This is a genomic window from Polaromonas sp. (genome assembly GCF_010365105.1).
Taxonomy (GTDB): domain Bacteria; phylum Pseudomonadota; class Gammaproteobacteria; order Burkholderiales; family Burkholderiaceae_C; genus Polaromonas.
Window position 1 is genome coordinate 57,672 of sequence record NZ_JAAFGZ010000005.1, and the last position, 114,631, is coordinate 172,302.

The 114,631-nt window shown below is 60.6% G+C and carries 104 protein-coding genes and 1 tRNA gene (2 of these 105 only partly in view); 29 read left to right on the forward strand and 76 right to left on the reverse strand.

All coding sequences use genetic code 11. The features are described 5' to 3' along the window. From GZ092_RS04395 to yaaA, 5 genes are all read right to left on the reverse strand, one after another. On the reverse strand, positions 1-46 hold the 5' portion of the coding sequence (locus GZ092_RS04395; RefSeq protein ID WP_293634730.1) for a DUF4331 domain-containing protein. It extends 1,484 nt beyond the left edge of the window; 46 of the gene's 1,530 nt are visible here — the first part of the coding sequence; its start codon is at positions 44-46; the stop codon falls past the left edge of the window. 317 nt (positions 47-363) lie between these two features. After that, positions 364-1,209, reverse strand: a complete 846-nt coding sequence (queF, locus tag GZ092_RS04400; protein ID WP_293634732.1) for an NADPH-dependent 7-cyano-7-deazaguanine reductase QueF — start codon at positions 1,207-1,209, stop codon at positions 364-366. Further along, positions 1,196-1,636: an alpha/beta hydrolase gene (locus GZ092_RS21205; RefSeq protein WP_363254244.1), complete on the reverse strand. Its 441-nt coding sequence runs from the start codon at positions 1,634-1,636 to the stop codon at positions 1,196-1,198. The genes queF and GZ092_RS21205 overlap by 14 nt, the downstream gene beginning before the upstream one ends. Continuing rightward, entirely contained in the window at positions 1,636-2,127 is a 492-nt protein-coding gene (locus tag GZ092_RS21210; protein WP_363254246.1) for an alpha/beta fold hydrolase, read from the reverse strand. The genes GZ092_RS21205 and GZ092_RS21210 overlap by 1 nt, the downstream gene beginning before the upstream one ends. Positions 2,128-2,203: 76 nt before the next feature. Further along, positions 2,204-2,980, reverse strand: coding sequence for a peroxide stress protein YaaA (gene yaaA / locus GZ092_RS04410; RefSeq protein WP_293634734.1), 777 nt, complete (start codon positions 2,978-2,980; stop codon positions 2,204-2,206). A gap of 218 nt (positions 2,981-3,198) precedes the next feature. Here yaaA and GZ092_RS04415 point away from each other — a divergent pair, with 218 nt between their 5' ends. Both GZ092_RS04415 and galU read left to right on the forward strand, forming a co-directional pair. Further along, positions 3,199-6,117, forward strand: a complete 2,919-nt coding sequence (locus GZ092_RS04415) for a valine--tRNA ligase (protein ID WP_293634736.1) — start codon at positions 3,199-3,201, stop codon at positions 6,115-6,117. A 123-nt stretch (positions 6,118-6,240) separates the two neighbouring features. After that, positions 6,241-7,167 (forward strand): UTP--glucose-1-phosphate uridylyltransferase GalU, encoded by a 927-nt coding sequence (galU, locus tag GZ092_RS04420; RefSeq protein WP_293634738.1) that lies wholly within the window; start codon positions 6,241-6,243, stop codon positions 7,165-7,167. Positions 7,168-7,261: 94 nt separating this feature from the next. On the opposite strand, the gene GZ092_RS04425 is transcribed toward galU, so the two are convergent. Further along, positions 7,262-7,489 (reverse strand): sulfurtransferase TusA family protein, encoded by a 228-nt coding sequence (locus tag GZ092_RS04425; protein ID WP_293634740.1) that lies wholly within the window; start codon positions 7,487-7,489, stop codon positions 7,262-7,264. 27 nt (positions 7,490-7,516) lie between these two features. Then, on the reverse strand, positions 7,517-8,419 hold the full coding sequence (gene cysM / locus GZ092_RS04430; RefSeq protein ID WP_293634742.1) for a cysteine synthase CysM: 903 nt from the start codon (positions 8,417-8,419) through the stop codon (positions 7,517-7,519). A gap of 41 nt (positions 8,420-8,460) precedes the next feature. On the opposite strand from cysM, the gene GZ092_RS04435 reads away from it, so the two are divergent. Next, a tRNA-Leu gene (locus GZ092_RS04435) sits at positions 8,461-8,545 on the forward strand. Positions 8,546-8,597: 52 nt separating this feature from the next. Here GZ092_RS04435 and GZ092_RS04440 read toward each other — a convergent pair. Both GZ092_RS04440 and GZ092_RS04445 read right to left on the reverse strand, forming a co-directional pair. Further along, entirely contained in the window at positions 8,598-8,828 is a 231-nt protein-coding gene (locus tag GZ092_RS04440; RefSeq protein ID WP_293634744.1) for a hypothetical protein, read from the reverse strand. 57 nt (positions 8,829-8,885) lie between these two features. Next, positions 8,886-9,200, reverse strand: coding sequence for a VanZ family protein (locus GZ092_RS04445; protein ID WP_293634746.1), 315 nt, complete (start codon positions 9,198-9,200; stop codon positions 8,886-8,888). A 269-nt stretch (positions 9,201-9,469) separates the two neighbouring features. On the opposite strand from GZ092_RS04445, the gene GZ092_RS04450 reads away from it, so the two are divergent. Then, positions 9,470-10,036: a hypothetical protein gene (locus tag GZ092_RS04450; RefSeq protein WP_293634748.1), complete on the forward strand. Its 567-nt coding sequence runs from the start codon at positions 9,470-9,472 to the stop codon at positions 10,034-10,036. A gap of 69 nt (positions 10,037-10,105) precedes the next feature. Here the strand turns inward: GZ092_RS04450 and GZ092_RS04455 are convergent, their stop codons facing one another. The 23 genes from GZ092_RS04455 to GZ092_RS04565 all read right to left on the reverse strand — a co-directional run bounded on the left by GZ092_RS04455 (position 10,106) and on the right by GZ092_RS04565 (position 36,864). Continuing rightward, positions 10,106-12,232: a YjbH domain-containing protein gene (locus GZ092_RS04455; protein ID WP_293634750.1), complete on the reverse strand. Its 2,127-nt coding sequence runs from the start codon at positions 12,230-12,232 to the stop codon at positions 10,106-10,108. Between the two features lie 586 nt (positions 12,233-12,818). After that, positions 12,819-13,220 carry a VanZ family protein gene (locus GZ092_RS04460; protein WP_293634751.1) on the reverse strand — a complete coding sequence of 134 codons (402 nt, stop codon included), beginning with the start codon at positions 13,218-13,220 and terminating at the stop codon, positions 12,819-12,821. A gap of 49 nt (positions 13,221-13,269) precedes the next feature. Continuing rightward, positions 13,270-13,536, reverse strand: coding sequence for a type II toxin-antitoxin system RelE/ParE family toxin (locus GZ092_RS04465; protein WP_293634753.1), 267 nt, complete (start codon positions 13,534-13,536; stop codon positions 13,270-13,272). Further along, positions 13,537-13,791: a hypothetical protein gene (locus tag GZ092_RS04470; protein ID WP_293634755.1), complete on the reverse strand. Its 255-nt coding sequence runs from the start codon at positions 13,789-13,791 to the stop codon at positions 13,537-13,539. It abuts the gene before it with no gap. A gap of 168 nt (positions 13,792-13,959) precedes the next feature. Continuing rightward, positions 13,960-14,577, reverse strand: coding sequence for a YdcF family protein (locus GZ092_RS04475; protein ID WP_293634757.1), 618 nt, complete (start codon positions 14,575-14,577; stop codon positions 13,960-13,962). 277 nt (positions 14,578-14,854) lie between these two features. Next, on the reverse strand, positions 14,855-15,997 hold the full coding sequence (locus GZ092_RS04480) for a glycosyltransferase family 4 protein (RefSeq protein ID WP_293634759.1): 1,143 nt from the start codon (positions 15,995-15,997) through the stop codon (positions 14,855-14,857). Then, complete coding sequence (asnB, locus tag GZ092_RS04485) at positions 15,997-17,958, reverse strand: asparagine synthase (glutamine-hydrolyzing) (RefSeq protein ID WP_293634761.1); 1,962 nt, start codon at positions 17,956-17,958, stop codon at positions 15,997-15,999. Before asnB ends, GZ092_RS04480 begins: the two co-directional genes overlap by 1 nt. Next, complete coding sequence (locus tag GZ092_RS04490; protein ID WP_293634763.1) at positions 17,958-19,097, reverse strand: glycosyltransferase; 1,140 nt, start codon at positions 19,095-19,097, stop codon at positions 17,958-17,960. The genes asnB and GZ092_RS04490 overlap by 1 nt, the downstream gene beginning before the upstream one ends. After that, positions 19,094-20,200, reverse strand: coding sequence for a glycosyltransferase family 4 protein (locus GZ092_RS04495; RefSeq protein WP_293634765.1), 1,107 nt, complete (start codon positions 20,198-20,200; stop codon positions 19,094-19,096). The genes GZ092_RS04490 and GZ092_RS04495 overlap by 4 nt, the downstream gene beginning before the upstream one ends. Beyond that, positions 20,197-21,429: a hypothetical protein gene (locus tag GZ092_RS04500; RefSeq protein WP_293634767.1), complete on the reverse strand. Its 1,233-nt coding sequence runs from the start codon at positions 21,427-21,429 to the stop codon at positions 20,197-20,199. Before GZ092_RS04500 ends, GZ092_RS04495 begins: the two co-directional genes overlap by 4 nt. Then, complete coding sequence (locus GZ092_RS04505) at positions 21,423-22,367, reverse strand: glycosyltransferase (RefSeq protein WP_293634769.1); 945 nt, start codon at positions 22,365-22,367, stop codon at positions 21,423-21,425. Before GZ092_RS04505 ends, GZ092_RS04500 begins: the two co-directional genes overlap by 7 nt. A gap of 9 nt (positions 22,368-22,376) precedes the next feature. Next, positions 22,377-23,882, reverse strand: a complete 1,506-nt coding sequence (locus GZ092_RS04510; RefSeq protein WP_293634771.1) for an oligosaccharide flippase family protein — start codon at positions 23,880-23,882, stop codon at positions 22,377-22,379. Positions 23,883-23,886: 4 nt separating this feature from the next. Continuing rightward, positions 23,887-24,297 carry a GNAT family N-acetyltransferase gene (locus tag GZ092_RS04515; protein ID WP_293634773.1) on the reverse strand — a complete coding sequence of 137 codons (411 nt, stop codon included), beginning with the start codon at positions 24,295-24,297 and terminating at the stop codon, positions 23,887-23,889. Then, positions 24,284-24,994, reverse strand: a complete 711-nt coding sequence (locus tag GZ092_RS04520) for a WbqC family protein (protein ID WP_293634775.1) — start codon at positions 24,992-24,994, stop codon at positions 24,284-24,286. The genes GZ092_RS04515 and GZ092_RS04520 overlap by 14 nt, the downstream gene beginning before the upstream one ends. Before the next feature lie 2 nt (positions 24,995-24,996). Then, entirely contained in the window at positions 24,997-26,130 is a 1,134-nt protein-coding gene (vioA, locus tag GZ092_RS04525; RefSeq protein WP_293634777.1) for a dTDP-4-amino-4,6-dideoxy-D-glucose aminotransferase VioA, read from the reverse strand. Next, entirely contained in the window at positions 26,127-27,320 is a 1,194-nt protein-coding gene (locus GZ092_RS04530; RefSeq protein WP_293634779.1) for an NAD-dependent epimerase/dehydratase family protein, read from the reverse strand. The genes vioA and GZ092_RS04530 overlap by 4 nt, the downstream gene beginning before the upstream one ends. A 76-nt stretch (positions 27,321-27,396) precedes the next feature. Continuing rightward, the gene (gene tviB / locus GZ092_RS04535) at positions 27,397-28,695 is read right to left on the reverse strand and encodes a Vi polysaccharide biosynthesis UDP-N-acetylglucosamine C-6 dehydrogenase TviB (RefSeq protein WP_293634781.1); all 1,299 of its coding nucleotides are present in this window, start codon (positions 28,693-28,695) and stop codon (positions 27,397-27,399) included. Between the two features lie 48 nt (positions 28,696-28,743). Then, positions 28,744-29,847 (reverse strand): glycosyltransferase, encoded by a 1,104-nt coding sequence (locus GZ092_RS04540; RefSeq protein WP_293634783.1) that lies wholly within the window; start codon positions 29,845-29,847, stop codon positions 28,744-28,746. An 18-nt stretch (positions 29,848-29,865) separates the two neighbouring features. Continuing rightward, positions 29,866-30,594: a polyprenyl diphosphate synthase gene (gene uppS, locus GZ092_RS04545; protein WP_293634785.1), complete on the reverse strand. Its 729-nt coding sequence runs from the start codon at positions 30,592-30,594 to the stop codon at positions 29,866-29,868. A 7-nt stretch (positions 30,595-30,601) separates the two neighbouring features. Continuing rightward, positions 30,602-32,830, reverse strand: coding sequence for a polysaccharide biosynthesis tyrosine autokinase (locus tag GZ092_RS04550; protein ID WP_293634787.1), 2,229 nt, complete (start codon positions 32,828-32,830; stop codon positions 30,602-30,604). A gap of 41 nt (positions 32,831-32,871) precedes the next feature. Next, positions 32,872-33,315, reverse strand: a complete 444-nt coding sequence (locus tag GZ092_RS04555) for a low molecular weight protein-tyrosine-phosphatase (protein ID WP_293634789.1) — start codon at positions 33,313-33,315, stop codon at positions 32,872-32,874. A gap of 13 nt (positions 33,316-33,328) precedes the next feature. After that, positions 33,329-34,348, reverse strand: coding sequence for a polysaccharide biosynthesis/export family protein (locus GZ092_RS04560; RefSeq protein ID WP_293634791.1), 1,020 nt, complete (start codon positions 34,346-34,348; stop codon positions 33,329-33,331). A 1,193-nt stretch (positions 34,349-35,541) separates the two neighbouring features. Further along, positions 35,542-36,864 carry a hemolysin family protein gene (locus tag GZ092_RS04565; protein ID WP_293634793.1) on the reverse strand — a complete coding sequence of 441 codons (1,323 nt, stop codon included), beginning with the start codon at positions 36,862-36,864 and terminating at the stop codon, positions 35,542-35,544. 24 nt (positions 36,865-36,888) lie between these two features. Between GZ092_RS04565 and GZ092_RS04570 the strand changes: the two genes are divergently transcribed. Then, on the forward strand, positions 36,889-37,737 hold the full coding sequence (locus GZ092_RS04570; protein ID WP_293634795.1) for a symmetrical bis(5'-nucleosyl)-tetraphosphatase: 849 nt from the start codon (positions 36,889-36,891) through the stop codon (positions 37,735-37,737). Positions 37,738-37,809: 72 nt separating this feature from the next. Here the strand turns inward: GZ092_RS04570 and GZ092_RS04575 are convergent, their stop codons facing one another. From GZ092_RS04575 to GZ092_RS04585, 3 genes are all read right to left on the reverse strand, one after another. After that, a complete protein-coding gene (locus GZ092_RS04575; protein ID WP_293634797.1) occupies positions 37,810-38,736 on the reverse strand; it encodes a YihY/virulence factor BrkB family protein in 927 nt (308 codons plus the stop codon). 123 nt (positions 38,737-38,859) lie between these two features. Next, positions 38,860-40,317, reverse strand: coding sequence for a DEAD/DEAH box helicase (locus GZ092_RS04580; protein WP_293634799.1), 1,458 nt, complete (start codon positions 40,315-40,317; stop codon positions 38,860-38,862). A 224-nt stretch (positions 40,318-40,541) separates the two neighbouring features. Further along, complete coding sequence (locus tag GZ092_RS04585; protein WP_293634800.1) at positions 40,542-41,474, reverse strand: NAD-dependent epimerase/dehydratase family protein; 933 nt, start codon at positions 41,472-41,474, stop codon at positions 40,542-40,544. 73 nt (positions 41,475-41,547) lie between these two features. Between GZ092_RS04585 and GZ092_RS04590 the strand changes: the two genes are divergently transcribed. Together GZ092_RS04590 and GZ092_RS04595 are read left to right on the forward strand one after the other, a co-directional pair. Next, the gene (locus tag GZ092_RS04590) at positions 41,548-42,597 is read left to right on the forward strand and encodes a CDP-6-deoxy-delta-3,4-glucoseen reductase (protein WP_293634802.1); all 1,050 of its coding nucleotides are present in this window, start codon (positions 41,548-41,550) and stop codon (positions 42,595-42,597) included. 85 nt (positions 42,598-42,682) lie between these two features. Beyond that, complete coding sequence (locus GZ092_RS04595; protein ID WP_293634804.1) at positions 42,683-43,711, forward strand: tripartite tricarboxylate transporter substrate binding protein; 1,029 nt, start codon at positions 42,683-42,685, stop codon at positions 43,709-43,711. A gap of 356 nt (positions 43,712-44,067) precedes the next feature. Here GZ092_RS04595 and GZ092_RS04600 read toward each other — a convergent pair whose 3' ends face one another. From GZ092_RS04600 to GZ092_RS04635, 8 genes are all read right to left on the reverse strand, one after another. After that, a complete protein-coding gene (locus GZ092_RS04600; RefSeq protein WP_293634806.1) occupies positions 44,068-44,793 on the reverse strand; it encodes an ABC transporter ATP-binding protein in 726 nt (241 codons plus the stop codon). Positions 44,794-44,806: 13 nt separating this feature from the next. Further along, a complete protein-coding gene (locus GZ092_RS04605) occupies positions 44,807-45,574 on the reverse strand; it encodes an ABC transporter ATP-binding protein (RefSeq protein ID WP_293634808.1) in 768 nt (255 codons plus the stop codon). An 11-nt stretch (positions 45,575-45,585) separates the two neighbouring features. After that, positions 45,586-46,695, reverse strand: a complete 1,110-nt coding sequence (locus GZ092_RS04610) for an ABC transporter ATP-binding protein (protein WP_293634810.1) — start codon at positions 46,693-46,695, stop codon at positions 45,586-45,588. 36 nt (positions 46,696-46,731) lie between these two features. Continuing rightward, on the reverse strand, positions 46,732-47,661 hold the full coding sequence (locus tag GZ092_RS04615; RefSeq protein ID WP_293634812.1) for a branched-chain amino acid ABC transporter permease: 930 nt from the start codon (positions 47,659-47,661) through the stop codon (positions 46,732-46,734). 256 nt (positions 47,662-47,917) lie between these two features. Continuing rightward, complete coding sequence (locus tag GZ092_RS04620; protein WP_293634814.1) at positions 47,918-49,222, reverse strand: replication-associated recombination protein A; 1,305 nt, start codon at positions 49,220-49,222, stop codon at positions 47,918-47,920. A gap of 68 nt (positions 49,223-49,290) precedes the next feature. Further along, positions 49,291-49,935 carry an outer membrane lipoprotein chaperone LolA gene (gene lolA / locus GZ092_RS04625; RefSeq protein ID WP_293634816.1) on the reverse strand — a complete coding sequence of 215 codons (645 nt, stop codon included), beginning with the start codon at positions 49,933-49,935 and terminating at the stop codon, positions 49,291-49,293. A 5-nt stretch (positions 49,936-49,940) separates the two neighbouring features. Continuing rightward, entirely contained in the window at positions 49,941-52,376 is a 2,436-nt protein-coding gene (locus tag GZ092_RS04630) for a DNA translocase FtsK (RefSeq protein WP_293634818.1), read from the reverse strand. 76 nt (positions 52,377-52,452) lie between these two features. After that, complete coding sequence (locus GZ092_RS04635) at positions 52,453-53,142, reverse strand: Crp/Fnr family transcriptional regulator (protein WP_293634820.1); 690 nt, start codon at positions 53,140-53,142, stop codon at positions 52,453-52,455. A gap of 160 nt (positions 53,143-53,302) precedes the next feature. On the opposite strand from GZ092_RS04635, the gene trxB reads away from it, so the two are divergent. From trxB to rpmG, 3 genes are all read left to right on the forward strand, one after another. Beyond that, the gene (trxB, locus tag GZ092_RS04640) at positions 53,303-54,247 is read left to right on the forward strand and encodes a thioredoxin-disulfide reductase (RefSeq protein WP_293634822.1); all 945 of its coding nucleotides are present in this window, start codon (positions 53,303-53,305) and stop codon (positions 54,245-54,247) included. Between the two features lie 181 nt (positions 54,248-54,428). Further along, positions 54,429-54,662, forward strand: coding sequence for a 50S ribosomal protein L28 (gene rpmB, locus GZ092_RS04645; protein ID WP_196864109.1), 234 nt, complete (start codon positions 54,429-54,431; stop codon positions 54,660-54,662). 11 nt (positions 54,663-54,673) lie between these two features. Next, positions 54,674-54,841, forward strand: a complete 168-nt coding sequence (gene rpmG / locus GZ092_RS04650) for a 50S ribosomal protein L33 (protein ID WP_011802584.1) — start codon at positions 54,674-54,676, stop codon at positions 54,839-54,841. A gap of 254 nt (positions 54,842-55,095) precedes the next feature. On the opposite strand, the gene GZ092_RS04655 is transcribed toward rpmG, so the two are convergent. Continuing rightward, complete coding sequence (locus GZ092_RS04655) at positions 55,096-56,295, reverse strand: fatty acid desaturase (protein WP_293634837.1); 1,200 nt, start codon at positions 56,293-56,295, stop codon at positions 55,096-55,098. 203 nt (positions 56,296-56,498) lie between these two features. Next, positions 56,499-57,752: an RsmB/NOP family class I SAM-dependent RNA methyltransferase gene (locus GZ092_RS04660; RefSeq protein WP_293634839.1), complete on the reverse strand. Its 1,254-nt coding sequence runs from the start codon at positions 57,750-57,752 to the stop codon at positions 56,499-56,501. Between the two features lie 52 nt (positions 57,753-57,804). On the opposite strand from GZ092_RS04660, the gene GZ092_RS04665 reads away from it, so the two are divergent. From GZ092_RS04665 to GZ092_RS04675, 3 genes are all read left to right on the forward strand, one after another. Continuing rightward, positions 57,805-58,041 carry a DUF1653 domain-containing protein gene (locus GZ092_RS04665; RefSeq protein ID WP_293634841.1) on the forward strand — a complete coding sequence of 79 codons (237 nt, stop codon included), beginning with the start codon at positions 57,805-57,807 and terminating at the stop codon, positions 58,039-58,041. Between the two features lie 182 nt (positions 58,042-58,223). Next, positions 58,224-59,840 (forward strand): peptide chain release factor 3, encoded by a 1,617-nt coding sequence (locus tag GZ092_RS04670; protein WP_293634843.1) that lies wholly within the window; start codon positions 58,224-58,226, stop codon positions 59,838-59,840. An 83-nt stretch (positions 59,841-59,923) separates the two neighbouring features. Beyond that, complete coding sequence (locus tag GZ092_RS04675; protein ID WP_293634846.1) at positions 59,924-60,307, forward strand: MauE/DoxX family redox-associated membrane protein; 384 nt, start codon at positions 59,924-59,926, stop codon at positions 60,305-60,307. Between the two features lie 70 nt (positions 60,308-60,377). Here the strand turns inward: GZ092_RS04675 and GZ092_RS04680 are convergent, their stop codons facing one another. Further along, positions 60,378-60,932 carry a fasciclin domain-containing protein gene (locus GZ092_RS04680; protein WP_293634848.1) on the reverse strand — a complete coding sequence of 185 codons (555 nt, stop codon included), beginning with the start codon at positions 60,930-60,932 and terminating at the stop codon, positions 60,378-60,380. A 181-nt stretch (positions 60,933-61,113) separates the two neighbouring features. Further along, positions 61,114-61,701, reverse strand: coding sequence for a phosphoribosylglycinamide formyltransferase (purN, locus tag GZ092_RS04685; RefSeq protein ID WP_293634850.1), 588 nt, complete (start codon positions 61,699-61,701; stop codon positions 61,114-61,116). A gap of 18 nt (positions 61,702-61,719) precedes the next feature. Between purN and GZ092_RS04690 the strand changes: the two genes are divergently transcribed. Genes GZ092_RS04690 through GZ092_RS04700 form a run of 3 tightly spaced genes read left to right on the forward strand, consistent with a single transcriptional unit; the run spans position 61,720 to position 64,759 of the window. Next, complete coding sequence (locus GZ092_RS04690) at positions 61,720-62,382, forward strand: YceH family protein (RefSeq protein ID WP_293634851.1); 663 nt, start codon at positions 61,720-61,722, stop codon at positions 62,380-62,382. A gap of 52 nt (positions 62,383-62,434) precedes the next feature. After that, complete coding sequence (locus GZ092_RS04695) at positions 62,435-63,616, forward strand: acyl-CoA dehydrogenase family protein (RefSeq protein WP_293634852.1); 1,182 nt, start codon at positions 62,435-62,437, stop codon at positions 63,614-63,616. Between the two features lie 27 nt (positions 63,617-63,643). Beyond that, a complete protein-coding gene (locus GZ092_RS04700) occupies positions 63,644-64,759 on the forward strand; it encodes an acyl-CoA dehydrogenase family protein (protein ID WP_293634853.1) in 1,116 nt (371 codons plus the stop codon). A gap of 59 nt (positions 64,760-64,818) precedes the next feature. Here the strand turns inward: GZ092_RS04700 and GZ092_RS04705 are convergent, their stop codons facing one another. Together GZ092_RS04705 and GZ092_RS04710 are read right to left on the reverse strand one after the other, a co-directional pair. Next, on the reverse strand, positions 64,819-65,763 hold the full coding sequence (locus GZ092_RS04705; protein WP_293634854.1) for a bestrophin family protein: 945 nt from the start codon (positions 65,761-65,763) through the stop codon (positions 64,819-64,821). Positions 65,764-65,841: 78 nt separating this feature from the next. Continuing rightward, positions 65,842-66,399 carry an HNH endonuclease gene (locus tag GZ092_RS04710; RefSeq protein ID WP_293634855.1) on the reverse strand — a complete coding sequence of 186 codons (558 nt, stop codon included), beginning with the start codon at positions 66,397-66,399 and terminating at the stop codon, positions 65,842-65,844. Positions 66,400-66,558: 159 nt separating this feature from the next. Here GZ092_RS04710 and GZ092_RS04715 point away from each other — a divergent pair, with 159 nt between their 5' ends. The 3 genes from GZ092_RS04715 (at position 66,559) to lspA (ending at position 71,074) form a co-directional block, all read left to right on the forward strand. Next, a complete protein-coding gene (locus GZ092_RS04715) occupies positions 66,559-67,569 on the forward strand; it encodes a bifunctional riboflavin kinase/FAD synthetase (protein ID WP_293634856.1) in 1,011 nt (336 codons plus the stop codon). Between the two features lie 116 nt (positions 67,570-67,685). Next, positions 67,686-70,535: an isoleucine--tRNA ligase gene (gene ileS, locus GZ092_RS04720; RefSeq protein WP_293634857.1), complete on the forward strand. Its 2,850-nt coding sequence runs from the start codon at positions 67,686-67,688 to the stop codon at positions 70,533-70,535. 74 nt (positions 70,536-70,609) lie between these two features. Then, complete coding sequence (gene lspA / locus GZ092_RS04725; protein ID WP_293634979.1) at positions 70,610-71,074, forward strand: signal peptidase II; 465 nt, start codon at positions 70,610-70,612, stop codon at positions 71,072-71,074. Positions 71,075-71,093: 19 nt separating this feature from the next. On the opposite strand, the gene GZ092_RS04730 is transcribed toward lspA, so the two are convergent. Further along, positions 71,094-72,278, reverse strand: coding sequence for a YncE family protein (locus tag GZ092_RS04730; protein WP_293634858.1), 1,185 nt, complete (start codon positions 72,276-72,278; stop codon positions 71,094-71,096). Between the two features lie 370 nt (positions 72,279-72,648). Continuing rightward, positions 72,649-73,047, reverse strand: a complete 399-nt coding sequence (locus tag GZ092_RS04735; protein WP_293634859.1) for an RNA-binding protein — start codon at positions 73,045-73,047, stop codon at positions 72,649-72,651. 387 nt (positions 73,048-73,434) lie between these two features. On the opposite strand from GZ092_RS04735, the gene GZ092_RS04740 reads away from it, so the two are divergent. Then, on the forward strand, positions 73,435-75,093 hold the full coding sequence (locus tag GZ092_RS04740; RefSeq protein ID WP_293634860.1) for a Na/Pi cotransporter family protein: 1,659 nt from the start codon (positions 73,435-73,437) through the stop codon (positions 75,091-75,093). A gap of 76 nt (positions 75,094-75,169) precedes the next feature. Here the strand turns inward: GZ092_RS04740 and GZ092_RS04745 are convergent, their stop codons facing one another. From GZ092_RS04745 to GZ092_RS04755, 3 genes are all read right to left on the reverse strand, one after another. Next, positions 75,170-76,567: a DUF1501 domain-containing protein gene (locus GZ092_RS04745; RefSeq protein WP_293634861.1), complete on the reverse strand. Its 1,398-nt coding sequence runs from the start codon at positions 76,565-76,567 to the stop codon at positions 75,170-75,172. Between the two features lie 15 nt (positions 76,568-76,582). Beyond that, a complete protein-coding gene (locus GZ092_RS04750; protein ID WP_293634862.1) occupies positions 76,583-78,037 on the reverse strand; it encodes a DUF1800 domain-containing protein in 1,455 nt (484 codons plus the stop codon). A 117-nt stretch (positions 78,038-78,154) separates the two neighbouring features. Then, complete coding sequence (locus GZ092_RS04755) at positions 78,155-79,150, reverse strand: quinone oxidoreductase (RefSeq protein WP_293634863.1); 996 nt, start codon at positions 79,148-79,150, stop codon at positions 78,155-78,157. Positions 79,151-79,293: 143 nt separating this feature from the next. Here GZ092_RS04755 and GZ092_RS04760 point away from each other — a divergent pair, with 143 nt between their 5' ends. After that, positions 79,294-80,193, forward strand: a complete 900-nt coding sequence (locus tag GZ092_RS04760) for a DMT family transporter (RefSeq protein WP_293634864.1) — start codon at positions 79,294-79,296, stop codon at positions 80,191-80,193. Positions 80,194-80,271: 78 nt separating this feature from the next. Here the strand turns inward: GZ092_RS04760 and GZ092_RS04765 are convergent, their stop codons facing one another. From GZ092_RS04765 to GZ092_RS04810, 10 genes are all read right to left on the reverse strand, one after another. Next, the gene (locus GZ092_RS04765) at positions 80,272-82,179 is read right to left on the reverse strand and encodes a phosphoethanolamine transferase (RefSeq protein ID WP_293634866.1); all 1,908 of its coding nucleotides are present in this window, start codon (positions 82,177-82,179) and stop codon (positions 80,272-80,274) included. Between the two features lie 301 nt (positions 82,180-82,480). Beyond that, a complete protein-coding gene (locus GZ092_RS04770; RefSeq protein WP_293634868.1) occupies positions 82,481-83,275 on the reverse strand; it encodes an SDR family oxidoreductase in 795 nt (264 codons plus the stop codon). Between the two features lie 78 nt (positions 83,276-83,353). Next, positions 83,354-84,271, reverse strand: a complete 918-nt coding sequence (locus GZ092_RS04775; RefSeq protein ID WP_293634870.1) for a DMT family transporter — start codon at positions 84,269-84,271, stop codon at positions 83,354-83,356. A 250-nt stretch (positions 84,272-84,521) separates the two neighbouring features. Next, positions 84,522-86,033, reverse strand: coding sequence for a tripartite tricarboxylate transporter permease (locus GZ092_RS04780; RefSeq protein WP_293634872.1), 1,512 nt, complete (start codon positions 86,031-86,033; stop codon positions 84,522-84,524). Between the two features lie 12 nt (positions 86,034-86,045). After that, the gene (locus GZ092_RS04785; protein ID WP_293634874.1) at positions 86,046-86,534 is read right to left on the reverse strand and encodes a tripartite tricarboxylate transporter TctB family protein; all 489 of its coding nucleotides are present in this window, start codon (positions 86,532-86,534) and stop codon (positions 86,046-86,048) included. A gap of 150 nt (positions 86,535-86,684) precedes the next feature. Next, the gene (locus tag GZ092_RS04790; protein WP_293634876.1) at positions 86,685-88,487 is read right to left on the reverse strand and encodes a type II/IV secretion system protein; all 1,803 of its coding nucleotides are present in this window, start codon (positions 88,485-88,487) and stop codon (positions 86,685-86,687) included. A gap of 41 nt (positions 88,488-88,528) precedes the next feature. Continuing rightward, a complete protein-coding gene (locus tag GZ092_RS04795; RefSeq protein ID WP_293634877.1) occupies positions 88,529-89,293 on the reverse strand; it encodes a spermidine synthase in 765 nt (254 codons plus the stop codon). Positions 89,294-89,353: 60 nt separating this feature from the next. After that, positions 89,354-90,415 (reverse strand): site-specific integrase, encoded by a 1,062-nt coding sequence (locus GZ092_RS04800; RefSeq protein WP_293634879.1) that lies wholly within the window; start codon positions 90,413-90,415, stop codon positions 89,354-89,356. Further along, positions 90,412-90,918, reverse strand: coding sequence for a DNA-deoxyinosine glycosylase (locus GZ092_RS04805; RefSeq protein WP_293634881.1), 507 nt, complete (start codon positions 90,916-90,918; stop codon positions 90,412-90,414). Before GZ092_RS04805 ends, GZ092_RS04800 begins: the two co-directional genes overlap by 4 nt. After that, entirely contained in the window at positions 90,912-91,760 is an 849-nt protein-coding gene (locus GZ092_RS04810) for a TatD family hydrolase (protein ID WP_293634981.1), read from the reverse strand. Before GZ092_RS04810 ends, GZ092_RS04805 begins: the two co-directional genes overlap by 7 nt. A gap of 273 nt (positions 91,761-92,033) precedes the next feature. Between GZ092_RS04810 and GZ092_RS04815 the strand changes: the two genes are divergently transcribed. The 4 genes from GZ092_RS04815 to GZ092_RS04830 all read left to right on the forward strand — a co-directional run bounded on the left by GZ092_RS04815 (position 92,034) and on the right by GZ092_RS04830 (position 96,349). Next, positions 92,034-92,996 carry a trypsin-like peptidase domain-containing protein gene (locus GZ092_RS04815; RefSeq protein ID WP_293634883.1) on the forward strand — a complete coding sequence of 321 codons (963 nt, stop codon included), beginning with the start codon at positions 92,034-92,036 and terminating at the stop codon, positions 92,994-92,996. A 23-nt stretch (positions 92,997-93,019) separates the two neighbouring features. After that, complete coding sequence (locus tag GZ092_RS04820; RefSeq protein WP_293634885.1) at positions 93,020-94,042, forward strand: MoxR family ATPase; 1,023 nt, start codon at positions 93,020-93,022, stop codon at positions 94,040-94,042. A gap of 230 nt (positions 94,043-94,272) precedes the next feature. After that, on the forward strand, positions 94,273-95,265 hold the full coding sequence (locus tag GZ092_RS04825) for a DUF58 domain-containing protein (RefSeq protein ID WP_293634887.1): 993 nt from the start codon (positions 94,273-94,275) through the stop codon (positions 95,263-95,265). A gap of 31 nt (positions 95,266-95,296) precedes the next feature. Further along, complete coding sequence (locus GZ092_RS04830; RefSeq protein WP_293634983.1) at positions 95,297-96,349, forward strand: VWA domain-containing protein; 1,053 nt, start codon at positions 95,297-95,299, stop codon at positions 96,347-96,349. A 94-nt stretch (positions 96,350-96,443) separates the two neighbouring features. Here GZ092_RS04830 and GZ092_RS04835 read toward each other — a convergent pair whose 3' ends face one another. The 6 genes from GZ092_RS04835 to GZ092_RS04860 form a co-directional block, all read right to left on the reverse strand. Continuing rightward, on the reverse strand, positions 96,444-96,632 hold the full coding sequence (locus GZ092_RS04835) for a hypothetical protein (protein WP_280757760.1): 189 nt from the start codon (positions 96,630-96,632) through the stop codon (positions 96,444-96,446). Between the two features lie 62 nt (positions 96,633-96,694). Then, entirely contained in the window at positions 96,695-97,720 is a 1,026-nt protein-coding gene (locus tag GZ092_RS04840; protein WP_293634894.1) for a patatin-like phospholipase family protein, read from the reverse strand. Positions 97,721-97,876: 156 nt separating this feature from the next. Next, entirely contained in the window at positions 97,877-99,196 is a 1,320-nt protein-coding gene (locus GZ092_RS04845; protein WP_293634895.1) for a hypothetical protein, read from the reverse strand. Positions 99,197-99,228: 32 nt separating this feature from the next. Then, complete coding sequence (locus tag GZ092_RS04850; RefSeq protein WP_293634897.1) at positions 99,229-99,978, reverse strand: hypothetical protein; 750 nt, start codon at positions 99,976-99,978, stop codon at positions 99,229-99,231. A gap of 60 nt (positions 99,979-100,038) precedes the next feature. Further along, positions 100,039-100,614 (reverse strand): hypothetical protein, encoded by a 576-nt coding sequence (locus GZ092_RS04855; protein WP_293634899.1) that lies wholly within the window; start codon positions 100,612-100,614, stop codon positions 100,039-100,041. 14 nt (positions 100,615-100,628) lie between these two features. Then, positions 100,629-100,904, reverse strand: coding sequence for a DnaJ domain-containing protein (locus GZ092_RS04860; RefSeq protein WP_293634900.1), 276 nt, complete (start codon positions 100,902-100,904; stop codon positions 100,629-100,631). Positions 100,905-101,228: 324 nt separating this feature from the next. Here GZ092_RS04860 and GZ092_RS04865 point away from each other — a divergent pair, with 324 nt between their 5' ends. Continuing rightward, the gene (locus GZ092_RS04865) at positions 101,229-101,723 is read left to right on the forward strand and encodes a hypothetical protein (protein ID WP_293634902.1); all 495 of its coding nucleotides are present in this window, start codon (positions 101,229-101,231) and stop codon (positions 101,721-101,723) included. Between the two features lie 89 nt (positions 101,724-101,812). Here the strand turns inward: GZ092_RS04865 and lolD are convergent, their stop codons facing one another. Further along, a complete protein-coding gene (gene lolD, locus GZ092_RS04870; RefSeq protein WP_293634904.1) occupies positions 101,813-102,508 on the reverse strand; it encodes a lipoprotein-releasing ABC transporter ATP-binding protein LolD in 696 nt (231 codons plus the stop codon). A gap of 274 nt (positions 102,509-102,782) precedes the next feature. Beyond that, positions 102,783-104,039, reverse strand: a complete 1,257-nt coding sequence (locus tag GZ092_RS04875) for a lipoprotein-releasing ABC transporter permease subunit (protein WP_293634906.1) — start codon at positions 104,037-104,039, stop codon at positions 102,783-102,785. Positions 104,040-104,072: 33 nt separating this feature from the next. On the opposite strand from GZ092_RS04875, the gene GZ092_RS04880 reads away from it, so the two are divergent. The 3 genes from GZ092_RS04880 (at position 104,073) to GZ092_RS04890 (ending at position 107,074) form a co-directional block, all read left to right on the forward strand. Then, a complete protein-coding gene (locus GZ092_RS04880; RefSeq protein WP_293634908.1) occupies positions 104,073-105,098 on the forward strand; it encodes a hypothetical protein in 1,026 nt (341 codons plus the stop codon). Between the two features lie 40 nt (positions 105,099-105,138). Further along, a complete protein-coding gene (gene recJ, locus GZ092_RS04885) occupies positions 105,139-106,881 on the forward strand; it encodes a single-stranded-DNA-specific exonuclease RecJ (RefSeq protein ID WP_293634910.1) in 1,743 nt (580 codons plus the stop codon). Between the two features lie 67 nt (positions 106,882-106,948). After that, positions 106,949-107,074: a hypothetical protein gene (locus GZ092_RS04890; protein ID WP_293634912.1), complete on the forward strand. Its 126-nt coding sequence runs from the start codon at positions 106,949-106,951 to the stop codon at positions 107,072-107,074. Between the two features lie 90 nt (positions 107,075-107,164). Here GZ092_RS04890 and GZ092_RS04895 read toward each other — a convergent pair whose 3' ends face one another. From GZ092_RS04895 to GZ092_RS04910, 4 genes are all read right to left on the reverse strand, one after another. Continuing rightward, a complete protein-coding gene (locus GZ092_RS04895) occupies positions 107,165-108,289 on the reverse strand; it encodes a TAXI family TRAP transporter solute-binding subunit (RefSeq protein ID WP_293634914.1) in 1,125 nt (374 codons plus the stop codon). A 32-nt stretch (positions 108,290-108,321) separates the two neighbouring features. After that, positions 108,322-108,729, reverse strand: a complete 408-nt coding sequence (locus tag GZ092_RS04900) for a hypothetical protein (RefSeq protein WP_293634916.1) — start codon at positions 108,727-108,729, stop codon at positions 108,322-108,324. A gap of 48 nt (positions 108,730-108,777) precedes the next feature. Beyond that, complete coding sequence (locus GZ092_RS04905) at positions 108,778-111,783, reverse strand: tubulin-like doman-containing protein (protein WP_293634918.1); 3,006 nt, start codon at positions 111,781-111,783, stop codon at positions 108,778-108,780. Between the two features lie 310 nt (positions 111,784-112,093). Next, positions 112,094-114,631 carry the 3' portion of an S-layer family protein gene (locus tag GZ092_RS04910; protein WP_293634929.1) on the reverse strand. 2,238 nt of this gene lie beyond the right edge of the window, so 2,538 of the gene's 4,776 nt are visible here — the last part of the coding sequence; its start codon lies beyond the right edge, outside the window; it ends in the stop codon at positions 112,094-112,096.

Sequence of the window (114,631 nt, forward strand, 5' to 3'; positions counted from 1 at the left end):
CGAGCAGCAGGCACGCGCTGGCGATACGCCCAATTTTCGTTTTCATGTTGATCTCCTTGTTTTCGGGTTTACAGCGGTTGCTGTGCCAGAAGGTACGTCAACCAGCTGCAAACCGGATTCAGGAGAAATTCAAAACAGGGTTAGAGGCGAATTCGTCCTACAAATTGGCGCTGGAACACGTCTGGAATTGTTACTTGGCCAAAAAAGCGGGAAATGTCGGGTTACGCCTTCGGCTAACCCGACCTGCGCAAGAGCTTCGCAGTTTCGCAGGTCGGCCTGGCGAAGCGCAAGCCGATATCTGCAAGCAAAAACAGCACTTTGCGCACACCCCATAATCGTGATCAGCTATCGATTAAATAGCAATCACTGCCGCGCCGTACGCACATTCGGCGGCATGGCCTGCGGGTGGCTGGTGCGAAACGGGTTGATGTCGAGCCCGCCCCGTCGCGTGTAGCGCGCATACACCGTCAGCTTGACCGGCTTGCAGCGCGTCCAGAGGTCCATGAAGATGCGCTCGACGCACTGCTCGTGGAATTCGTTGTGGTTGCGGTAGCTGACGAGGTACTGCAGCAGCCCTTCCTGGTTGATCTGCGGGCCGCTGTAGCTGATGCGCACGCTGCCCCAGTCGGGCTGGCCGGTCACCAGGCAGTTGCTTTTCAGCAAATTGCTGGTCAGCACCTCGGTCACCGGCGGCTCGTCAAACACGGCGCTCAGCAGGTCGGGTGCGGGCGTGTAGCGGGTGCATTCCACATCGAGCCGGTCGAGGCTCAAGCCGTCGAGTTCTGCCACGTCCTCGCGGTCAAATAGCTCGGGCAGCAGCAGCCTCACGCCCACCGTCGCGGCATGCGGTGCGCCGCGCCAGGCGGCTTCGCTGATGTCGGCGCGCAGCCGCGCCTGCACGGCGGATGCATCGGCAAACCGGGTGTTGTTGAAGCTGTTCAGGTAGAGCTTGAAGGACTTGCTTTCCACGATGTTGGACGACTCGCAAGGCACGGTGAAATGCGCCAGCGCCAACTGCGGCTTGCCGCGCAGGTTGAGCCAGCTCAGCTCGAACGCGGTCCACAGGTCGGCGCCGAAAAACGGCGGCGCGGCGCCCACACCGATTTCCTCGCGCTTGGCCAGGCGCGGAATCGGAAACAGCAGCGATGCGTCGTACTGGTCCACGTAGGCGGACGATTTGCCAAGTTCGGAATGCTCAGGAAGGTTCATGTTTCGGTGCAGAGGTTGTCGGGTTGGCCGCATCAAGGTGCGGAATCAGCAAGGCCAGCAGGCGCTCGACCACGCCGGGCGGCAGGTCATGGCCCATGCCGTCGATGCCGGCCAGGTGCGCACCGGGAATGCGGCGGGCGGTGTCTTCGGCGCAGGCGAACGGCACCAAGGGGTCGGCCTTGCCGTGGACCACCAGCGTCGGGATGGTTTTCAGCCCGGCGAGTTCATCGGCGCGGTTGCGGTCGGCCAGCACGGCGACCATCTGCCGCATGATGCCGACCGGGTGCAGGCTGCGCCGGGCGGCCGCGCCGACAAGGTCGCGCCACTCGGCGTCGCGCATCGGGAAGCCGGGGCTGCCAATGGCCTTGAAGACACGCACCGAATGGTCGATGGCCGCATCCAGTCCTTTGCCGGCGGGCCGGCTCATCAACACGCGGCTGACCTCGGGGCCAGGCCCGGGCGCGCGCCGCTCGAACTCATGACGCTGGCCAGGCTCAGCACCCGTGCCGGCGCCAGCAAGGCCAGGCGCTGGGCAATCATCCCGCCCATGCTCGCGCCGACCACATGTGCTTTGCCGATGTCCAGGGCATCAAGCACGCCCAGCGCGTCCTGCGCCATGTCGCGCAGGCTGTAAGGCGGCGTGATGCGCCAGCCGAGCCGGTATTTCAGCCCCGCCCACAGCACCCGGGGCTTGCCCAGCGCATCGAAATGCTGGCTCAGCCCGGCGTCCCGGTTGTCAAAACGCACCACCCGGTAGCCCGCGTCAAGCAAGGCCTGCACCAGGGCCGGCGGCCAGGCAATCAGCTGCATGCCCAGGCCCATGATGAGCAGTACGGCAGGACGCGGCCGGCCCTGTGCATCAAAGCCAGGGCCGCTGTCCTCGATTTCGATATCGATGCCGTTTGCTCTTTTTTTCATAGCTGTATATGCAGTATTGACAAGCGGAAACTTGATGATTGACCAATATTCATCGTGAGCGGGCGCTGTGGCAAATTCAAGCGCCCTGCGAGCGCCTGAACACCAGCCGGTCGATGACCGACGCGCCGGCATCGAATGCATAGCCTTCCACCTCAAAACCCTTCAGCTGATCCACCGTGGTCAGCCTGTTTTCAACAGCGTAGCGCACCATCAGGCCGCGTGCGCGCTTGGCCATGAAACTGATGACCTTGTACCGGTCGCCCCGGAATTCCTCGAACACGCAGGTCACCACCCGCGCCTTCAGCACCTTGCGGCTGACCGACTTGAAGTATTCCTCGCTGGCCAGGTTTATGATCACGGGCGACACGTCGGAGGCGGCGCGTTCGTTCAGGTAGTCCGCAATCTGCGCGCCCCAGAACTGGTAGAGGTTCTTGCCCTGCGCCGTCACCAGCGGCGTGCCCATTTCCAGCCGGTAAGGCTGCATCCAGTCGAGCGGCCGCAGCACGCCATACAGGCCGCTCAGGATGCACAGGTGCTGCTGCGCCCACTCCAGTTGCGCTTCGCTCAGGGTTTTCGCGTCCAGCCCCCCATACACATCACCATTGAAAGCGAGCGCGGCCTGCTTCGAGTTGCTGGCGGTGAAGCGGGGCGACCAGGCTTCGTAGCGCGCCGCATTCAGCGCGGACAGCGCATCCGAGAGCTTCATCAGCGAGGCGATTTCCTGCGGCGACTTGGCGCGCATCACGCCGATCAGCTCGGCGACCTGCCGGATGAACAGCGGCTGGCTGTGCGGCACATGGCCAGCGGGCGTGGCGTAGTCGAGGGCTTTGGCGGGGGACAGCAAAAACAGCATGTTTCGAATTCTTCAGAATACACAAAAGGCCTGACTTTACACAGCTACAACCGCCAACCCATGCGGCAGGTTTCAAAGCCCTGCGCTTGAGCGTCGCTGCACCGCGATGCAGGTCAGCCCGGTCGAATAAAATCAGGCCTATTTTTCTCAGCCCCGCGCCCGCCCATTCCACACACAACCCAAGGCGGCATCCCTGCGATGCCGTTTTTCATTGCCCCATGACCCAAGCTGCCCCCCCTGCCCCGACCGCCCCTGCCACCGACGCTGTCAAGGTGTTTCCCCCCACGCCGGGACTCGACAGCCTTGCCAAGTCCTTCGAGCCTGCCGAGATTGAGAAGCACTGGGGGCCGCTGTGGGAGCAAAGCGGCCAGTACGAGCCGACGCTGGACGCCGCCAAACCGTCATTCGCCATCCAGCTGCCGCCGCCGAATGTGACCGGCACGCTGCACATGGGCCATGCGTTCAACCAGACCATCATGGATTCGCTGGCCCGCTACCACCGCATGTGCGGCGACAACACGCTGTGGGTGCCCGGCACCGACCACGCAGGCATTGCCACGCAGATCGTCGTCGAGCGCAAGCTGCAATCCGAAACCGGCAAGACCCGCCACGACATGGGCACCAGCCCCGCCGAGGCGCGCAAGAACTTCGTCAGCAAGGTCTGGGAGTGGAAGGAAGAGTCCGGCTCGACCATCACGCGCCAGATGCGCCGCATGGGCGACTCGGTGTCGTGGAAGCATGAATACTTCACCATGGACCCGAAAATGTCCAAGGTCGTTACCTCGACCTTCGTGCAGCTGTACGAACAGGGACTGATCTACCGGGGCAAGCGGCTGGTGAACTGGGACCCGGTGCTGAAATCCGCCGTGTCCGACCTGGAAGTCGAAAGCGAGGAAGAAGACGGCTTCATGTGGCATATCCGCTACCCGCTGGCCGACGGCTCGGGCGACATCACGGTCGCCACGACGCGCCCCGAAACCATGCTGGGCGACGTGGCCGTGATGGTGCATCCGGAAGACGAACGCTACATGCACCTGATCGGCCAGCAAGTCACGCTGCCGCTGTGCGACCGCACTATTCCGGTGATTGCCGACGATTACGTGGACAAGGACTTTGGCACCGGTGTGGTCAAGGTCACGCCCGCACATGATGCGAACGACTATGCGGTGGGCCAGCGCCATCAACTGCCCATCATTTGCGTGCTGAGCCTGGACGCCGCCATCAACGACAACGCACCCGAAAAATACCGCAGAATGGACCGCTTCGTCGCCCGCAAGGCCGTCGTGGCCGACCTGGAAGCGCAGGGTTTCCTGGTCGAGGTCAAAAAACACAAGCTGATGGTGCCGCGCTGCACCCGCACCAGCCAGATCATCGAGCCGATGCTGACCGACCAGTGGTTTGTCGCCGTGAACAAGGTCAGCGACCAAGACCCGACCGGCAAATCCATTGCCCAGAAAGCCATTGACGCGGTGGACAGCGGCGCGGTCAAGTTCGTGCCCGAGCAGTGGGTCAACACCTACAACCAGTGGATGGGCAACATCCAGGACTGGTGCATCTCGCGCCAGCTCTGGTGGGGCCACCAGATTCCGGCCTGGTATGACGAAGACGGCAAGGTTTATGTGGCCGAAAACGAAGCCGCCGCGCAAGCCCAGGCCGCAGGCAAAACCTTGCGCCGCGATGAAGACGTGCTGGATACCTGGTATTCATCGGCGCTGGTGCCCTTCTCGTCCCTCGGCTGGCCGGAAAAGACGAAAGAGCTGGATCTGTTCCTGCCTTCGAGCGTGCTGGTCACCGGCTACGACATCATCTTTTTCTGGGTCGCCCGGATGATCATGATGACGACGCACTTCACCGGCCAGGTGCCGTTCAAGCACGTGTACATCCACGGCCTGGTGAAGGACGCGCAGGGCAAGAAGATGAGCAAGTCCGAGGGCAATGTGCTTGACCCGGTGGACCTGATCGACGGCATTGAACTCGCGCCGCTGCTGGACAAGCGCTCGCAAGGCCTGCGCAAGCCCGAAACCGCGCCGCAGGTGCGCAAGAACACCGAAAAGGAATTCCCGGCCGGCATTCCCGCTTACGGCGCCGATGCGCTGCGTTTCACCTTTGCGTCGCTGGCCAGCCTGGGCCGCAGCATCAACTTCGACAGCAAGCGCTGCGAAGGCTACCGCAACTTTTGCAACAAGCTCTGGAACGCCACCCGCTTCACGCTGATGAACTGCGAAGGCCAGGACTGCGGCTTGAACGAGCACACCAAAGCCCAATGTGCGCCCGGCGGCGAGATGGAAAACTACCTTGACTTCTCGCAGGCCGACCGCTGGATTGCCTCGACCATGCAGCGCGTCGAGCTGGAAGTCGCCAAGGGCTTTGCCGACTACCGCCTGGACAACGTGGCCGGCCACATCTACCAGTTCATCTGGGACGAGTTCTGCGACTGGTACCTGGAAATCGCCAAGGTGCAGATCCAGCAAGGCAGCGACGCGCAAAAGCGCGCCACGCGGCGCACGCTGATCCGCACGCTTGAAGGCATCCTGCGGCTGGCGCATCCCTTGATTCCGTTCATCACCGAGGAACTCTGGCAAAAGGTCGCGCCCGTGGCCGGCAAGGCCGGGCCGTTCATCGGCCAGGCGCCCTACCCGCAAAGCCAGCCCGAAAAGATCGACCCGCAGGCCGAGGCGCATGTCGCGAAGCTGAAAACACTGGTCGATGCCTGCCGCAACCTGCGCGGCGAAATGAAGGTCTCGCCCGCCACACGCCTGCCGCTGCTGGTCGTGGGCGACAACGCCTTCATCAATGCCGTGGCGCCCGTGCTCAGATCACTGGCCAAGCTCAGCGAGGTCAAGCTGTTTGCTACCGAGGCCGAATGGGTGCTGGCCGCCGAGGCCGCGCCCGTGGCCGTGGTCGGCGATGCGCGCGTCTGCCTTTACATGGAAGTCGATGTGGCCGCCGAAAAAGCCCGGCTGGGCAAGGAAGCGGCGCGGCTTGAAGGCGAGCTGGTCAAGGTGCAGGCCAAGCTGGCGAATGAAACCTTCGTCGCCAAGGTGCCGCCTGCCGTGCTGGAAACGGAACGCAGGCGGCTGACGGAATTCACCAGCACGCTGGAGAAGATTCGCGAGCAGCTGGCACGGCATCAATAATGCAACAGCTCATCACATTTCTACGATTTCACGGGGTTGGCTCAGGCCGGTCCGGGACATAGTCTGACACGGGCCAAGCCTTCAAAGCCAGACAATCGGTCCTTAATTTTTCAAGAAACGCCCATGCAAAAACCCATTCTGAGAAAAGCTGTGTTTCCTGTCGCCGGCCTCGGAACCCGCTTTCTGCCCGCAACCAAGGCAAGCCCCAAGGAAATGCTGCCCATCGTGGACAAGCCGCTGATCCAGTACGCGGTGGAAGAAGCCTATTCAGCCGGCATCCGGGACATGATTTTTGTGACCGGAAGGAATAAGCGCGCCATCGAAGACCATTTCGACACAGCGTACGAGCTGGAAACCGAACTGGAAAAGGCGGGCAAACATGAATTGCTGGCGCTGGTGCGTTCGGTCCAGCCCGACGACATGACCGTTGCCTTTGTCCGCCAGCCCCGCTCGCTGGGTCTGGGCCATGCCGTGCTGTGCGCCGAGCACCTGGTCGGAAACGAGCCGTTCGCCGTCCTGCTGGCAGACGACCTCATGGTCGGCCCGCAAGGCGGGGTGTCGATCATGGCGCAGATGGCCGAGCAGTTCCGGGAGCTTCAGCAATCGGTGCTGGCGGTGCAGGAAGTGCCGGCCGAGCAAACACAGCGCTACGGCATCGTGGCGGGTGAAATGGTGGGCGAGCACCTGATGAAGATCAGCCACATGGTCGAGAAACCGGCACCCGAGGCCGCGCCTTCACGCATGGCCGTGGCCGGCCGCTACATCCTGACGCCAGCCGTTTTCGACCAGATCCGCAACCAGACCCAGGGTGCAGGCGGAGAAATCCAGCTCACCGACGGCATTGCCGGGCTGATGCAGCACGAAAGTGTTTACGCATTCCAGTACCAGGGCAAGCGCTACGACTGCGGCAGCAAGGAAGGCTTCCTGGAAGCCACGGTGGAGCTTGCCTTGCAGCACCCCGAAATCGGCGCGTATTTCAGGAACTACCTGGACCACCTGCAGATCGGCTGGTCGGGCAAGGAACGCCGGGCTGAAAACCTGCAAAAGTAGCGGCGCAAGGCCTGGTTCCTGTATGCCCTGAAAGCCCTGAAAGCGGCAATCAGTCGGGGAGCGATCTGCCCGGTCTTGTCAAGGCAAGCTGGGATCAGCGGCGCTTGAGTACATGAATGAACTCGTTACCGACGATTTGCTGATCCAGCAAGTCATTGCCGGTCTGTTTGGCAAACGCCTGAAAGTCCCTGGCTGATCCGGCATCGGTTGACACCACGCGCAGCAACTGGCCGCTTTCCATGGCTGCCAGCGCTTTCTTGGCCTTCAGGATGGGCAGCGGACAGTTCAGGCCGCGGGTGTCGAGTTCTTTGTCGATGTTCATGGATGTCTTTGTTGCCAAACCCTATTTTCACGCAGGAAACACACCGGTGGACAGGTAGCGGTCGCCCCGGTCGCAAACAATGAACACGATCACCGCATCCTTCACCGTTTTGGCGATTTCCTGCGCCACCCAGCAGGCCCCGGCGGCCGAGATGCCGGCAAAGATGCCTTCCTCGCGCGCCATGCGCCGGCACATGTCTTCGGCATCCAGCTGGCTGACCAGGACCAGTTGATCGACGTTGCGCGGGTCGTAAATCTTCGGCATGTAGGCTTCGGGCCACTTGCGGATGCCCGGAATGCGCGAACCTTCACTCGGCTGCGCGCCAATGATGCGGATGGCCGGATTTCTTTCCTTCAGGTAGCGCGACACGCCGGTGATGGTGCCGGTGGTGCCCATGGCGCTGACAAAATGCGTCACCGTGCCGGCGGTGTCGTTCCAGATTTCAGGGCCGGTGGTGTCGTAATGCACGCGCGGGTTGTCGGGGCTTGAAAACTGGTCCAGCACCCGGCCCTTGCCGTCCTGCTGCATCCGCTCGGCCAGATCGCGCGAATATTCAATGCCGGCGCTTTTCGGCGTGAGGATCAGTTCGGCGCCAAAGGCCTTCATGGTCTGGGCGCGCTCGATGCTCAGGTCCTCCGGCATGATCAGGATCATGCGGTAGCCCTTGATCGCGGCGGCCATGGCCAGCGCAATGCCGGTGTTGCCCGACGTGGCCTCGATCAGCGTGTCGCCGGGCCGGATCTCGCCACGCGCCTCGGCGCCCTGGATCATGGCCAGCGCCGGCCGGTCCTTGACCGACCCGGCCGGGTTGTTGCCCTCCAGTTTGCCCAGAAGGATGTTGCCGCGTACGGTGTTTTCGGCGGCAGCGATTCGCTGCAGTGCGACCAGCGGTGTTTTTCCGATGGCGTCTTCAATCGTTGGAAATTTCATAGCCCACTACTGTGCCATAATTTCGTTCTAAACTTTTTACCGCCCGGGTGGTGAAATTGGTAGACGCAGGGGACTCAAAATCCCCCGCCGAAAGGCGTGCCGGTTCGATTCCGGCCCCGGGCACCACAGACAAGGCCGCACAGTTCCAAAGACGTGCGGCCTTTTTGTTGGGCGTGTCTCAGAGCCGTATGGGCATCAGCCGCAACCACAGCACAAAAGTGGCGGCCCCCGCAATCGTCCAGGCAAAGTTTTCAGCGTCGCCACCCTGTCCGGTGAAATGCAGATACATCTCCTTGGCAAAGCCCAGCCCGACCGGCGTCAGGGCGGCCGCAATGATGCCGAAAGGCGAGGCCAAAGCCGCGCAGGCCATACCTGCGAAAAAATGCAATATTTTTGTTTTGGGGAACATGGTGATGTGTCTCTTGAGACGCATCATAGGTGTTCAGGCAACCTGACCAGGGCACCCTTATCTTGCAGATGGGCAGGCGCTGTCGGCCCAACGCCTGCACACCACCATGACGGCCACCCCCAAAATGGCTCCCGCCATGTCGATGCCCACATCGAGCAGACGCGGATGACGGTCAACGGCCAAAAACTGCAGCGCCTCGGTCAGCAGTGCCAGGGTCAGCGCCAGCAACAGCACCCACCGTGCCGGACAGGCCAGAGGCCGCATCATCAGCAGCAGCGACATGCCGCAAAACACCACGAAATGCGCCCAGGACGACAACGAAAAAGGAACGTTCAGACTGTGCTCCACCCCGTTGCGCCACGCATTGGGCATTTGCGTGCCGACGAGAAGCGCAAGAAAGTGCAGGGCATTGAGGAAAAAGCCGCTATCTTATGCAATCAGCAGCGCGCTGCAGGGCCAGGCTATCCAGGCTTGCACGGAGTATGGGCATACACAGCAAGCAGTACTTTCCTGTAACTTTGGCAACTGGAAAGAAAAATCCCCGCTCAAGGCGGGGATTGTCCCAAACCGGGGTTAAGCCGCTATGCGCTTAATTGCCAGCGCCAGTAGCGCCAGTGGCTGCCACCAGGGTGACACTGCCAATGGTGAAGCTGTTCAACGTCACCACGCCTGTGGCGCTGATCGACACAGACACAGTAATGGGTTTGGAATTGATAGTACCCAGCAGCAAGGTGACAGTCGTGGGGGTGGCAATGCCATCGCCCTTGATGCCAGCGGTGGCCACGGACAGGGTGCAAGGTTTAACCGTGAACGTCTTGCCCTGTGCCAGAGGATGGCTGGGGGCAAAACTGGACTGTGACACCGTGAAAATGCATGACCCGAAAGTCATGGAACCCGATGCCGTACCTTCAGCCGAATTGATGGCGAACGAAGGCGTTGTGCCATTGCCTGAAAGCTTAAGGGATGTGGCCGAAGTAGTGCCAAAGGCAGGAACGCCCGTGCTGAAGTCAAAGCTCTTGTCCAGCACGCTGTTGACCAATGTCGCGCCCGTTTGTGGCGTGATCTCGGCTGAAAGGCTGCTGCTGGCAATGGGCGCAGGCGAAAGCTGCCCGTTGTCGCTGCTGCCGCCACAGGCGGACAGCAAGGCGCTGCCGCTCAAGACCAGACAGGCCAGGGAAACTTTATTGAACTTCATAAAAAATCCTTAAAAAATATCAATATTGATACAAGCACACACCAAAGCATGGACCGGGAAGGTCCATGCTTTTCCTGAAAATTCAATCAATCTGGTCTCGTGCATAAAGATAGAAAGACTCCCGCAGACGCTGGACCTGGCCCGTGATGTCGGCCGGCGCAATGCGGCCCGAGTTGAGCAGTTCCACTTCAGGCTTGTAATTCAGGTCCACCGGCCGCACGGCCGAGCTGTCCACAAAATTGCCCGCGTTGGAGGCGTTGGTCTGACGCGTGCGGATCGACTGCGCATACCTGGCAGTGCCGGTGAGCTGAACCGGCCCCGCCGCCATGCCCTGGCGCGGCGTGAGCGGCAGGTTCAGCTCCAGGCCCACGAAGGTGTTTTTGCCGCCTTTGCGCGCGAACAGCTGTACGGCCACATCGCCAAACCAGCGCGTGAACACCACCGACGGCCCGGTGGAACGGTCGGTATATTGCTGGTAGCCGGCCTCGACCCAGGTTTCAGGGCTGAAACGCCAGCGATAGGAACCCGCATAAGCCTCCACCGTGCGCGGCCGCGCATCGTCCGGGCGCCGCAGGTAACTGCCCTTGAGGTGAACCGTGTCGGCGCGCCAGGGCAAGAACAGGATCGATTCGCCCTCGGCGCCCAGGCCGTCATGGTCAAACTTCCCTGCGCCCACGCTGGTGAACAGGCGCGGGTCCAGCCAGAACGACTGCTGCAGCGCCAGTGTTCTCAAGCCATTGCGCTGTCGCGACGTGGCGAACACCCGTCCCGGCTCGGTGTTGGAGCTGTTGGTGATGCGCTGCACCACGTCGGCATAGACCTCCGCGCCCTTCCACAGGCTCGCCGTGCTGCGCACATTGGCCGCCAGCGAATAATCGAAGGCGCTGAATTCAGTACCCAGCGCGTAACTGAGCAGCGGCTTGACTTCCACGCGCAGCCAGTTCTGGCGGCGGCCGGCCCCGGCCTCTCCTGCAGCCCACTGCACCGCCGCGTCGTCATAACCGGGCATCCGGCCAAAGTCCATGGTGTCTTTCACGCGCGCCGCATCGCCATCGCGCAGAAAGCTGCGGTAGGCCGCCACCTCGACAGAGGTTTCAAGCACCTCCAGCCCCGCCTTGCGCGTTAGCACATGCACGCGGGTGGTGCCCGCTGGTGCAGCTTCAGCCGCCAGCCCCAGCACGATGCCCAGGGCATCGGCCTCGTTGTGCAGATAGCGATGGTTTTCATACTCCACCACCAACTCGTTGTTGCCCCGCATCCCGACGCGTACCCGGTCCAGGCCGGTGGCGCGCAAGGCCCGCGCCAGGCTGTCCAGCCGGTCCTGCGGCGTGGCCACCATGGCGCCCGCCGGCACAGCATCTTCCAGCGCAGCCAAAGGCCGGATGGCCGCATCGGTTCGGCGCTGGCGTGCCTTGTCGGCCATGCCCAGCGGCACGACCAGCGACACATTGACGCTGGTGGCATTGGCCGAACGCCCTGCCAGGGTGGTGGCGCCGAAAGAGCGCTGCAGCGTGCCCACCAGTTGCCCGTCACCCAGCCAGGGCAATTCCTCCGAGTAATACCGCAGGCCGGCATGCTGCTGCGTGCCGTCGGTTTCTGCCAGCAGCGTGGCGCGGCTGCTGCCCAGCTTGAGCTCGGCCCCGCCAAACACGCCGTCGAGCACCTTGGCCCCGCCTGTCCGCGCCTTGCCCTGGGCATAGCCCAGCGACCAGCGCAGCGGACCGACCTCATCGCTTGCCACCGCATATCTGGATTTGAAAAACACCGCGCCGCCGCTGATGTCGGTCGCGCCCACGGCCAGGGTGGGTACACCGGGCAGGTCGATCGGCAACTGCCATTTGAGATTGGCCGAGATGTCGCTAAGGCCGTTGCCCCCTGTCAGGCTGGGCGCGCCGGGCGCCAACGCCCGGCGGCTGGAATATTCAGCGAACCGTCCGAAAAGCTCGACCCCGGGCAGCAGGCCAATGCCCAGCGAATAGTTTTGCTGGCGGCTGAACATCCCCAGTTTCGGGTCCTGATAGTTACCCATACTCAGCGCCAGGTCGCCCGAATTCAGCACATAGGCCGACGGAATCGTCAGCCCCCCCGTGGCTCCCAGACTCGCCACACCCAGCCCCTCGGCCAGCGCGGCGGCAGGCAGCATGGCCAGCCCCATAAGGGCAAGTGACGTCTGGTGGATGCGCTGCAGGCCGCCTGTCCTGAAATTCATGGTGATCCTGCTGCGGTTTAATGGCCACCAAACCAGTGGCAGCCTGCAAATCGAAAAGAAATTAAAGTTCCGTGTTTGAAGTGTAATATTTAATTCAAATCATTAAAAGTGAAATAGAAATTAATAGTGCAGAAATCAAACATTTCAGCAATTTGTTAATTTTTTATTGTGTGGACTGCAATTTTTCAAGGCTTGAAAATACAGTTGGCCTAAGCAAAAAGGCCAAAAGCAGCGCACCTCAGGAATTAAACCCGATTTTTCATTGAATCAGGCTTTTCCGCATGTCCAGCAAGGTTTTACAGCTATGAATACAGGAGCAATAAAGCCTGACTTTGCAAGTTTGGCAAAACCTTGCGGCTGCCAAGGAGTCTTGCCTCAACGCTGAATTAACAGGTCGTTCAGGTCTTGCTTCGGGCGATGCATTTCACTTCCGGGCCATGCACGGCCTGCAACACTTGTCCGGATCTTTTGGCTGTTGAGTCGGGATGCGTCCCACAGGAAGCAGCCTGGCTTGCTGATTTAACGGAAACATCAATTCCAACAAGCAGTTGCGATTTTTCAGGACCGGTTGTCCATGCGCGTCAATTCAGGCCGGCGGACCAGCCCGAAGCCGGATCACAAGGCGAGCCAGATGGACCACCGCCCATCCCAACGCCAGCCCCACGGCATCGGCCACCACGTCGCGCCAGTCGGCAGAACGGCTGGGTGTGAAGGACTGCAGGACCTCGATCAAGACGCCATAGGCCAGCAGGCCGGCAAGCACCGCCATTGTCCGGCCCGGAAAAGCGCGCATTCCCAACAGCGCCATGACAGAAAACGCCAGAAGGTGGTTGGACTTGTCCCAACCGGTGCTGGGAATGGGAACGTCTGTCGGCACGAGAGCCAGCACCAGCACGGCCAGCACGCACGCGCCAAAAGCCAGTCGCCAGGCCAGCAAAGGGATGGGCTGGCGGCGCGGTTGCAGGGCAACAGGATTTGATGGATTCATGGTGATCAAACGGCTACCAGGCCTTATTGGAAACAACAGCCATACGCATTTATCGCTTTGAATTTCTGTAAAAATTTTTGTCACTTCCGTGTGCGAGCAAAATTATTGCCGCTTCCCCGACCTCATGAGCCAGCAACCACTGCTGCGTGTTGTGCTTGTATTTCACAACCCTGACGCCAGCAAGATCACCCTTTTTCATGTCCCCGGCTTCGGGTTGGTCCACAAGCGCGCGCAACTGCTCATCCAATGCATTCTTCTCTGCCGGATGCAAGCCCTTGATGTTGCGAGCGAACCTCGGGGTGACAAGGAATTTCATTCAATCAAACTTGCAATCGCTGAGCATGCCCGCAGCAGCCTCTTGCCGGCTGATCAGGATTTCACGAATCATGCCCACCGGCAGATCTGGATTGTCCTCAGCGGATTTACCAAGTCGTGCCCAATACTCGATTTGCTTGGTGACCGAGCGGTGCATGGCCGCTGCGCAGGGGCGGGCTGAGTCCACCAGTTGGCCCGAAATCTTGAGTGCTGAAGGCATTGGATTCTTCAAAAATAAGTTGGAATTAAAAGCCATACAGTTTCATATTGCAACCTTGTGCATGACATTTGAATGGCATTTTCATGATTTGGAGATGACAGCAATTTCATTGTCAACCAGCCAAGCGCTCGCTGAGTGCATGCAGACACAACGAAGGATAAAACGGGCTCAGTTCAAGCAACTGCAAAATGCATTCCTAAAGTCTCAAGCCCGCAACGACAGCCGAGCCGCCACCGAGTAAGCGGCAAGCCCCATCCACTCGTGCAGCACCAACTGCCAGCGCACAGCACCGCGCGCCAGCGAATAGTCCGTCCAGCGCGAAAACCCGACACTGCGGTAATCCATCGGGGACGGCGCTATATTCCAGCCGACGGCCCTGAAAACGGCCAGCGCCCGGGGCATGTGCCGGGCCGACGTCACCAGCAGCCAGGGCTGCGTGATGTCAACACCTGGCACCGCCGCACCCAGCACGGCGTTTTCATAAGTGGTGCGCGAAGCTCGCTCGTACAGCACCCGATCAGCGGGCACGCCCATGCGCTTGAAAAACGCCTCGGCCTCGTCGGCTTCAGTCGGGCCACTGGCCCACCACTTGCCGTCGCCGCCGGTAAAAAGCAGCCGCAAGTGGGGGTGTTGACGCAGCAGCGTGACCGCAGCTTTCAAACGCTCCTTCGAACCACCCAGCACCACCACCCCGGTGTAAGCCTGCAGTTGCCCGGCCACCACCGCCATTGGCGCGGGGTGGCGATTTTCGAGGTTGCGCAGCACGGCATCAGGCAGCGGCAACCAGCCCACCAATGCCGTCAAGCCCAATGCGAGCAGCAACAAACACCGAGCAGCGGCAGGACGCCGGAACCACCACCACAGCGCCAGCAAAAACGACACAGCCGCCCAAATGAGCGGCTGCGTGAAGAGGGAGAGAATTTTTGAAAGATAAAACAAAGACCCCAATCAGGACAAAAGTAGGCTAAATTCATGATGAAATCAGCCTCTAGCGCAACATCAGCGGGCGCAAGCAGCTATAAATAAAGTAGCGTCATCGTAGGTCGGGTTAGCGCAGCGTAACCCGACATCTGCGCCTCCCGCACCCAGGCACGTCGGGTTACGCTTTGCTAACCCGACCTACGGGCCGGTCAGCCGCCACATCCCCCACCACGGCCAAGTACCGCTCAATCACCAGCCGCTCATCAAAGTTCTGCTCGACAAACGCGCGTCCACGCAGGCCCATGGTTTGGCGTTCTTCAGGCGCCAGGGCAACAAAACGCAGCAGCTTGTCCGCCAGATCCAGCGCATCGGCCGGACGGCACAAGAAGCCGGTTTCACCGTCAAGCACCGTGTCGCGGCAACCCGGCGCATCGGTGGTGATGACCGGGCGGGCCGTGGCGGCAGCTTCCAGTAAGGTACGGGGAACGCCCTCACGGTAAGACGGCAACACCACGCAGTCGGCCAGCACCAAAAATGGCCGCACATCGTCTGTCGGCCCCAGATATTCAACCACGCCTTCAGCCACCCAGGCTTCCACCTGCGTGCGGGGAATGGCCGACGGATTGGCCACATCCAGAAAGCCCAGCAATTGAAAGCGTGCGCCGGGGTGCAGCGCACGCACGCTGCGCGCGGCCTCTACATACTCGCCCACGCCCTTGTCCCACAACATTCGCGCCACCAGCAAAAACACCGGCGCATCAACAGCCCGCGCAATAGGCGCGGTGGGTGAAAAACGGCTCAAGTCAACGCCCGAGCCCGGCAAGCGCTCGGCCTGGCTTGCACGCACCAGCCCGCCATCGACAAACACCGCCATGTCATCCAGATTCTGGAAAAACACCCGGTGCGCGCGGCCAAAGGTCAGGCGGTACAGCGTCTTGGCCACCCGCGTGACCAGCGACTTGCGGATAAACGCCCGGCCCAGCCCCGACACATTGGGCACAAACGGAACGCGCAGCGCAATGCAGGCCAGCGCTGAATACAGATTGCCCTTGGGCGTGTAGCTCAGCACCAGGCTCACCTGGTGACGGCGAAACACCGCCCCCAGGCGCAGCACCGACTGCAGTTCGCGCACCGGATGCGTACCGCCGCCTGAAATTGGCACCGCCTCAAACGCAATGCCCGCGTCGCGGATGCGCTGGGCGTAGGCATCGTCCGGCGCCACCGCCACCACCGTGTGGGCGGCCGCCTGCAATGCCAGCATCAGGTTGAGGCGAAAGTTGAACAGATACCAGGCAGTGTTTGAAACGACAGCGATGTGCATCAGGTAGCGGGCCCATTTTCTTCAAGCCACGCCTGAAACATCAGCACGCACCATAAGTGCGGTGTCCAGTTGCGCTGGCCAGACAAATGCTCTGCCCACTTCTGCCGAATGGGTGCCGGGTGAAAGTAGCCTTCGCGCTCCAACCGTGCTTCATCCAGCAGCGACTCGGCCCAATCCCGCAACGGGCCGCGCAGCCAATCTTGCAGTGGCACGGCAAAGCCCATCTTCGGCCGTTCAATCAACTCTTTGGGTACATGCCGGTAAAGCACCTGGCGCAACGCCCATTTGGTTTGACCCTCTCGCAACTTCATGGCCTGCGGCAAGCGCCATGCAAATTCCACCACGCGGTGGTCCAGAAAGGGCACCCGCGATTCCAGTGATACCCCCATCGACGCCCTATCGACTTTCGCCAAAATATCGTCTGGCAGATAGGTGAGCATGTCCAGCGCCATCATTCGCTCAATCTCATCCAGCGCGGGCAAATCGGGCGCATTGCCGGTCAACAAGGTTGCGGGCTCAAGCCCGCCAATCACCACAGAAGCCGGATCATGCCAATGGGACACCAAACCAAGATAGAGCGCATCCACCGAGCCACTCGCCAGCAAATTCGCCCCTTTGTGCAGCTTGTTGCCGATATTTGTGCCATTCATAGAACGCGGCAATACGGCGGCCAGACGATTCCAGGCCTGCGGCGAAACACCTTTCAGCCCTTGCGCTATCAGCTTGCGCAGTGGGACAGATAACAGTGACATCTTGTGCCAATGATTAGCCGTCATTTGGTAACGCGTATAACCGCAAAACAACTCGTCCCCGGCATCGCCAGAAAGCGACACCGTGACATGCTGCCGGGCCAATTGGGAAACCAGAAACGTGGGAATTTGCGACGAGTCAGCAAACGGCTCGTCGTACAAAGCAGGTAGGCGCGGAATCACCGCCATGGCTTGTTCAGCCGTGACATACAACTCGGTGTGCTCCGTACCCAAGTGCTTTGCCACTGCCTTGGCATGTAGCGCCTCGTTGTAGCCCGCTTCGTTAAAGCCAATGGTGAATGTTTTCACCGGTCGCGGTGACTGCATTTGCATTAACGCCACCACAGTTGAAGAATCAACCCCGCCCGACAAAAATGCACCCAGTGGCACATCTGCCATCATTTGCTGGCGTACGGCATCTTTCAACAAGGTTTCCAGTTCATCTACAGCTTGCGTTGCGCTGCCGGTGAACCTATTCGCTACACCGGAAATTGCCGCTTGTGCCCCAGACCAGTAAGTCACCACTTCAGGCTCACGATGATGCATTGAAACCGTTAGCAAGCATCCCGGATTCAGTTTGGAAATTCCTTTAAAAATTGAATAAGGCGCAGGAACATAGTTGTGCCGCAGCAGCAAACTCAATGCACCACGGTCAACCTCTGCCCGAAAGGCAGGATGGGCACGCAGCGCTTTTAACTCCGAGCCAAACAAAAACACCGCTGAATTGCCACTGCCCTGCCAGCCGTAGTACAGCGGCTTTTCCCCAATACGATCTCGTGCAAGCGTGAGGCTACTGGTTTGCCGGTCCCATACCGCAATGGCGAACATGCCAATCGAACGTTCGAGCGTGCCTTGAATGCCCCACGCTGTGAAACCTGCCAGTAGGGTTTCAGTATCCGAATGCCCGCGCCAGGCAATATTTCCACTTTTTTCTAACTCACTGCGCAAATTCAAGTGATTGTAAATTTCACCATTAAAGACCAGAACATATCGCTCGCTAGTCGAATGCATCGGCTGATGCCCTGCCGGGGACAAATCAACAATCGATAAACGCCGGTGCCCCAAACCAATATTCTTATCAACATCACACCAATAACCACCATCATCGGGACCACGATGCTGGATAGTGTCAGCCATTTGCTTGAGTAATTTTTCGTTTTCTGGCGTACCTTGAATGGATACCTCACCTAGAAAGCCAACTAATCCACACATTAATAAAAAACCTTAGTTACAACATTTGTATAAATCGCCTCATACCTCTCACGGAGGCGATTCATAGAGAATTCTTTTTGAATTCGTTCAATAGATTTTTTTCCTAATGCCGAGCGTCCGTCAGCACTCATATCTAATAATCGCTTGAGACCTTGTGCGAGGGCTACTGAATCCTCCTTAGGAACAACTACACCAGTATCTGCCACCAACATGGCTGTATCGCCAGCATCAGTCACTACACAAGGCAAACCAATTGCCATTGCTTCACATACTACAGTAGGGAAGGCTTCGGTACGAGAAGACAAGCAGAATATATCCATGGCGGCCAAGCAAACTGATACATCCGAACGTTCGCCCAACAGCAGAAAACGATCGGAATACCCTGTTTGAGTAATCCAGCGTCCAAGTTCAATATTGGACTCATCCAATTGACGGCCAATTATCAAAAAACGTAAATTCGAATTTTGATGCGCAAGCAAACCCGCCGCACGAACAAAATTCTCGTAATCCTTTGCCGGATTAAACCGTCCTACCGTTCCAATAACAAGCTCATTTGGCAAGAATCCGCATTCTGAACGAAATATTGCCCGCTGATCTGGTGTAGTAACCAAAGCAGAATAATCGACACCGTTAGGAACTACAATCATCCGAATAGCATCGTAGCCAATTTTCAGATGTATATTCCGAGAGGCCTCAGCAACGCACACAATGGTGTGTGGCACCCTGCCAGATAACCATGCACATACCAGCCGTACTGCCCGTGTGGCCCGAGCGCTACTAACTTGTAAATTAACGGAGTGAATGCCCCAGATTACATTGCGGTTTCCAGCCAATCTGGCAGCAATGCCACCTAGCAAGTCTGCGTGATACATCCAGGTCTGGACAACATCAGGCGCAGATGCACGTATTGAGCGAACTAATTGCCAAAGGACACGAGGTATCTCCAATGCAGAACGCATATTTAATGCTTGCACATCAATACCCAACTCTTGCAATTGCGTACCGACTTTACCGATACTCGTAAGGGAGATTACTGAATGAGAATACTCCAGATCGTGCTTGTGCGATTCAATCAATCGCTTGAGCATTAGCTCCGCGCCACCGACATTGAGGCAAACGATGATATGAAGGACTTTCACATTGCCACTCCAACTTGTTGAAACAATTCATCCCATCGGTTGAGAATCGATGCCAAACTGTAGCGCGACAAAACAGATTTCCTAGCCCGATTTCCCAAATCGTCTCTGAAAACTTCATCGCTCATGACTTTTTCCAAGGCCGTTATTAAGCCCTGTTGATCGTTTAAGTCAACAAGCAACGCATCTTTTCCGTCGTTGGAAATTTCACGAGGACCACTGGGACAGTCAAAGGCCACACAAGGCAATCCCACGCCCATGGCTTCAAGCAAGGCGTTAGGAAAGCCCTCAAATCGGGAGGCCATGACGTAAGCATCAGCATTTGCCATGATCTGCCAAGGTTCAGAAGTGCGCCCTTTTAAGAAAATTCGATTTTGCATATCAAGACTTGCTATTTGTTGAAGAATATTATTCTTCAAAGGGCCATCGCCATAAACATGCAAATCCCAATCAGCACATCGGAATGCAAGCTTAGCGAACGCAGCAATAATCAGTTCCACTTGTTTTTCATCGGAGAGTCTCCCAAGACTTAACAATGATTTACGTCGCTTAGCAATTAAATTTTTCTTAATCGAAACAATAGCATCCGGCAGTGGGTTGGGTATCGCACGAAGAAGCTTAATCCCGGAATAAATCTGATCGACTTTCTTGACAACAGAATCTGTTTGAACAGTCAACATGTCAGCATACCGATACGTTAACTTGCAAGCAACCCTTAATAGCCTTGACACTGGCTGTGAAGACGGGTCTGATCTTTCACAAATAATTAAGGGACTCTTTAAAAATGCCGAAGCTATAACTGCAGCTATATTTACATTAGATAAAAAAGAAACAATCACATCAGCTTGTCTAATTGATATTAAACGTCTAAGAATATAAAGTCTCTGCAAACTACTTACAAACGATTTTTTCTTATTCTCTACAAGATCAGCCAAAAAAATCAACTCTATATTTTTTGAAATATCATAAAACGATTTGCCACCACCAGAAAATGTTGAAATTAAGGTAACCTGATTACTGCGTTTAGCCCATGCATTACAAAGAGTTGCAGCCACTCTTTCAGCGCCACCAGCACCCATTGAACTAATTAGTAAAATTATTTTCATGACTTATACCTATTAGTTTTTCGTGAGTATAATTTTGAAAAACTTGAATACAAAATGCACGCAAAAATAACAAGCAAAGCAACCTTAATCAAGCTTAAATTGTAAATGATATCATTTCGATGACCATAAAAAATTGAAATAGATAACCAAAAAATTAATACGAGTTTTAAATAAAAGTAACGTTTACTTTTAATTCTACGGTATATTAAGGTCACCGAAAAAACATGAACAATAAAAAATAAAAATAACCCAACATAACCAAACATAGCGTAGCCAATTCCGTACATTGAGCTACCAAATGAATCCATCCCCGGTACCCCCAAGGAAGATTTGTACATTTCACCGAAACCTTGCAGTTGTGACGTACCAAACAATCTACCGGCAGGTAGCATCGAAATAATAATATTATAAAAATATTTTAATCCAATGTGGAATTCATTTTTAATAATTTCATTAAACAAAGCACTGACACTTGATGATTCCGAATTCGCAATAGAAAGCCCCTCAAGACCTGAAGAACCATTTAATTGATTACCAATTATTTCAACCGCACTATCTAAATTTGGTATTTTATAAAAAAGAAGTTTTGTTAAAGTGAGGAATACGGTCAAAAAAACAATCACCACCAAAAAAGAAAACGTTTTTTTTACGCCAGAAATTGGATTTAATATTAAATATATAACAAGCAATTCAACAATTAGAAATCTAAAGCCAAACCAAATAGATAACGTAGCAAAAAATATCGAAAAAATAAAATAAAACTTTTTCCTTAATACACAAGTCGTAATAAAAAAAATACAAGATGAAACTTCAAAAATCTTTAGCTCATAAGACACTCCCGCCATAAGATCAACCTTGGATTCTGCTCCTATATTTGCATTAATTCTTAATAACAATATAGCCATTAAGCTACTGATTGCAAAACAAACTTTTGCAGTTATTTTTAAGTTTTTACTTAAAAACACTTCGTCAACTTCGTATTCGTACTTTAGTTTAGGCGTCCACAAAGCCCAAACTGCATAAAATATTAATAATATAAAAATACAGTATCTTGAAATTTCAGTAACTTTTGAAGAATATAGACCATCCGATAACCAATTAATTTCATTAAAAAATATTATTGGATAATAATAAAAAAAGAAACCTCCAACTGTTAGAGTAAAAACATTTACCCCCTTTTTATAGAAAACAAAAAAAAGTATGAAAATGGAAACAAAACTTATCACCATTTAAAAACACCTCTTTTAATTAAATAAATAGGTTTGACAATATGCCTAAATGTTATAAACAGCTTTAGTTTAATTTTTTGAAAAATTCTTAGTCGTTTAAATTCAGAATGTTCATAAACTTTATGAGCAAGTTTCGTTTCGCCAAGAACTATGAAGTTTTTAATCCAAATAATGCCAAGTAAATATAAAGCTTTATTAACCAACTCACTCTCTTCACCTTTTAAAAAACGTTCAACGCTCAATATTGCTGAAATATTTTTTTCAAACATTTTTGTTGATTTGAAATAAGATGCAACCATACCGCCGTCATGAACGCGGTACACCCCTAAAGGTTTATTAATATAACCAACAATACCACTTTTTACTCTGTCAACATGCACTTGAAAATCAAGTGGTTCTTGATCAAGGGTATTAGATAACTTGTATATACTACGATACATTGTTGACGAATGCGCTAAAAAATTTCCATATTGTAAAAATGATTTAATGTCAGAAATCTCAGGTAAAAACTTATGGTTAGTAGAAAAAGATCCCTTTTCATTTAGAAATAACATATCGTGCCCAGAAAGTACGCACTCTATATTTTTATCCATAAATTTAGCTTGCGTTAATAATTTATTTGGTAGTAAATAATCATCGCCGTCCATATGAGCAATAAATTCACCAGTCGCTAGGCTATGAACTTTAAAATAATTTTTAGCTGCTCCAATATTTTTTTCATGAAATACTGGTTTTATTAATTTAGGATATTTGATAAAAAAAGATTCGACAATTTGACGCGTCCCATCTTTCGAACAATCATCCCCAACAATCACTTCAAAATCAAAGTCAGTCTCCTGATCAACGATGCTTTGCAGGCACTGTCGAATATATTTTTCATGGTTATAGGTCACTACGCAAACCGAGACTTTTAGCTTTTTTTCCATATATTGCATCATTCATTCTTTTCAGCAAAATCGTGCATGCCATCGGCCACTAATTGTTGCCCTTACCCATGAAGAGCCGACTGCCGCAATAACCACAACAACCAGACTCACAAAGGCAATACCCATAGCGAGAGATGCTCGTTCGTGCGGCCAAGTCACCAAGCCATGCGCCAACGCTGCGGCGGCTACCGTCAAAAAGACTGTGGTCCCTAAATCCCTTAGCAGCCACTGCGTATGCAACCCTTTCACAAAGCGGCGATGCACTTTGGGCACCCAGATCAAAAAATAAACGGAATTCGCACCCAGCCAGGCGTAACCCGCACCGATTACGCCGTATTGCCAAGTGGCCCAAACCAATGAGGGGATAAGCAGCAATACAAACAAGGCATTGCCGATCAAGTGCAGCTTCAAATCACCTTTGGCAAATTGCAGGTAGTAAGGAAAAGCGCCCAAGGCAAGGATGCCGTTACCCAATGCATATAGCGTCAGCACCGGGGCTGCACTGCGGGCGATTGCAGCGTCGCCTGTCCAGGCCCACAACACCTGCTCTGCAAAAAAAGCTAGCACCAACGCGGCAGGAATGGCAATCACGCCCACCAATTGGGTCGCGTTGCGGTACAGGCGAATCAGCCCGGCTTCATCGCCCACGGCAGCAAGCCTAGTCAGACGGGGTAGCAAGGCGCCGCTAATAGGGCCACTGATAATCATCACGCCGCTTGCCACTAGCACAGCCAGGGTGAAATAGGCGTAATCGGCCAGCGGCAGCAATTTGGACAGCACCAGCTTGTCGGTCTGCGTGACCAGTACCCAGACTGAACTAGTAAAGGCAATAGTCAGAGAAAACTTGAGCACGCCACGCAGCGGTGCCCATTGCCAAGGTGTGCGCTGGCCTGCATTCGTTTTGGGCAAGAGGCGATAGGTTTTTGTCACCAGCACCACCAACTCGACCACCGCCAGCACCAACTGATAGCTGAAAAATTCAGTCGGGCTGGTACCTATATACATAAAGAGCGGAATGACCAGTACAAAGCGCGCTGTCGCTATGGTGATATTGAAACCGCTCAGCCACACCAGGCGCTCAAAGCCATTAATGGCACCGCGATACAGGCCGCACACCCAGCGCAACGCAATGATCACGGCCATAAGCATGATGGCGTGCTGCACTTCGGCCAACGGCAACTGCTGCACCTTGAGCCAACCGGTGGCAATGGCACCGGAGCCTGACATCATTGCGGCGCCACCCAGCACAGCAATCCCAATAAAGATGCCTTCCAGCGCCCGCAGCAGGCGACGCAGGCTGAGCGCATCGCTTGCGCCACCGTTAAACCGCGCTGTTTCCCGGGCCATGGTGGGCGTGAGCCCCATGTCCAGCAACTGGAACCAGGCTTGCAGCATGGCAAAGAAACCGACCAACCCATAGGCTTCCGCGCCCATGTATTTGACGTAGAGAGGCACCATTACGATGCCGATTAGCGTGACGTAGATCTGGCTAGCGTAGTTCGCGAGAACATTTTTTTTGAGAGACACTCTTTTAACTCGCAGTCGCTTCCATTAGATACTTATCACTTCGATCTTCGATTGATCGAAAACCCATTGACTTATACAAACCAATTGCAGCTATATTTTCTTTTCGTACTTCAAGACGACAATAATTAAATCTTTTTTGTTTAGTAAAATTCAAAACGCTACGAATTAATGCAGCGCCAACGCCTTTTTTTCTTTCCGCACAAGTTACCATTAATAATGATATATAACTTGAAAAATTTTTCTCATCATTACAGTAAAAAAATACAAAACCAGAAATACCACTAGGTGAGTAATAAACAATACACTCTGCTTTATCTGAAAGTTTTTGCAAATAATCCTCACCAGGGAAAAAATTTCCGTTTTGACGAATTTGTTCTTCACAAATAAGACAAACAATATCTTCAGGTATTTTCATGATTTATATTATTTGCAATGACCATCTCACGTACAGCATTGATATCATTAAACATAAGCACATCAATAATTGATAATCCTGGCTGAAACTCTTCGGAAAATTGCTGGTACTTTTTTAGCTGACTCTCCATAAAATACAGGTCTATTCCATTTGATTTGAATAGACTTTCGTCGTACAACTCTTTTCCGCCCGAAAGATTAAAATAGCTATCCGCTTTTTCTTGACGACAAATATCAATAATTCTCGCTGCACTGTTTAGGTATTTATTTTCATAAGTTGTTGAGGTAAACACGAATTGTGTATCTAAATCAAGATAATTACACACCGCTACAATGCTGGCTTTTGCCAGGTTAGCGATTTTATTTTCTTCTAAAAATAAAATCTCTGATACGAGGGTTTTAATATTATTAAAATAGGGGGCTTTTGAATAGGACTGGCGCATCGATTCAATTATTTTCCTCCGCCATATGTCCCCCGGTTGTACACCGACTTCATTAATCTTCAAAAATGAACTGGCACCCGACAAAGGAACAGTGATATAACGAACATCGCCTGCCAGAAATAAACGGTTTCTATTAATCCAGCCATTTTTGATGAAATTAACATCGTCATAAAATACAAACTTGTCAACTGCTGCAACCAACTGAAAATACCCTATATATGGAAATAAATAGGGCTGCATAATCGCGAGCTTCATTTTTATTGAACCGCTATTAACTGTGCAATTGAACTGGCTTGGTTGATTGTCAGGTTGGGGTAAATCGGCAAGCACATCACCTTTTGCGATGCAGCAGTTGCCACAGGCAGGTTGTCCCGGTGTGCCGAAGGCAAGCCACGGTACATGGGGAAATCCGTGATCAACGGGTAAAAATAGCGGCGCGCAAAAATGCCGTTGTCCTTGAGCTTTTGATACAGGTCGTCCCGGCTGAGCGGGTAATCGGCATCTACCAGAATCGGAAAATAGGAATAGTTGGCGACTGCTTCGCCTGCGTCCTGCAGGCAGCGAATGCCTTTGACGCCTTTGAGCAATTCGCGGTAGGTGGCGTCGATTTCCTTGCGGCGAGCCAGTGCGGCGTCAATATGCTTCAGTTGAAGCATGCCGAAGGCGGCATTGATTTCGCTCATCTTGCCGTTAATGCCTGGGGCCACCACGGTGGTTTCATCGACAAAGCCAAAGTTCTTGAGTTGGTCGATGCGTAGCTTGGTCTTGGCGTCGGGGCAGATGATGGCGCCGCCTTCGAAGGTGTTGAACACCTTGGTGGCATGAAAGCTCAGCACCGAGAGGTCGCCATGGCGCAGCACGCTACCGCCTTCGTCTTTGACACCAAAGGCGTGGGCAGCGTCATAAATCACGCGCAGGTTGTAGTTGTCGGCAATTTTCTGGATAGCCTTCGTGTCGCACGGGTGACCATAGCAATGCACGGGCATGATGGCCGTGGTTTGCGGGGTGATGGCCGCTTCGATCTTGGCCGGGTCCAGGTTCAGGGTGTTCGGGTCCACATCCACAAACACGGGCTTGATGCCGTTCCACAACAGCGAATGCGCCGTGGCTACGAATGAATACGGCGTGGTGATGACTTCACCTGTGATGCGCAAGGCTTGCAGCGCAGTGACCAGGCCAAGCGTGCCGTTGGAAAACAGCGCCAGGTGCTTGACACCCAGGTAGTCGCACAAGGCCTTTTCAAGCTGTTGGTGAAACGGGCCGCCATTGGTCAGGATTTTTTTGTCCCAGATTTCTTGAAGGTAGGGAATGAATTCTTCCAGCGGGGGCAAAGCTGGCTGGGTGACGTAAATGGGTTTTTGAACAACCACGTCTGGCAATCGCATGTTCATGATTTTTTCTCCTGTGAAACATACCAAGGCATGGCCAACGCCAGCCCTTCGCTAATGCGCTGCGTCGGCGCGTAGCCCAGCAGTCGCTCTGCCTTGCCAATATCGGCAAGGCTGTGCCGCACATCGCCTGCGCGGAAGTCGCGGTACACGGGCTGTGCCGTGGTACTGACGCCGTGGGCGGCGAGGTTGTCGCGCAGCAGGGCGAAAAGGATGTTCAGCGTGGTGCGGTCGCCTACGGCTACGTTGTAGACCTGGTTGACTGCGGGGGATGGGGTTGGGGTTGGGGTTGGGGTCTGAGCCGGGGAGCCCTCACCCCTGCCCTCTCCCAAAGGGAGAGGGAGTGAAGTCGGGGAATGGGTTGACACGGTGGCGGCTAACAGGTTGGCTTGCACGGCGTTGGCCACAAAGCAGAAATCGCGGCTGGTTTCGCCGTCGCCGTTGATGTACACCGGCTCGCCCTGCAGCAGTGCGGCGGTCCATTTGGGAATGACGGCGGCATAAGCGCCGTTGGGGTCCTGGCGCGGGCCGAATACATTGAAGTAGCGCAGGCCGATGGTGTTGAAGCCGTAGCAGCGGGCAAACACTTCGGCATACAACTCGTTGACGTATTTGGTGACGGCGTAGGGGCTGAGGGGTTTGCCGATGGCATCTTCGACCTTGGGCAACGCTGGGTGGTCGCCGTAGGTGGAACTGCTGGCGGCGTAGGTGAAGCTTTTTACCTTGGCGTCGCGGGCAGCGACCAGCATGTTCAGGAAGCCGGTGATGTTGGCGCTGTTGGTGGTGATGGGGTCTTCAAGGCTGCGGGGGACGCTGCCGAGGGCGGCTTGGTGGAGGACGTAATCGACGGGGATACGATTCGGGGAGCCCTCACCCCTGCCCTCTCCCTGGGGGAGAGGGAGTAAGGCGGGGTCGCTGGAATTCCAGACCATGGCACGTTGGCAGTCGGCCTGCTCGCGGATGTCGCCTTTGATGAAACTGAAGTTGGTCCACTGCGCTGTGGTGACGAGGGCTTGCACTTCGTCAAGGTTGCGCTGGTGGCCGGTGGCAAAGTTGTCGAGGCCGACGACACGCTGATCAAGCTTGAGCAAGGTTTCCAGCAAATTGCTGCCGATGAAGCCGGCCACACCGGTGACGAGCCAGGTGCGGGGCTCGGTGGGCAGGCGGGTTTGCAGTTGTTGGTAGGCGGTCATTTCACTTCTTTATTGATAGCAGCTTGCGCACGACTGGCGTGCGCAGGGCCCGATTTTTTTTCTGAATTCGGGGGTTTTACAGCCGCAAGTCGCTCTCGGCAGCGGGCAACAGGTATTTCAGGTCGTACAGCACATGGTTGGGCTTGCCCAGGGCGCGAATGGCGGCAGCGCCCATGGTCTTGAACTGGTGATGGGCCACGGCCACGATGATGCCGTCGTAGGTGCCGGGTTCGGGCTGGGCAACGGGGGTAATGCCGTATTCGTGCTGGGCCTCGGCCGGTGCGGCCCAGGGGTCGTACACATCGACCTGGCAGTTGTAGTCTTGCAGTTCGGTCACGATGTCCACCACGCGGGTGTTGCGCAGGTCGGGGCAGTTTTCCTTGAAGGCCAGGCCCATGACCAGGATGCGCGCACCATTGACATGCACCCGGCGCTTGGTCATGGCCTTGACCAATTGGGACACCACGTAGGGGCCCATGTTGTCGTTCAGGCGGCGGCCGGCCAGGATGATTTCGGGGTGGTAGCCAATGGCCTGGGCCTTGTGGGTCAGGTAGTACGGGTCCACGCCAATGCAGTGGCCGCCAACCAGACCGGGACGAAACGGCAAGAAGTTCCATTTGCTGCCAGCGGCCTGCAGCACGGCTTCGGTGTCAATGCCCATCTTGTTGAAGATGATGGCCAGCTCGTTGATGAGGGCAATGTTCAGGTCGCGCTGGGTGTTTTCAATCACCTTGGCGGCTTCGGCTACCTTGAGGCTGGCCGCCTTGTGGGTGCCGGCGGTGATGATTTCGTTGTAGAGCGCATCGACGATGTCGGCCACTTCGGGCGTTGAGCCGGAAGTAACTTTCTTGATGGTGGTGACGCGGTGTTCCTTGTCGCCGGGGTTGATGCGCTCTGGGCTGTAGCCGGCAAAAAAGTCCACGTTGAACTTGAGGCCCGAGAATTTTTCAAGCACGGGCACGCAGTCTTCTTCAGTGGCGCCGGGGTACACGGTGGATTCGTAAATCACGATGTCGCCGGGCTTGAGGACTTTGCCAACGGTTTCGCTGGCCTTGATCAGCGGCGTGAGGTCGGGGCGCTTGTGTTCGTCAATCGGCGTGGGCACAGTGACGATGTAGCAGTTGCAGGCGCGCAGGTCTTCCAGCTGCGTGGTGAAGCGCAGAAGGCTGGCGGCCTGGAGTTCTTCAGGCTCGGTTTCCAGCGTGTGGTCATGGCCGGCTTTCAACTCGGCGATGCGCTTTTCATTGATGTCAAACCCGACCACGGAGCGTTTTTTGCCAAATTCGACCGCCAATGGAAGGCCGACATAGCCAAGGCCGATCACGGCGAGTGAAAGGCTGGACACAGAAGAAAGCGATTTTTTTGTTGACGTCATAACCGGAAGAGGATTACCAAAAAGACAGGAATGAAAAGATTTGGGTTTTTAAGCTGTTTGAGGCACCAACGTCGCAGGGCTGAAGCACCACCGAAATTGCGTCATCCGTGCATAAACAGCCGAGTAAACAAAGGCGCAAAAGGCAAAGCCTGCAACCAGCATGAAGGTGTTGGTGGGCCACTGCACAGCAATGGCAGCGGGCAGCAATGCCGCCAGCCACATGAGCGCGCCGGTGAGTGAGTTGCGCAACAGGCTGCTGGTATTGGGCATGAGCCGGCGGGCCAGGCGGCGCTTGACGAGGCTGTGCAGGTGCAAACGGTCCGGGTCGCCAGGGCTCAGGTTCCGGCGGCGGCGGCGCACGATGCTGAACAGCACTTCCAGAATCGGATAGCCGCACACCAGCATGGGGGCCCAGGCCGACACCTCGGCATGGCGGGCCAGGACCAGCACCGCCAGCCAGGCCAGGGCAAAGCCGACAAAGTAAGCACCGCCATCGCCCAGAAAGATCTTGCCCATCGGCCAGTTGACCAGCAGAAAGCCGGCCACGGCACCCGCCAGAATCAGGCAGACTAAGGCCAGGTCGTGGTCGCCCAGGGCCGTCATCATGACGCCAAAGGCCGTCAAAATGATGATGACGGTGCCTGCAGACAAGCCGTTGAAGCCGTCAATGATGTTGATGGCGTTGGCAATGCCGCCCACGGCAAAGGCGGTGAACAGTACCGAAAACAGGGTAAAGCCCAGCAGCCAGTCCAGCCCCGGCAGGTCGGCACTGGTGATGGAATAACCGGTCATGGCCCAGCCCAGCACGCCGCAGCCCATGGTGGCCAGCAGGCGCGTGCGCACGCTGACGCGCTTGGTCACGTCTTCCAGCAGCCCAAAGGCAAAAGCCGGAATGCCGGCCAAAATGAGCGGTCCCAGCAGGGTTTGACTGTCATCGTTTGCAAACAGGTAGCCCGCGACAACACCCATGGCAATGGCAATGCCGCCAACCCGGGGCGTGGGGCTGGTGTGGAACTTCTGCACACCCTGGTCGCTGTCCATGCTGAGGTGGCCATGCCAGTGCTGGGTGCGCACCAGCAACAGCGCCACCAGCAGCGCAATGCTGCCGGCCATGAATGCCGAAAGAAGGTCTGGATTCATAAAAATTTGCATGGGTTTGTCCGGTTGGAATTAGCAGGCAACTAGGGAACTTGAGGCGCCGAAGCGGCGGTCGCGGGCGCAGAACCATTCCAGCGCTTGGTCAAGCACCGGTGCAGAAAAGTCGGGCCACAGGGTGTCGGTAAAAAAAAGCTCGGTATAGGCCATTTGCCACAGCATGAAGTTGCTGATGCGCGACTCACCGCCGGTACGAATGAGCAGCTCGGGGTCGGGGGCATACGCCATGCTCAGGTGCGGGCGCATCGCGGCTTCGTCCATGTCGGCCACGGTCAGGGACGGGTTGGCGGCCTGCCAGGCCTGCACGGCCTGCATCATGTCCCAGCGGCCTCCGTAGTTGGCAGCAATGGTCAGGGTGATTTGGCTGTTCTGGGCGGTCAGGGCCTGGGCGCTGGCCATGAGGTTTTGCAGGCGCTGGTCGAACCGGCTCAGGTCGCCCGCCACCTTCAGGCGCACGCCGGTGCGATGCATGTCGCTGACTTCTTTTTGCAGGTAATGCACCAGCAGGCCCACAAGACTGGAAACCTCTTCGGCCGGGCGCTTCCAGTTTTCGGTGCTGAAGGCGAACAGCGTGAGGTAGCGCACGCCGCGTGCCGAGCAGGCCTCGACGATCTGGCGCACCCGCCGCGCACCGCTGGCGTGGCCCAGGGCACGCGGCATGCTGCGCTGGGTGGCCCAGCGCCGGTTGCCGTCCATGATGATGGCCACGTGTTGCGGCATGGCCGCTGGCTGTGTGTCTTGCATGGTGGCTTTACTGCCCGTCGGCTATCTTGCCGTACTGGTAGTTGGTGTAGCGGTAGCGGCTGTACTTGTAGCCGTAGCCGCCGTAGCGCTGGCGGCTGGTGTCCAGGTCGTTGAACACCACGCCCTTGACGGGCACGCCGGTCTGGCCCAGGCGCTTGGTGCTTTCCTGCAGCTCGCCCAGCGCGGTCACTTCGGCCCGCGCCACCAGGAACACGGTGCCGGCATGCGGCGCCAGCACTTGTGTGTCAGACACGGCAAGCACGGGCGGGGTGTCGATCAGCACCAGGTCGTATTCGGCTGACAGGTCCTGCAGCAGTTGCACCGTTGCGGGCGACATCAACAATTCGCCGGGGTTGGGCGGCATGGTGCCGGTGGTGATCAGATCCAGGTTGGGCGCAACGGCACGGTTCACCACATCGCTCAGCGTTCGGGTGCCGGTAATCAATTCGCTTAGACCGTGGCCGCGCTTCATGCCAAAGAACTGGTGAAGGTGGCCCTTGCGCATGTCGGCGTCAATCAGCAAAACGCGCTTGCCGCCTGCGCCCAGCACGGCGGCAAAGTTGGCACTGGTGAAGGACTTGCCAATGCCGGGCGTGGGGCCGGTGAACAACACGATGTTGTTTCTAGCGTCCAGCATGGCGAATTGCAACGCGGTGCGCAGGCTGCGCAGGCTTTCGACGCCGGGGTCTTCGGGATGCGCCACAGCCAGCAAATGGGTGCCTTGCGCATGACTCTTGATCAACCTGGACAGCTTGTCCTGTTCAGCCGAATGCGGCACGGTGGCAAACACATGCAGGCCGGTGGCTGACTCAATGTCGGCCGGGTCCTTGATGCCGGGGCGCAGGCTGTTGCGAAGGAAGGCCAGGCCCATGCCCAGCAGCAGGCCAAGGACGCCGCTGATCGCGAGGATTTGCGCGCGTTGCGGCTTGATGGATCGCTCTGGCACGACCGGCGCATCGACCACGCGCACATTGCCGACCTTGCCTTCTTTCACCAGGCGCAACTGCTGCGAACTGGTCAGCAGGTTGAGGTACAACTCGCTGTTGACCTTGACATCGCGCGTCAGGCGCAGCAAGTCCTGTTCGGTGTTGGGCAGGGTCTTGACCTTGCTGGTCAGGCCGGCAATTTCCTTGCTGACAGCGGCAATCTGCGCGTCCAGCGTCTGGATGACCGGGTGGGCGGCAGTGAACTGCGCGCTTTGCTCCCGGCGCTTTTGCTGCAATTCCAGCAGGCTGGTTTGCAGCTTGATAGAGACTTCCAGGTAGGATTTTCCTTCTTCGTTGAGATCAAACGTCCCGTTCTGATTGCGGAACTTGTTGAAACGCACCTCGGAGTCTTCGAGTTGCTTTTTAAGCTGCGGCAAGAAATCGCCCAGGAAGGCGAGGGATTTTTCAGCCTCGGCGGACTTGCGCTCGACGTTCTGGCGTACGTAGTTGGTGCCCACGGCATTCAGGGTGCGGGCAATCTTTTGAGGGTCGGTACCTTGCAACTGCAGGGCAATCACGCCAGACTGCTTGCCTTGCTCCGAAATGGTCATATCAGTCTGCAACTTTTCAATCACGTCCAGACGGGAATAACGCGCCACGTTGAAGTACGCGCCAGGTTTGGCCTTGAGCTCGGTCACCAGGATGCGACCGGCATCTTCGCCACTGCCAAAGCTGACCGGCGCACCGATCTTGCCCTGGACCAGCTTCTGGCCGTCAGGGTCACGCAGTTCGAAGCCGCCTTCGGTGGCCACCAGCAGCAGCGGTTTTCCTTCCAGTTGCACGGGCACTTCCAGCAGGCCAAGGCGAATCGATTCCTTCCCTGAAACGTAGCCGCCCATGCCCATGAAACCCGGATCGGACAGTGCCGTGGCGCGGCGTGCCAGCCAGTTGCCTACCAGCGGGAGGTACTTGGGGACAGCGGTGACATACAACTGCAGGTCGTCCACAGACTTGGCGACCACCAGGCGCGAGCGCAGGATTTCCATCTCGGCCGTGGCCGGCGACTTGATTTCAAACAGGCTGGACGCCTCGCCCAGGGCGCCAGCGGCGCCAGAGATTCCGGGCTTGCTGTCTTCAACCTGAATCAATGAGTTGGCCTGATAGACAGGGCGGCTCAAAAAGGCATAGGCGCCGCCCAGCAGCAGCACCAGCGCCGTAACGCCGGCAATCAGCCAGCGCGCATCGAGCAGCACGTCGAGCAGGCCCAACAGGTCGATTTCGTCGTCGTCTTGCATCTCAGCCAAAGGCATGGTGGACACGGAGGATTGGGGAGCATTCATACGGTCGGACATCACGAAACAAGTTTGATACGGCGCACCCACTCGTCCACGCCACGGGCGATGGCGGCATGGGCGGCTTCGAAGGCAGCCTGGGGCTGGCGGTAAGGATCGGCAATGTCGAACCCTCCTGGCGCGCCGAACTCACCGAGTCGGTGGATTTTTCCGCGTGCGGTGGGGTAGAGCTTTTCAAGCTCCTGCTGATGGCGGGCTTCCATGACCAGCACCAGGTCGGCATGGCTGCACATCCAGCCGGCGATCTGCTGGGCGCGGTGGGCGGACAGGTCCAGGCCGTGTTGCCTGGCGATTTCGCGCGCGGTGGTTTCGGCGCCATGGCCGACCACCGCATGCAGACCGGCCGACCAGATCTTGCGGCCCGGCAGGCGTTCCTTCAGCATGGCTTCAGCAACAGGGCTGCGGCAGATGTTGCCTACGCAGACAGTCAGGATGTTGTTCATTGGCTGCGGTCGCTCAATTGAAGGCGCTGCGCGTGGTGCTGATGCTCTGCGCACTTGGCAGGATCAGGCTGATCACGCGATTCCACAGGACGAGCTTGACCGGATCGACAAACACGACATCCCTGGATTTGAGTTCGAACCCTTCAGCCAGCGCATACGCCGTGGGGGAACTGGCGTCAAGGTGATAGATCTCGGGCGTGGTGGGTGTGGCCAGGCCATTGGCATCGGCCAAGGCTGCGCTGTCGCCATTGCGGCTGCGCACGACATAAATCTGGCGCGGATCGCCACTGGTGGCATTCACGCCGCCTGCCTCGCCGAGCGCTTCGTTGAGCGTCAGATGACCGTTGCGCAACGGCAATGTCATGGGTTTGGTGACTTCCCCCAGCACATACACCTTGGTGTCGTCACGGCTGCCCACGCGTACCAGATCGCCTGCAGCCAGCATGATTCGCGACGGGTTGACGCCCAGCGTCGCCAGCTGCGGCATGTTGATCAGGGTGGTGGTGCCCTTGCGGGTCACGGCCACCGTGGCCCTGTCGGCGGTGGCGGTCAGCCCGCCCGCGCGGCTGATGGCCTCGGGCAGCGTCATCGGAATGTCGTTGATGGCCTGCAGGCCAGGGTTGCGCACTTCGCCATCGACATACACACGGCCTGCGCGATACGCCTGCACGCGCAGGGTGACTTGCGGATCCTTGAGGAATTTGGAAAGGCGGCGGGTGATTTCCTGGCGGGCCGAATTTTCTGTCAGACCGGCAATTTCGAAAGTTCCGAGCAGCGGAAACTGGATCAGGCCATCGGGGCTGACGTTGTAGCCATTGCCGACAGACGCCAGACCGGATGCGTCGGTCGTTAACGTAGCACCTGCGGGGGCAAGCACCAGTTCGGGATGGTTCCACACGACAATGTTGATCACGTCACCTGGGCCGATGCCATAGGGCTTGGCATCACCGAAAAGCGTTTTAACGTCCATGCCCAGTTCGGCTTTTTGCAAAGCACGCTGTTTGCTGATGAGTTCGGGCGTAATGGCCAGCAACGCACCAGGGGGCGGTGCTTGACCATCCTGGGTCTGAGTCTGGGCTGGACTTGCTGCCTGGCTCGACTGCTGAACACCTTTGCCAATGGACAGTCCGGGAGCCAGCGCGCAACCGCCCAGCCATGCAAGCGCCAGGGCGGCGAGAGCCCATCGTGCGCATGAATGATGATAAATCGATCTTGATTTCAGAAATATGAACATTAATTGCGAAAATTGATGATTAATAAGAATTTTAATTCTTTTGAATTACAAGTAATTAATCTGATAAAAACTTGAAAAACTTTTTTTGGAAATTGAGTGGGTGGTTCGCAACATCCGCAAGCAATCAAGCATGGGTTTGCCGCGAACGGGTGATGCATCAGCACGACGACGAGATGGTTTTGATTTCTCGTCGTTTTTCAAGCTGTCTATGCAAAAGATGGCCTCCGCTTCGTCGTGACACAGCTTTGACCTGATGCGCTGGAAGTTTGGGAGCGTCAAGAAGCATCACGAATTACTGATTACGAATGGAATGCACACTCTTCAGCTTGCTTTTAGGAGTATTTGCGTGATATTTCTCACATTTTAAACATAAAAATTTCTAATTGCATCAAATAACACATAAATTAACAATATTGAAAATATGTGTGAATAGTTTCGATAAAAAATTTTCATCATTTTTCGCAGCAATTCTGTGGATCCCTTAACGCAATGTTGCCAATTTTTTGTAATTGGTTACGGCATCAGGTTGACGCTTCCGTGTGCCTGAATTTTTCCATCCTCGCTTCGCGGGAAGGGGGCATGGAAGCTTGTGCAGCGTCGGCAAAGGCTTGAAATCTTTTGAGCCTGAACCTTGGTCTAAGGGTGAAATCAGGGGGTGGAAAATGAAAGACGTGCGCTGTCCCTCCCTGTCTTCCCCAACGGGGCAAGGAGCCAAACGGGCAAGCCTAGGGTTCAGGCTTGTGAACGACCGGAGCAGTTACATTTTTTCACGATGGCAAGCCCCTAATTCAGGAAACATGTCATCGCTTTGATGTTCGCACTCGCTCCTCCGGCAGTTGTGCTTCTGCAGGCTACCCATTTGGCGGCACCGCATTCTGGTCACACAGGGGAAAGGTGATCCTGGCCGCATCCCTGGTCTCGCGCCATGCGCAAACTGCCGGTTACGGCTGGCTCCCGACGCAATCTGCCGACACTTTGCGCGTGACGCGACACTAGCGGGCTTCGGTCACCAGCACCTTGTCGATACGCTTGCCATCGAGATCAACGATTTCAAACTGCCAGCCGGCGCAGGCGATGCGCTCGCCGGTGGATGGCAAATGACCCGAAACCGACTGCAAAAGGCCGGCAACGGTGTTGTAGCGCCCACGGTCTTCTTCCGGCAAGTCCCTGATGTCCAGCCGCGCCTTCAGCTCGGAGACGGGCATGAGGCCGTCAATCAGCCAGCTGCCGTCTTCGCGCCGGGTTGCCCAGGCGTCCTGGGTGGTGCCTGTCTGCAACTCGCCCGTGATGGCCTCCAGCATGTCCATGGGCGTCATCAACCCCTGCACCACGCCGTATTCATCGACCACGAGAAGGATTCGGGTGGAGCGGGCGCGGAACTGCTCCAGAAGCTCCATGCCGGTCAGCGTTTCCGGAACGAATACCGCTGGAACGGCATAAGGGCCAATGCGGTCGGCAACCGCAGGAACCGAGCTTGAAGACTCGCCGGACGATGCCTCCTGTATCTGGCCGCGCAGGGCGAGCAGCTTGGCCACGTTGACCACGCCGACCACATCGTCCAGGCTGCCCCGGCAGACCGGGTACCAGGAGTGGCCGGTAGCGCCGGCCTTGGCAATCGCATCGGCCACCGTATCGGACGCATCGAGCCATTCAATGCTCGCGCGCGGCAGCATCAGCGAGGTCAGCAAGCGATCGTCCAGAAGAAACACGTTTTGCACCATCTGGTGCTCATGCGCCTCGATCAGGCCGGCATCGACGCCTTCCACCAGGCTGGCGGCAATTTCTTCTTCGGTTACGGCGCGGCCAGCGCTGTTGTCCACGCGCAGCAGCTTGAGCACGGCCTGGGTGCTGACAGACAGCAGCCAGACAAAGGGCTTGGCGCCGGCAGCCACCCACATCATGGGCCGCGACACCAGGCGTGCCACGGTTTCGGGGTAAAGCTGACCGATGCGCTTGGGGACCAGTTCGCCAAAGACGATGGTGACGTAGGTGATCACCGCCACGACAATCGCCGTCGCTGAAATATCGGCCGCCCGGTCCGACACGCCAAAGGTCTGCAGCCACACCGACACGCCGCCACTGAAGGCCGCCTCACCGATGATGCCGTTGAGCATGCCGATCGAGGTGATGCCAACCTGCACCGACGACAGAAACTGAGTGGGATTGGTGAGAAGGTCAAGCGCGGCCCTGGAGCCCTTGTCGCCCTCCTCGGCCATAGCGTTCAGTCTGGCTTTTCGACTTGAGGCCAGGGCCAGTTCGGACATGGAGAAAACGCCATTGAGCAGCGTTAAGAAGACGATAAGAAGGAAATCCATGGATCCGTAGGCAAAATGAAGACCATGGCACTTTACTGTATCGGCGACCTTCAGGGCTGCAATGCCCCGTTTCAGCGGCTTCTGGAAAAAATTGATTTTTCCCCGAGCCGCGACACCTTGTACCTTTTGGGTGACCTGGTGAACCGGGGACCCGACTCGCTGGGCACGCTGCGCAGCCTGAAAGCGCTGGGCGATGCCGCGCAATGCCTGCTGGGCAACCACGACCTGCACCTGCTGGCGCTGTGGCAGGGGGTGCGCCCGCCGGGCCGTCACGACACGGTCACGGGCATCCTGCAGGCATCAGACCGCCATGAACTGCTGGACTGGCTGCGCCACCGCCCCATGGCAATGCACCACCACGGCTGGCTGATGGTGCATGCCGGTGTCTTGCCGCAGTGGAGCGCAGCGCAAACGCTGGTGCTGGCCTCGGAGGTGGAAGACGCCTTGCGCGGTCCTGACCTGAAGGGCTTCCTGAGCGCCATGTACGGCAACACGCCATGCCAGTGGCAGGACAGCCTGGAAGGCGCGGACCGGCTGCGGGTGATCGTCAATGCGCTGACGCGCCTGCGGTTTTGCACGCCGCAAGGGGCGATGGAGTTCGGCAGCAACGAAGGCGCCGGCAGCGCGCCTGAAGGCTACCTGCCGTGGTTCGAAGTGCCGGGGCGGGCGACTGAGGACACACTGGTCACGTTCGGCCACTGGTCCACGCTGGTGGCCGATGCCCGCCGTCACACCGGCCTGCGGCACCGTGTGCTGCCGCTGGATACCGGTTGCGTCTGGGGCGGCTGTTTGACGGCGGCCAAGCTGGGGACTGGCGGTGCGTTCGAGCTGATTCAGGTGGACTGCGAGCAAGCGCAAGTGCCGGGCAAGTGAAGAATAAGCAGGTTTGATTCCTGCTTGCATTGCTGCGCCTCGATGACACGCCAGACCGGCAGATTTTCCCGATTACGCCGTCAAAGCCGTTGCAGCTTCTTTCTCTGCCAGCGCCGCCTCGTCAGCCCATGCGCGCGCCATGCTGGCCGCAAGCAACAGCACGCCGGACGAGAAATAAATCCACATCAGGATCACCACCAGCGAGCCGGCGGCTCCGTAGGCCGACACGACTGCCGCGGTAGACAGGTAATAGGCCATGAGGTACTTGCCCACCTGAAACAGGATGGCTCCGGCCACGGAACCCATCACCAGGAAGCGCAAGGCGGGCTTGGGGCCGGAACTCATGCGCATCAGCCCCAGGAACAGCGCCATGCAAAAGGCAATCGACACCACTTCGTTCAGCACCCAGACGACTTTTTCCAGCGGCAGGTAGCTTCCGGCCCACATTGAGATCAGGTTGGTGAACGTCGAGACGGCCAGTGACACCAGCAGCAGGAACCCCAGCGCCAGGATGTAGGCGACGCCGCGCAGCCGAAGGCTCGCGCCGTACCACCACTTCTGTTTGGGCGTTTCCCCGCTGCCATTGCGCCACAGACGCTCGAACGCATTTTGCAGTTCGGCAAAGACGCCGGTCGCGCCGGAAATCAGCAATCCGAAGGCAAACAGCGAGGCAGTGATGCCTTCGGACGGCTCCTGGGCGCTGGTCATGGCCTGCTGGATGACCTGAGCGCCCTGCTCGCCGATGACGCTGGCAATCTGCGTGATCAGGCTGCTCTCGATGTAGGTGCGGTCCAGCCACCAGCCCATGACGGCCACCAGCAGCACCAGCAACGGCGCCAGGCTGAGGATGCCGTAGAACGACATGGCGGCGCTCATCCGCAGGCCATCGGCATCGACCCACTGGTTCACCGCACGCCACAGCGGGCGGAAGATTTTCTGGAGAAGGGAAAACCCGAACGCAGCCAGCGTTTGGCGTCGGGAGGAAGGAGCAGCCATCATTCGAATATCGTACAGCTGCTTCAAAAACCGGTCACCGGACAGCCGCTTCAGGCAGAGTAGGCAAGAGCCGATGGCCAAGCGGCTGGCCAGGACCGCCGTCCGGTTGGCATCGCCCGGGGCATGTCAGGAAGCCTTGAACAGCGCAGCGACTTTTTTCTTCGGCTTGATGTTGGCCGACACGCCGTTGCGCGCAGGATTGGATTTGGACGACGCTTCCCACGAAGGCAGGGACTCTGCCGCTGCGCCGGGCTCGTAAGGCCGGTCGAAAAACGGATCGCGCGATGCAGCGGGCTGGCGGTGCGGCGTGTATTCGCGGCGTTCCCGGCGCTCGGTGTGCTCCCGGGGCGCACGCGGCTCGGACGCCCGGCCCTCTTCGCCTTCGCGGTACATGCGCCGGCCGTCGTTGATGCGGCCCTGGAGGCTGATGCGCGGCGTGTCTTCCTCGAACTCCAGCGGCTCGATCTCGATCTTGGTCTTGATGAGCTTTTCAATATCGGTCACCAGGCGCTGGTCGCTGCTGGCGACAAAGCTCACCGCCAGGCCCGAGGCGCCGGCGCGGCCGGTGCGGCCAATGCGGTGAATGTAGTCTTCGGCGTTGAAGGGAACATCGAAATTGAACACCGCCGGCACGTCCTTGATGTCAAGCCCGCGCGCGGCCACGTCGGTGCAGACCAGCAGGTCAACCTCGCCGCTTTTGAATGCTTCAAGCGCTTTCAGCCGTTCGTCCTGGCTCTTGTCGCCGTGCAGCGCGGTGGTTTTCAGGCCTTCGCGCTCCAGCGAACGCGCCAGCTTGGCGCAGCCAAGCTTGCTGTTGACAAAGACAAAGGCCTGCTTCATGTCGCGTGCCTTGAGGATCTGGTGCAGTGCGCGGCGCTTGTCGTCGGCACCGACGCTGTAGAAATGCTGCTCGACCGTGGAGGCCGTGGCGTTGGAACGCGCCACCTCGATCGTCACCGGATCCTGCAGGAAGCTTGACGCCAGGCGCTTGATCTCGGGCGAGAAGGTCGCCGAAAACAGCAGCGTGATGCGCTGCTTGGGCAGGTAGCTCAGGATGCGCTGCAGGTCGGGCAAAAAACCGATGTCGAGCATGCGGTCGGCCTCGTCAAGCACCACGTACTCGACCTGGTTGAGCACCGTGTTCTTGGCCTCGATGTGGTCGAGCAGGCGGCCCGGCGTGGCGACCAGCACCTCGACGCCTTTTTTGAGTTCCAGCGTCTGCGGCTTCATGTCCATGCCGCCAAACACCACCGCACAGTTCAGGTTGGTGTACTTTGAATAGAGCTTGACCTGTTCGGCCACCTGCACGGCGAGTTCGCGCGTGGGCAGCAGCACCAGCGCCCGCACCGGATGGCGCGCCGGCGAGGTCGAGGCGTTCTCGTGCTTCATCATGCGCTGCAGCAGGGGCAGCGTGAACGCGGCGGTCTTGCCGGTGCCGGTCTGGGCGGCGCCCATCACGTCTTTGCCTTGCAGCACGACCGGAATGGCCTGTTCCTGGATGGGGGTCATGGTTTCGTAGCCCATTTCGGCTACGGCGCGTGCCAGCGGTTCTGCCAGCGAAAGGTTCGAAAAAGATGATGTCATTTAGCTTTATATTGTCGCACTTTGGGTGCTTCAGGCTTTTTGGGCCGTTTCACAGTGCTTGCAGCCAGCCGCTCAGGTTTGCAAGCAGGGCCATGAAACTGGCATTCAATGCTATTCATTCAATAGCTTGAAATTCATACTGGATATGCGGAAAATGGCTAAACGTCTATGTTTTCAGAGGCCAGGCGCATTCTGGCAGCCGGCATCGGATCAATCGGGCTGCTTCAGCCCTTCAAACCGCCCAAACCGTCGCTGACGGTCGGATAACGCAGTACCAGCCGGAGTTCCTTTTTCATCCGCTGGTTGTCAAGCCGGCGCGATTCGCTCATGAAACTCAGCAGCATCAGCGGCAACTGCTCGTTGGCCGCGCTGCGCGCAACCCGGGGCGGCCGGGGCAGGCCGTACAGGTTTGCAGCCAGGTCGAAATAGTCGCCCATCAGCAACTGCGTGTCGTCGCAGACGTTACTGATGCGCTGCGGCTTGCCGCGCCACAGCGCCGCGATGCAGGCGCGCGCCAGGTCGTCGGCATGGATATGGCTGGTGTACACGTCGTCTTCATGGCGCAGCACCGGCGTGCCCTTGAGCAGCCGGCCGCGCGGCGTGCCGCCTTCGCGGTCGGTGGCATAGATGCCGGGAATGCGCAGGACATGCACCGGCGTCCCGGTGGCGCGGCCAAGCAATCGCACCTGGCCTTCGGCATGCACCCGGCGCTGCGCGCGCGGCGTGTTCGGGCTCAGGCCCCAGGTTTCATCAACCAATGCGCCGCCGCAGTCGCCATAGACGCCGCTGGTCGAGCCGTACACCAGCGCCTTTGGCAGGCTGCGCAGCCGCAGGGCGCGCAGCAAGGCCAGCGTGCGCGGGTCGTTGCGCCAGTTCGGGTTGTGGCCAGGCGGCGGCGCCAGGTGCACCACGCGCGTCGCAAGGCCCGCCAGCCGGCGCAGCGTGACCGGCGCGTCGAGGTTGCCGAGCAAGGGCGTGATGCCCTCCCGGCGCAAGGCCGGCAGCCGCTCCGGCGACGACGTCAGTGCGATGACCTTGAGCCGGGACGGCAGTTGCCGCGCCACGCGCAGGCCGACATCGCCACAACCGATGATGAGAACGCGCTGGCGGCGAAAACGCGCAGGCAGGGCGCCGAGGGGATTCAGGTTTGAAGGCAAAATTGGGGGTGGCCGGGGAACGGCCCGTCAGGTGACACAACGACAGACAGCAAAACGCCCAAGGATACCGACTATGAGTTTCAACGTGAATGTGCTGCCCAGTGGCCGCAGCTTTACTGCCGATGACGGCGAGCCGATGCTGGCCGCCGCCATCCGCCAGGGCATCGGCCTGCCTTACGGCTGCAAGGACGGCGCCTGCGGTTCGTGCAAATGCAAAAAACTCGAGGGCCAGGTGACGCATGGCGCCCACCAGTCCAAGGCGCTGTCGGCCGAGGAAGAAGCCCAGGGTTTCATCCTGACCTGCTGCGGCGTGGCGCACAGCGACGTGGTGCTGGAGTCGCGCCAGGTGACCGACGAAAGCGCCTTCCCGATCCGCAAGATGCCGGTGCGCGTGACCAGCCTGGTGCGCGCGTCGCCCGACGTGATGGTCGTTCGCCTTCAGCTGCCCGCCAGCGACACCATGAAGTACCACGCCGGCCAGTATGTCGAGTTCTTGCTGCGCGATGGCGACCGGCGCTCGTACTCGATGGCCAATGCGCCCTACACCCAGCTGGAGACGCCGGGCATCGAGCTGCACATCCGCCACATGCCGGGCGGCAAGTTCACCGACCATGTGTTTGCCGCCATGAAGGAACGGGAAATCCTGCGCATCGAAGGGCCTTACGGCAGCTTCTTCCTGCGTGAAGACAGCGCCAAACCGATCGTGATGGTCGCATCCGGCACCGGTTTTGCACCCCTGAAGGCCATCATCGAGCACATGCAGTTCAAGCGCATCGTGCGTCCCGCCGTGCTGTACTGGGGCGGGCGCCGCCCCGCCGACCTGTACATGAACGACTGGATTGAGGCCCGGGTGGCCGAGATGCCGAACCTGCGCTACGTGCCAGTGGTGTCCGACGCGCTGCCCGAAGACGGCTGGCTGGGCCGCACCGGCTTTGTCCACAAGGCCGTGCTGGAAGATTTTGCCGACCTCTCGGGCCAACAGGTGTATGCCTGCGGCGCACCCATCGTGGTCGAGTCGGCGCGGGACGACTTCACCGCACTGGCGGGCCTGCCGGCGGAAGAGTTCTTTGCCGATGCCTTCACCACCGAAGCCGACAAGGCGCAAAAAACTGAAGCGACTTGAACACCTGAAGCGCCTGAGTACAAAATTAATAGCAGACAGTGCAAGCCGGCCATGCGCCAGCGGCACTTTTTATCGAAAAAATACCATGAAAAAAATTCCCGCCAATTTTTGCCTGCAGCGCCGCACCTCATTGCTTGCCACCGGCGCGCTGGCACTGGGCGCCGTCCTGGGGGCTGCTGCCTCGCCGGCGGCCCTGGCGCAGCCGGCCGCGTCTTCGGCACGGGTCATGCGGCTGATCGTTCCCTATGCGCCGGGCGGCCCGATCGACGTGACGGCGCGGCTGATGGCCGACAGCGTAAAAGCTTCGCTGGGCACGGTGATCATTGAAAACCGGCCCGGCGCCGGCGGCAACATTGGCGTCGATGCGATTGCCAAGGCCGCGCCCGACGGGCTGACCATCGGTATTGCGGCGGTCGCGACGCACGCCATCAACCCCTGGCTCTACAGCAAGATGCCCTACGACGCGGCCAGCGACTTTGCCGCCATCACGCAAATGGTGCGCGTGCCCAATGTGCTGGTGATGAATGCGGACACCGCGCGCCGACTGAACATCAACACGCTCGCCGACCTGATCCGCTACGCCAGGGCCAACCCGGCCAAGCTCAACTACGCCAGCGGCGGCAACGGCAGCGCGGGCCACCTGGCCGGCGAGCTGTTCAAGTCGCGGGCCGGCATCTTTGCGCTGCACATTCCCTACAACGGCGGCAACCCGGCCCAGTTGGCGCTGCTGAGCGGCCAGGTCGATTTCAATTTCGACAACCTGGCCACGGCGTCTGCCAACATCAAGGCCGGCAAGCTGAAAGCGCTGGCGGTGACGACAGCCCAGCGCAGCGCCTTTTTGCCCGACGTGCCGGCCGTTGCGGAAACGCTCAAAGGATTCGAGATTGACACCTGGTGGGGGCTGGTGGCGCCTGCGGCCACACCCCGCGACGTGGTCGCCAAACTGAACCAGGCCTTTGTCGCGGCGCTGAAGGCACCCGAAAACAAGGCAAGGTTCAGCACGCTGATGGCCGAACCGGTCGCCAGTTCACCCGAGCAGTTCGATGCTTTCATGAAAAGCGAACGGGCGAAGTACGAAAAAGTGGTGAAGGCTTCCGGCGCGCGGGTGGATTGATTTTTGTCACCTGTCCGCATCGCCTGCGGATCATCAAAATCGCCATCGGGGAGCCCTCACCCCAGCCCTCTCCCGGAGGGAGAAGGAGTAAGACGCGACTGCATTCGATAATGCTGAGCAGTTATAAGCTTTTGGCGTTTCAGTGCTGTAGCGCTCATTCAGCCTGCGCAAGCAGCTATTGAATTCATGGTAATCCAGCGCAAGGCAATTTGAGTTGACCGGTCTTCGGCATTCCTCTCCCACCCGTTCTGTCTGGGCCTGTGATGACCAGCCCAACCATGCAGCGCTAGATTACTACGAATTCAATAGCAATCCAGGCAAGCCCAATAAGCGGGAACAGCCAAAACAACCAAAAATCACTCGCCTAGATAAGCCGCCCGAACCCGGGGATCGTCCAGCAGCAGCTTGGCGTCGCCATTCATCGTGATGTTGCCCGACTCCATCACATAGCCCCGGTTCGCAATCCCCAGCGCCCGGCTGGCATTCTGCTCGACCAGCAGCACCGTCATGCCCAGCGCCGAAACGTCGCGCACCACCTCGAAAATCTTGTCCACCATGATCGGCGACAGGCCCATCGACGGCTCGTCCAGCAGCAACACCTTGGGCCGGCTCATCAGCGCCCGGCCCATCGCCAGCATCTGCTGCTCGCCGCCCGACATCGTGCCGGCCAGCTGGTCCTTGCGCTCGCGCAGGCGCGGGAACAGCACGAACATCTTCTCGATGTCGTCGGCAATGCCGGCCTTGTCGTTGCGGATATAGGCGCCCATCTGCAGGTTTTCGGTGATGGTCATGCGGGCGAACACGCCGCGCCCCTCGGGCACCATTGCCAGGCCTTCCTTGACCAGGTCCCAGGCGCCGCGTCCCTTGATGCTCTTGCCCAGGTATTCGATGTCGCCGCCCAGTATAGGCAGGCCACCGGTGATGGCCTTCATGGTGGTGGTCTTGCCGGCGCCGTTGGAGCCGATCAGCGTGACCAGTTCGCCGTCATGGACCTCGAAATCAATGCCCTTGACCGCCTGGATGCCGCCGTAAGCCACCTGCAGGCCGGTAATTTTCAGAAGTGTTTTTGTTGTTGCTGCCATGGTTTTGCTTCCTTTAGTGGCCTGCGCCCAGATAGGCGGTGATCACCTTTTCGTTTTTCTGCACCTCGGCCGGCACACCCTCGGCAATCTGCTTGCCGTAGTCGAGCACCGTCACCCGGTCGCACAGGCCCATGACCAGCTTGACGTCATGCTCGATCAGCAAGATGGTGCGGTTGTCCTTGCGGATGCGGTCGATCAGCTCGCGCAACTGGACTTTTTCAGTCGCATTCATGCCGGCGGCGGGCTCGTCCAGGGCAATCAGCTGCGGGTCGGTGGCCAGCGCCCGGGCAATCTCCAGCCGGCGCTGGTCGCCGTAGCTCAGGGTGCGCGCCTTGTAGTCGGCGTATTTGCCAATGCCCACGTAGTCGAGCAGTTCCTGCGAGCGCTCGGCGATCTGCGCCTCTTCGCGCTTGAAGCCGGGGGTGCGGAACACGGCGCCGATCAGCCCCGAATGGGTGCGCACATGGCGCCCGACCATGACGTTTTCCAGCGCCGTCATGTCGGCAAACAGCCGGATGTTCTGGAAGGTGCGGGCAATGCCGGCTTTGGCAACTTCATGCACTGCTGTCGGCTTGTAGGGCTTGCCGGCCAGCTCGAACGTGCCGCTGTCCGGCGTGTACAGGCCGGTCAGCACATTGAAAAACGTCGTCTTGCCGGCGCCGTTAGGGCCGATCAGGCCATAGACCTGGCCGCGTTCGATCTTGATGCCGACATCGCTCAGCGCCTGCAGGCCGCCGAAGCGCTTGGAGACACCCGAGACATTCAGAATGGTTTCGCTCATGTCCATTCTCCTTAAGGGTTGATGGACTGGATGGGGTCTTTGCCGGGGCGCTTGTTCAGCGACTTGCCGTGCTCGGGCGACGGCCACAGGCCGCGCGGGCGCATCAGCATGACGGTGATCATGGCCAGGGCGATCAGCAGCTGGCGCAGGATGGACGAGTCCAGCCGGCCATCGGTCATGGCCTGAAGCGGCCCGGCTACGTGGCGCAGCACCTCGGGCAGCGCGGCCAGCAGCAGCGCCCCCAGGATGACGCCGGGCAGGTGCCCGATGCCGCCCAGCACCACCATGGCGACGATCATGATCGACTCCATCAGGCTGAACGATTCGGGCGAGACAAAGCCCTGGAAGGCCGCGAACATCGAGCCCGACACGCCGCCAAACGTGGCGCCCATGCCGAAGGCCAGCAGTTTCATGTTGCGGGTGTTGATGCCCATGGCCTTGGCGGCGATCTCGTCCTCGCGGATCGCCATCCAGGCGCGTCCGATGCGCGACTTTTGCAGCCGGTCGCAAATGATGACTGAAACAATCACCAGCGCCAGGAACAGGTAGTAGTACATCGACACCGAGGTGAATTCGATGCCGAAGAACGAATGCGACTTGCCCAGGTCGAAGCCGAAGAACTTCATCGAGTCGATCTGGTTGATGCCCTTGGGGCCGTTGGTCAGGTTGATCGGGCGGTCCAGGTTGTTCAGGAACACGCGGATGATCTCGCCAAAGCCCAGTGTGACGATGGCCAGGTAGTCGCCGCGCAGCTTGAGCGTGGGTGCGCCCAGCATGACGCCGAACAGGCCGGCCAGCGCGGCCGCCAGCGGAATGGTCGCCCAGATGGGCAGGTGCAGCCCTTCGGGGAAATTGGCCGCGACCCAGGGAAAGGCCTCGGCGAGGTGCGGCGAGCCGAGCAGGGCAAACAGGTAGGCGCCGACGGCAAAGAAGGCCACATAGCCCAGGTCAAGCAGGCCGGCATAGCCGACCACGATGTTCAGGCCCAGGGCCAGCAGCACATACAGCAGCGCCATGTCGACGATGCGCACCCAGGCGTTGCCGCCCTGTTGCAGCAGCAAAGGCAGCACCAGCAAGGCCAGCGCCACGATCAAAAAGGTCGCAATTTTTTTGGTTTTCATCAATTTTCTCCTTGTGGATCGGTTGATTGCCCGGCCTCAGGCCCGGTCCGCCACACGTTCACCCAGCAGGCCCGAGGGGCGCAGCGTGAGCACAAAAATCAGCACGATGAAGGCAAAGATGTCGGAGTACTGGCTGCCCAGCACGCCGCCGGTCAGCGGGCCGATGTAGCCGGCGCCAATCGCCTCGATCAGGCCCAGCAGGATGCCGCCGAGCACCGCTCCGCCCAGGTTGCCGATGCCGCCGAACACGGCGGCGGTGAAGGCTTTGAGGCCGGGCAGGAAACCCATGGTGTGCTGCACTGTGCCGTAGTTGGAGGCGTACATGACGCCGGCCAGCGCGGCCAGGATGGCGCCGATGATGAAGGTCGCGGAAATCACGGTGTCGGGGCGTACGCCCATCAAGGCGGCGACGCGCGGGTTCTCGGCCGTGGCGCGCATCGCGCGGCCGAGCTTGGTGTAATGCACCAGCCACATCAGGATCGACAGCGACACGGCGGTGGTGCCCAGGATAAACAATTGCGTCACGGTAATCACAGCGCCGCCAATCTGGAAAGGCTCGGGCGGCAGCAGCGTCGGATAAGGCTTGTAGTTGGGCTTCCAGATGATCATGGCCAGCGTCTGCAGCAGCAGCGACATGCCGATGGCTGTGATCAGGGGGGCCAGCTTGGGCGAGTTGCGCAGCGGGCGGTAGGCAACCTTTTCAATCGTGAAGTTCAGCGCTGCGCAGACGATGAAGGCAATCAGGAGCGAAATCAGCAGCACCAGCCAGCCGGGCGCGCCGGGCATGGCTTCCTGCATCCAGCGGATGATGGTCCAGCTGGTCAGCGCGCCGACCATCAGTACCTCGCCATGCGCAAAATTGATCAGGTTGATGATGCCGTACACCATGGTGTAGCCCAGGGCGATCAGGGCATACATGCTGCCCAGGACCAGTCCGTTGATGATTTGCTGTAGCAAAACTTCCATATTCGCTCCGTTTGTTTGAATGAGCCAACTCTGCCGGCGTCGTGCTTGCACGGGATCACCATGAAAACACGCGAGTTAACAAAAAGCCCGCCTGTCTCCGGTGAGATGACCGGGGGAGGTGGCGAGCTAATGGGCGAATTGTAGCGACTGGTTTCTAGCGAGAATCGCGCCAGCGAAGCCGTTTTTCCGGGGTAAACCCTTGGCGAATTCGCATTTTTTGGCGGAATCCGCCTGTATCAGCGGGATTTCGAGCGCATCAGTTCTTCTGATGGTTTTTTGCCTTCAGTTCATTGAGCTTATCGGCGATCCGGATCTCCAGGCCGCGGTTGACGGGGCGGTAAAAGCCCGGCGCGGCCATGCCTTCAGGCAGGTAGTTTTCCCCGGCCGCAAAACCGCCCTCCTCGTCATGCGCATAACGATAGTTCTTGCCGTAGTCGAGCTGCTTCATGAGCTTTGTCGGTGCATTGCGCAGGTGCAGAGGCACCGGCCGGGTGCCGTCCTGCTTGATGAAGGCCTTGGCCTCGTTGAAGGCCTTGTAAAGCGCATTCGACTTGGGCGCAACCGCCAGGTACACCACGCATTGCGCCAGCGCCAGTTCGCCCTCGGGCGAGCCGAGCCGTTCATAGACCTCGGCGGCATCGAGCGCCAGGCGCAGCGCGCGCGGGTCGGCCAGCCCGATGTCCTCGCTGGCCATGCGGATCAGGCGGCGCGCCATGTATTTGGGCTCGGCACCGCCGTCGAGCATGCGCATGAACCAGTACAGTGCGGCATCGGGGTCCGAGCCGCGCACCGACTTGTGCAGTGCCGAAATGGTGTCGTAGAACTGCTCGCCGCCCTTGTCGTAGCGGCGCAGGCGCTCGCCCAGCACCTTGAGCAGCCAGGCATCTGTCACCTCGGTGATCTTTTCGGCTCTGGCGGCGACGCCAAGCGATTCGAGTGTATTGAGCAACCGCCGGGCATCGCCATCGGCATAGGACACGAGGCGGACGGCAGCTTCATTCGCTATGCTTTCAATAGCTGCAATCTCATGCTGGTCAAGCGCACGGTCCAATAATTGCCTTAGATTTTCTTCCGTCAGCGGCTGCAGCACATAGACCGCCGCACGCGACAGCAGGGCCGAATTCACTTCAAAAGAAGGGTTTTCCGTGGTCGCGCCAATGAAGGTGAACAGGCCGCTTTCGACGTGCGGCAGGAAGGCGTCCTGCTGGCTTTTGTTGAAGCGGTGTACCTCGTCGACAAACACAATGGTGCGCCGCCCGCCCTGCGCCTGCCAGATCGTCGCCTGCTCGACCGCCTCGCGGATGTCCTTGACGCCGCCAAGCACGGCGGAAATAGTGATGAAATGCGCGTCGAAACTGCTCGCCATGAGCCGGGCAATGGTGGTCTTGCCCACGCCGGGCGGTCCCCACAGGATGCAGCTGTGCGGCTCGCCTGACTCAAAAGCAATACGCAGCGGCAGGCCGTCGCCCAGCAAATGCTGCTGGCCGATGACTTCACCCAGGTTCTTCGGCCGCAGCCGCTCGGCCAGGGGGGGATGAGACGATGTGGTGGACTTGGCCATGAAATAGGCGCCTTGCTTTGGCTGCTGCCACGCTGCTGACAGCAGCCCTGCGCGGCAAGGCAGCCGGTTTACTGCCGGATCACATCCGCGCCCTTGGGCGGATTGAACTGGAACGCGTCTTTGGACAGGCTTGGGTTGACCTCGACCTTGCTGAAGCTCAGCACCGAGCGCTGGCCGAAGCTGTCAAGAATTTCGAGTGCTGCCAACGCGGCTGGCTTCTCTCCGGCACGAAAGCCGACGCGCACCGCCTGCAACTGGCCGTCTTTTGCCCTGGGCGTGGCCACCACCCATTCCAGACCGTCCTTTGCAGGCGCGGCGGCAAGCGTGAAATCGGCCTGCAGCGCGCGCAGGTCGGGCGCGGCGGCAATCAAGGCGGCGGGTGTCGAGCCCAGCGCCGCAGACTGCTTGCGCGCCGTGACCTGGTTCAGGTCGGTGTCATAGAGCCAGAGTGTTTGGCCGTCGGCCACGATGCTTTGCTGGAAAGGCTTTTGGTAGAGAAACTTGAAGCGGTTCGGGCGCGAGAATTCGAAGGTGCCGCTGGAGGTCTTGCTGCGCGGCGCCTGGCCTTCCCGGGCCGGTGCAGTGACCACCTGGGTGAACTCGGCTCGGCCGCTGCTCACCGTCCCAACGAAGGATTCAAGGCTTTCCAGGCCGTTTGCGCAGGCTGCATGGACGCAACCAGCTATGAATAAAGTAGCAAAAAAGCGTTTCATCGACATCACTCCGCCCTTGCGGGCACCAGAATTTCACGCTGGCCGCTGCCGCTCATGGCGCTGACCAGCCCGGCATTTTCCATGTCCTCGACCAGCCGCGCGGCGCGGTTGTAGCCGATCTTGAGGTGACGCTGCACCAGGGAAATGCTGGCCTTGCGGTTTTTCAGCACCACTTCCACCGCCTGGTCGTACATCGGGTCTTTCTCGCCGCCCGCATCGCCCGACAGGTCGCCGCCCTCGCCTTCGACCGTGCCGCCTTCGAGCACGCCGTCGATGTAATTGGGCGTTCCCTGTTGCTTGAGGTAGGACACGACCCGGTGTACTTCCTCGTCACTCACAAACGCACCATGCACGCGAATTGGATAGCCTGTACCACTCGGCATGTAAAGCATGTCACCCATGCCCAGCAAGGCCTCGGCGCCCATCTGGTCCAAAATGGTGCGGCTGTCGATCTTGCTGCTGACCTGGAAGGACAGGCGCGTCGGAATGTTGGCCTTGATCAGGCCGGTGATCACATCGACGCTGGGGCGTTGCGTCGCCAGGATCAGGTGGATGCCGGCGGCACGGGCCTTTTGCGCCAGGCGCGCGATCAGCTCCTCGATCTTCTTGCCGACGACCATCATCAGGTCGGCCAGCTCGTCGATCACCACGACGATGTAGGGCAGACGCTCCAGCGGCTCGGGCTCGTCGGGCGTCAGGCTGAAGGGGTTGTAGATGAATTCCTCGCTGGCATTGGCCTCGTCGATCTTGGCGTTGTAGCCGGCCAGGTTGCGCACGCCGAGCTTGCTCATCAGCTTGTAGCGCTTTTCCATTTCGGCCACGCACCAGTTCAGGCCATGGGCCGCCTGGCGCATGTCGGTGACGACCGGCGCCAGCAGGTGCGGAATGCCTTCATAGACGCTCATTTCCAGCATCTTCGGGTCGATCAGCAGCAGCCGGACGTCGCGCGGATCGGCCTTGAAGAGCAGGCTCAAAATCATCGCGTTGATGCCCACCGACTTGCCCGAACCGGTGGTGCCGGCGACCAGGCAGTGCGGCATCTTGGCCAGGTCGGCAACGACCGCATGGCCGGCAATGTCCTTGCCCAGACCCATGGTCAGCAGCGAGGTGGCATCGTGGTAGACCTTGGAGCCCAGGATTTCGCTGAGCTTGATCATCTGCCGCTTGGCATTGGGCAATTCCAGCGCCATGTAGTTCTTGCCTGGAATGGTCTCGATCACGCGGATCGACACCAGGCTCAGGGCGCGCGCCAGATCCTTGGCCAGGGTAACGACCTGCGAGCCCTTGACGCCGGTGGCGGGTTCGATTTCATAACGGGTAATCACCGGGCCGGGCGCTGCGGCGACAACCCGCACTTCGACGCCAAAATCCTTGAGCTTTTTCTCGATCAGCCGCGAGGTCATTTCCAGCGTTTCGGACGCGACGCTTTCCTGCCGCAGCAGGGCGGTGTCGAGCAGGCTGACCTGTGGCAAATGGGAATCTGTTTGCGACGAGGGCGCAGCGGCCAGAAAAGTCGGAGCGGCAGGGACATGTGTCACCCCGGACACGGGGGGCGAATGGGCGGCCGGCGTGGCGGCTGCCACAGTGGCCGTGGCGCTTGCCGGCACGCCTGGTTTGGACTTGGCGGGGCGCTCGATTTTCGGCAGTTCAACCACCGGCTGATTGATGATGATCGGCACCGGGTGGTGTGCCCCGATCTCTATGCGTTCATCGCTCAGCGTCTCCTCGCGTTCGCGGAGCGCTTGCTTGCCCACCGCGAGATCCTGCGCCAGCTCGCGCTTTTCGCGGCGCAGGGCCACGACGCTGTCTATCCTGGCGCCCAGGCGCAGGGCCACGCGGGCCCAGGAAAAATTGAAGACGCTGGCCACGGCAATCAGGCTCAGCGCAATGAATACCAGGCCCGATCCGGCAAACCCAAGCCATTTGACGCCCAGGTTGCCGAGCACATAACCTATCACGCCGCCTGCATGGCCAGGCAGCCTGAACTCGAAGCGGTACAGGCGCGACCATTCCAGCGCGGCACTGGCCACAAGCAGCAGCAGCAGCCCGAGCCAGAACCGGAGGCGGCTCGCGGCGGGTTCGGGCGACAGCACATCGCGGCGCAAACCGCGCGTCACCGACGTCAGCCAGACCCAGCCGCCGGCTGCCAGCGCCCACCAGACCGAAAAGCCCAGCAAGAAGTAGCTGGCATCGGCCAGCCAGGCGCCCAGGTGGCCGCCCCAGTTCCTGGCAGCCACCAGCGTGCCGCTGGCGGCGTCCGGGTTACCCGAGGTTGACCAGGCCGCATCCTGCGGCGAGTAGCTCAGCAAGGCGGCCATCCAGAGAATCAGGCCGACCAGCCCCAGGATCAGGCCAACTTCGCGGGCTACACGTTTAAAGCCGCCGGGCGCGCCCGCAGCAGGAGAATTTCTGGAGTTCAGGGTATCTAGCGAGTAAGTCATAAACGGGTCTTGGAGCTTAACGCAGTTGGGTGAAGCTTTCAGGTCGGGGCAGGCCCCTGACTGTAAGCGCGTGCGGTCAGACCAGCGAATCCAGGTGCGGCCTCACCAGCAGCGAACCGTCGTCCTGCGTTTCGATGAAGCCGCGCTCCTCCAGGTCCTTCATCACCCGGCTGACCATCTCGCGGGAAGCACCGACCATTTTCGCCACGTCCTGGCGCGACACCCTGCCGCGAATCATTGCCGCGCCGTCGGCGCCGGGCATGGCCTCTGCGGCGAAGTCGAGCAGTGCGCCGGCCACCCGGCCGTACACATCCATCAGGGCCAGGGACTCGATCTTGCGGTCCGCCTGGCGCAGACGATGCACCAGTCCCTTGAGCATCGCGTAGGCCATCGAGTCGCTCTCGGGAAGGCAGCGCGTGAACGCCAGCTGGTCCATCACCAGCGTATCGGTCTGCACCTCGGCGACGACGGACGCCGAGTGCGGCGACTGGTCGATCAGACTCATTTCGCCGACGTAATCACCGGGGCGCAACGTCGCCAGGATCACTTCGCGCCCACGCGCATCGCGGCTCACCACGCGCGCGCGGCCGGTCAGCAAAATCGTCAGGGCGCAGGATTTTTGTCCCTGCTCAAGAATGGTCTCGCCTTTGCGGTAGCGCTGCTTCACCACGGCATCGGCAACCAACACTGCCTGGCTGGTGGTCAGCATTGAAAAAAGGGGCACGCGCCGGATCAGCTCCAGCCGGGACACCATGGTGGAGGTCATGCGTTGGCCCCTTCAACCCCATGGCCGACAACTGCCGGGCGATTTCTTACAATGGCCGCGCTTTTACAAAATACAGATACTGTCAAAGTTTTTACCTTGCTGAACATAGACGCGAACTGACTCTACCTGAGTTCCAACATTACTTATCAGGTGCTACATCATGAAACAATCCAGAGTTCTCATTCTTGGCTCAGGCCCGGCTGGCTATACCGCAGCCGTTTATGCGGCGCGCGCCAACCTCAAGCCAATGCTGATCACCGGCATGGCGCAGGGTGGCCAGTTGATGACCACCACCGACGTGGACAACTGGCCGGCCGATGTCGACGGCGTCCAGGGGCCCGAGCTGATGCAGCGCTTCCTGGCGCATGCCGAGCGTTTCAAGACCGAAATCATTTTTGACCACATCAACCAGGTGGACCTGAGCCAGCGCCCGTTCACGCTGACAGGCGACAGCGGCACCTACACCTGCGACACGCTGATCATTTCCACCGGCGCGTCAGCCAAATACCTGGGGCTGGAATCAGAGACCGCCTTCATGGGACGCGGCGTCTCCGGCTGCGCCACCTGCGACGGCTTTTTCTACCGTGAGCAGGAAGTCTGCGTGGTGGGCGGCGGCAACACGGCGGTCGAGGAAGCGCTGTACCTGTCCAACATCGCCAGCAAGGTCACGCTGGTGCATCGCCGCGACACCTTCAAGGCCGAAGCCATACTGATCGACAAGCTGCATGAAAAAGTCGCCAGCGGAAAGATCGAGCTGCAATTGCACCAGACGCTCGACGAGGTGCTGGGCGACGCATCCGGCGTGACCGGCGTGCGGCTGAAAAGCACGAAAACCGGCGCCACGCAGGACCTCGCGCTCAAGGGCTGCTTTATCGCCATCGGCCACCATCCGAACACCGATATCTTCAGCGGCCAGCTGGAGATGAAGGACGGCTACATCATTACCCACGGTGGTCTGCAGGGCATGGCCACGATGACCAGCATTCCGGGCGTGTTCGCGGCGGGCGATGTGCAGGACCATGTGTACCGCCAGGCGATCACCAGCGCCGGTACCGGCTGCATGGCCGCACTGGACGCCCAGCGGTTTCTGGAGCAGAACGAATAAATCAGCCTCCTGGCTTGGCAGCGGATTACCCGTTCCCCAGGCCGCCAAAACGCCGGATTTCGGCTATTTTGGTTTTCGGGCTATAATTTGTGGCTTAGCTGAGCATTCGTAGGGTCTGTCCAGCACAGGCCTATCGGGTTTATCAGCATCCTATTTCTAATTTTTTACGGAGAGTGCGCTCATGGCACGCGTCTGTCAGGTAACGGGCAAAGGCCCGATGGTGGGAAACAATGTTTCTCACGCAAACAACAAAACCAAGCGTCGGTTCATGCCCAACCTGCAGTACCGCCGTATCTGGGTCGAAAGCGAAAAGCGTTTCTTGCGCCTTCGCATCACCGCAGCCGGCCTGCGCTTGATTGATAAAAACGGCATCGATGCGGTCCTGGTGGACCTTCGTGCCCGCGGTGAAGTTTAAGGAGAACTATCATGGCTAAAGGCGGACGCGAAAAAATCAAGCTGCAATCGACAGCCGGAACCGGTCACTTCTACACGACCGACAAGAACAAGAAAACCACCCCTGAAAAAATGCTGATCATGAAATTTGATCCCAAGGCACGCAAGCATGTGGAATACAAGGAAATCAAGCTGAAGTAATTCAGCTTGACGCCCGCGCAACTCCTTCCGGTGTTGCCAAAAAAACCCGCTGTCATCACAGCGGGTTTTTTTATGCCCTGGAGTCGATCAACCCGGGCGCCAGCCGGGAAGGATTACGGGCATTCACAGCGAGCGCAGCTGCGCCTTGCCACTTTCCTTGCCTGCCGTGCGTGGTCAACGCACAAAAAAAGCCCCCGCAGCGATGGTTCGCTGCGGGGGCTTTGCCGATTTTCAAAAATGTCAGTGCAGAATGATCAAGCGCGGGCAGAACGCAGCTTCATCGAGAACTCGCGCAGCGCAGCGATGCCGCTTTCTTCAGCCCGATGGCACCAGGCCTGAAGGTCCGCAGCGAGTTGCTCGCGCGATGCAGACGTGCTCAGCCACAACTGGCGCAGCTCCTCGCGCATCGTGACCATCTTGTCGAGCACCGGATACTCGGCACGCACCTGGGCAACTTGCGGTCTGGCGGCTGCCGGCACCTTGTCTTCATCGCGGTGCAGCCAGCGATTGGCCAGCTTCAACATCGAGACATCGGCTTTTTTGGCTTTCAGCAAGGCAATTTCCACCTCGCCGGCGCGGCGCAATTCGCGGGCGTAGCCGGCCATCACCTCATAGCGGTGGGCAATCAGGGCTTCGAGCGTTTTCTCGTCAGCCACCGGTTGCACCACGCCCAGCGTGAGCCTTGGCGGCACTTTTTTCACAGCGGCCAGCCCGACCAATTCCATGGCACGGATATAACCCCAGCCGATGTCAAACTCGTAGGGCTTGACCGAGAACTTGGCCGACGTGGGATAGGTGTGGTGGTTGTTGTGCAATTCTTCGCCGCCAATGATGATGCCCCACGGCGATACATTGGTGCTGGCATCGGACGCCTCGAAATTGCGGTAGCCCCAGTAGTGTCCGATGCCGTTGATGATGCCGGCCGCCGTGATGGGAATCCACATCATCTGCACCGCCCACACGCTCAGCCCGGCCGCGCCGAACAGCGCCAGGTTGATGATCAGCATCAGGCCGACGCCCTGCCAGCTGTAGCGGGTGTAAAGGTTGCGTTCGATCCAGTCATCGGGCGTGCCGCGACCGTACTTGGCGATGGTTTCGAGGTTTTTCGTCTCGGCCCGGTACAGCTCGGCACCGGTGAACAGCACGGTCTTGATGCCATGGGCCTGCGGGCTGTGAGGGTCTTCCATGGTTTCGCATTTGGCATGGTGCTTGCGGTGAACGCCAACCCATTCCTTGGTGACTTGGCCAGTGGCCAGCCACAGCCAGAAGCGAAAGAAATGCGCAGGAATGGCATGCAGGTCGAGCGAGCGGTGCGCCTGATGGCGATGCAGATACAGCGTCACGCTGACAATGGTGATGTGAGTCGTCACCAGCGCGTAAAGCACGATTTGCCACCAGCTTGCGGCGAACAGGCCATGAGCCAGCCAGTCAAGAGCGGCATCGAACAAAAACATAAAAGTCCTTTGGAATAAGTCCAGGACCGCCACGTAATCAAGGCTTGTCTCCAAGGGTGGCGCCAGACAACCTTTGATTATAAATTGATGCGCCTGAATTACAAAGACCCTTCATACAGAAAGCGGCAGCAGCAACGCGGTGGAACCGCTTTCAGCAAGAAGGCAAGTCCTGTTTCTCCAGGGGGCACCCGGCAGACGAAACCTCAGGCCTTTTGCCAGACCGCCGCAAAAAACCCGTCGGTCTGGTGCAGGTAGGGCCAGAGCCGCAGGTAGGGCCCCCGGCAGAGTTTTTCGGCATGCTCGACGCCCAGGTGCGTCAGCAGCGGCGCCGCTTCCAGCACCTGGAAATCGGGGTTGGCGGCGCTGAAAGCCTCGGCAATCGCCTCGTTTTCCTGGCGCAGGATGCTGCAGGTGGCATACACCAGCCGACCGCCCGGTTTCACCAGGCGCGCGGCGCTTTGCAGGATGGCGGTTTGCTTGGCCGTCAGTTCCTCGATCGCCTTGGGGTTGTGGCGCCATTTGAGGTCCGGGTTGCGCCGCAGCGTGCCCAGGCCCGAACACGGCGCATCGACCAGCACCCGGTCGATCTTGCCGGCCAGCCGCTTGATACGGTCGTCGCGCTCATGCGCAATAGCCACCGGATGCACGTTCGACAAACCGCTGCGCGCCAGGCGCGGCTTGAGCGCGGCCAGCCGGTGCGCCGAAGTGTCAAAGGCATACAGCCGGCCGGTGGTGCGCATGGAGGCGCCCAGCGCCAGCGTCTTGCCACCGGCGCCGGCGCAGAAATCGACCACCATCTCGCCGCGCTTGGCATCGACCAGCAGCGCCAGCAACTGCGAGCCTTCGTCCTGCACTTCGATGGCGCCGCGCTTGAAGGCATCCACGTTCGCCAGCTGCGGCTTGTCGGTCAACCGCAAGCCCCACGGCGAATACGGCGTTGCGACGGTTTTAATAGCTGCTCGTGCAAGCTCCTTCTGCACATCAGCCCGTTTGTCTTTCAAGGTGTTGACGCGCAGATCGAGTCCGGCCTGCTTGTTCAGGCTTTCGACCAGCGGCCAGAAATCATCGCCCAGCTGCGCTTTGAGCGGCTCGACCAGCCACTGCGGCAGGTTGTGGCGGTGCAGTTCCATCAAGTCGGCCGGCTTGACCTGGTCGCAGCGCGAGAGCCAGTCTTCCTCCTGCTCGGTCAGCGCGCCCTGCAAAAAGTCGCGCGGGGCGGCAAAGCCCAGGATGGCCAACCGGCGTTCGGGCACGCCGTAACCATGCTGGGCCATGTAGACGTAGAGGTTTTTCTTGCGCAGCACGCCGTAGATGGTTTCGGCGACGGTAGCCCGCTCGCGTGGGCCAAGCCGCATTTCGCGGAAATAGCGCGACACCACCATGTCGGCGGGATGATCAAATTTAAGAACCTGCTTGAGGAGCTCGGTACAACAGTCGAGTAAGGCGTTAGGATGCATCGCCCTATTGTCCCACTGCCGAACCCGGCATTTTCTCCAGCACCGATTGACCATGCCAGAACACCTTCCGCCACTCATCGAAACCCCTACCGGGCGCTACCGGCATTACAAGGGCATGCTGTACGACGTGGTGGGCACGGTGCGCCACAGTGAAACGCTGCAGCCGATGACGCTGTACCGCGCGCTGTATGGCGAGCGCAGCTTGTGGGTGCGGCCGGCGGCGATGTTCAATGAGGAAGTGGTGATTGACGGCGTAAGCCAGCCGCGTTTTGCGCGCTTGCCCGATTAACTGTCCCGAAGAACCCAAGGTGGTGCCAGGAAAACAAAGGCCAGCGTGGGGCAGTTTTCTTCAGAAGCCGGGGCCGCAGAACCGGCTTTGCCGGGCTGCAGGCGCAGCGCCCCCTCGGGGGGCAGCGAACCACACGAAGTGGGGAGCGTGGGGGCCATGCCTGTCACCGATAATCATCGGTTATGTCCGAAACCACTGAAATCGCCAAACAAGTCAAGCGCCGCCGCACGTTTGCCATCATTTCCCATCCCGACGCCGGCAAGACCACGCTGACTGAAAAGCTGCTGCTGTTCTCGGGCGCCATCCAGATTGCCGGCAGCGTCAAGGCACGCAAGGCCGCGCGTCACGCTACGTCCGACTGGATGGAAATCGAAAAGCAGCGCGGCATTTCAGTCGCCTCGTCGGTCATGCAGATGGAATACCGCGACTGCGTGATCAACCTGCTCGACACGCCCGGCCACCAGGATTTTTCCGAAGACACCTACCGCGTGCTGACCGCCGTCGATGCGGCGCTGATGGTGATCGACGCGGCCAACGGCGTCGAGCCGCAAACCCGCCGCCTGCTGCAGGTCTGCCGCGCGCGCGGCACGCCGATCCTGACCTTCGTCAACAAGATGGACCGCGAGGTGCAGGACCCGATGAACATCATGGACGAGATCGAACGCGAACTCGGCATGGCCGTCGTGCCTTTCACCTGGCCGGTCGGCATGGGCAAGCTGTTCCACGGCGTGTATGACCGGCGCGAAAAACGCATGCGCGTCTTCAGCCCCGGCGAGGACAAGGCCGGCGGCGACGACGAAATCCTGGCCGGCCTGGACAATGCCGAAGCCACCAAGCGCTTTGGCGCCGAATTCACCCAGGCGCAGGACGAGCTGGAACTGCTCGAAGGCGCGTCGCCCGAATTCAACCGCGAGGAATTCCTGGCGGGCAAGCAGACGCCGATGTTCTTCGGTTCGGCCATCAACAACTTCGGCGTGCAGGAAGTGCTCGATGCGCTGGTCGATCTGGCGCCGGCTCCGGCCGACCGCCCGGCCATGCAGCGCATCGTGCATCCGGAAGAAAAGAAATTTTCCGGCGTGGTGTTCAAGATCCAGGCCAACATGGACCCGGCGCACCGCGACCGCATTGCCTTCTTGCGCGTCGCCAGCGGCGAATTCACGCGCGGCATGAAGCTCAAGGTGGTGCGCAGCGGCAAGGAAATCCGGCCCAACACGGTGGTGAGCTTCATGAGCCAGCGCCGCGAGCTGCTGGACACGGCGTTTGCCGGCGACATCATCGGCATCCCGAACCACGGCGTGCTGCAGCTGGGCGACACGCTGACCGAAGGCGAAGCGCTGCAGTTCACCGGCCTGCCCTTCTTTGCGCCGGAAATGTTCCGCGCCGTCGAGGTGGCCGATCCGCTGCGAAGCAAGCAGCTGCGCGCCGGGCTGACGCAGCTGGGCGAAGAAGGCGCGATCCAGGTGTTCCGCCCGATTGCCGGATCGCTCTTGCTGCTGGGCGCGGTTGGCCAGTTGCAGTTTGAAGTGGTGGCGCACCGGCTGGAGCATGAATACGGCGTCAAGGCACGCATCATGCAAAGCAACTTCAACCTGGCGCGCTGGGTGACGAGTGATGATCCGAACGAGCTGAAAAAATTCATGGATGCCAACGCCCATCGGGTCGCGCTGGACGCGGTCGATGCGCCGACGCTGCTGGTGGACCACAGCGCCACGCTGCGCGCCGTCGAGCAGCAATGGCCCAAGATCAAGTTCCACGCGCTGCGCGAACACGCCGGGCTGGTGTTCCAGTCAAAAATGTAGTGTTTTAGGGCTCTTGCGCATGCTGGACGTGCGCTGATAGCTACTTTTTTTATAGCGTTTTGCATCTGTTTGATAATTTCGGCATGCAAAGCCTCAAAACACTTTTCCGCTACCTGCTGGGCGCGCTGTTCATAGTCGCGGGGCTGAACCACTTCTGGCACACCGATTTTTATGTGGCCATGATGCCGCCCTACCTGCCGTGGCCGTTGGCGCTGGTGTATGCCAGCGGCGTAGCCGAAGCAGGCGTCGGCGCCCTGCTGCTGTGGCCACGCTGGCAGGCAGCGGGCGCCTGGGGAATCATCGCGGTTTCGGTGGCGGTGTTTCCCGCCAATGTACAGATGGCGCTGCATTCCGAACTGTTTCCCCAGTTCAGTGTTCCCGGGCTCTGGCTGCGTTTGCCGCTGCAGCTGGTGCCTGTCGTCTGGGCCTGGTGCTACACGCGCGACCCCGGAAACCGTACATCCTGAATGCAAAAAGCGGCTTGCAGTCCTCGGACCGCAAGCCGCCTTTTCAGGGCAGGCGCCTCACTGGCAAGGCTTACTTGGGCATCAGCACCTTGTCCACGACGTGGATCACGCCGTTGGACTGCATCACGTCGGCGATGGTGACGGTGGCGGAGCCGCCTTTTTCATCCATCACCATGACTTTTCCGCCCTTGGCGGTGGCGGTCAGGGTACCGCCGGCCACGGTTTTCAGCATGGCCTTGCCCTTGCCTGCGGCAATTGCCTTGGTCAGCGCGGCGGCGTCCATCTTGCCGGGCACGACGTGGTAGGTCAGGATGCCAGAGAGCATTGCCTTGTTTTCAGGCTTGAGCAGCGTGTCGACCGTGCCGGCGGGCAGGGCGTCAAAGGCGGCGTTGGTTGGTGCGAATACGGTGAACGGACCCGGGCCTTTCAGCGTGTCCACCAGTCCGGCGGCCTTGATGGCAGCGACCAGCGTGGTGTGGTCCTTGGAATTGACGGCGTTGTCGATGATGTCCTTGGTCGGCAGCATCGAAGCGCCGCCCACCATGACCTGTGCAAACGAGGGCACAGCCGAAAACGACAGGGCCATGGCCAGGCCGATGGACGCGAGTTTGTATTTTGTCTGCATGTGAAATCCTTGAAATGAAGTTGAGGTGGGTTGAGTTTCCTCGCCCGCCGGAATCAAGATGGATTCGTGGCCGGCTGTAATGAATACGGCGCCATGAACCTGTCAGATTCATTGCCTTACATCTTGCAACAAATTTCATCCTTCCAGCCCCTCGGAAATCACGCAGGCCCTGTCCGCCTGATCACTGTGCGCTGCGCGCAAAAAAGGCGCGAACCGCCTGCGGATAAATCAGGTGCTCCTGTGTCAGGATGCGGGCGGCCAGCGTGTCGGCCGTGTCAAAAGGCAGCACCGGCACTGCTGCCTGCGCCAGGATGTGGCCGTGGTCCAGTTCGGCCGTGACCTGATGCACTGTGGTGCCGGCCAGTTTGCAGCCCATGTCGATGGCACGCTGGTGCGTGTGCAGGCCGGCAAAGGCCGGAAGCAGCGATGGGTGGATGTTGACCAGCCGGCCGGCATAGTGCGCGACAAATCCCGGCGTCAGGATGCGCATGAAGCCGGCCAGCACGACCAGCTGCGGCGAATGCGCCTCGATGCGAGACATCAAGGCCGCGTCGAAGGTCTCGCGCGACACAAAGTCGCGGTGGTTCACCACATCGGTGGCAATGCCCAGGCCTTTGGCCAGCAAAAGGCCTCCGGCATCCGGCTTGTTGCTGATGACGGCGGCAACCCGGACGCCCAAGGTGTCTGGCCAGTGCTCTTTTTGTGCAGTGCGGGCAATAGCGGCCATGTTCGAGCCGCTGCCTGAAATCAGGATGACGATGTTTTTCATTGTTCTAAGATTATCCCCATGAGACCACTAACTCCCCACGAAGCCCGGGTGCTCGCCACCCTGATGGAAAAAGCCCGCACCGTTCCTGACAGCTATCCGCTGTCGCTCAACACCCTGGTGCTGGGCTGCAACCAGAAAACCAGCCGCGATCCGGTGATGGACCTGACCGAAGCCCAGGCGCAGGCCGCCATCGACACGCTGAAAAAGCAGAGCCTAGTGTTCGAGGCCAGTTCCAGCCGCGTGCCACGCTTCGAGCACAATTTCCAGCGCGGCTTTGGCGTGAGCGAGCCCCAAGCGGTGCTGTTGGGCCTGTTGATGCTGCGCGGGCCGCAGACGCCGGGCGAGTTGCGGCTGAGCAGCGAGCGCTGGTACAAGTTTGCCGACATCGCCAGCGTGGAAGACGCGCTGGCCGAACTGAAGGCGCGCGGCGATGACAGCGGCGCGCCAATGGTCGTGCAACTGGCGCGCGCGCCCGGCATGCGCGAGCAGCGCTGGGCGCATTTGCTGTGCGGCGAATCGCTCTTGACGCCCTACCCGCAGGCAGGCACGGGCGATGAGGCCGTCAACCGGGAAACCGAGCCTGTATCTTTGGGCCAGGCCGAACGAATGCAACAGCGTATTGAATTGCTTGAAAGCCAGGTGGCGCACCTGTATAAAGAACTCGGGCTGTCACAGGCCTGACAGTTCGGCACGCTGGTCCGTGCTAAAAATAAGACAACTGGAGACACCACCCATGGATTTAGCGTTTACCCCCGAAGAACAGGCCTTTCGCGAAGAAATTCGCGCCTGGGTCAATGCCAACTTGCCAGCCGACATTTCGCACAAGGTTCACAACGCCCTGCGCCTGTCGCGTGACGACATGCAGCGCTGGGCCAAGATTCTGGGCAAAAAAGGCTGGCTCGGCCACGGCTGGCCCAAGGAATTTGGCGGACCCGGCTGGAACGCGGTGCAAAAACACCTGTTCGAGGAAGAATGCGCGTTGGCCGGAGCGCCGCGTGTCGTGCCATTTGGACCGGTGATGGTGGCGCCCGTCATCATGGCCTTTGGCACGCCCGAGCAGCAACAGCGCTTTTTGCCCGGTATCGCCAGCGGAGACGTCTGGTGGTCTCAAGGTTACAGCGAACCAGGCGCGGGATCTGACCTGGCATCGCTCAAATGCAAGGCCGAGCGCCAGGGCGACAAATTTATTGTCAACGGTCAAAAAGCCTGGACCACACTGGGCCAGTATGGCGAATGGATTTTCTGCCTGGTGCGCACGTCCAGTGAAGGCAAGCCGCAAACCGGCATTTCGTTTCTGCTGATCGATATGACCTCGCCTGGCGTCACCGTCCGTCCGATCAAACTGCTCGACGGCGAGTGTGAGGTGAACGAGGTCTGGTTCGACAACGTCGAAGTGCCGGCAGAAAACCTGATTGGCGAGGAAAACAAGGGATGGACCTACGCCAAATACCTGCTCGGCCACGAGCGCACCAACATTGCCGACGTGAACCGCTCCAAACGCGAACTCGAACGCCTCAAGCGGATCGCCAAGACCGAAGGCGTCTATGACGACCTGCGCTTTCGCGACGAAATCGCCAAGCTCGAAGTCGATGTGGTGGCGCTTGAAATGATGGTGCTGCGTGTGCTGTCGGCCGACAAGTCGGGCAAGAACTCGCTCGACATTGCCGGCCTGCTCAAGATCAAAGGCAGCGAAATCCAGCAGCGCTATGCCGAACTCATGATGCTGGCCGCCGGCCCGTTCAGCCTGCCCTTCATCGAAGAAGCCATGGAAGCCGGCTGGCAGGGCGACTTCCCTGGCGGCGTGGTGGCGGATGCGCCGCTGGCCTCGACCTACTTCAACCTGCGCAAGACGACGATCTACGGCGGCTCCAACGAAGTCCAGCGCAACATCGTCGCGCAGTTCGCGCTCGGTTGAGTGAACAAGATTTAAAGGACAAACATCATGGATTTTGACTTCACCGACGATCAGGAATCACTGCGCGACGCCACACGCAAGTGGGTTGACAAAGGCTACGACTTTGAGCGGCGTGGCAGCATCCTCAAGGCAGGCGGCTTTTCACGCGAAGCCTACGGCGAACTGGCCGACCTGGGCCTCACCGGCCTTTACATTGCCGAGGACGACGGCGGCATCGGCATGGGGCCGGTTGAGGGCATGGTCGTCATGGAGGAACTCGGGCGCGGCATCGTGCTCGAACCCTTTGCCCAGACGCTGATTGCCAGCGGCGTGCTGTCCGCGCATGCGCCGCAAGAGGTCAAGTCTGCCTGGCTGCCCAGAATCGCGTCAGGCGAAAGCCTTGTCGTGCTGGCCCACCAGGAGCGCGCCGCACGCTACCATTTCGAAAAATGTGAAGCAAAAGCTGCTTCTGCGCAGGATGGATGGTCGCTGACAGCTATCAAAAACATAGTACCTGCCGGGGACGAGGCCGATGCCTTCATCGTTCCGGCCATGGCCGACGGCCAGATGGCGCTGTTTCTGGTGGAGCGCGCCGCAGCCGGCGTTACGACGCGCGGCTACGTCACGCAGGATGGCGCGCGCGCTGCCGACCTCACGCTGGACAACGCGCCCGCCACGCTGGTCACGCTGGACGGCCTGGAAGCGCTGGCGTACGCCATCGACATCGGCATCGCGGCCGTCTGCGCCGAAGGCGTCGGGGTGATGGACCGGGCATTGGCCATCACGGTCGAGTACATGAACACCCGCAAGCAGTTCGGCGTCGCCATCAGCAGCTTTCAGGCGCTGCGCCACCGCGTGGCCGACATGAAGATGCAGCTCGAACTCGCCCGCTCGATGAGCTACTACGCATCGCTCAAGCTCAATGCGCCGGCCGACGAACGCCGCCGGGCACTGGCGCGGGCCAAGTACCAGCTCGGTGTGTCGATGCGCTTTGTCGGCCAGCAGGCGGTGCAGCTGCACGGCGGCATCGGCGTGACCGACGAATACATCGTCAGCCATTATTTCAAGAAACTCACCCAGCTTGAAATGACCTTTGGCGACACGCTGCACCAGCTGGGCGAAGTCTCCAGCCGGATGCAGGACACGGCGGGCGTTTTCGCCTGATGAACCTGGCTTTGCTGCCGATGGGGCGCAAATGCCCTGTCGTCCAAAGTCAGGTCAGGTCAGGTCAGGCAATAGTTGACCGGCTCCAGTTTGGGCGGCAGCACGGTTTCATCGAGCGATTCGAGCAGGTTGATCTCAATCGCCCGGCACAGCGTGTCGAGCGGCAAATCGTTGGCTTCCAGGCCAAAAGGTTCTTCGATTTCATCACCCAGCGCATCCAGGCCAAAAAAGGTGTAAGCGACGATGGCGACGACGAACGGCGTCATGAAGCCGATCGTATCGACTAGACCGAAGGGCAGCAAAAAGCAGTACAGGTAGGCCGTGCGGTGCAGCAGCAGTGTGTAGGAAAAGGGAACGGGTGTGCTTTTGATGCGTTCGCAAGAGGCCGCCGCCGCGTTCAGGGCCGACAAGGTATTGTCAAGAGTCACGGTGAGGCAGGGGTCGATCCAGCCCATGCGCTGGCATTGCCCCAGTTCCTTGCCCATTTCCAGCACCAGCCGGTCATGCTTGTTGGACGAGGCCTGAAGCTGGGACCACTCGGCTTGGGGCACCCAGCGCCGGATTTCGCTGTAATCGCTTTGGTCGCGCAACTGCAGGCGCAGCGCATGCACAAAGGCGATGGTGCGGTACACCAGTCGCTGGCGAGCTGCCAGCACCTCGGGCATCTGGGTGGACATTCCTGAAACCGGCTGGATAAAGCTCTGGCACTGCCGGGACAGCGAGCGGCAGCGCAGCACCAGTTCGCCCCACAGCTTGCGCCCTTCCCAGTAGCGGTCATAGGCGGCCGAGTTGCGAAAACCCAGAAAGATGGCCAGCGGCAAGGCCATCAGGGTGAACGGAATCGTTGTCAGCGTGATCTTGAGGGCAAAAAAATTGCCATGCACCACCGTCACCACAACCGCACTCAGCGTGTTGACCAGCAACGTGAACCTGATCCGCTTCAGGATCGAGCCCCGCACCACAAGAAAAAGCCGGATTCCGGAAGGCCGATCACGAACGATCATAAGAAAATGATTAAGGGAAAACCCTTATTGAACCACAGCTCCGGTGGCGGCAATGCTGTGGCTGGCCGCGAAGCCGCCTCAACTGAGCAGGCGCGAGGACTTGGGAACGTGCGCCATCAGGAACTCCATCTGGTCGGCCAGGATGCGGCGGTTGCGCAAGATGAAGTCTTCCCACAGGCTGGGCACATAGGGCGTGTAGAGCAGCGGCATGTGGGCCTGCTCGGGCGTGCGGTTGCTTTTTCGGTGGTTGCAGGCGCGGCAGGCGGTGACCACGTTCATCCAGCCGTCCACACCGCGTTGCGCCAGCGGGATGATGTGCTCGCGCGTCAGGTCGTCCTCGTCCACATGGTCGGCGCAGTAGGCGCACACATTGCGATCGCGGATGAACAGCTTGCTGTTGGTCAGCCCGGGCACCAGGTCGAAAGGGTTGATGCTGGGCACACCCTTGGTGCCAATGATGCTGTTGACATGGATGATCGACTGCTCGCCCGTGATGGCGTTGTGCCCGCCATGGAAGGTGGCAATGCGTGCGCCCATTTCCCAGCGAACCTCGTCGGCCGCGTAATGCAGCACGGCCAGTTCAAGGCTGATCCAGGCTTGAGGCAATCCCTGGGCTGAGAGTTTCAGGACCTTCAAAACGAACCTCCGTCAACATGGAAACACAAGGGCAAACGGTCAATGGGTCAATATACAGTGAAATGATGCAACTGGTGTGAAAACTGCTTCAACCGACTTTTCCCGCCTTTCGTATCTTGCAAGCCGGGCCGTGGCGCCATAAAAACGATAATCCCCTGCATGAAAATTTTTCGCGGCCACCACCACCCTCAGCTGGCGCCCGAATGCGCCCTGACCATCGGCAATTTCGACGGCGTCCACCGGGGCCACCAGGCGATGCTGGCCCTGCTGAAAAGCGAAGCGCGGCACCGGTGCGTTCCAAGTTGCGCCGTGACCTTCGAGCCACACCCGCGCGATTATTTTGCGGCACTCGCCCGCAAGCCTGAACTGGCGCCGGCACGCATTGCCACCCTGCGCGACAAGCTCGTCGAACTCGACCGCTGCGGCATTGACCAATGCGTGATCCTGCCCTTCAACGCGCGCCTGGCGTCGCAGCCGCCCGAAGGATTCATCGAGGAAGTACTGCTCAAGGGCCTGGGCGCACGCTATGTCCTGGTGGGGGACGACTTCCGCTTTGGCCTGAAGCGCGCTGGTGACTACGTCATGCTCGACGCCGCCGGCGACCGGCTGGATTTCGACGTGGCGCGCATGAACAGCTACGAAGTCAGCAACACCCGCGTGTCGAGTTCGGCCGTGCGCGATGCGCTGGCGCATGGCGACATGGCCCGGGTTTGCAGCCTGCTGGGACGTCCCTACAGCATCTCGGGCCACGTGGTGCATGGGCGCAAGCTCGGGCGCGACCTGGGGTTTCGCACGCTCAACCTGCGCTTTTCGCACTGGAAACCGGCGGCCAGCGGCATTTTTGCGGTGCTGGTGCATGGCCTGGACGACAAACCCTTGCAAGGCGTGGCGAATCTGGGCATCCGGCCTTCGATTGACCCGGACGATGTCAACGGCGGCCGCGTGCTGCTGGAAACGCATTGCCTCGACTGGCCCGCCAGCCTCGGCGCGGAAGGAGCGTACGGTAAAATCATCCGGGTGGAACTGCTACATAAACTGCACGACGAATTGAAATACGACGGTCTTGAAAGCCTGACAACAGGCATTGCCCGGGACTGCATTGACGCGCGTGCGTTTTTCGCCTCAATGCACCTTGAGACCACCCGCCAGACCACGCGCGACCGAATTTAGACGATCTCGTCGCCTCTGCCTTTGCCCCGTTTCTGAGAACGGCATCCCCTTTCGCCTTCCGTCCCAGCGGCTGCGCCTCTTCAGGCCGGCTTCCCAAAGCGCCATCAAAGTACCTCATGTCCGACCAAAAAACCGATTACCGCAGCACCCTGAACCTGCCCGACACACCCTTTCCGATGCGCGGCGATCTGCCCAAACGCGAGGCTGGCTGGACCCAGGAATGGGAAGACCAGGGCATTTACAAGAAGCTGCGCGCTGCCCGCTGTGGCGCTGAAAAGTTCGTGCTGCATGACGGCCCGCCGTACGCCAACGGCCAGATCCATATCGGCCACGCGGTCAACAAGATTTTGAAGGACATGATCGTCAAGGCGCGCCAGCTCAAGGGGCTGGACGCCGTTTATGTGCCGGGCTGGGACTGCCATGGCCTGCCGATCGAGAACGCGATTGAAAAGCTGCATGGTCGCAGCCTGCCGCGCGATGAAGTGCAGGCTAAAAGCCGCGCCTTTGCGACCGAGCAGATCGCCGGCCAGATGGCCGATTTCAAGCGCCTGGGTGTGCTTGGCGAATGGGACAACCCGTACCGCACGATGGATTTCGCCAACGAGGCGAATGAAATCCGCGCGCTCAAACGCATCATCGAACGCGGCTTTGTCTACCGGGGTCTCAAACCCGTGTACTGGTGTTTCGACTGCGGCTCGTCGCTGGCCGAGTTCGAGATCGAATACGCCGACAAGAAATCGCAGACCCTGGATGTCGGCTTCAAATGCGCCGAGCCGGAAAAGCTGGCCGCCGCCTTTGGACTTGAAAGCCTGAACAAAGATGCCTTCGCTGTCATCTGGACCACCACTGCCTGGACCATCCCGGCCAACCAGGCGCTGAACCTGAACCCGGAACTGGATTACGCGCTGGTCGATACGGAACGCGGCATCCTGCTGCTGGCTGCCGTGCTGGTCGAAAAATGCCTGGAACGCTACCAGCTCACCGGCACCGTGCTGGCCACCACGCAGGGCAAGACCCTGGCGCGGCTGAACTTCCAGCATCCGTTTCATGACGTAAGCGATGAAGGCGGCAACTACAGCTACCGCCGACTGAGTCCGGTCTTTGTGGCCGACTACGCCACCGCCGACGACGGCACCGGCATCGTGCATTCGTCGCCCGCCTATGGTGTGGAAGACTTTAACTCCTGCGTCGCCAACGGCATTGCCTACGACGACATCCTGAACCCGGTGCAAGGCAATGGCCGCTATGTCGATGAACTGCCGTTCTTCGGCGGCCTGAACATCTGGAAAGCCGCGCCGCTGGTGATCGACAAGCTGCGCGAACACAACCGTCTGTTTGCCACACACGACATTGTTCACAGCTACCCGCACTGCTGGCGCCACAAGACGCCAGTAATCTACCGCGCCGCTGCGCAGTGGTTCATCCGCATGGACGCCGAAACCGCCGGCACGCAAGGCGTGTTTGCCAGTAACAAGGCTGAAAAGACGCTGCGCCAGCTGGCCCTGGCCGCCATCGACGAAACGCGCTTTTATCCGGAAAACGGCAAGCTGCGCCTGCAAAGCATGATTGCCGGGCGCCCCGACTGGTGCATCAGCCGCCAGCGCAACTGGGGCGTGCCGCTGCCGTTTTTCCTGCACACCGCCACTGGCGAGTTGCATCCGCGCACCATGGAAATCATGGACCAGGCGGCCGACATGGTGGATGCCGGCGGCGTGGAAGCCTGGAGCAAGGTCAGCGCTGCCGACATCCTGGGCGAAGCCGACGCCGCGCAGTACACCAAGGTCAACGACATTCTGGACGTGTGGTTTGACTCGGGCACGACGCACGACCATGTGTTGCGCCATAGCCATACCGTGCAGTCTGCATGGCCGGCGGATTTGTACCTCGAAGGCCACGACCAGCACCGGGGCTGGTTCCACTCGTCATTGCTCACCGCCTGCGCCATGTACGACAGCGCGCCCTACAAGGGCCTGCTGACGCATGGCTTCACGGTCGATGGCAAGGGCCGCAAGATGAGCAAGAGCGAAGGCAATGTGGTCGCGCCGCAGGCCGTCAGCGGCAAGCTGGGCGCCGAGATCATCCGCCTGTGGTGCGCCTCGACCGATTATTCGGGCGACCTGGCCATCGACGACAAGATCCTGGCGCGCGTGGTGGATGCCTACCGCCGCATCCGCAACACGCTGCGTTTTTTGATGGCCAATGTCAGCGACTTCGACCCGAAAACGGACAGCGTACCGTTTGAGGAGATGCTGGAGATCGACCGCTACGCGCTGAGCCGCGCAGCGCAACTTCAGGCCGACATTCTGGCGCATTACGAGGTCTATGAATTCCATCCTGTGGTCTCGAAACTGCAAATCTATTGCAGTGAAAACCTGGGCTCGTTCTACCTCGACATCCTGAAGGACCGGCTCTACACCACCGGCCCCAAGTCGCTGTCCAGGCGCAGCGCACAGACCGCGCTGCATGCGATCACCCACGCCATGCTGCGCTGGATGGCACCGTTCCTGAGCTTTACCGCCGAAGAAGCGTGGAAAATTTTCGGTTCGTCGGAATCGATCTTCATCGAAACCTACGCTGAACTGCCATCGCCCAACGAAGAACTGCTGGCCAAATGGACCCGCATCCGAGAGCTGCGCGACGCGGTCAACAAGGACATCGAGACCCTGCGTGCCGATGGAAAGGTAGGCTCGTCATTGCAGGCCAATGTGGCGCTGCAGGTGAACGCCGACGACCATGCATTGCTCGCCAGCCTGGGCGATGACCTGAAGTTCGTGTTCATCACCTCCGCTATTGAATTAATAGCTGGTGAAGCAATACAGGCAAGCGTAAGAACCAGTATTGATGCCAAATGCGAGCGTTGCTGGCATTACCGGAGCGACGTTGGCATTGACCCGGCGCATCCGACGATCTGCGGCCGCTGCACGAGCAACCTGTTTGGCCTGGGCGAAGACAGGAAGTTCGCATAATGGCCACCCGCACAGCGCCCAAGGCCGGCACAGGCACCCGGACGAGCCTCAAGAAAACGTCCACCACGACCGCCATGCTGCCCTGGCTCGGCCTGGCGCTGATCCTGCTGATCGCCGACCAGTTCACCAAGGTGCTGATCCTGGGTTATTACAAACTGGGCGATGCGACCTACATCACCAGCTTCTTCAACGTTGTGCGGGTACACAACACTGGCGCGGCCTTTTCGTTTCTGGCTTCCGAATCGGGCTGGCAGCGCTGGTTTTTCACCGGTATCGGCGTGGCGGCGGCGGCGTTCATCGTCTGGATGCTCAAGTCGCATCCGGGACAAAAGCTGTTTTCGTTTGCCATGGCCTGCATCCTGGGCGGCGCCATCGGCAATGTGATTGACCGCACGATGCACGGCTATGTGGTCGATTTCCTGGATTTCCATTACGGCAACTGGCATTTCCCGGCGTTCAACATTGCCGACAGTGCCATCACCATCGGCGCCGTCTGCCTGATCCTTGATGAGCTGGCCCGGGTGCGCCGGGCCAAATAACGGCCCTTTCGACACGGGCTCAGTGCGTCATCTTGCCGCGCATGGCGGCGGGATGGCCGGGCAGCGCGAGCGACTTGCCGGTGTTCACCAGCTGGTCGCCATCGACCCGCAAGATCGTGATGTCCTGGTCGATGAAATTGCCGACATACAGATAACGGCCGTCCTGGCTGAAGACCGCGCCTTCGGGCAGTCCGCGCACCTCCACTTCATTGCCCCGGGTGACTTTCTTGCCGTCGATCTTCAGCGCCACCACCGACGCATTGCGGTGGTAGAACGGCGCCGACGTGGCCGAGTTGCTGCCCTTGAGCAGCACGGCAACCGCCAGCTTGCCGGTGGGGCTGATCGCCAGGCCTTCCGGACCATCACCCACCACGACCTTGTCGATCACCCGGGGCGGCATGGCTTCGATGTCGATCACGCTGACCGTATCCACATGCCCGTCGGCCGCGCCCGAATTTCCGTTGTCGGCGGTCAGCGCGAGTTTTCCGTCAGGCGTCACGTCCACGTTGTACGGCCACAGCCCGGCCGGAACATCTTGTTTGGCGTAGCTGACTTTCTCGCCATTCACGTCCAGGAAGGCAATCTTGTGCCCCGGAAACTTGGCGGCCAGCGCCCGCCGGCCGTCCGGCGTGAAGCGCACATGGGCCACGGATTCGCCCATGGCCACGGTGTCGATCAGCTCGACCTTCTTGCCGCTGATGCGCAGCACGCTGACCGAGTTGTCGGCGCGGTTGGCCACCAGTGCCAGGTTGCCGGCCTTGTTGATCGACAGGCCTGAAGGCTGCTTGCCGACCAGCACGGTGTCGATCAGCCGGGGCGGCGACGCCGTAAGGTCAATGACCCACAGGCGGTTGTCGGGCACCTGCTTGAGGACGCCGTTTTCATCGATGACATTGAGCGAATTGGCGACGATGGCCAGGGTTTCATCAGGCGTGATCGCCAGGTTCACCGGCGGGCCGGCGATCGTGTTGGGCAGCGGCAAATTCGCAATGATGCGGGGCGCCAGCGGATCAGTGCCAATGTCAATAATTGACAGCGTGTCGCGGCCCGCCGCGCTGAGCACCACCTTCCCGTCTTTGTCCCAAGACTGTTTTTCGTCGTTGGCCACCAGCATCAGTTCACGCTTGCCGGGTGGCGCGACGCTGGCACAACCGGCAACGACAAGCGCAGCAAGGGCCGTGATGATTGAAATTCGAAGGTTCATGATGTCTCCTTGGGTCTGGAAAGTATTTGCGCAAATGGCGCGGGACCATCGTAGCGAATAGACCGCCCACGCAGTTAACGGCTGAACTTTCATCGACTGCAAATCTATCGCCAATCCATAGTTGGACAAGGATATGAGGCGTTTGGCCTGATGTTTAGGCAATGGCAACGCGGCTGAAAAAAGCTGAAGTGCAACGGCACCGCAATGCGTGCATCAATTCCCGCAAGCCAACTTCGGCAACGCCGTTTGCCCCTTCCAAAACAAAAAAGGCTCCGAAACCTGAGTTTCGGAGCCTTTTTGGCTTTTCTCAATACAAGACTGAGAAAGCTATGGCGCAACGACATCGCTGCCGTTGACGGAGTTGCAGGGCTTAGTAGCCGCCGCGACCGCCGCCGCCGCCGTAGCCGCCACCGCCGGAGCGATCGCCACCGCCGCCGCCGTAGCCGCCACCGCCGGAACGATCACCACCGCCGTAGCCGCCACCGCCGCCGCCGAAGCCGCCGGTGCGTGGAGGACGTGCCTCCATCGGACGGGCTTCATTGACCGTGATGCTGCGGCCGCCAAGCGACTGGCCGTTCATGCCGGCGATTGCAGCTTGTGCTTCGGCATCGCTGCCCATTTCGACGAAACCAAAGCCTTTGGAGCGACCGGTGTCGCGTTCCATCATGACCTTGGCGCTGGTGATAGAACCAAATTCGCCAAAAGACTGTTGCAGATCTTCGTCACGAACCGTGTATGGCAGGTTGCCGACGTAAAGTTTGTTGCCCATGGGGACTCCTTAAAAATACATAAAAACAAAAGCGATGGGGTCCCGAAAGCACAACACACCCGAAAAGTACCGCCGTAGCGCGCGAAACGAACCGATCACCTGTCCTGTGCGGGTAGATTTCCTACCAGCAACCCCCCATTATGCTTCACGAAACCCCAGACCGTGCAAACAATACTTTCTTTCCTGTCGGCAGGCTGGCGTGCGGCATCGGTCAGCAGGTGACGTTCGCCCTTTCCCAGCCGTGTGCAGCCACTGCAGGGACTTATGGTGATCCGACACCTGCCCACGCCGAACCTTCTGCCTGCAGGCGACAAGATAATTTATTGGCCGCATGCGCCAGACGACATTTCAGGACGAAACTATGAAGATGCGTCCTACTCCAAGTTTATGAAGCATCTTTTGAATCTATTGGCCGCAATTGCCCTGCTGGTGTGGGGAACGCACCTGGTGCGCACCGGCATCCTGCGCGTGTTTGGCGCCAACCTGCGCCAGATCCTGGCGCAGAGCATCAGCAACAGGTTCACGGCAGCCCTGTCCGGCGTCGGCGTGACCGCGCTGGTGCAGTCGAGCACCGCCACCTCGCTGATTGTTTCCTCGTTCGTCGGCCAGGGCCTGGTGTCGCTGCCGCTGGCGCTGGCCGTGATGCTGGGCGCCGACATCGGCACCAGCGTGATGGCTGTGGTGTTCTCGTTCGACCTGTCCTGGCTGTCGCCACTGTGCATCTTCACGGGCGTGGTGCTGTTCATTTCACGGCCAGACACCAATGCCGGGCGTTTGGGCCGGGTGCTGATTGGCCTGGGCTTGATGCTGATGGCGCTGAAACTGGTCAGCGCGTCCACGCAGATCCTGACCCAGGCACCGGCCGTGAGGGCCTTGCTGGAGTCTCTGGGCAGCGACCTGCTGCTTGAAATCACCGTGGGCGCGTTCCTGGCGGTGGTGTCGTATTCAAGCCTGGCCGTGGTGCTGCTGACGGCCACGCTGGTCAGTACCAGCGTGATTCCAAGCGATGTCGCCCTGGGCCTGGTGCTGGGCGCCAACCTGGGCAGCGGTTTGCTGGCGGTGATCACCACGGCGCGTTCGGCCATCGAAGTGCGTCAGGTGCCGCTGGGCAACCTGATGTTCAAGGCGCTGGGAATTGTGGTGGCCGCACCCTTCGCCGGGCTGTGGCTGCGCCATGTCCGCCCGTATCTGGGCGAGCCTGCGACGGTGGTGGTGATGTTTCACCTGACCTTCAATGTGCTGGTCGGCCTGGTGTTCATCGGCTGGACGCAGGTGATTGCACGATGGGTTCAAAAGTTGATGCCAACGCCCGAAAAAGGCAGCGCCAGCGGTCGGCAGCACCACCTGGACCCGTCCGCCCTTGCCACGCCTTCGCTGGCCATTTCGTGCGCGGCGCGCGAGGCGCTGCACCAGGCCGACGTGGTCGAAACCATGCTGGCCGGGATGCTCGAAGTGATCCGCAAGGATGACCTGCGGCTGGCCCAAAACCTGCGCAAAATGGACGACACGGTCGATGAACTGTATTCGTCGATCAAGTACTACCTGACGAAAATATCGCTCGAAGCGCTGGACGAGCAGGAAAGCCGCCGCTGGACCGACATCATCAGCTTCACCATCAACATGGAGCAGATCGGCGACATCATCGAGAGGGTGCTGATCGACATCGAGGACAAGAAGATCAAGCACGGCCGGCAGTTTTCGGAAGCCGGCATGGCCGAGATCACCGAGTTGCATCAGCGCCTGCGCGACAACCTGCGGCTGGGCATGAGCGTGTTTTTGAACGGCAATGTGCGCGATGCACAAAAGCTGCTCGAAGAAAAAGCGCGCTTTCGCGACCTGGAGCGCGCCTACGCGACCAGCCACCTGGGCAGGCTGTCGGCCAACACGCTGCAAAGCCAGGAAACCAGTTCGCTGCACATCGACCTGATCAGCGACCTTAAACGCATCAACTCGCACATCTGCTCGATTGCCTACCCGATCCTGGATTCGGCCGGGGCGCTGGCGCCCAACCGGCTGCGGCCCGCCACGCTGGCGGAAAAAACCTGAGATGCTCTTTTTTTAATAGCTATTAAAGCTTGTCCGCATTGCGCAAACGGCATTTTTTATCAAAATTATCACTGGCTCAGGCCTTCCTGAGCATGCCGTCAAGCCGGCTGTCCCACCGCGTGTCGGGCAGGATGCTGGCCAGTTGCGAGTCGCCCAGCGAAAAGCTGGCGCGCAGCACCTGCGCCAGTACCGCGCGGTAATCGTGATGCGCAGGCAGGTCGCGTGCGTCGTTGAGGTTGCCGCTCGCCAGGCCGGTCCAGTCACCATGCCATCGCCCGCCGGCCACGCGGTTGCCAATCAGCCACAGGGCATTGCCAAAGCCGTGGTCGGTGCCGCGGGTTCCGTTCTCGGCACTGGTGCGGCCAAACTCGCTCATCACCACGATGATGTCGCCCGGCTCCGAAAACACCTGACGCAGCTGCGCGATGCCACGTGCCAGGTTGCCCAGGTTGTTGGCCAGCTGCCCCGTGACAGCGCCCTGGTTGGCATGGGAGTCCCAGCCACCGGCCGACAAAAAACCCAGCCGCAGCTTGCGGTCGTTGCGCATCAAGGTGCCCAGGTGCTGCGCATCGAGCTGCAGCCCGACCGGGTCAGGCGCGCCGTTGCTGGCTGCAACCATCTGCGCTGAAGGCATTTGAAGGTTGGCAGGTGCACCGTCGCGGTCCAGACCGCGGTCTGGCATGCGCTGGGCGGGCTGCGTTGCCATGTCACGGCGTGCCTCAGCCACCCCTTTTTCGGAGCTCAGCTCTTGCGCGCTTTGCATGCGGCTGTCCGCGCCCTGCCGGAATGCCGTGCTGATGCTGTCATTGCCGCCATACAGGTCCAGCAGGGCATGACGGGTCTTGTCATTGGCCAGCACACCGGTTTTCTCGGCAGTCTGTCCGCGAGGAATCAGCCTGACGGGCGCCGGCCCGCCCAGAATGACCGGATTGGCTTCGCCGACACCGATGGCCACGGCGCTGCTATCACCCGTTGTCCCACCGGCATTCAGTTCGGCCACAGTATTGAGCCAGCCCGGCGCGCTGCTGGTCTTGCCGGTCCGGGCAATTTCCATCTGGTATTGGGCATCGAAGTGGGAGCGGTTGGGCGCGGGCAACCCGGCAGCGGGCACAAAGCCGAGCACGCCCTGCTGCCACAAGGGGAGCAAGGGACTGAGCGCGGGATGCATGGCAAACGTGCCATCAAGCCGGAGGCTGGTTTGCGCCGAGCCGTCGGGCGCGGGAATGGCAATGTTGGGCCGGATGGCGTAATAGTCGCGGTCAGCATAGGGCACGAAAGCCGACAGTCCGTCATACGCGCCGCGCAGGAACACCACCACCAGGCGGCCACCGTCGAGCAGCGTTCTGCCGGCAGCGGGCGCGGGCTGCGCCCACACGCGCCGGCCACTGGCGAGCGCCAGCGCGGACAGCGCCCCCAGACCAAGCAGGCTGCGACGGCGCGGCAGGCCGTGTGCAATAAAAGGGGAGTTTTTCATGGGGGGCGTTCGGGTTTATTTGCGCATGAAGTCGGGACTTGCCAGCATCAGGCCGGTGCGCATCTTCTCTGGCTCGCGGGCAATGCGCTGCTGCGTGGCGAGGCTGAAAAAGGCATTCAGGTAAACCGGCTCGGGAATACGCTGGGCCAGGCCCATGGCAAAGTCAGCGCGCCGGGTCAGTGCCTCGGGCGCCAGCCAAGTGGCAGCGTCGGTTTTGTAACCGTCGGGGGTCTGCCAGCCATGCATGGGCTGGCCGGCCTGGGCCAGGAAACCCAGTGCCTGAACCATGTCGCGCCGGTCTTTCACGCCGCCAGCGGCGGTCAGCGCCGAGCAGGCAAAGTCCAGCGGGGTTTTGAAAAGAAGGTTGTCGGCTGCCCAGAACTCGGGCGACGCCACCAGCGTGCGCATCACCGCACGAATGTCACCCTGGCTGGCCAGAAAGGTCTGGCTCAAGCGCTCGACCAGCGCGGGCGGCGGCCTGTCTGCTACAAAAAAAGTTGCCAATCGTTCGGATACCCGGTGCGCTGTTGCCGGCTGGCGCGCCAGGAAGCGGATGGCGTCCTCGCCTTCCTGCATGCCCTCGCTGATATAGCTTCTTCCCAAAAATGTCTTGCTGCCCTTGTCGTGCAGCCGCTCTGCAAACCGGAACCCCTCGCCGTCACGCAGGTTGACCGTCCAGCCGGTCAGGATGCGCGCGAGTTCATGCACGTCGTTTTGCGTGTAGCCGCCGCCCACGCCCAGCGTGTGCAACTCCATCAGTTCACGCGCATAGTTTTCGTTCAGGCCCCGATTGCTGCTTTGCGCCTGGTCCAGGTAATACAGCATGGCCGGGTGCCTGGCGCTGGCAAGCAGCAAATCCTCGAAACGGCCCAGCGCATGGGCACGGATCACATTGACCGCGTAATGCCCCACAAACGGCCGCACATTGCCTTTGCCGACAAACACATTCAGGTGGTTGAACCAGAACTCTGTCATGCGCGCCAGCAAGGGATTTTCCAGCGCCGGGTCACTGCAGGCCATGACGCGCCAGGCGGCGGCACTTTGCGCCATCTCGAGGCTGAACGCCGGTACGCCTGCTGCCGGTGGAGACAGGGGCAACTTGCCTGAAGCGTCGGGCACAGCCTGTGTCCGCAAGATCTTGCGGGCTTCGCGTTCCGCCTGAAAGTCACGCGCAATATCGCCCAGCGGCGCATTGATCCGGGCCAGCTCGGGAGGAATGGCCGGCGCCTGCTGACTCGCCGCGTAGGCCAGATCAATTTGGTTTAAAGCCCATGCCCGGGGCGTCAGCGCTGCCGTCTGGTCAGGCGTGGGGGCATAACCCAAGCGCGAGGTGGCACGCCACACCGCAGGCGGGGCGCTGTCCATCATGCCGACGGGCACGACGGATAGGGCTTGTGCGCTTGCCAGCAGGCTGGTCAGCGCAGCGACAGTGGCTGCGACCAGGCGGCTTGCGATGAAGGTTTTGTGCATGTAAATCTCCTGCCAGAACTTTTAACGCACGGACGGCAGGGTGCGTTGCCTTACATCTGCGGCTTTACACAGATTTACCGCAGGCGCTGACACGACGCCAGCGCACGCCTTCAAAAGCTATAGCGTCAGGATGGTGCAGCCGGTGGTCTTGCGCGCTTCCAGAGCCCGGTGCGCTTCGGCCACATCGGCCAGGGAAAAGCGCTGGTCGATGCGAATCTTCACCTTGCCACTGACGACCATTTCAAACAGGTCGTCGGCCATTTCCTGCGTGCTTTCACGCGTGGTGATGTGGCTGAACAGCGTCTGGCGCGTCACATACAGCGAGCCTTTGGGGCCGAGGATACCGGGCGAAAACGGTGCGACCGGGCCGGACGCATTGCCAAAGCTGGCCATCAGGCCAAAGGGCCGCAGGCAGTCGAGCGAACGCTCAAAGGTGTCCTTGCCGACCGAGTCATAGACCACCTTCACGCCCTGGCCGCTGGTGATTTCTTTCACACGGGCGACAAAATCTTCTTTCGCATAGTTGATGACAAACGCCGCGCCGTGTTCCCTGGCCAGCGCGCATTTTTCATCTGAACCGGCAGTGCCGATCAGTTGCAGGCCCATGGCCCTGGCCCACTGGCAGGCAATCAGGCCGACACCGCCGGCAGCGGCGTGAAACAGCACGAAATCGCCGGCTTTCAGCCCGCCCTGCGGCTGGGTGCGGCGCAGCAGGTATTGCGCGGTCAGACCCTTGAGCATCATGGCCGCGCCGGTCTCGAACGAAATCGCGTCGGGCAGTTTGCAGACGCATTTGGCCGGCATGACGCGCACTTCGCAGTAACTGCCCGGCGGCTGGCTGGCATAGGCGGCGCGGTCGCCCACTTTCAGATGCGTCACGCCTTCGCCGACGGCTTCGACGATGCCCGACGCTTCCATGCCGAGCTGCAGAGGCATGGGCAACTGATAAAGACCACTGCGCTGGTACACGTCGATGAAGTTCAGGCCGATGGCCTTGTGGCGGATGCGGATCTCGCCGGGGCCGGGTTCGCCCACCTCGACTTCCACCAGCTTGAGTTCTTCGGGTCCGCCGTACTGGTCGATGCGGACGGCTTGGGAGGTCATGACGGTCATCAGGTATTTCCTTGGGGTTGTCAGTGAATCAGCGGGAGGCGCTGGGCCGCCATGGTGACACGAATCGCGGCTGGCCGCTGGCGTCCCCAGAGCGCCAAGGCGCCTGCGCGAAAACCGGCCGGCAGCTTGGTAAAGTCACGCCCATGAATCAACGCCTGACCCCCGCCACCGCCCTGCTGCTGACGCTGCCGCCCCTGCTCTGGGCCGGCAATGCGGTGGTGGGCCGCGTGGTCCATGAGCTGATTCCGCCGATGACGCTGAATTTTCTGCGCTGGGTGCTGGCCTTTGCCATCCTGCTGCCGCTGGCCTGGCGGGCGCTGCGCCCGGGGAGCAGCATGTGGGCTCACTGGAAGCGCCTGTCGATGCTCGGCCTGCTGGGCATCGGCTGCTACAACGCACTGCAATACCTGGCGCTGCAGACCTCGACGCCGCTCAATGTGACGCTGGTCGCGTCCAGCATCCCGGTGTGGATGCTGGGGGTGGGCGCTGTCTGCTTCGGCAGGCCGGTGTCGCGCCGGCAGGTCGCCGGCGCGCTGCTGTCGGTGGCCGGCGTGCTGGTGGTGCTGTCGCGCGGCCAGTGGTCGCTGTTGCTGCAAGTTCGACTGGTGCCGGGCGACCTCTATGTGCTGATGGCCACGCTGGCCTGGGCGTTTTACAGCTGGCTGCTGTCGCAACCCAGGGAGCCGGCTGAATTTCGCAGCGACTGGGCAGCTTTTTTGATCGCACAGATTTTTTTTGGCCTGGGATGGTCCGGCCTGTTCGCGGCGGGTGAATGGGCGCTGGTGGATGCGCACATCACCTGGGGCTGGCCGCTGGTGGCGGCGCTGCTGTACATCGCCATCGGGCCGGCGGTCATCGCCTATCGGTGCTGGGGGCTGGGCATGCAGCGGGTCGGCCCGGCCGTTGCCGGGTTTTTCACCAACCTCACGCCACTGTTCGCCGCGTTGCTGTCAGCGGCCTTTCTGGGCGAGTTGCCGCACCTCTACCATGGGCTGGCCTTCTTGCTGATCGTCGGCGGGATCGTGGTGTCGGCGCGGCGCTGAGCCAGGCGCACCAGCCTGTCCTGGCTGCCTTCAGCGGCGCGCCCTGCGGTCCAGCGCCTGCACCACTTGCCGGCTCGGCTACTGCTTTTTTTCAGCGAATGAAGCATAGGGACAGCCCGCCAGCATGATGCCCCGGCTGACTCCCTCAAACGACACCGGCGTTTTTTGGCAGGCCTGCGCCACGCTCATGCGCCCGGAACGAACGGCCGCATAGATCCTGGTGTCGTCATCGGTCTTGTCGATGATCTTTCGCCCCGCCACCGCAGGCGGCAGAAGGGCAAAGTCATTGACATTGACAAAGGTCGTGCCGTCGGCGGTGTCGCGCACCATGATGGGCGGCAGCACCGTTTTCTCGCCCATCACGGGCGTGACGACGACGGCGTTCTTTGCCGCGCCCTGAATGCCGATGCCCATCAAATCCATCAGCGTGGCGGGAAGTTGCGCCAGCGTCGAAGTTTCCTTCTGGCGTGCCAGCTGGCGGTATTTTTCGTACAGACCGGCATTTTCCTTGCGGGCCGCGTCGTTGAAATAAATCAGGAACGGAACCCGCGCCATTTCGTGCCGGAAGCGGGCCGAGTCATGTCCCAAGCCCAGGAAAACATCGTCTCCGTGATCGGAAAAGTAAACCAGCACCAGCGGCCGGGCCACCTGCTTGACATGATTGATGGCCTGGTCGAGGCTGTAATCGACGTACCGGATGGCCGCATCGTATTCCTCAATGGAACCGGCCTCACCGCTGGCATTGCCCCTGATCTGTGCAGGATCGAGCTGGGTGAACAGCCCGTCCACGGGCTTTCTGAAGCGTTCCGGAATGTTGGCATGGTAGGGGCCGTGGCCGGCATAGGAATGCAGGAAGGTCGCGGTCCGGGTGTTGTGGCCGACTTCCAGGGTGTCAAGCTGTTGCCCGAAAAATTCATGGTCCCAGACCTTTTCGACCAGGTCCGCCTCGGTTGCGCTGGCGTTAGGCTTTTGCCTGAAAAGCTTGTGGGCATTCTTGAACACCACCGAAGACGCCTGGTCCCAGGAGCCGCCGATGCCCTGGTTGCTGATGAGCGAGGACGCCACGCCGGCCTTGTTCAACACGTCCACGACAGACACCCGTTTTCTTTGCGTGATGGGCAGGAATCGCTCGCCGTCGTCCACCCCCAGCGACAGCGCTTCGAGCAAGGAGCGGCTGGTGTGCGCATGGGTCGCAAACACATGCTCGAACACGATGAGGTTGGCGTCAAGGCGGGCGCGTTCGCTCAGCCGTGGCGTGGTGGGCCGGGGATAGCCGTAAACGCCCATGTTCATGGTCGAGGTGGACTCGCCGATGTAGACCAGCAGGTCGGGCTGGCTGCGCGCCACGCTGACTTCGGGCACAGGCTGGTCGAAATTGCGCGCCGTGCTCAGGTATTTCTCGGAATTGTCAAAGTAGACGGCCAGGGCTTTTGAGCTGGTGTGCTGAAAGGCCAGTCCGACCAGCACGCCGGCCATGCACAGCTTGAGAAGCGAAGCATGGCGCCGGGAGCGTTCCCAGCGGGCCAGCAGTCGCTGGAACGCATAAAAACTGAGCAATGAAAACACCAGGTAGACCGCCAGCTTCTTCAGGCTGAAATCGGGGTGGATGGTTTCCCGCAGGGTGTGCAACCAGAACCGGGCTTCTTCCAGGTTGAAGTTTTTGGTTTCGGCGAAGGAATCGACACCGAGCGATTCCAGATAAAGAGACACTGGCAGATGAAAGGCCAGCCAGACCAAGCCCAACAGGAAAACGGCGCCCGCCCCGATCCAGCGGTGTTTTTTCAACAACACCAGGCTGACATAGACGGCCCCGATGAAAAACAGGTATTCACCGCTGCGGTCCTGAAGGACAAACAGCAGGTATTTGACCGAAGCCGGCAATGAAGGTGCGGACAGCCCGGACATTTCGAAAAGCGCGCTGCAACCGGTACCCGCAAGCAGCATGAGGGCTGCTGCCGCAAACTTGAAAAATGCCGTCTTTGCCATGCAATGTCTTTATTGTTCGTTCGGCCACCAATTCAATGGGACCGTGGCGCCAGCCCTGGCGCGCATCCAAGGAAAGCTGGCAGTAGGCGCTGCCCCTGTCCGGCAAACCGCAAGACTTCGGAATTTACCCGGTGTCCGCCGGCGCGAAATGCGCCGGCTTCGCGCATGAGCGTCAGCCGGTAGCCAGACAAACGCAAGGAAACGCCTACTACCTCTGGGACTAAGGGAAGTTTGCGCCGGCAGCCGTCACGGCCATGCCCGGCTCAGGCCGCCTGTCTTGCCTGGTTTGACTGGCAGAAGGTCAGAATGTCCCCGGATACGCCCCGCCGTCGGCCAGCACGTTCTGGCCGGTCATGTAGGCGGCCTGCTGGCTGCACAGGAAGGCGCAGATGGCGCCAAATTCTTCGGGGGTGCCGTAGCGGCCGGCAGGAATTTGCGCCTGTTGTGCGCGGCGGATTTCTTCAACGCTCTTGCCCGACTTCTCGGACGCGGCGCGCACGGTGCTGGCAATGCGGTCGGTGTCGAACTTGCCGGGCAGCAGGTTGTTGATCGTCACGCCCTGCGCAGCCAACGTGGTACGCGCCACGCCGGCGACAAAACCCGTCAGGCCGCTGCGCGCGCCGTTGGACAAGCCGAGGATGTCAATCGGCGACTTGACCGAACTGGACGTGATGTTGACGATGCGGCCAAAGCCGCGCGCGGCCATGCCATCGACCGTCGCCTTGATCAGCTCGATGGGCGTCAGCATATTGGCATCAACCGCCCTGATCCAGGCATCGCGGTCCCAGTCGCGGAAGTCGCCCGTGGGCGGGCCGCCAGCGTTGGTGACGACAATATCGAAATCCTTGCGCAGCGCAAACACGGCGGCCCGGCCTTCGACGGTGGTGATGTCTGCGGCAACAAACTGGACTGTTGCGCTTGCTGGACGGGCGCTGTCAGCTATCAATTTATTGGCAGCGGCTTCGAGTGCTTCGACGCCGCGCGCCACGATGAGCACATGCACGCCTTCGCGCACCAGCGCCTGCGCGCAGCCAAAACCCAGGCCCTTGCTGGCGCCGCAGACCAGTGCATATTTACCGGCAATCCCTAAATCCATGTTGGTTCCTTAAAGAGCGTAGCAGAGGAAAAATGCCCATGATACGAAGTCTGGCCCGCTGGCATTCACCAGAAAAAGCTAGCGCGCCGTCCGTGTGAAGACAAAAATCCCCGCGATCACCAGCACTGTGCCGGCGGCCACCCAGGCGGTGAACGGCTCGCCCAGAATCACCACGCCCATCAGGATGGTTGAGAGCGGGCCGATCATGCCGGTCTGGGCAGCCAGGCTGGCGCCTATGCGTTCTATCGCCATCATCACCATCAGCACCGGCACGGCGGTACACAGCGTGGCGTTCAGCACCGACAGCCAGATCACTTCGGGCGCCACAATTGCAGCGCTCAAGGGGCGCAACACGGCGAACTGCAGCAGGCAGCACAGGCAGGCGACCGTCGTGGCCAGCCCGACCAGCCGCATCGAGCCCAGTCGCTTGACCATCTCGCCGCTGTACACCAGGTACAGCGCATAGCTGATCGCACTGCCGAACACCAGCAGCGCACCCCAGGCGGCTTCGCTCCCCTGCAGCGTGATCTCGTGGCCGAACACCAGCGCCACGCCGGCATAGCTCAGCGCCATGCCGATAAGGTGCGGCGCGGTGATGCGCCGCTGGTAGAACACCAGGCCCAGCAGCAGCACCAGTGTCGGGTTGAGGTACAGGATCAGCCGCTCCAGCGAGGCGCTGATGTAGGCCAGGCCGGCAAAGTCCAGGAAACTGGCCAGGTAGTAGCCGGTCACGCCCAGCCACAAGATGCCCAGCCAGTCGCGGCGCGACAGCGGCGGCTTGCCCCGGCTGGCCCACCAGGCCATGAGCGCAAAAATCGGCAGTGCAAACAGCATGCGGTACATGATCAGCGTGACGGCATCGACGCCATAGCGGTAAGCCAGCTTGACGATGATCGCCTTGCCGCTGAAGGCAATTGCGCCAAAACTCGCCAGCAGCAATCCGCCAGCTATGCTTTTAGGAGCTGTTTGTACAGGCTCCACTTGCGGTGGAGGCATATTTGATTCGGAAATAGGGTTCAAGGTGGGGTTGGCTCGCAACGGTCAGGCCGCCGCGACATCGGGCATGTCGTGTGGCCTCAAGTTTGGCACGTGCCGGGCGGCTGGTGGCATCTAGCATTTGGGCGTCACTCCTCTTGAGTAGAGAAGGCCGGCCGGTCCTTGTCGCGCTGCTGGTTCGAATCGGCGGCGTTCATAAAAAACGGCACCTGAAGATGCCGTTTTTGTGGAGGATGTCAGGGCGCCAGCGTCATTCTTCGACGAAGGCTTCTTCCCGCTTGTTCTTGACCGAGGGCAGCAGAACGATCACCAGCATCAGCACGGCCACGGCCAGCAGGCCGGCAGAAATCGGACGGGTCACGAACACGCTCCAGTCGCCGCGCGACAGCAGCAGCGCCCGGCGCAGGTTTTCTTCCATCATCGGGCCCAGGATGAAGCCCAGCAGCAAGGGAGCGGGTTCAGCGCCCAGTTTGACAAAGATGTAGCCGATCACGCCAAACAGACCCACCATCCAGACGTCCCAGGTGTTGTTGTTGGTCGAGTACACGCCAATCGCGCAGAACAGCACGATGGCCGGAAACAGGTAGCGGTAGGGAACGGTCAGCAGCTTGATCCAGATGCCGATCAGCGGCAGGTTCAAAATCACCAGCATCGCATTGCCGATCCACATCGAGGCGATCAGGCCCCAGAACAATTCGGGGTTGCTGGTCATGACCTGCGGGCCGGGCTGGATGTTGTGGATCGTCATGGCGCCCACCATCAGCGCCATGACGGCATTGGGCGGAATGCCCAGCGTCAACAGCGGAATGAAGGAGGTTTGCGATCCGGCATTGTTGGCCGACTCGGGAGAGGCCACGCCGCGGATGTTGCCCTGGCCAAACGGGACTTCGCCCGGCTTCATCTTCATTTTCTTTTCCAGCGCGTAGGCGGCAAACGCCGACAGCAAGGCGCCACCGCCCGGCAGGATACCCAGCGCACAGCCCAGGAAGGTGCCGCGCAACACGGCAGGCGTCATGTCCTTGAAATCCTGCTTGGTCGGCCACAGGCCTGAGACCCCCGCCGTGAACACCTCACGTTCTTCCTCGGGTTGCGCCAGGTTGCTGATGATCTCGCCATAGCCGAACACGCCCATGGCAATCACCACGAAGCCGATGCCGTCGGTCAGTTCGGGAACGTCAAAGCTGAAACGGGCCACGCCAGAGTTCACGTCGGTGCCCACCAGGCCGAGCAGCAGGCCGAGTACGATCATGGCAATCGCCTTGAGCAGCGAGCCGGAAGCCAGCACCACCGCGCCGATCAGGCCCAGGGTCATCAGCGCAAAGTATTCAGCCGGGCCGAACTTGAAGGCCAGTTCGGTGAGCGGCGGCGCAAACGCCGCCAGGATCAGGGTACCCACGCAGCCCGCAAAGAACGAACCCAGACCGGCCGCCGCCAGCGCCGGCCCCGCTCGTCCTTTTCGGGCCATCTGGTAGCCGTCAATACAGGTGACGACCGAGGACGATTCTCCCGGCAAATTGACCAGGATGGCCGTGGTCGAGCCGCCGTATTGCGCGCCGTAATAAATGCCGGCCAGCATGATCAGGGCCGACACCGGCGGCAGCGCATAAGTCGCCGGCAGCAGCATGGCGATGGTCGCCACCGGGCCAATGCCGGGCAGCACGCCAATCAGCGTTCCCAGGATGCAGCCGACCAGGCAATACAGCAGGTTGATCGGCGTGAAGGCCACGCCGAAACCCAGCGAGAGGTGTTCAATCAGTTCCATTTTTTATTCTCCTTAGCCGGTGATGAATTCGGGCCACACCGGGAACTGCAACTTCAGCGCAACCACAAAGGCCAGGTAGCTGCCAACGGCAAGCACCGTGGCCAGAATGAACGTGGCCTTGAATTTCCAGCCTTTCTCGGCCATGCTGGCAATGAACGTCAGCGCATAAATGGCGACGATCAGGCCCATCGCAGGAAAGCCAAAGTACGGCAGGCCGGCCAGCAGCGCGCCAAACACCAGATTGGCCAGAATCACGAAAAACAGCGGCTTCCAGGCCCATTTGCCGATCTTGTCACCGCCCATGGTTTCGACCACCATCGCCTTGAAGGTGATGGCCGCACCCAGAATGGTCATCAGGACACCCAGATAAAGCGGGAAGTAACCCGGTCCCATGCGCGCGCCATTGCCGACGTTGTAGGTCGTGGCTCCCCAGGCAAATGCCACCCCGATGCCCATGAACATGAGCCCGGAAAAAAAGTCTTTTTGACTCTTGATTCTCACGGTTTGTCTCCTCGAAAAAGTATGAATCGCTGGATTGTGCATTCAAAGACCTTGCCAAAGGATGTGGCTTCCACCTACATCGGGGATACCCCTAGACGGCATATCGGAGAGCAGGAATCAGGGCAACGTGCGGGCTTTGAAGACGCCTTGTCAGGACAGGGGCGGCGTGGTGGCGAGTATCTCTTCGATGGTGGTCAGCCCCTCGGCGACTTTCAGCGCACCGGCCAGCCGCAGCGGGCGCATGCCTTCGCTGATCGCCTGGCGGCGCAGCGCGTCCATGTTGGGTTCCTTCGAGACTTTGTCCTTGAAGGCTTCGGTCACGGTCAGCAACTCGTACAGCCCCATGCGCCCCCGGAACCCGGTCATCCGGCAATCGACGCAGCCCACCGCCTTGTAAGGCCGGTAGCTGCCGGTGATCTGCCAGGGCTTGACCATTTCGGCCAGCGTTTCCCGCTTGGCATTTTCGTCAGGCTGGCGGCAATGGCTGCACAGCGTGCGTACCAGCCGCTGGGCCAGAACGCCGAGCAACGTGGCATTGATCAGGTAGTTCGGCACGCCGAGTTCCATCAGCCGCGAAACTGCCGACGGCGCATCGTTGGTGTGCAAGGTGCTGAACACCAGGTGACCGGTGAGCGCGGCCTGCACCGCCATTTCGGCAGTTTGCAGGTCGCGGATCTCGCCAACCATGATGATGTCCGGGTCCTGGCGCATCAGCGAGCGCAGGCCTTCGGGAAAGCCGAAGTTCAGCATCGGCTGGACCTGCGTCTGGTTGAACGCCGGCTCGATCATCTCGATCGGGTCCTCGATCGTGTTGATGTTGACCTCTTCGGTCGCCAGCCTTTTCAGGGTCGAATACAGCGTCGTGGTCTTGCCCGAACCGGTAGGCCCGGTCACCAGCACGATGCCGTACGGACGCTTGACGAGCTGCTCCCAGCGCTCGGCGTCGTGCAATGAAAAACCCAGCGCATCGAGGTTCTTGACCGTCGTGTCGGGGTCAAAGATGCGCATCACCATTTTTTCGCCGAAGGCCGTCGGCAGCGTGGACAGGCGCATCTCGATTTCGTCGCCGCGCGGGTTGCGGGTCTTGATGCGGCCATCCTGCGGGCGGCGCTTTTCGACCACATCCATGCGGCCGAGCAGCTTGATGCGCGCCGTCATGGCGTTGTGAACGGCCATCGGCAGCTGGTACACCGGATGCAGCACGCCATCAATGCGAAAGCGGATCACGCCCTGCTCGCGGCGCGGCTCCAGGTGAATGTCGCTGGCGCGCTGGTCAAAGGCGTATTGCCAGAGCCAGTCCACCACCTGCACCACGCCCTGGTCGTTGGCGTCCAGCTGGCGGCTGCTCTTGTTCAGCTCGACCAGTTGCTCGAAACTGGCCGAACCCGAGCCGCTGTTCGATTTGAGCGCGGCCTTGACCGATTTGGCCAGCGCAAAGAATTCGGCCGTGAACTTGGCTATTTCCAGCGGATTGGCCACCACCAGGCGCACGCTGCGCCGGGACTGGCGCTCGACCTCGGGTACCCAGTCGGTGACGAAGGGCTCGGACGTGGCAATCACCAGCTCCTGCGCCGTGACCTGCACCGGCAGCACCTTGTGGCGCTCGGCGTACACCGCCGACATGGAGTCGGCCACCTTGCCCACATCGACCTTGAGCGGGTCGATACGCATATATTTCAGCCTCGCGCATCCGGCCAGCCACTCGCTGATGGCTTCGGCGTCCAGCGGCTTGCCGTCTGGCAGACGCGTCATGCCGATGCTGGCCAGCCTGACGACCGGGTGCTGGGCGCTTTGCACCTGTGCGCAGCGGGCGATGGTGCGCTGCGCGTCAGCGGCGCTGATGACGCCGTCCTGCGCCAGCCACTCAACCAGCCGGCGCCAGTCGAGCGGACCGGCATGCGCCTTGGAGGCCGGAGGATTCAGAGTTGGTTTGGGCGGCAGGACGGCATTCATGGAAGCCTTTCAAAGGAGAGGCGGTGTTGGACAACGGCGAGTCACAGCACCGGCTTGAACAGCCGCAGCCATTTTTTGGCCGGCAGGTCCCAGCGCGATTCGATGATGCCGGCGCGCTGCAGCAACTCCTCGCGTTCCGGCCGCGTCGGCTCGAACTGCGCCAGCACCACGGTGTTGCCTTCGCGCGTCGGCCTGAAGGCCCAGATGGACTCCGGGCCGAAGGCCTCGGCCATCTTGACCAGCGATGCTTCGTAGCTCGAATCGCGGCCGAACAGGTTGACCGTCATCACGCCGTCTTCGGTCAGCAGTTCGCGGCAGTTGGCGTAAAAATCGGCATCGTCGAGCACCGGCGCAGCCGCTTCATGGTCGTACAGGTCCACATGCAGCAAATCGACCGTGCCCCGGTGCGCCGGTTTTTTGATTTCATCGGCCGCATCGGCCTCGATGACGCTCAGCCGCGAATCATCACGCGGCAGCTTGAACCAGAGCCGGCAGGCGGTGACCACCTGCGGATTGATCTCGATAGCGGTGGTTTTCATGCGCAGCTTCTTGTGGCAGAACTTGGTCAGCGCAGCCGACCCCAGCCCGAGCTGCATCGCATGCTTCTTGGCCACCGATTCGGCGTCCAGGAACAGCAGGCCGGCCATCATGCGCTGCACATACTCCAGCTCGATGTCGTAAGGCGCGTCCTTCAGCATCGAGCCCTGCACCCATTCGGTGCCCAGGTGCAAAAAGCGCACGTCGCCGAAGTCGGAAAAGTTGACTTCGGGCAGGAGCCGGGCATTTGGATTTTCTTTGGTTGACATGGATCGCGATCAGGGATTTTTTCAAGGGGAAACGCCACAGGCGCAAACCCCATTTTCACCTCATGCCTGCGGCGCGCCCGAATCCGCTGCATCGGCTGCATGCACATGCTTGCGCAGGCGCAACAAAGCCTGGGCTTCACGCAGGCCGGCGCGGGCCAGAATGTCGTCGTCGGGCAGGCCGGCATCGAGCCAGCGAACGATGCATGAATTGCGCAGCGTCATCGGCCCGGCATGTGCGAGTACGGTATCGGGGTAGCGCGGCCCGAGCGTGGCGCTGACATGCCGGTTGGCCAGGTGGAACAGCGCGCGCGGCGTCAGCCGGCCGGCCTTCTTGCGCGAGACAAACAGCGGCGTGCCGGCGTCCTGCGGCAGCGGCAGCGCGCTACGCACCGTGAGCCAGGCGAGCACGGCGGCGCTGGCTTCGACAGGCAGGGTGATGCGCCGGTCCTGCGCCTTGCGGGCGCCGCTCAGGTCAAGCATGACCGCCGGTGCGTTTGCGCTGGAGGCTGCTTCTTCTGCCGGCCAGAGTTCGCCCACGCCGTGCGAGGAACCCAGGCGGGGATGCTGCACGTCGCCGATGTCCAGCCCGGCCAGTTCGGCCACTGTCAGCGCCGACTGCATCATCAGGCGCAGGATCGCCTGGTCGCGAACTTCCAGCCAGGGCTGGTCCTGCGGCGGCGGGTCGATGGGCGGCGGCACGGCCTGCAGCAGCGCGTCCCAGTCGAGCGCATGGAACACCAGCGAATCCATCTGCTCGGTCGGCGACACCGACGCGCCAGCGTCCACCGGGTTGTCGGCCACCCAGTCCTGCGCCTGGGCAAAGGCATAGATTTTCTTCAGCACGCGGAAGTAGCGGCGCTGGGTCACGGTGCTGACCTGCAGCATGCCGCGCGCCTGACCGCGCGGGCTCAGCGCTTCGAGGTAGGCGCGCACGTCAGGAGACTTGGCTTCGTTCCAGGACAGCGGGCCGTGGGCGAGCAGGAATTCGGTCCAACCGGCCCACAGCGAGTGGTAGGACGCCAGCGAACGCGGCGACAGGCCGCCCTTGCGTTGCGTGGCGCGCTCCAGCGCCCAGGCCTTGAAGACGTCTTCGGTGGTGGAGGGAAACGGGAGTTTGCTCATTGCTTGTCGGTCAATCCATGTTGCTCAAAAACCTCGCGCCAGGCGGCGAGCTTGCGTTCAAACGACCAGGACGCGTTGGCCGGGCTGGTGGACGGAAGCCGGTACACCGGCAGGCCCAGCCGCTGGGTATGGCGCGCATGCCTGAAGCTCTCGCTCCCGTTGTGCGCAATCGCCTGCAGGCCGGGGCACCAGTTGCGCAACTGCGAAAAATCATTCACCTGCGGCTTGCGGATGCTGCTGTCCAGGCTGCCTTCGCGCTCGCAGGCGGCATACACGTCCCACAGGCCCAGACCCCTGTCCAGCAGCCATTCGCTACGGATTTTATAGCTATTAATGCCCGTGGGCATTGCGCAAGAGGGCCAAATGGCTTGCAAAATCGTCCAGAACCGGTTTTGCGGATGGCCGTAGTACTGTTGCGCAGCCAAAGAGGCCACACCGGGAAAGCTGCCCAGGATCAGAAGCCGGGTGTTGCCAGATACCAGCGGCGCCAGGCCGGTCAGCACGTTATCAATCCCTGGAGCTTGGGAAAAGCCTGCAGCGCATTGGCCGTGGTGGCCCGGGCCAGCGCCTCGGGCGTCAGGCCGCGAAGCTGCGCCAGCACGCCGGCAATGCGCGGCAGTTCGGCCGGCTCGTTGCGCCCCTGGCCCTGCCCGTCCTGCCGCTGCGCTGCAGTGCGGTAGCGCCAGTACGGCGGAATGTCGGGCGAATCGGTTTCCATCACCAGCGCCTCCAGCGGCAGGCAACCGGCCAGGCGCCGGATCTGCAGCGCCGAGTCAAACGTCACATTGCCGCCAAAGCCGAGCTTCAGCCCCAGCTTGATGAATTCATTCGCCTGCTGCTCGCTGCCGTTGAAGGCATGGCCGATGCCGCGCCAGCCGCCTGCGGGCTGGAGCTCGCGCAGGTGCTTGAGCAGCTTGTCGGCCGAACGCCGCACATGCAGCATGACCGGCAGGCCATGCTGGCGCGCCAGCTTGAGCTGCTCGCGGTAGAAAAACTCCTGGCGCTCGCGCATCGGGCTTTGCTTGAGCGCGGGCTCGAAATAATCCAGCCCGATCTCGCCGACTGCCACCAGGCGCGGGTCGTCCCGGCGAAGACTGAGCTCCGTATCCAGCGCCTGCAGGTCGGCGTCCTGCGCTCCGGGCACGCACAGCGGGTGGATGCCCAGCGCATAACTGTCCGAAAAACGATGCGCCAGCAGCCGGACCGCCTCGAAATTTCCCACCGCCACGGCCGGCAGCACGCAATGCGCCACGCCTTCGGCAAAAGCGCGCGCCCGCACGTCGCTCAGGTCGGCGGAAAACTCGGCGGCGTCAAGATGGCAATGCGTGTCGATCCAGAAGGTCATGAAGATGTTTGCAAGAGAGCAGGGCTTGGTCTGGTCCGGCATGGTGACACACAAAGCCAACCGGCTCAGGCGCTTTTTTTTCAAGGCGAAATGCTGCACGGGTGAAAGCGCTGACACGCCAGCCAGCGTTTCCTGAGACCAGTTGAAACAAACCGAAAGTGGATGTTTCAACAAGCCCCTTGCATGGCTTTGAGCGTGTGCAGCAAAGCAGAAATCATGCTACGGTGCATTTCTTGTCCCGCTGGTTTTTCACATAACCTAACAGGTGAACGAATGCGCAGGCCCGCCCTCTACAGTAGTGCCCAACGCCAGGGTCCCGCGCCGCCTGCAGCAACTGATGATGCCGAGCCTGCACCGCCATCCCGGGCACGGCAGGCGCATCCAGAAAACAAAGCGGCGGGCCCGTCCCCGTCGGGCACCTCGCGGCTCATGCGGCACCTGTCACTGCACAACATCCACCTGCTGTGGTCGGTGGTCGGGATGCTGGCCCTGCTGCTGGCGATCAGCCTGTTCTCCTCGCTGCAACCTGGCGCACGCAAGCTGACCCAGAAGGACATCAACGCCGCCGTGCTCAAGACCCTGGAAACGACCGTGCTTCCCTCGCCGGCGGTGAAAGCCTACGAGGCCATCATTCCATCGGTCGTTCGGGTCGTCGGGCTGGGCAAGCCGACCAGGGACAAGGACGGCGACGAACATGCCGACCGCAGCGTGGGCACCGGTGTCGTCATCACGGACAAGGGCATCATCCTGACCAACCTGCATGTGGTGCGAGGTGCGCAAACCATCAAGCTCACCTTTGCCGACGGGCTGGAGTCCACCGCCAGCATCACCGGCGTGCAGCCCGAAAATGACCTGGCGGTGCTGCAGGCCCACAAGATTCCCGACGACCTGATCGCCGCCACACTGCGCTCGACGGCCGACCTGGTGCCGGGCGACGGCGTGGTGGCGGTAGGCTACCCCTTCGGCATTGGCCCATCGGCGTCCAGCGGCGTCATCTCGGGGCTCAAGCGCAGCTTTCGTTCACCCGAGGGCGAGCAAGCCATCACCAACCTGATCCAGTTCGATGCCGCCGCCAACCCCGGCAACTCGGGTGGCCCGCTGGTCACCATGGAAGGCGAGGTGATCGGCATCGTGACGGCCATCTACAACCCCAACGGGCAGCGCTCTTTTGTCGGCATCGGTTTTGCGGTACCGATTGAAAATGCCGCCGCGGCAGCCGGCATGCATCCTTTTTGAAGGTTTTTGAAAGGCTTTTTTTCATGGATTCGAACAGTTTTGAGCATTCGTCCGCTGCCGGCCACGACACCGCGCAACTGATGGAGCAGATCCTCTACGAGGTCAAGCGCGTGGTGGTCGGGCAGGACCGGTTTCTGGAACGCGTCATGGTCGCCATCCTGGCGCAGGGACATTTGCTGGTCGAAGGCGTTCCCGGCCTGGCCAAGACGCTGACGATCAAGACGCTGGCCGAAACCATTCATGGCCAGTTCAAGCGTATCCAGTTCACCCCCGACCTGGTGCCGGCCGACCTGGTGGGCACACGCATCTACAACCAGAAGACCGGCGACTTCACTACCTCGCTGGGGCCGGTGTTCACCAACCTGCTGCTGGCCGACGAGATCAACCGGGCGCCGGCCAAAGTGCAAAGCGCGCTGCTGGAGGTGATGCAGGAGCGCCAGGTGACGATTGCCGGCATCACCCACAAGGTGCCCGCGCCTTTCCTGGTCATGGCCACACAGAATCCGATCGAGACCGAAGGCACCTACCCGCTGCCCGAGGCACAGGTGGACCGCTTCATGATGAAGGTGATGGTGGACTACCCGACCGACGAGGAAGAGTTTGTCATCGTCCAGCGCGTCACCGGCTCGGCGGTGGCGGTGTCGGCCGTGGCGACTACCCTGCAGCTGGCGGCGCTGCAGGCCGAGTGCCGGCGCGTCTATGTCGATCCGTCGCTGGTCCAGTATGCAGTGCGGCTGGTGTCGGCCACACGCAACCCGGCCAGGCATGGCCTGGACGAACTGGCCCGTTTCATCACCTACGGCGCCAGCCCGCGCGCCACCATCAACCTGACCGAAGGCGCCAAAGCCCTGGCCATGCTGCGCGGCCGAAGCTATGCCCTGCCCGAAGACATGACCGACCTGATTCCCGACGTGCTGCGCCACCGCCTGGTGCTGTCGTATGAAGCGCTGTCGGAAGGCTTTTCCGCCGACCGGATCGTGGACAAAATCATGGCCAGAATCCCGCAACCCGCCAAGCCGCTTGCGCATGAAAAACTCGTGGCCTAGAACAAGCCCCCACGCTCCGCCGCTGCGCGGGTCGCTGCCCCCCGAGGGGGCCGCCCCGCCTGCGGCCCGAGTACTTAACCCCCACGCTCCGCCGCTTCGCGGGTCGCTGCCCCCCGAGGGGGCCGCCCCGCCTGCGGCCCGGCAAAGCCGGTTCCGTGGCCGGTGCTTGGGCATTCGGGGGATTTGCCTTGATCGTGCTGAGCTATTGAAGAATGCCTGCGAGGACATGCATGGCTAGGCTGTCATTGGCTTCGCAGCCGCCGGTGGCGCCACTCCCTGCCCCTGCCGAAAGCGCTGACCATCTCTTGCGCCGGCTGGAGTGGACGGTGCTGCGCCGGCTGGACGGGCTGCTGCAGGGCGACTACCGCACGCTTTTTCGCGGCACCGGCATGGACCTGGCCGACCTGCGCGAATACCAGTACCACGATGACGTGCGGCATATCGACTGGAACGTGACGGCCCGGCTGCAGCAGCCGCATGTGCGCGTGTTCACCGAGGACCGCGAGATGAGCGCCTGGTTTTTGCTTGACCTGAGCCCGTCGATGGATTTCGGCTCCAGCGACCAGCGCAAACGCCAGGTGCTGACCGACTTCGTGGCCGTGCTGGCGCGCCTGTTGACGCGGCATGGCAACCGCGTCGGCGCAATGCTCTATGGTTCGGGTGTCGATGCCGTACTGCCCGCGCGCAGCGGCCGCCCCCATGTGCTGAACCTGCTCCACACCCTGCGCTCGCGGCCGGAAGCGCCCAGCGCGGGACCGACCCGCCTGCATGAACTGCTGGCGTCGGCCGCCAACCTGGTACGCCGCCGCTCCACGGTGTTCGTGGTGTCCGATTTCATCACCGAAGCGGGCTGGGAAGCGCCGCTGGGGCAACTGGCCCAGCGGCATGACGTGGTGGCGGTGCGCCTGCTCGACCCGCTGGAACTGGAGTTGCCCGACCTGGGCCTGATCCCGATCACGGACGCCGAAACCGGCGAACAGTTGCTGGTCGATACCCATGATGCCGGCTTTCGCAAACGCTTTGCGCGCATTGCCGCCCAGCGCGAAGCCGACCTGCGCCAGGCGTTGGGGAATGCGGGCGTGGACACGCTGGAGCTTTCAACCGACGACGATTTGACCAACGCCATCATGCGTTTTACCGACCTGCGCAAACAGCGCAGCCGCCTGACCGGCGCTTCTGCTGCCGCAGGCCGGCTGCCGGCCCATTTGGCCCGTGCAGGCTGAACAGCGTGGAGACACCACCATGACACTTCCCATGACTTTTCTCTGGCCCCAGTTCCTGTGGCTGCTGCTGGCCCTTCCGCTGCTGGTGGCCGTGTATGTCTGGCTGCTGGGCCGCAAGAAAAAAATGGCGCTGCGTTATGCCAGCCTGTCCATCGTGCGGGAAGCCATGGGAAAGGGCCAGGGCTTTCGCCGGCACATCCCGCCACTGCTGTTCCTGCTGTCGCTGGCCGCCATGCTGGTGGCGTCGTCACGCCCGTTCGCCGTGATCACGCTGCCGTCGCAAAATGAAACCATCATCCTGGCGATGGATGTGTCGGGCAGCATGCGGGCGACCGATGTGCAGCCCAACCGGCTGGTGGCGTCGCAAAATGCCGCCAAGGCCTTCCTGGCCGACCTGCCGCGCGGTGTTCGGGTGGGCGTGGTGGCTTTTGCCGGCACCGCCGCCGTGGTGCAGCCGCCCACCCTGAGCCGCGAGGACCTGACGGTGGCGATTGACAAGTTCCAGTTGCAGCGCGGAACGGCCATCGGCAACGGCATCATCGTGTCGCTCGGCGAGTTGTTTCCCGACGCGGGCATCGACCTGGAAACGCTGGAAACAGGCCGGGACAAGAAGCGCGGGCTGTCGCTCGACCAGGCCGGCAAGGACGATGCCAGCGGCAAGAAACCGTTCACGCCGGTCGCGCCCGGCTCCTACAACTCCGCCGCCATCATCCTGCTGACCGACGGCCAGCGCACCACCGGCGTCGATTCGCTCGACGCGGCCAAAGCGGCGGCAGACCGGGGCGTTCGGGTCTATACCGTGGGCGTGGGAACGGTCGAAGGCGAGACCATCGGATTCGAAGGCTGGTCGATGCGCGTCAAGTTAGATGAGGAAACGCTCAAGGGCATTGCCCGGGCCACCCAGGCCGAATACTTTTATGCCGGCACGGCGGGCGACCTGAAAAAGGTTTACCAGACACTCAGTTCCCGGCTGACGGTGGAGAAAAAGGAAACCGAGATTTCCGGGCTGCTGGCATTGGCCGCCGCCCTCCTGGGATTGCTGTCGGCCAGCCTGTCGCTGCTCTGGTTCAACCGGATACTTTGACGTCCTTCAAGCCGGTCTTGACACGCGTTTTCAAGAAAAACAAGCCGTTTGCGCAATACCGGCGGGCGAAGTTAGCTATTTTTTTAATAGCATCCTACTTTTTTGCCGATTTCTTCCTTTTGGGGGCTGCCGCCTTGGGCATCAGCGCATCGGTCCAGGCCTTGGTGGCCTGACGGGTGTTCTTGGCGGCTTCGCGCTTGACGGCGGCCGTGGCCTGGGCCCGGGCCGATCCGGCAATCTTGTTGGCGCCACTCAGAAACATGCTCATAAACGGATTTTTCATGACAGCTACTCCTTTTAAAAAATGGACTGCTTCCCCATTGGCCAATCCACTGGCCTTCACCTTCAATAGAACAATTCGGCCAGATCGACGGTGGAACGCTTGCCAATCTCGCCATGATTCGCTTCCAGCCAGGCCTTGGCCCGCTGGCGCCCCAGATTTTTCAGCAACTCGAAAAACCCAATGTTGGCTGCGAGCTTGGTTTCGGTCTTGAACTCATTCATCTGCTCCGGTGCATCGATCACATGGAAATTCAGGCGCACCAGGCGCCGCTCCAGCCGCCCGATAGTAAAAAACGATTCGCTGGCGTATTCGCGGGCATGGGCAAACATGCGCATTTCCCGCAGGAAGGTCGAATTGAACGCCAGTTCCAGCACCCGATCCTTGATTTCCTGGACGCTGTTCGGCGTGCCCTTGTGCTTCAGAGGCGTGAGCAGCACCATCAGGATGTCGCTGGTCTTGCATTCGTAGAACAGCGGATAAACCGCCGGATTGGCGGCATAGCCGCCATCCCAGTAGGGCTCGCCTTCAATCTCGACCGGCCGGGCCATCTGCGGCAGGCAGGCCGAGGCCAAAATGGCGTCGGCGCTGATCTCCGGCGAGCGGAACAGCCGCACCTTGCCTGAATTGGCATTGGTCGCGGCAATGTAGAGCTTGACCGGGCTTTCGCGTCGGAGACGTTCGAAATCGACCTGCGCCAGCAAAATCTTGCGCAGCGGATTGACATCGAAGGGGTTGAGCTGGTGCGGCGAAAAGTAATGGGCAAACTGCAACATCATCTTGAAAGCCGGCACCAGATTGACATCCTGGCCGTTTTTGGACAATGTGGCAATTTCAAACGGCAGGCTACTGGCCACCTGGGTCCAGAACGTCTCCAGCGCGGCCCGTGCGCCGTCGCGGCCGCCGGTCATCAAGCCCTGCGCTAGGACGACCGCATTCATGGCGCCAGCGCTGGTGCCGCTAACCCCCTCGAAGTCGGTTCGGCCGTCTTCCAGCAACTGGTCAAGGACGCCCCAGGTGAAGGCGCCGTGTGCGCCGCCGCCCTGCAGGGCGAGGTTGATGGTTTGCTGACTGCGTCTTCCAAAAAGCAAAGTGCGTCCTTGTCGGTGCTTGCGCGATACGCCCGAGGTTCAAGCGCGTGCGACTATGTTGCAGTGCAGCATAGCATTGCAGACCGGGAGGCACTGCGTCAGGAATTGTCCTGAAAGTTGGACAGGCAAGCACCCGGCAGCGCTGCGCACACCGGTTCAGGCAATGACATGGCATTCGCGCCGCAGCAGCGCCAGCGCATCCTTGCGCGCATAGGTCGAATCGCTTAGCAGCGTATTGCCCGCTTCTTCGACAAACTCTTCCCACAGCTGAAGGTAGGCGTTCTGGTGCTCGACAGGCGCATGGTCAGCGATGTACTGGCTGGCCAGAGCGGGGCTGAAACCCGGCTCGGCACCCGGCTTTTGCATCTTGCGCACCAGCGCTGCAGCGGTTTTTTCCGTCAGGACGGTTTTGGGTGCGGCACCGGCCGCCACACAGACCAGCAGCGTCAGAAGCGAGCCGTCGTCGCAGTTGCCGCCTGTCACCTTGTCCCAGGCAAGGGAAACCGATTGCTCGTGGTGGAGCATCTCGCTGGCAATGTCTTCCAGCCAGAAATAACGGCCGAGCAGCGGCGCATGGTGGGTTTCACTGTCATTGGCGAACAGTGCCCGGGCGGTCAGCGCACTGTCCAGGATTTGCGGCAGGTCGGCCAGCACGGACTTGCGCACGGCCTGCACCACGTCGCGGAATTCATCGGGCAAGTCCTGCGGAATGGTGAGGGACAGCGTCTGCGCCCGGGCGCTGGCGGCCTTTTGCGTCTTGGCGTCGCTGCGCGCCCGGGCGGCCTGGTATTTCTTGCGCAGGTCGGCCACCATTTTTTCAAACGCGACCCAGTCGGGCATTTCGGTGTGCCGCGTCGCCAGCGCCAGCAAGGCGCTGCGGATCACCGCTTCGGCATGGGTGTGCGCCTCTTCCAAAGCCTCTGCGTCCAGGCCGAGTTGCCCGGCCAGCCAGACGGCGGCTTCTTTTTCCTGCTGCAGGGGCTGGCGCCGGGACAGTTCGGCCTGGTAGTCAGCCAGGCTTTTCAGCGACCATTCGGCCAGCCCTTTGGGCGGACCTCCAGCCTCGGCGCCGCTGTCCAGAATGCTATGAAAACCGGTGCTCTCGGGCAGCGCCAGCAGCGCCCTGAGCATGTCCGATCCGGCCTTGGAGCGCGACATGAAGGAATGGTCGCGCAGCAACTCGGCAGCCTGCCGCAGGTCGCCGCCGCAGGTAGCCTCCAGGTACAGGCTCACCAGGTTGACGATGCGTTCCCTGGCTTTTTCAATGTCCGGACGCAGGAACTCGTTGCCGAAATAGCGCGCAATCTGCACCATGCCCTTGGGCGCGTCGGTGCGGATAGCGTCAAGTTTTGCCGTGTCGAGGATGCCGTTCTGCACGCCGAACTGCAGCGCCTTTTCAAAAAACGGACGCGCATCGTAGAGCGACACCGAAGCGGGGGAAGCAGGAGCGGAGGAATCTGAAGGGTTCATCGTCATGGTCAAGGCGTTCTGTGCGGAGGGCGCCCGCGTCAGATGGCCGATTCCTCGTCCGAGTCGCGAGCGGCCGGCGTGGCCTTGCCCCGGTCGGTGTCGCCGGTCTCGACCTTGCCGTCGTCCTCGTCGTCCAGCGACTCGTCGTCCTCGGCGCCCAGGTCATGCGCGCGCGCCTTGGCCCGCAGCACGGTCAGCATCTCGATGAACAGGTCCGGGTTCTGGTAGCGCAGCAGCCAGGCCAGTTCCATCCAGTCGTGGTCGGCCACCTCGTCCTGCTCAACCTGCGGCCGTTCGTAGCTTCTGGCCTGCAGGTCGGCCTTGGAGATCAGCTCGCCGGTGTCTTTCATCGCGTCGAAGCTGCCGTTGAAGGCAAAAGCCTCGATGCGGTCCCATTTATCGGTGAAGTAATCGGCCAGCGCCTCGCTGCCGCCTTCGAGGTCGCCAATGGCATTGATGAACTCCAGCGGATCGGCGTCCTCGCGGAAGATGATGGCATTCATCATGCCGCGCAGGTGGGTGCGCGTCAGGTCCTTGTACTGCTTTTCAATCACCACGGCTCTAGCGAACTGCTCGGGCGTGACCAGCAGGTTGACGATGGATTCCTTCGAGTTGTCGTACTCGCGGATGACGGCCAGGATGTCCTTGGCCGGCAGCATGTCGAGCACCACCATCAACGCGGCGTCGCCTTCGGCATCGGCCAGCTCAACCAGCGCCGACTCGGCGCCGACGATGTCGCCAGCGGCTATCAGGGTCTGGGTTTTTTCAATCAGGGCTAGGTGGTTCATAAGGGCTTGAAGTCGCTTGGTTTGGTTTTCTGGCGGTGCATACAGCGATACATCTGACGGTCAGTCTTTGTGGTCAAAGCCCTGCCCTTCGAGCCAGCTGGCGCCCGCTTCCTTGCGGTCACGGGCGTCGCCGCGCACCTCATCGCTTTCGTGGTCGTTGAAGTCGTCAATGTCATCGCTGTCGTCCTCTTGATCGGTGTCGTCGTCTTCGTCACTGTCCTGCCCGGCGAATGCCTTATCCGAATTGTCCGGCTTGTCCGCCATGTACTGCAGGCCCGCCGCCACGGTCAGGAACCACTCGCCGGCAGGAGCCTGCAAAATAATTTGGCTCAGGTCGCGCGCCCATGGCGTCAGCTCAATGCCGCCGCACACGCTGGCCCACTCCGGGAATTCATCGGCTTCATGGCTGAGCAGGTGTTCCATCACCGCAGGCTCGGTGAAGCGCAGGCCCTGGTGAAAAATGACCGCTACCATTTCAGGGCTGAGTTCCATCATTTGCACCAGAAAGCCGATTTCCTTGCGCTTTTCGGCCAGCCGCTGGCGCAGCACGTCGCGCCCGTCGGAGTCAAACGTCAGGTCGTCCATTTCAGCGCGGTAGGCGGTGCGCAGGTTGCGGAAAAACGGGGAAATAGTCATGGTGCGGATGGTTTTCAAAGCAGGGAATTGAAATAGTTTTGCCAGATGTCCTGCGCCGTCTCCAGCGGACTGTCGAGCAGGTTGCGCCGGCGGTTGTCGTCGTAAGCCTGGCGCCGGTCGTGATCGGACAGGACTTCGTAGGCCTGTTGCACGGCCCGAAAGCGCGCAGCGGCATGCGGCGCCGCATTTTTGTCCGGATGCCAGTAGGACGCCTTCTGGCGAAACGACTTTTTGATGTCGGCCAGCGTCGCTGCGCTGCTGAGCCCAAGGGTGGTGTAGTGATCCGTCATGCGTGGGTGATTTCGTCCTGGAACGGGAAGCGGCGCACTGGCAGGGCCTGCTGCCATACCCTTCGGGCCGGAAGGTTCCACCGAAATGCGCAATGCGCGAAGCCGGTGATTATGCTTGAGGCGCAGCACGCCAGCAGGAACGCGGCAGGACGCCAGCGGTTCATGAAGGTCAAGCCCGCGAGCAGCCCCCTTTAAGCGAGAGCACCGATCCGAACTTGAATTGCAAAGGCCTTGTAAAGCCAGTCAACTGCATCGGGATGCGCTTCGTTAATAGAGCAGATGCAACAAAACCGCTGCGTCAATTGATTTTTACTAAAGGCTACCATGAACAAGTTACTCGCCACCCTGATCGCCGGTCTGTTTGTTTCGGGCGCATTTGCCCAGGCGCCTGTTGCGCCAGCCACCACGCCCGCCACCCCTGCCGTCGTGAAAGCAGAAGCCAAGGCCGACAAAGCCACGGTCAAGGCCGTTGAGTCCGAAGCCAAGGTCGATGCCAAGGCAGACGCCAAAGTGGGCAAAGCTGAAATGAAGTCCAGCAATACCAAGACCAAGGCACACGCCAAGGCCACCAAGGCCAAGACGAAAGCCCATGCCAAGGCAGCTGCTGCTGCACCTCAAGACAAAGTAGCGGCTGATGCCAAGGCCGAAAAGGTTGACGTCAAGGCCGATGCCAAAGCCGACAAGGCTGTAGTCAACGCCACCGCCAAGACCGACAAGGTCAAGATCGATGCCAAAGCCGACAAAATGAATGCCGCAACGGCTACCGGTGCCGTCAAGGCCGAAGGCAAGGCTGATGTGAAAGCTGCCACCGTCAAGTAATTGACGCTTGCTAGATGAAAAAGACAGGCTTCGGCCTGTCTTTTTTTATGGGCAGTCAGGTTTATCAGCTCATTGAAAAACAGCCGCAGTTAACCGCCTTCAGACAGCTTACCCAGCACCAGACGCAACTGCCGCCCGCAGCGCGCCGCCAGCGCCTCGTCGTGCGTGACCATGACAAACGCCGTGCCATGCTCTCTGGCAAGCTTGAGCATCAGCTGGAACACGCCGTCGGCGGTCGAGCGGTCGAGGTTGCCGGTCGGCTCGTCAGCCAGCACGCAGGCCGGCTGCGTCACCAGCGCGCGGGCAATGGCAACGCGCTGGCGTTCGCCGCCTGAAAGCTCGGACGGGCGATGATGTATCCGGTCTTCAAGCCCTACGCTGGCGAGCATCCTGCTGGCAACTTCCGACGCCTTGGCGCGGTCCTGGCGGCGAATCCACAGCGGCATGGCGACGTTGTCCAGCGCGCTGAATTCGGGCAGCAAATGGTGGAACTGGTAGACAAAGCCCAAGTGCCGGTTGCGCAGCTCGCCCTGCTGCGCGGGCGACAGGCTGGAAAGGAGCTGGCCCTTCAGCTCGACCTGCCCGCTGGTCGGCGCATCCAGCCCGCCCATCAAATGCAGCAAGGTGCTTTTGCCAGACCCCGAGGTGCCGACAATGGCCAGCGTCTCGCCGCGATGCACCTGCAGGTCCACGCCTTGCAGTACCGTCACGTCGAGCCGGCCTTCGGTGAAGCGCTTGGTCAGGCCAGTGGCGCGCAGCACCACTTCGCCCCGGGGCTGTGGCACGGATGCGGGGAGGCCCTCACCCCTGCCCTCTCCCGGAGGGAGAGGGAGCAAGTCGGAGTCGGACCCGCGTTCTTGCGAAGTGGCTCCTTCAGAAATCATCGAACTGCTTGATATGGGCAGCATAGAAACAACATCTTTCAAAACTTCGGAGGAAGCACACGCCTGTCCCCTCTCATCCAAGTTCCGGCCGCGGATCTGGCTTTGCCAGTCCGCAGGCGGGGCGGCCCCCTCGGGGGGCAGCGAACCACACGCAGTGGGGAGCGTGGGGGCCAACCTATTCATAGCGAAGCGCCTCGGCCGGGTTCACGCGGCTGGCGCGCCAGCTCGGGTAAATGGTGGCCAGAAAAGCCAGGATCAGCGAGATGACCACTATCGGCATGATGTCGCTGTACTGCGGCTCGCTGGGCATGCGGCTGATCAGGTAAATGTCCTTGGGCAAAAAGCTGGCGTTCAGCAGCCGCTCCAGCGCCGGCACGATCACATCGATATTGAAGGCAATGCCCAGCCCCAGCAGCAGGCCGGAAAGCGTGCCAATCACGCCGACCATCGCGCCCTGCACCATGAACACGCCCATGATGCTTTTCGGGCTGGCGCCCAGCGTGCGCAAAATGGCGATGTCGGCGCGCTTGTCGGTCACCGTCATCACCAGCGTGCTGACCAGGTTGAAGGCCGCCACCGCGACGATCAGCGTCAGGATGATGAACATCATGCGTTTTTCCAGTTCGACGGCGGCAAACCAGGTCTTGTTTTGCTGCGTCCAGTCGCGAATCAGGAGGTCGCCGCTCAGGGTTTTCGACAATTCCAGCGCCACCTGCCGTGCCTGGTGCAGGTCCTTGAGCTTGATGCGGATGCCGGTCGGCCCTTCAAGCCGGAAAATCCTCGCCGCATCGTCCTGGTGCATCATGACCAGCGCCGAGTCGTATTCAAAATGGCCGGAGTCAAAGGTGCCCACCACCGTCATCTGCTTCAGGCGCGGCACGACGCCAGCCGGCGTCACCTGGCCGCTAGGTGCGATCAGAGTCACTCGGTCGCCTTCGCGCACGCCCATGGCCCGCGCCAGTTCGCCGCCCAGCACCACGCCGAATTCGCCGCTGACGAGCTTGGGAAACGAGGTTTTTTCCAGTTCCACGGCCAGGTCGGTCACTTGGCCCTCCAGCAGCGGGTCAATGCCCCGCACCAGGGTGCCTTTCATGTCCTCACCGCGCGCCAGCAAGGCCTGCGCCGAGATGAACGTTGCAGCGCCGACGACATTCGGATTGGCGCGAATCTCGGCCAGCGTTTTCTGCGGATCAGGCAGGGCGCCGCCACCGGGGGCAAACACCTCGATGTGCGAGATCACGCCCAGCATGCGGTCGCGCACTTCCTTCTGGAAACCGTTCATCACGCTGAGGACGATGATCAGCGCCGCCACGCCCAGCGCAATGCCGAGCATGGAGACGCCTGAAATGAAGGAAATAAAACCGTTTCGCCGGGTGGCGCGACCGGCGCGGGTATATCGCCAGCCCAAAATCAGCTCATAGGGGATTTGCATGGCAGCGATTGTGGCATCCCGGACAATAGGCCGATGCGCCCCGATTTGACCCCCCATTTATTGATCCCCTTTGCCGCCTGCAGCGCCGAAGCCTGGCTGCCCACAATGCAATCGCTGCCGCCCGACAGCTTCAAGCGTCTCGACCAGCTGCTGCAGGGCATGAAGCTGGTGCAGACCGACACCCACGATGCAGAATCGCTCTCGCCACCACATGAGCGCGCCCTGGCCCGCGCCTTGGGCCTGGCCACGCTGGACACCCCGGATGGCCTGCTGCCCTGGGCTGCCAGCGAGGCGATGGACCAGTTGCAGGCCGGCGTTGACAAGGCCTGGGCCTGGATCATGCCGTGCCACTGGGCCATGGGACACCTGCATGCAACGCTGAGCGACCCTACGCTGCTTGATCTGCAGGAAGATGAATCACGCCGCCTGCTGGCGCTGATGCAGCCTTATTTTGAAACCGACGGCATCACGCTGCATTTTTTGGCGCCGGGGCGCTGGCTGGCCGAGGGCGAGTTGTTTCGTGGCCTGCCGACGGCTTCGATCGACCGGGTGCTGGCGCGCAACGTGGACGCGTGGCTGCCCGACACGAAGAGCGCCGCGCCCTTGCGCCGGCTGCAAAATGAAATGCAGATGCTGATGTACACGCATCCGTCCAATGACGAGCGAGCAGCGCGGCGCCAGTTGCCGGTCAATTCGTTCTGGATCAGCGGCACCGGGGCTTTGCCTGCCGGGCTCGGGGAGCCCCTCATCCCTGCCCTCTCCCTGAGGGAGAGGGAGCAAGTCAGCCCTCTTCTTAAAGCGCCAGTCAGCGCGCCACGCAGCTTGGCGGAGGCAGTTTTCCGGGAAGACTGGGCCGGCTATGCGCAGGGTTGGGCCGCGTTGGAGGCGGGCGACATGGCCGCGCTGCTGACCCGACAACAGCGCGGCGAGTCGGTGCGGCTGACGCTGTGCGGCGAAAGCAGCGCGCAGACCTTCGAGACGCACCGCACCGGCCTGTGGACCAGAATTTCAAGCCTTTTCAGCCCTTTGCGCTCGCTGGACGTGCTCAGGCAGCTATGAAAACCATAGTGATAATTTCAACCGATTCGAGATCCACACCATGAAAATCCAGGTACGCGACGTGCCCCCGCGCAGCGTCTGGGCGCTGCAGCAGGCCGGTATCCATCCCTTGCTGGCGCAGTTGTATGCTGCGCGCGGCGTCCACGGACCCGACGAACTCGACGACGGGCTGGCCCGGCTGCTGTCGCCGTCGTCGCTCAAAGGCACGCAGGAAGCGGCCGTGCTGCTGGCCGATGCCATGGCCGCCGGCAAACGCATCTGCGTGGTGGCCGACTACGACTGCGACGGTGCCACCGCCTGCGCCGTGGCGCTGCGCGGGCTCAAGCTCCTGGGCGCCGGGCACGTCAGCTACCTGGTGCCCGACCGCATCATTGACGGCTACGGCCTGACCGCGCCGATTGCCGAGCGGGTGAAAGCCACCGGCGCCGATGTGCTGGTGACGGTGGACAACGGTATTGCCAGCATCGACGGCGTGGCGTGTGCCAAGGCGCTGGGCCTGCAGGTGCTGGTGACCGACCACCACCTGCCCGCCTTGTTCAACGAGCAGATCAGCCTGCCCGACGCCGACGTGATCGTCAACCCGAACCAGCCCGGCTGCAGCTTCGAGAGCAAGTCCATCGCCGGCGTCGGCGTGATGTTCTATGTGTTGCTGGCATTGCGCGCCGAACTGCGCACGCGCGGCGTGTTTGACGCCGCCCACCAGCCCAAGCTCGACACGCTGCTGCCGCTGGTGGCACTGGGCACGGTGGCTGATGTGGTGAAACTCGACGCCAACAACCGCCGGCTGGTCGCGCAGGGCATGAAACGCATCCGCGCCGGCGCCCTGCCCGCCGGCATTGCCAGCCTGTTCAAGGCCGCCGGTCGCCAGGCACCCACGGCGACGACCTTCGACTTTGGCTTTGCGCTTGGCCCGCGCATCAATGCCGCCGGCCGCCTCGCCGACATGACGCTGGGCATCGAATGCCTGCTGACCGACGACACGGCACGGGCCGACGAGCTGGCGCAGATGCTCGACGGTATCAACCGCGAACGCCGCAGCATCGAGTCCGGCATGCGCGACCAGGCCCAACTGGCGGCTGACGCGATGATCGACGAGGACGAGGAGCCGCCGCCGGCGATTGCGATTTTTGACCCCGACTTCCACGAAGGCGTGGTCGGCATCGTCGCCTCGCGCATCAAGGACCGGCTGCACCGGCCGACCTTCGTGTTTGCCGCCAGCCAGGCGCCGGGCAAGGAACATGAGCTGAAAGGCTCGGGCCGCTCGATTCCGGGATTTCATTTGCGCGACGCACTGGACCTGGTCGCCAAGCGCCATCCGGGCGTGCTGCTGCGCTTCGGCGGGCATGCGATGGCGGCCGGCTGCACGATTGCCGAAGAACATTTCGAGCAGTTTGAACATGGATTGCAGCAGGTCGCCCGCGAATGGCTGGACGCCGCCACGCTGACGCGGCGCCTGGACACCGACGGCCCGCTGGCACCCGAATACCGGCGCGCCGACCTGGTCGACACGCTGCACAAGGAAGTCTGGGGCCAGGGCTTTGCCGCCCCGACCTTCAGCGAGGAAGTCGAGGTGGTGTCGCAGCGCCTGGTGGGTGACGACAAGCATTTGTCGCTGAAGCTCAAGCACCAGGGAGAGCCGGTGGACGGCATCTGGTTCGGCCATACCGAAGCCCTGCCGGCGCGCGTCACGCTGGCGTTCCGGCTCGATACCAACGAATGGAAAGGCGTGCGGCGCGTGCAGTTTCTCATCGAAGCGGCGGAAATTCACCCCCCCAAGCTGTAAGGGATTTGTCCGACGATTTTTCAGTCGCGCTGCCTACAGGCAGCAACCAAACCGGCGGCCATGATCGATGTTCATAAGGAGCCCGCACCGGAGCGTCCAGCATCCCAGAGAGGAAATCATGAACACCATCATTTACATCGTCGGCCTTGTCGTCATCATCGGCGTCATCCTGTCTTATTTCGGCCTGCGCTGAAGCCAGAAAAGGGAAAGATTGGCGGCCGCTATCAATTAAATAGCTACTTGCGCAGGCCCGATATGCGCAAGGGCCGCTTTTCATTCAGATTCAACGGCACAAGCCAGTGACGCGGTCCTGAGGGCTGCAGGCGCTGGGCTTGACGCTTGTGGCAGACGCAGAGCTTCCACGGCAATTTGCCAACTCCGTCTTGACCTTGTCCGAATACTGCCACCCTGCAGCCAGCGGCGGAAGGCTTGAGCCGGGTTGCCAGCTCAGTGACTTCCATTTGGCATGGCCGCGCTCCTGCAGTACGCCAAATTTGCTGCAGAACTGGTCGGCGAAGTCCTTGATGAACTGGTTTCTTTGCGGGTCGGCAAAATTGGCCGTGATCAGATACGAGTCCACTGCCAGCGAAGGCAGTTCAGTGCCCGCGATATTCAGCAGCGGATAGCTGGATTTTTGAATCGCCGCCTTCTGGTAATCCTGTAGCACCTTGGCGGCGCCGGCTTGGGTGGGGTCAAATTTCAGCAGCTTGAGGTTGGGCGGCATGTTTTTCTCCAGCAGGCTCAGTGGTTGCCCACCCACCAGCACCATCACGTCCACCTTCGGATAGTCCTTGTAATACGCCGGATCGCTCAGTGACATCAGCGCCGAGCGGCGGCGGCGCGTGCCTTCGTCCTCGCCGGTGGCCGTGGTGTTGATGAAGGGCTCGACTGCATTGGGCCGCTCCTGGAACAGCTTGCTGTAGATGTTCAGCGCCGTGAGGTAGGTGCCGCTTTTCTCGGCGTCCATCCACAACGCCTTGCCCTTGATCTGGTGGATGAACTCCATCGGATCGTCCTTGCGCACGATAAAGTGAATTTCTTCCTTGTAGAGCGGCATGAACACGCGCAGGTTGGCGAGCAGTTGTGCGTATTCGCGCCGCGTGGCGTCTGGCACGTCCTTCGAATCGCGCAGCTGGATGAACGACGAATACACATCGGACTGCACGATGGCCAGTGTCACGCCCTTGGTGCGGCTCATGTCTTCGACATTGGCCCACGAGCCTTTGGAGTCCTTGACCTCCAGCGCCGGATTGACGAACTCGCGCAGGTTGTTGCCGATGGCAAAGTAAGTGCCGGTCTTGCCGCCGGTGACGATGCTTTCGGCGCGGGCCGGCAGCGCGGCAGCAGCAGCGCAAATGCCGGCCAGGATGATCAGGCCGGGCGTCCATTTTTTGGAAAGCTGGTTCATTTTTGGTAACCCTCTGGAAAAATTAAAAGGACTCAGGGGGCCGGGCGACGGCACAGGCCGACGCGCTCATCGGACACCGAACAATTGCCGCTGACCGGCGGCTGGGCAGCCGGTTCGGCCTTGGGCGCTTGCGGCGCCTGGGGTGCCTGGGGCTGCTCCACAACTACCGGCGGCGCTGGCTCGGGTGCCTTCTTGCCCGACATCAGCGACCATGCAATGCCGCCGGCGGCCAGCAGCAGGACCAGCAGCAGTGCGCCAACAGCCAGTGCCTTCGAGTTGCCGCCGCCCTGCGGGCCGTCGTCCATCAGCAGCAGCGGCTTGGCGCATTCGGTGCAGACGAAATCCTGCCCGTTGGGCACCTCGATCGTGGTGCGCGCATCGGCCAGCGAACAGTTGCCAAAGTTCGAACACTTGCCGGCTTTTCCGGTGAAAGATGCCATCGGGAATTTCCTTGTGTGGTGACAGAAAGCTGCAAAAACCAAAGGCGGTCAAGCCGCCTCGCCCTTCAGGATGGCCACGGCGCGCCGCCCGGCGTCCAGAAAGCGGCGGTAGGTTTCGTCCTGGATATTGCCGCCTTGCGCGGCCTTGACCGACTCGACCTCGGCCAGGATGGCACGCTGCAATTCCTGGCGCCGGTCCTGGTGCTGGTAGGCCGCGCCGGCCAGCATGGCGTTGCACACCGACTTGACGGTGTGCAGCGTGTCCAGGTCGATACCCTCGGCGCTGGCGACAAAGCTCTTGCCCAGCGCCACCGGGTCGTTGTCGAAACCGTCGGCATCCTTGGTCAGCAGCAGCACTTCATCGGCACCGGTTGCCGGGTTCCTGCCTTCGTGGATGAAACCCAGCGCCTTGGCCAGCAGCAGGTAGGGCAGCGCCTGCACCCTGACTTCGGCGCTGGAGGCAACAAACAGGCGCGGCCAGGCGCTGCCATCGCCTTCGGTGTGCAGTTCGAGCCGGGCGCGCGGGCCGCCGGTGTCGATGCGGCGGCGGTATTTTTCTTCCAGAAACTTCAGCGGCTTCAGGTAGCGCAGTGGCAACAGGTTGGTGATCGACACCAGCGTGATCTCGTTGGGCCGGCCGTCGGACTCGATGATTTCCACGTCGCCGGTCCGGGCTTCGCGCAGCGCGTCCTTCAGCCCTTTGGAAAACTCGGCCTGCTCCGGCGCCCTGGGCAGGATGACGGTGAACTTGCTGATGGCCGTCGGCACACCGACCGGAATTCCGGGCGCGGCCCGGTGCATTTCCAGCGGCTCCAGCGCCATGAAATTGCCGGCGCGGCTGACCAGGTCGCTGACGTAGCTTTTCAGCTCCTGCGGGTCGGCGCCGTAGCGGTCGCGCAGCTTGTCGATGATCGACATGCCCAGCAGCCGCTCCTTGGGGTTTTGCACCAGGTTCTGGTGCGCGATGCGCGCGTTGTCTTCGCACACGGTTTCCAGCACATCGAGAAAGGTCGATTCGGGCACGCGCTGGTTGAACTGCGCAAAGCCGCCGTCCGGGCCGATTTTGTCGACCAACGCGGCGCGCACCCGGCCGGTCTGCGTCTTTTGCTCGGCCTCGTCAAGCACCAGCCGGCGGCTGACCGCCTTGACCTGCAGCGGGTCGTAAAAGCGGATCAAATGCTGGCGCAGGTCGCCCGAGCCGCCATCGGTCAGCCGCGCCTGAATGCCGGTCTCAAACTTCTTCAGCGCCTGCTGCAAGGTGTTGGCGACGCGGTCCACCTCGCCCTTCAGGTCGGTGATTTCGGCAATCACCTCGATCAGCAGCGACTTGGCAAAGCCCCAGCCCTCGGCGCGCGTGCGGTACACATACATTTCCTGCAAATGCACGCCCTGCGCGTCCAGCAGGCTGTCGGGCGTGCCGAGCAAATGCCTGGACAGCAGGCTCATGCCCGACCATTTCTGTAGGTTGCCCAACACGCGAGACTGGGCTTCCTCTTCGGCGTTGCGGGCACGCACGACGTTTTCGTCGCAGGCCTTGAGGCGTTCGTCCAGCGTCTCGGTCAGGGCAATCAGGAGGCGCGACACGTCCCACGCCGACTTGGCACCGACCTTCCATTCATTGACCTGTTCCTGCTCGATGCGGCTGCGAATCTCGCGCGCCATATCCTTGCGCGCCTTGAGCTTGGTGCGGTAAAAGCCGGGAACGCCCAGCGTGCGGTAGTCCTCCTGGAAACGCTTTTCGCACAGCTTGGTCAGCTCGTCGAGCCAGGTGGCGCGGTCGCGTTCGCGCACCAGCGACTTGAAGTTCGGAATCACCGCCTCCCATTCGCCGGTGAACGATTTCCAGCGCTTGTTGGCCACGTCCTCGGGCAGGATGCCGAGCGCCAGCGTCAGGTGGTCGTCCGACAGCAGCCAGCGCTGCTGCGTTTCCTTTTGCTGCACGAACTCGTGAAAATCCTGCTTGCGCGGCTCGTCGATGAAGCCCGACGACGGCTGCCAGTGGTTGAAACGCAGTTGCAGCGCCGCCTGCCGGGCAAAGCTGTAGGTCAGGTATTCGCTGATTTCCTCTTCCGGAATCGCCAGGCGCTTGATGCCGAAGGTCAGGAAGCGCTTGGAGCGTTCGGGCATGCGGCCCTGCGGCGCGGTTTCGGGCGAGCCGTCGCCGTTCTCGGCGTTTTCCATGCGGCCCAGCGACGCCCAGTTGACGTTGTGAACGGCAACAATCTTCTGGTACAAAAAGTCGGCGACGATGCCCGGCAAGTCGCGGTCCACATCGACCGTCAGGCCGTTCTCGTTCTCGTTGCTGAAAACGAAGCAGCCGTTGAACGGGTCATTCAGCGTGAGGCGCTCCTTCACGCCGGTCACGTCGTAGGGCTGGTAGGCGCCCACCGACAGGGCGTTGAGCTCGGTCAGCGCGGCAAAGCCGTTGGCGTGGTAGTTGCCGGTGTCCCAGTTCGGATGCGGGTAGGCGTCGGGCAGCAGCGCATAGACCAGGATGCGAAAGCGCCGCGAGTCGGGATACAGATCGCGCAGCTGCGCCACCGCGTCGATCACGCTGCCGCTGCCGGTGCCGCCGGCCAGCCCCAGCACGAGGTGAAAGGTCACGTCGGTCTCGCCGCTTTGCTGCAGCAGCTTGACCTGCGTTTGCACCTGTTCGCGGTAGTTTCCGGCCTTGCAGGCAAACAAAAAACGCCCCAGCCGGCGCTTTTGGCCGCCCAGCGTGGCGCCGACGATGCTGTTCAAAATGTCGCGCCATGCCTCGGGGCTTCCCAGCCAGTGCTTGAGGCCGGGGTAGCTGTCGAGGTTGTCGAGCCGCGAGGTCAGGTTGGCGTCGGTGATGAGCAGCTGGCTGGCCTTGGGCAACTGCACCGACGTGCCCAGCGTCTTCCAGCTTGGGTCGTCAATGGACATCATTTCGCTGGACGAATCGACATAAAGGTAGCCGATGCCCACGTCGGGAATCGGGCTGCCGTGGAATTCCTGGTACAGGCTTTTGCGCAGGGCGCGGATGATCTTGCCGCCCGTGCCGCCCAGCCCGATGATGAAATGGTTCATGCGCTGCCAACTCCCTGTTTTTTTGATCGAGGAAAAATTGAATTATGACCGATGGCCTCTGCGACACCGTGGTCAATATATGCGCTTTTTTACTATTATTTTAATAGCTGCTTACGTTTATGCAGCCTGCGCAAAAGGCCGATTTATCTTGAAAATTAAGACGACTTGACAAGCCGATGCCTGGCGCAGACAACGCCATGCTGTTGCTGCGCCAGAGAATTTCGCAAGACACCCAAAAAAAAGCCCGCGCAGCAAAAGCGGCGCGGGCTGAAATTCTGGCGGGCAGGGAAACCTGCCAGAAAGTAACGGCTTAACGGGCCAGGATGGACGACACCACCGAGTTGCCGACCGCCGTGGCCGTGATCTGGTTGCCGTTGACACGCGCCGTGCTGCCCGTCATGCCGCCCGTGATGCCGGCGCCAAAGACTACGCTGCTGACGGTTGCCGTCACTGCGCCGCTGTTGCTCTGGTAGCTGCCCACCGCCGCCGTTGGCGTGCCGGTGTTCAGCGCGTTCAGCGTCAGCTGGTTGACGGCGCTGTTGCCATAGGCCTGCGCAGCCACCTGGTTGCCGGTCACGCCCACGCTGCTGCCGGTGGTTGCCAAGCCCGTCGAGTTCAGCGCGACCTGGTAGCTCGCGCTTGTGCTCGAAGCCGACACCGGACCGCTGTTGGTCTGGCTGTTCAGGATGCCCGTGTTGGCGCTGACGGCCATGCCAGCGCCACCCGACACGACGGACCCGCCGAGTGCCGAGCCGTAAGCGCTGCCGGCGAGCGAGTTCAGCACATTGCTGGCGGTGTTGCCGCGAGCCAGTGCGGTCGTGCTGTTGCCATCCAGCAGCGCGCTGCCGCTGTTGAGCGCATCCAGACCGGAGGCTGGAGCCAGCGCGATGCGGGCCGTGGTGGTGGCGCTGGCCGTCACAGCAGAGCTGCTGTCCTGCAGGTTGCGCAGCGCCACGCTGGCCGTCTGGCTGGCCGTTCCCGTGATGGCCGCCATGTTGAACGCCTTGTTGGCCGTTGCCTCCACGGCTGTCGTATTGTCCACAATGGACAGCGTGCTGCGGATGGCGCCGCCGGTGTTGACGGCAAGGGCTTCCTGGTTGCTCAGGCTGGTGGTGGCCGTGCTGCTGACGCTGGTCGTTGACCTCTGCTGATTGGCCAGCAGCTGCTCGGCCGTCACCACGGCGGCCGAAGTCCCGCCATTGTTGATGCTTGCCACCCGGCCGGTGCCGACCTGGCTGCCGGTCGCCGTCAGGCTGTTGGTCGCGTCATTGATGACGGCCAGCGCGATGTTGCTGTTTTTGGACAGCAGCAGGCTGGAGTCGGTGACCGCGCCCGGAGCAGACAGACTCACGTTAGACAAGGCACTGACCGCCGCACCGCTGGACTGCACCGATTGCAGGGCGGACACGGCTGTCACGCCGGTGCCTTCAAGCGCCAGGCTGTTGCTGGCGATGTTGGCCCGGGCCTCGGCCATCTGGCTGTTGCCCGACACGCTCAGCGAGGAACGGGTGATGGCCGCGCCCGGCTGGGCATCGATGGCAAAGCGGCCATAGACATTGCTGTCGATGGACTGGGCGCCCGCAACCCCCACCCCCTGGGAGTTGGACAGTGCGTGGTCGGCAACCACTGCCTGTGACCCGGAGAACACATCGGTTGCAGTCGCCAGGGTGGAGCTGCTGCCCGCCGCGATCGCGTTGCCCTTGACGGAGATGACGTTGGTGGCAGCATTGCCCTGGGCCACACCGTAGGTGGTGTTGTTTTGGACCGAGAGCGTCGAGCGGGTAATCGCGCCGCCGACGGCCAGGTTCACGCCGCCCAGGTTGGGGGTGCTGAGAGTGCCGCCATAGGTGCCGCTGTAGGGGAATGCTGCAAAGGTTGTTGGGTTCGCTGTACCAGTACTCTCTGAATTTAATTGACGGTAGTAAAAGCCATTATTTGCACCGGTGCCTTGTATCCAACCAGCCACATTTGCTGCAGCTGCGTCTGCTGTGCGAACCCACCCTGAGTAGATGTAGGTGAAAGGAATAGTAGTGCCATTCCCGGCTGAACTAGTTGAACCAGGCGAAGACGCATCATTGAAATCTGTGTTGACCGGAGTTGCATTGAAGGCATACGCTGTCGATGGCACGCCGACCACCCCTGCCCGTCCAATCAGCGCATTCACATTCGCATTGGTGAGCTGGCCGTTTTGCAGCGCGCTGCTGCTGGCCAGGCTGCTGAGGGCATCGATGGCCAGCGTGTTGGACACGTTGTTGCTGGTGGCCGAGGCCCTGGCGGCGTTGCTGTCGGCGGCCACGGACGAGCGCGTCACATCGCCACTGATGGCAATGCGCACGTCGGACGGCAAGGCACTGTTGGAAGGGTCACGCAGCGTGGCGGTCACGCTGCCGCCGCCCAGTTGTGCGTTTTGCAGGCTGAACGACGCGTTGGTGCTCAAATTACCGGAGCCCAGATTACCGGACAACGAGGCACCGAGCGGCGTGGCAGCGGCGGTGGCGATGTTGGTGGCTTGGACGTTCAACGCATTGACGGCGCGGCTGCCGTTGGCTTGCGCGTCGATGCGGTTGCCCGAGGTCGTCACGCTGGAGACCATGTCAGGTGCCGTCGAACCGACCGAACCGGTGATGGTGGTCAGGGCCACCGCCCCGGTGGAGGCCTGGGCCGTAACACCCGCGTTCACCGCTTGCAGGTTCGTGACGTTGGCAACGGAAGAAAAGCCGGTGCTGGTCAGGTTGGTGGCGTTCAGTGTCAGGCCGCTTGTGCCAAAGTTGCCGTAGGCCTCGGAAGCCAGGGTGTTGGCATTGTTCAGGACCGAGCTGTTGCCCAGGGGACCGGTCACGATGACCTC

Excerpts from the sequence above, each read along its gene's own strand:
- GZ092_RS04680 (WP_293634848.1), bottom strand. The coding sequence starts at position 60,932 with ATGCAGACAAAATACAAACTCGCGTCCATCGGCCTGGCCATGGCCCTG.
- GZ092_RS04595 (WP_293634804.1), top strand. The coding sequence starts at position 42,683 with ATGAAAAAAATTCCCGCCAATTTTTGCCTGCAGCGCCGCACCTCATTG.
- GZ092_RS04675 (WP_293634846.1), top strand. The coding sequence starts at position 59,924 with ATGCAAAGCCTCAAAACACTTTTCCGCTACCTGCTGGGCGCGCTGTTC.
- GZ092_RS04450 (WP_293634748.1), top strand. The coding sequence starts at position 9,470 with ATGGTGAAGCTGTTCAACGTCACCACGCCTGTGGCGCTGATCGACACA.
- GZ092_RS04495 (WP_293634765.1), bottom strand. The coding sequence starts at position 20,200 with ATGAAAATAATTTTACTAATTAGTTCAATGGGTGCTGGTGGCGCTGAA.
- GZ092_RS04845 (WP_293634895.1), bottom strand. The coding sequence starts at position 99,196 with ATGACGATGAACCCTTCAGATTCCTCCGCTCCTGCTTCCCCCGCTTCG.
- GZ092_RS04825 (WP_293634887.1), top strand. The coding sequence starts at position 94,273 with ATGGCTAGGCTGTCATTGGCTTCGCAGCCGCCGGTGGCGCCACTCCCT.
- GZ092_RS04765 (WP_293634866.1), bottom strand. The coding sequence starts at position 82,179 with ATGGCAAAGACGGCATTTTTCAAGTTTGCGGCAGCAGCCCTCATGCTG.
- GZ092_RS04505 (WP_293634769.1), bottom strand. The coding sequence starts at position 22,367 with ATGATGCAATATATGGAAAAAAAGCTAAAAGTCTCGGTTTGCGTAGTG.
- GZ092_RS04790 (WP_293634876.1), bottom strand. The coding sequence starts at position 88,487 with ATGAATGCCGTCCTGCCGCCCAAACCAACTCTGAATCCTCCGGCCTCC.
- GZ092_RS04740 (WP_293634860.1), top strand. The coding sequence starts at position 73,435 with ATGAAGCATCTTTTGAATCTATTGGCCGCAATTGCCCTGCTGGTGTGG.
- GZ092_RS04460 (WP_293634751.1), bottom strand. The coding sequence starts at position 13,220 with ATGAATCCATCAAATCCTGTTGCCCTGCAACCGCGCCGCCAGCCCATC.
- GZ092_RS04755 (WP_293634863.1), bottom strand. The coding sequence starts at position 79,150 with ATGACCGTCATGACCTCCCAAGCCGTCCGCATCGACCAGTACGGCGGA.
- GZ092_RS04635 (WP_293634820.1), bottom strand. The coding sequence starts at position 53,142 with ATGACCTCCACCATGGTGTCCCGGCTGGAGCTGATCCGGCGCGTGCCC.
- GZ092_RS04425 (WP_293634740.1), bottom strand. The coding sequence starts at position 7,489 with ATGAACATCGACAAAGAACTCGACACCCGCGGCCTGAACTGTCCGCTG.
- GZ092_RS04855 (WP_293634899.1), bottom strand. The coding sequence starts at position 100,614 with ATGACTATTTCCCCGTTTTTCCGCAACCTGCGCACCGCCTACCGCGCT.
- GZ092_RS04670 (WP_293634843.1), top strand. The coding sequence starts at position 58,224 with ATGTCCGAAACCACTGAAATCGCCAAACAAGTCAAGCGCCGCCGCACG.
- galU (WP_293634738.1), top strand. The coding sequence starts at position 6,241 with ATGCAAAAACCCATTCTGAGAAAAGCTGTGTTTCCTGTCGCCGGCCTC.
- GZ092_RS04880 (WP_293634908.1), top strand. The coding sequence starts at position 104,073 with ATGCGCCCCGATTTGACCCCCCATTTATTGATCCCCTTTGCCGCCTGC.
- GZ092_RS04745 (WP_293634861.1), bottom strand. The coding sequence starts at position 76,567 with ATGAAAAACTCCCCTTTTATTGCACACGGCCTGCCGCGCCGTCGCAGC.
- rpmB (WP_196864109.1), top strand. The coding sequence starts at position 54,429 with ATGGCACGCGTCTGTCAGGTAACGGGCAAAGGCCCGATGGTGGGAAAC.
- GZ092_RS04760 (WP_293634864.1), top strand. The coding sequence starts at position 79,294 with ATGAATCAACGCCTGACCCCCGCCACCGCCCTGCTGCTGACGCTGCCG.
- GZ092_RS04695 (WP_293634852.1), top strand. The coding sequence starts at position 62,435 with ATGGATTTAGCGTTTACCCCCGAAGAACAGGCCTTTCGCGAAGAAATT.
- uppS (WP_293634785.1), bottom strand. The coding sequence starts at position 30,594 with ATGCAAGACACACAGCCAGCGGCCATGCCGCAACACGTGGCCATCATC.
- GZ092_RS04575 (WP_293634797.1), bottom strand. The coding sequence starts at position 38,736 with ATGATGGCTGCTCCTTCCTCCCGACGCCAAACGCTGGCTGCGTTCGGG.
- GZ092_RS04730 (WP_293634858.1), bottom strand. The coding sequence starts at position 72,278 with ATGAACCTTCGAATTTCAATCATCACGGCCCTTGCTGCGCTTGTCGTT.
- GZ092_RS04515 (WP_293634773.1), bottom strand. The coding sequence starts at position 24,297 with ATGAAAATACCTGAAGATATTGTTTGTCTTATTTGTGAAGAACAAATT.
- GZ092_RS04470 (WP_293634755.1), bottom strand. The coding sequence starts at position 13,791 with ATGGCTTTTAATTCCAACTTATTTTTGAAGAATCCAATGCCTTCAGCA.
- rpmG (WP_011802584.1), top strand. The coding sequence starts at position 54,674 with ATGGCTAAAGGCGGACGCGAAAAAATCAAGCTGCAATCGACAGCCGGA.
- GZ092_RS04540 (WP_293634783.1), bottom strand. The coding sequence starts at position 29,847 with ATGCAAATTTTTATGAATCCAGACCTTCTTTCGGCATTCATGGCCGGC.
- GZ092_RS04895 (WP_293634914.1), bottom strand. The coding sequence starts at position 108,289 with ATGAACCAGCTTTCCAAAAAATGGACGCCCGGCCTGATCATCCTGGCC.
- GZ092_RS04905 (WP_293634918.1), bottom strand. The coding sequence starts at position 111,783 with ATGAACCATTTCATCATCGGGCTGGGCGGCACGGGCGGCAAGATCATC.
- GZ092_RS04850 (WP_293634897.1), bottom strand. The coding sequence starts at position 99,978 with ATGAACCACCTAGCCCTGATTGAAAAAACCCAGACCCTGATAGCCGCT.
- GZ092_RS04775 (WP_293634870.1), bottom strand. The coding sequence starts at position 84,271 with ATGCCTCCACCGCAAGTGGAGCCTGTACAAACAGCTCCTAAAAGCATA.
- GZ092_RS04890 (WP_293634912.1), top strand. The coding sequence starts at position 106,949 with ATGTTCATAAGGAGCCCGCACCGGAGCGTCCAGCATCCCAGAGAGGAA.
- yaaA (WP_293634734.1), bottom strand. The coding sequence starts at position 2,980 with ATGCTGTTTTTGCTGTCCCCCGCCAAAGCCCTCGACTACGCCACGCCC.
- GZ092_RS04465 (WP_293634753.1), bottom strand. The coding sequence starts at position 13,536 with ATGAAATTCCTTGTCACCCCGAGGTTCGCTCGCAACATCAAGGGCTTG.
- GZ092_RS04810 (WP_293634981.1), bottom strand. The coding sequence starts at position 91,760 with ATGACCTTCTGGATCGACACGCATTGCCATCTTGACGCCGCCGAGTTT.
- GZ092_RS04795 (WP_293634877.1), bottom strand. The coding sequence starts at position 89,293 with ATGTCAACCAAAGAAAATCCAAATGCCCGGCTCCTGCCCGAAGTCAAC.
- GZ092_RS04565 (WP_293634793.1), bottom strand. The coding sequence starts at position 36,864 with ATGGATTTCCTTCTTATCGTCTTCTTAACGCTGCTCAATGGCGTTTTC.
- lspA (WP_293634979.1), top strand. The coding sequence starts at position 70,610 with ATGCTGCCCTGGCTCGGCCTGGCGCTGATCCTGCTGATCGCCGACCAG.
- GZ092_RS04555 (WP_293634789.1), bottom strand. The coding sequence starts at position 33,315 with ATGAACAACATCCTGACTGTCTGCGTAGGCAACATCTGCCGCAGCCCT.
- queF (WP_293634732.1), bottom strand. The coding sequence starts at position 1,209 with ATGAACCTTCCTGAGCATTCCGAACTTGGCAAATCGTCCGCCTACGTG.
- GZ092_RS04900 (WP_293634916.1), bottom strand. The coding sequence starts at position 108,729 with ATGGCATCTTTCACCGGAAAAGCCGGCAAGTGTTCGAACTTTGGCAAC.
- GZ092_RS04815 (WP_293634883.1), top strand. The coding sequence starts at position 92,034 with ATGCGCAGGCCCGCCCTCTACAGTAGTGCCCAACGCCAGGGTCCCGCG.
- GZ092_RS04835 (WP_280757760.1), bottom strand. The coding sequence starts at position 96,632 with ATGAAAAATCCGTTTATGAGCATGTTTCTGAGTGGCGCCAACAAGATT.
- GZ092_RS04875 (WP_293634906.1), bottom strand. The coding sequence starts at position 104,039 with ATGCAAATCCCCTATGAGCTGATTTTGGGCTGGCGATATACCCGCGCC.
- GZ092_RS04700 (WP_293634853.1), top strand. The coding sequence starts at position 63,644 with ATGGATTTTGACTTCACCGACGATCAGGAATCACTGCGCGACGCCACA.
- GZ092_RS04800 (WP_293634879.1), bottom strand. The coding sequence starts at position 90,415 with ATGAGCAAACTCCCGTTTCCCTCCACCACCGAAGACGTCTTCAAGGCC.
- GZ092_RS04690 (WP_293634851.1), top strand. The coding sequence starts at position 61,720 with ATGAGACCACTAACTCCCCACGAAGCCCGGGTGCTCGCCACCCTGATG.
- GZ092_RS04610 (WP_293634810.1), bottom strand. The coding sequence starts at position 46,695 with ATGAAAACCAAAAAAATTGCGACCTTTTTGATCGTGGCGCTGGCCTTG.
- cysM (WP_293634742.1), bottom strand. The coding sequence starts at position 8,419 with ATGAAATTTCCAACGATTGAAGACGCCATCGGAAAAACACCGCTGGTC.
- GZ092_RS04820 (WP_293634885.1), top strand. The coding sequence starts at position 93,020 with ATGGATTCGAACAGTTTTGAGCATTCGTCCGCTGCCGGCCACGACACC.
- GZ092_RS04655 (WP_293634837.1), bottom strand. The coding sequence starts at position 56,295 with ATGTTTTTGTTCGATGCCGCTCTTGACTGGCTGGCTCATGGCCTGTTC.
- GZ092_RS04445 (WP_293634746.1), bottom strand. The coding sequence starts at position 9,200 with ATGCCCAATGCGTGGCGCAACGGGGTGGAGCACAGTCTGAACGTTCCT.
- GZ092_RS21205 (WP_363254244.1), bottom strand. The coding sequence starts at position 1,636 with ATGAGCCGGCCCGCCGGCAAAGGACTGGATGCGGCCATCGACCATTCG.
- trxB (WP_293634822.1), top strand. The coding sequence starts at position 53,303 with ATGAAACAATCCAGAGTTCTCATTCTTGGCTCAGGCCCGGCTGGCTAT.
- GZ092_RS04600 (WP_293634806.1), bottom strand. The coding sequence starts at position 44,793 with ATGGCAGCAACAACAAAAACACTTCTGAAAATTACCGGCCTGCAGGTG.
- GZ092_RS04630 (WP_293634818.1), bottom strand. The coding sequence starts at position 52,376 with ATGACTTACTCGCTAGATACCCTGAACTCCAGAAATTCTCCTGCTGCG.
- GZ092_RS04660 (WP_293634839.1), bottom strand. The coding sequence starts at position 57,752 with ATGCATCCTAACGCCTTACTCGACTGTTGTACCGAGCTCCTCAAGCAG.
- GZ092_RS04750 (WP_293634862.1), bottom strand. The coding sequence starts at position 78,037 with ATGCACAAAACCTTCATCGCAAGCCGCCTGGTCGCAGCCACTGTCGCT.
- GZ092_RS04590 (WP_293634802.1), top strand. The coding sequence starts at position 41,548 with ATGAGTTTCAACGTGAATGTGCTGCCCAGTGGCCGCAGCTTTACTGCC.
- purN (WP_293634850.1), bottom strand. The coding sequence starts at position 61,701 with ATGAAAAACATCGTCATCCTGATTTCAGGCAGCGGCTCGAACATGGCC.
- GZ092_RS04500 (WP_293634767.1), bottom strand. The coding sequence starts at position 21,429 with ATGGTGATAAGTTTTGTTTCCATTTTCATACTTTTTTTTGTTTTCTAT.
- GZ092_RS04830 (WP_293634983.1), top strand. The coding sequence starts at position 95,297 with ATGACTTTTCTCTGGCCCCAGTTCCTGTGGCTGCTGCTGGCCCTTCCG.
- GZ092_RS04715 (WP_293634856.1), top strand. The coding sequence starts at position 66,559 with ATGAAAATTTTTCGCGGCCACCACCACCCTCAGCTGGCGCCCGAATGC.
- GZ092_RS04520 (WP_293634775.1), bottom strand. The coding sequence starts at position 24,994 with ATGAAGCTCGCGATTATGCAGCCCTATTTATTTCCATATATAGGGTAT.
- GZ092_RS04440 (WP_293634744.1), bottom strand. The coding sequence starts at position 8,828 with ATGTTCCCCAAAACAAAAATATTGCATTTTTTCGCAGGTATGGCCTGC.
- GZ092_RS04615 (WP_293634812.1), bottom strand. The coding sequence starts at position 47,661 with ATGGAAGTTTTGCTACAGCAAATCATCAACGGACTGGTCCTGGGCAGC.
- ileS (WP_293634857.1), top strand. The coding sequence starts at position 67,686 with ATGTCCGACCAAAAAACCGATTACCGCAGCACCCTGAACCTGCCCGAC.
- tviB (WP_293634781.1), bottom strand. The coding sequence starts at position 28,695 with ATGACGTCAACAAAAAAATCGCTTTCTTCTGTGTCCAGCCTTTCACTC.
- GZ092_RS04530 (WP_293634779.1), bottom strand. The coding sequence starts at position 27,320 with ATGACCGCCTACCAACAACTGCAAACCCGCCTGCCCACCGAGCCCCGC.
- GZ092_RS04550 (WP_293634787.1), bottom strand. The coding sequence starts at position 32,830 with ATGCCTTTGGCTGAGATGCAAGACGACGACGAAATCGACCTGTTGGGC.
- GZ092_RS04580 (WP_293634799.1), bottom strand. The coding sequence starts at position 40,317 with ATGACATCATCTTTTTCGAACCTTTCGCTGGCAGAACCGCTGGCACGC.
- GZ092_RS04860 (WP_293634900.1), bottom strand. The coding sequence starts at position 100,904 with ATGACGGATCACTACACCACCCTTGGGCTCAGCAGCGCAGCGACGCTG.
- GZ092_RS21210 (WP_363254246.1), bottom strand. The coding sequence starts at position 2,127 with ATGAAAAAAAGAGCAAACGGCATCGATATCGAAATCGAGGACAGCGGC.
- GZ092_RS04865 (WP_293634902.1), top strand. The coding sequence starts at position 101,229 with ATGAACAAGTTACTCGCCACCCTGATCGCCGGTCTGTTTGTTTCGGGC.
- asnB (WP_293634761.1), bottom strand. The coding sequence starts at position 17,958 with ATGTGTGGATTAGTTGGCTTTCTAGGTGAGGTATCCATTCAAGGTACG.
- recJ (WP_293634910.1), top strand. The coding sequence starts at position 105,139 with ATGAAAATCCAGGTACGCGACGTGCCCCCGCGCAGCGTCTGGGCGCTG.
- GZ092_RS04705 (WP_293634854.1), bottom strand. The coding sequence starts at position 65,763 with ATGATCGTTCGTGATCGGCCTTCCGGAATCCGGCTTTTTCTTGTGGTG.
- GZ092_RS04415 (WP_293634736.1), top strand. The coding sequence starts at position 3,199 with ATGACCCAAGCTGCCCCCCCTGCCCCGACCGCCCCTGCCACCGACGCT.
- lolA (WP_293634816.1), bottom strand. The coding sequence starts at position 49,935 with ATGAAACGCTTTTTTGCTACTTTATTCATAGCTGGTTGCGTCCATGCA.
- vioA (WP_293634777.1), bottom strand. The coding sequence starts at position 26,130 with ATGAACATGCGATTGCCAGACGTGGTTGTTCAAAAACCCATTTACGTC.
- GZ092_RS04620 (WP_293634814.1), bottom strand. The coding sequence starts at position 49,222 with ATGGCCAAGTCCACCACATCGTCTCATCCCCCCCTGGCCGAGCGGCTG.
- GZ092_RS04480 (WP_293634759.1), bottom strand. The coding sequence starts at position 15,997 with ATGCACATCGCTGTCGTTTCAAACACTGCCTGGTATCTGTTCAACTTT.
- GZ092_RS04770 (WP_293634868.1), bottom strand. The coding sequence starts at position 83,275 with ATGGATTTAGGGATTGCCGGTAAATATGCACTGGTCTGCGGCGCCAGC.
- GZ092_RS04735 (WP_293634859.1), bottom strand. The coding sequence starts at position 73,047 with ATGGGCAACAAACTTTACGTCGGCAACCTGCCATACACGGTTCGTGAC.
- GZ092_RS04665 (WP_293634841.1), top strand. The coding sequence starts at position 57,805 with ATGCCAGAACACCTTCCGCCACTCATCGAAACCCCTACCGGGCGCTAC.
- GZ092_RS04455 (WP_293634750.1), bottom strand. The coding sequence starts at position 12,232 with ATGAATTTCAGGACAGGCGGCCTGCAGCGCATCCACCAGACGTCACTT.
- GZ092_RS04605 (WP_293634808.1), bottom strand. The coding sequence starts at position 45,574 with ATGAGCGAAACCATTCTGAATGTCTCGGGTGTCTCCAAGCGCTTCGGC.
- GZ092_RS04570 (WP_293634795.1), top strand. The coding sequence starts at position 36,889 with ATGGCACTTTACTGTATCGGCGACCTTCAGGGCTGCAATGCCCCGTTT.
- GZ092_RS04780 (WP_293634872.1), bottom strand. The coding sequence starts at position 86,033 with ATGGAACTGATTGAACACCTCTCGCTGGGTTTCGGCGTGGCCTTCACG.